This window comes from Geobacillus sp. G4, assembly GCF_040327975.1.
Classification (GTDB): domain Bacteria; phylum Bacillota; class Bacilli; order Bacillales; family Anoxybacillaceae; genus Geobacillus; species Geobacillus thermoleovorans.
Genome location: NZ_JBEPJY010000003.1, coordinates 110,170 through 224,187 on the forward strand (window position 1 = coordinate 110,170; position 114,018 = coordinate 224,187).

Genomic DNA, 114,018 nt, shown 5'->3' on the forward strand with positions numbered 1-114,018 from the left:
CGCTGGAAAAAGCGATGCGCACCGCGGTGGAGCGCCATCGGTTCCGCTTTCGCTCCAACCTCGCCCGGCTTGAGGCGCTCAGTCCGCTTCGCATCATGGAGCGCGGCTACAGCTTGGTGTACAATGAGCAGGGCGAGCTCGTGAAACGAACGAACCAGCTTCGAATCGGCGAGCATCTTTCCATTCAAGTTCAAGACGGACGAGTCGATTGTCAAGTGACGGGAGTGGAGGAAAAACACGTATGAGCGAAGAAAAAGAGATGACGTTTGAAGAAGCGATGAAAAAACTGGAGGAAATCGTCGAAAAGCTCGAGGAAGGGAACGTGCCGCTTGAGGAGGCGATCGCCTTTTTTCAAGAAGGCATGAAACTGTCCAAGCTTTGCCATGATAAATTGCAGCATGTGGAGAAACAGTTGGAGTACATGCTGCGTGAAGACGGCGAGCTTGTCCCTTTTTCGCCGGAGGAGGAGTGACGGGTGGCGCAGCTTTCGGTTGAACAGTTTCTCAACGAACAAAAACGGGCCGTCGAGGCGGCGCTTTCCTCCTATATGGCGCGGCTTCGTGGGCCGGAGACGCTGAAAAAGGCGATGGCCTACTCGCTTGAGGCCGGCGGCAAACGAATCCGCCCGCTTTTGTTGCTGGCGACCATCCAAGCGCTTGGCAAAGACCCGGCGATCGGTCTGCCAGTCGCTTGCGCCATTGAAATGATCCATACGTACTCGCTCATTCATGATGATTTGCCAAGCATGGACAACGATGATTTGCGGCGCGGCAAACCGACGAACCATAAAGTGTTCGGCGAGGCGATGGCCATTTTGGCCGGGGACGCCTTGCTTACGTATGCGTTTCAATTGATCGCCGAGGTTGATGACGACCGCGTTCCGCCTTCCGTCCGGCTGCAGCTCATCGAGCAGCTCGCGAAGGCGGCCGGCCCGGAAGGCATGGTCGCTGGACAGGCGGCTGATATGGAGGCGGAAGGAAAAACGCTGGCGCTTGCGGAACTGGAATACATCCACCGCCATAAGACGGGGAAAATGTTGCAATACAGCGTGCACGCCGGGGGGCTGCTTGGCGGCGCCGATGGTCGGCAGACGCGCGAACTCAACGAGTTCGCCGCACATTTAGGCCTCGCCTTTCAAATTCGCGACGATATTTTGGACATTGAAGGAATGGAAGAAAAAATCGGCAAGCGAGTCGGCAGCGACCGCGACAACAAGAAGGCGACATATCCGGCGCTTCTTTCGCTAGGCGGTGCCAAAGAGAAACTGGCGTTTCACATCGACGCCGCGAAGCGCCATTTGCAACAAGCCAAAATCGATGACGCGGTGCTGGCCTACATTTGCGAGCTTGTCGCGGTCCGCGACCACTGATGCGGGGCGGCGGCCTCTTGTTCCCGTTGTTCGCTTTCCTTCGGGGCGGAGGCGGCCTTGTTTTTTTGGTTGTTTTCCGCCGGGCGGCCGCCGCAAGTTCTATAGATACACCACAAAACGCGTCCTAGGTGGTGACGGGCTGCGTTGGCGGGAAAAGTCGATTTTTCGCGCCGGATCATGTATAATAATACTACCTGTACGAGGAGAAACGGCTCGGAGAACGACAGAATGAAAGCGAGTGATCTTTGTTGGACTTGACAAAAATTGACCATCCGCGCGTTGTCAAAAACATGTCCATTCCTGAGCTGAAACGGTTAAGCGCCGAGATTCGGCGGTTTTTAATTGAGAAGTTGTCGAAAACGGGCGGACATATCGGCCCAAACTTAGGGGTCGTCGAGCTGACGATCGCCCTCCACCGCGAATTCGACAGCCCAAAAGACAAGCTCATTTGGGATGTCGGACACCAGTCATACGTGCATAAAATTTTGACCGGACGCGCCGCCGCGTTTGACACGCTCCGCCAATACAAGGGGCTGTCCGGGTTCCCGAAACGGAGCGAAAGCGAGCATGACGTGTGGGAAACGGGCCATAGCTCGACGTCGCTGTCGGCGGCGATGGGAATGGCGATCGCCCGTGATTTGAAAGGGACGGATGAATACATCGTGCCGATCATCGGCGACGGGGCGCTCACCGGCGGCATGGCGCTTGAGGCGCTCAACCATATCGGGCATGAGAAAACGGATATGATTGTCATCTTAAACGACAATGAAATGTCGATCGCCCCGAACGTCGGCGCGTTGCACAACATCCTCGGTCGGTTGCGCACCGCCGGCAAATACCAGTGGGTGAAAGATGAACTGGAGCTGCTGCTCAAGCGCATCCCAGCGGTCGGCGGCAAGCTGGCGGCGACGGCCGAGCGGCTGAAAGACAGCTTGAAATATTTGCTTGTCTCCGGCGTGTTTTTCGAAGAGCTCGGGTTTACGTATTTAGGCCCGGTCGACGGCCACGATTTTGAGGATTTGTTTGAGAACTTGCGCTATGCGAAGAAGATGAAAGGTCCGGTGCTTGTGCATGTCATCACGAAGAAAGGGAAAGGATACAGTCCGGCGGAAAACGACAAAGTCGGCACATGGCACGGCACAGGGCCGTACAAAATCGAAACCGGCGCTTTTGTCAAAACGAAAGAGGCCGGTCCGTCATGGAGCGCGCTTGTCAGCGAAACCGTGCGCCGGCTCGCTCGCACCGACCCGCGCATCGTCGCGATTACGCCGGCGATGCCGGTCGGCTCGAAGCTGGAAGGGTTCGCAAGCGAGTTTCCAGATCGGATGTTTGATGTTGGCATCGCCGAGCAGCACGCGACAACGCTCGCGGCTGGATTGGCGACGCAAGGGATGAAACCGTTTTTGGCCATTTATTCGACATTTTTGCAGCGCGCCTATGACCAAGTCGTCCATGATGTATGCCGGCAAAACTTAAATGTCTTTTTCGCCATTGACCGTGCTGGGTTGGTCGGGGCGGACGGCGAAACGCACCAAGGGGTGTTTGACATCGCCTTTTTGCGCCATGTGCCGAATTTGGTGTTGATGATGCCAAAAGACGAAAACGAAGGACAGCACATGGTGTACACCGCCATCCGCTACGACGACGGGCCAATCGCCATGCGTTTCCCGCGCGGCAACGGGCTTGGCGTACCGCTTGATGAGGAGCTGAAAGAAATCCCAATCGGCACGTGGGAAGTGTTGCGCGACGGCTGCGATGCGGCGATTTTGACGTTTGGCACGACGATTTCGATGGCGCTTAAGGCGGCCGACGAGCTGGCGAAAGACGGCATATCGGTGAAAGTCGTCAACGCTCGCTTTTTGAAGCCGATGGACGTGGCGATGCTTCACGAACTGCTTGAGAGCCGCCTGCCGATCTTAACGGTCGAAGAGGCGGTGCTGCAAGGCGGCTTTGGCAGTGCTGTGTTGGAGTTTGCTCATGATCATGGTTATCACGGAGCGGTCATCGAACGGATGGGCATCCCGGACCGCTTTATCGAACATGGAAGCGTCAGCGAGCTGCTCAATGAAATCGGGCTGACGTCGACCCATATCATCGACCGCATCAAAACGATGGTGCCAAGAAAACAGAAAAGGGCTTGAGACATGAAAGGAAAAAAAGAACGGCTCGATGTGCTGCTTGTCGAACGAGGGCTGGCGGAAACGCGGGAAAAGGCGAAGCGAGCGATCATGGCCGGGCTTGTCTATTCAAACGACGTTCGACTCGATAAGCCCGGGGAAAAAGTGCCGGTTGACATTCCGCTTGAGGTGAAAGGCAACCCGCTTCCGTACGTCAGCCGCGGTGGGTTGAAACTGGAAAAAGCGTTGCGCGAGTTTCATATTCGCGTGGAAAATAAAATTGTTCTTGACATCGGCGCGTCGACCGGCGGTTTCACCGACTGCGCCTTGCAGCATGGGGCGAAGCTGACGTATGCCGTCGATGTCGGCTACAACCAGCTTGCCTGGAAGCTGCGTCAAGACGAGCGCGTCGTTGTAATGGAGCGGACGAACTTCCGCTACGTGACGCCGGATCAGTTTACGAAAGGGCTGCCGGAAGTAGCTGTCATCGATGTCTCGTTTATTTCGCTGCGGCTCATTTTGCCGGTCGTCAAGACGGTCATGGTGCCGGGCGGCGATGTGATTGCTCTCGTCAAGCCGCAGTTTGAAGCCGGCAAGGAAAAGGTCGGCAAAAAAGGGATCATCCGCGATCCGAACATTCACGAGGAAGTGCTCGAATCGATCATTCAATTCGCCTGCGCGGAAGGGTTCGATGTTCTTCATTTAACGTATTCACCGATTACCGGCGGCGACGGCAATATTGAATTTTTGCTTCATGCTGCCTATCCTGGAGGAAACCGGGAGGGAGAAAACCGACTGCCAGCATCCGTCGCCGACGTGGTGAGCGAGGCGCATGCCCGATTGCGGGCGGGGAGCGTGGAGCCAAGCGGCAAATAGCGTCGGCGGGACGGACAATCTGCTCTGCACTTTGAAAAGCGGGGAGGTGGCGCAATGTGAACAAAGGGCAAAGGCATATTAAAATTCGCGAAATCATTATGAACCATGACATTGAAACGCAAGACGAGCTTGTCGACCGGCTGAGAGAAGCTGGCTTTAACGTCACCCAGGCGACCGTCTCGCGCGACATTAAAGAAATGCAGCTCGTCAAAGTGCCGATGGCCAACGGCCGCTACAAGTACAGCCTTCCGTCCGACCAGCGCTTCAATCCGTTGCAAAAGCTGAAGCGGGCGCTTGTTGATGTGTTTGTGAAGCTTGACGGAACGGGCAACTTGCTTGTGTTGCGGACGCTGCCGGGCAACGCCCATGCCGTCGGCGTCTTGCTCGACAATTTGGATTGGAACGAAATCGTCGGTACGATTTGCGGCGACGATACGTGCCTGATCATCTGCCGTACTCCGAAAGATGCGGAAAAAGTGTCCGACCAGCTGTTGTCCATGCTCTAGGCGAGGACCGGCCCAGCTTCCGTTCCACGTTCAAGGACGGAACGACAGGGCGGTCCTCGTTTGCAAATCCGAACATACGTGCTATAATCAAAAGTGGAATTAATCGGACAGGCAAGGAGTGGTGAAATGCTCGCCGAGCTGTCGATTAAAAATTTCGCCATTATCGAGTCGCTCTCGTTGTCGTTTGACAAAGGGCTGACGGTGTTAACCGGCGAAACGGGAGCCGGCAAATCGATCATCATCGACGCGATTCATTTGTTGATCGGCGGACGCGGCTCCGCTGAATTTGTCCGCTTTGGAGCGGAAAAGGCGGAAATCGAAGGGCTGTTTTTGCTTGATGATGACCGCCATCCGTGCTGGCAAAAATGCGCAGACGTTGGCATCGACGCCAGCGACGGCATGATCGTGTTGCGCCGCGATATTTTCGCCAACGGCAAAAGCGTCTGCCGCATTAACGGCAAGCTCGTCACGACGGCGGTGCTGCGCGACATCGGGGCGACGCTTGTTGATATTCACGGCCAGCATGAACATCAAGAACTGATGGATCCGTCCCGCCATCTGCCGCTTTTAGACGAGTTCGGCGGCCTAGAGGCGGCAGAGGCGCTTGCTCGCTACCGCGCCGTCTACGAGCGGTATGAGGAGCTCGGAAACAAATTGAAAAAGCTGAGCGAAAATGAACAGCAAATGGCGCACCGGCTTGATTTGCTGACGTTTCAGCTGCGTGAAATCGAGCAGGCGGCGCTCGAGCCGGGCGAGGACGAGCGGCTGATGGAGGAAAAAGTTCGCATCGTCAATTTTCAAAAAATTTATACCGCGCTGCAGAAAAGCTATGAGGCCCTCTCCGGAGAGGGACGCGGGCTTGATTCCATCGGGGAGGCGATGCGCCATCTCGATGACGTCGCAGGCATGGATGCAGCGCTCAAAGATGCGCATGAAACGACGGCGAACTGCTACTATTTGCTCGAGGAAGTCATGTACAAGCTGCGCGATCAAATTGAGGAGATGGAATACGACCCAGAGCGGCTCGATGCCATTGAAAGCCGTCTCGCGGAAATCGGGCAGCTCAAACGAAAATACGGGGCGACGATCGCCGATATTTTGCACTATGCCGAGACGATCGCCGAGGAAATCGAGACAATCGAAAATCGCGAAACGCATGTGCATGAGCTTAAGCAGCAGCTCGCTCTGGTGACGGACGAGTTGCTCACGGAGGCGAAAAACGTCACCGCTGTTCGGCAAACATATGCCCGGCGCCTGATTGAGCGCATTCATCAAGAACTGAAAGACTTGTACATGGACAAAACGAAATTTGACATCGTATTTGCCAAGCGCGAAGGATCGCTTGACGCTCCCTTGGTCGACGGCGTGCCGGTTAGGTTCCAAGAAGATGGCATCGATGTCGTCGAGTTTTACATTTCGACGAACGTCGGCGAGCCGTTAAAACCGCTCGTCAAAGTCGCTTCCGGCGGCGAGCTGTCGCGCATTATGCTGGCGTTGAAAACGATTTTTTCCAAACATCAAGGAGTGACGTCGATTGTTTTTGATGAGGTCGACACCGGTGTCAGCGGACGCGTCGCCCAGGCAATGGCGGAAAAAATTTACCGCATCGCCAGCCAGTCGCAAGTGCTTTGCATTTCCCATCTGCCGCAAGTCGCTGCGATGGCGGACACGCACTTGTTGATCGCCAAAGAGACGGATGGGGAACGGACGAAAACAGTCGTGAGGAAGCTCAATGAGGAGGAGAAAGTGAAAGAAATCGGGCGGATGATTTCCGGCGTCGAGATGACGGAATTGACGAAACGGCATGCCAAAGAGCTGTTGGAACTGGCGGCGAAAATGAAACATTGATTCCTGTTTCCCCTGTTCGTCGAGGGGAGGCGCATCCCTCTCAAAGCGGGCCGATTCCGCCTGCCTGTTCTGCCTTGGCGCCCGCTTTCCTTAAGAGAACTACGGTGTTTCATAAAGATAAGCAAAAAGCCGCGCGGCTGTCCGGATGCAAGTCCATCCAATTCCGGGCAGCTTTTTTATCGACAGGGCGATTATATTTTCCCCGGTTCAGGCAAAATTAAAACTGTAACCGTTTTTGCATGGTGTAGGCGGGAGCGAGGAGAGTGGACGACATTGAATAAAGAAACGGCGCGAAAAATCGCAGGAGTGCTTCTCCTTGGTATATTGACGGCCATCGCCTTTTCCAAACCGATGAAGGAATATTGGCAAATTCCGAAGCAGCTTGTCCTGTTTGAAGGCGATGCGGTTGAATTTCCTGCCGCTTCCCTTCCCGTGCAAGCGGCCGTCAATGACCGAAACGCTCCCGAAACGCTCAATATTGAGCGAAAAAACGGTTCTCTGTCTGTAAAGGCGAAACGCCGCGGACATGAAACGATGATGTTGCAGGTTGCCGGAATGCCGATCAAGCAAGTGGATGTCAACGTGCTGCCGACGCTCAAAGTCATTCCCGGCGGACAATCGATCGGCGTCAAGCTCAATACCGTCGGCGTTCTTGTCGTCGGTTACCACCTTGTCGAAACCGAAAACGGGAAAAAATCGCCGGGAGAGGCAGCCGGCATTCAAGTCGGCGACATCATTATCGGCATTAACGGCCAAAAAATCGAAAACATGAGCGACCTTTCCCCTTTCATCGAGGAGGCCGGCAAAACGGGAAAACCGCTTCATCTAAAAATTCTGCGCGATCAGCACTCCATGACGGTGAAGCTCGTTCCGCTGAGAGACAAGCATGACGATGTGTACCGCATCGGCCTGTACATTCGCGATTCGGCCGCCGGCATCGGGACGATGACATTTTACGACCCCAAATCAAAAACATATGGCGCACTTGGCCATGTCATCTCTGACATGGATACGAAAAAGCCGATTGTCGTGCAAAACGGGCAAATTATGCGCTCGACCGTCACATCGATCGAAAAAGGGACGAGCGGCAATCCAGGTGAAAAATTAGCCCGCTTTTCCGACGGCGAAGAAGTGATCGGCACGATCACCACCAACAGCCCGTTTGGCATTTTCGGCAAGCTGATCAAACCACTGCCGAACGGTCCGTTCACAAAACCGATCCCGGTTGCCTTGGCGAACCAAGTGAAAGAAGGACCGGCAAAAATATTGACAGTGGTGGAAAACGACAAAGTCGAGCAGTTTGACGTGGAAATTGTCAGCACCATTCCGCAGAAATTTCCGGCGACCAAAGGCCTCGTGATTCGCGTCACGGACCCGCGCTTGTTAAAGAAAACAGGGGGCATCGTCCAAGGGATGAGCGGCAGTCCGATCATTCAGGATGGAAAACTTGTCGGCGCAGTGACGCACGTTTTCGTGAACGATCCGACATCCGGCTATGGCGTCCACATTGAGTGGATGCTGCAAGAGGCAGGCATCGATCTATACGGCAAACAAAAGAAAGCGAGCTGACAAAGTCGGCTCGCTTTTTCCCGGCAGCCAACATTCGATTCTTGCGTATATTTGGTGAAATGACGAGTGATGATTTGGTCACCATTCATCTCTTCCTGATCATCCCAAGGTCAATGTTTCGAAATGCTGTGAGCGGCTTGATTGATTCCGCCATATTGGTTAGGCTGCCACTAAAAATTTTTCAAAAAAGGCGGCAAAAATTTTGCCGGTTTGGCATAGATATTTGGTGAAACATCCATTAAAATGAAATGTGTAAAGATTTTTCGACAAACGCATCGCTGGTGAAAACGAATATTGTCTAATGAGCTTGTTTTTTGTTATAATTTTTATTTTTTGAAAAATAAAAGGATTTTTTGCCGCTGTTGTCGAATGTACGTTAATGGAATGTTACATAGCAAGAAAAAGTGGGGGAGGACGATCGTTTTGAGCATTAAGGTGTGCATTGCCGATGATAACCGCGAATTGGTGACATTGCTTGACGAATATATCTCGAGTCAGCCGGACATGGAAGTGATTGGCACGGCGTATAACGGCCAAGATTGCCTTCATATGCTCGAGGAAAAGCGGCCGGATATTTTGCTTCTGGACATCATTATGCCGCACTTGGATGGGTTGGCTGTGCTTGAGAAAGTCCGCGCAGGTTGTGAGCATCAGCCGAGCGTCATTATGCTGACGGCGTTCGGCCAGGAGGATGTCACGAAAAAGGCAGTGGAACTCGGCGCTTCCTACTTCATTTTAAAACCGTTCGACATGGAGAATTTGGTCCATCACATTCGGCAGATTCATGGCAAAACGGCGCCGATGGTCAGAAAAACCGGCTCTGCCTACCAGGCGCGCGACAACAAACCGAAAAATTTAGATGCGAGCATTACGAGCATCATCCATGAAATCGGCGTCCCGGCGCATATTAAAGGCTATCTGTACTTGCGCGAAGCGATCGCGATGGTGTACCACGACATCGAACTGCTCGGCTCCATCACGAAAGTGCTCTATCCGGACATCGCGAAAAAATACAACACGACGGCCAGCCGCGTCGAGCGCGCCATTCGCCATGCGATCGAAGTCGCTTGGAGCCGCGGCAACCTCGAATCGATTTCCTCGCTGTTCGGCTATACGGTGAGCGTCTCGAAGGCAAAGCCGACAAACTCGGAATTCATCGCCATGGTGGCCGATAAGCTCCGGCTTGAGCATAAAGCATCGTAACGGAAAACGAATGATAGCCAAAGCGGCAAGACGCTCCGCAATCGGGGGCGTCTTTTTTGCCGTTTGGCGGCTTGCTGGAACGAAAAAAGGGGGAACGTGGCTTGCGCCGGTGTGGTGCACAGAGGCGGCTTTACCGCCAAGGGCCAGACGGTTAAGATGGGTCGTTTTCTTTTTCTTTTTTCTCCAATTCCAGCAGCTTGTTCACCAAAATGTGCGGCGGCATATGCATGATCTGCTCGATCGGCACGCCGAGCGCTTTGGCCAGCTTTTGCGCTGTTTCCAGCGAAATTTTCAACGGCTGCATCATCTCCACCTCGTTTGTTCATAGTATTATTTTTAGTATAACGAACGACCGCCGGTTTCGGCCAGCTCGTTGGCTGAACGGCGAATAAATGCGAAAGGAAGAAGGCAGAATGACATTGATTTTTGCCCACCGCGGGGCGGCGGGGACGCACCCGGAAAATACGATGGCGGCGTTTATCGAGGCGGAAAAAGCGGGAGCGGACGGCATTGAATTGGATGTGCAGCTCACAAAAGACGGCGAAGTGGTCGTCATTCATGACGAAACGGTCGACCGGACGACGGACGGCAGCGGCTGGGTGAAAGACATCACGTACCGCGAACTGCGCCGATTGAACGCGGCGGCCATGTGGGACGGCAAACACGGCCATTGTCCGATTCCGCATCTTGAGGAAGTGCTTGCTTGGCTGTCATCAACACGGATGGCGGTCAACATCGAGCTGAAAAATAGCCTCATCGCCTACGAAACGCTTGAGCAAAAAACGATCTCCCTCGTGCGCCGCTATGGGCTTGAGAAGCGGACGATTTTGTCATCGTTCAATCATCATAGCATGCGCCTTTGCCGAAAGCTTGCACCGGAAATCGAAACGGCGCTCTTGTACATCGAGCCTCTCTATGACCCGTGGACGTATGTGCGGGCGATGAACGCCGACGGGGTGCATCCGCACTATCGGACGGTGACGGCGGAATTTGCCGCCGAAGCGCGGCGGCGCGGGGTGGCGGTCCGCCCGTTTACGGTAAATAAGCGAAATGTGATGAAAACGATGTTTGCTTATGGCGTTGACGCCGTCTTCACCGACTACCCGCGCCAAGCGAAGCAATGGAAAGAGAAAACGCCTTAACGAGAGACGTTAAGGCATTTTTTGTTTGCCTTGAAATGGATGTTTTCCCAGTGTAATAGGCATCAACGTTCCGGGTCAAGGCGTTTTTCGTTTTCGTTGAAAACGCGCCTGCACTTTGTTGCGTTTCCGGTCGCGGTGCAGCAAAAATCCCCCGATAAATGCCAGCCCAGCGGCAAACAGCGCGAGCCCGGCGAGAAATTGCAGCCATAAGGCAGAAAACAGCGGCCCGTTGATGCCAAACAACGCATCGCGCATCCATTTGATGCCAAGCGCCGCTCCAAGCCCGGGAATGACTAAAATCAACAGCGCAATCATTCGCCCCATCGCGATCGCGTTCCTTTCCGAAAAGAGTAGCCTTATCGACTATCATAGCGGTTATTGGGCGTTTGTCAAGGAAAGAGCAAATCAAGTATGATAAAAGTGTCTGCAAAAATTGGCATACTATAAAGTGTGGTGAATGGACATGAAAAAAGTGATGATCATTGGGGCTGACTCGCGCGGAATGTCGCTTTTGAAGCTGCTTCACGGGGCGTCGGGATTTGACGTTGTGGCGGTTGTTGACGTCGATGAACAAGCTCCGGGGGTGCAACTGGCGCAAAAATGGGGCATCGCTGCTGCGAGCGACTGGCGCCCGTGGATGGATAAGCCGCTTGATTTGATCATTGAAACGACGGGCAGGGCGGATGTCCTTGAGGAAATCCGTCGATTGGCGCCAGAGGGAGCCAATATTGTCCCAAGTGCAGTCGCGCAGATGATGGCCGAGCTCGTTGAAGAAAAAGAAGCGCTCATCGCCAAATTGAAAAGCGAAGCGGCTCGGCGCGCGCTCATCTTTCATTCGTCCCACGATGGCATGATTGTCGTTGATGAATATGCTTGCATTACCGATATAAATCAAAGCGCCGCGGAGTTGCTTGGAGTGGACAAAGACAAAGTGATCGGCGAGCATATTTTGACCGTTCTGCCGTCAAGCGGCCTGCCGCGCGTGCTCGAAACAAGGCAGACGGAGTTTCATCAAGAAGTGGAGCTGGCCAATGGAAAAAAATTGATCACTACCCGCATCCCGATCATCGATGACAATGGCAAATTGTTTGGGGCGCTTGCCGTGTTCAAAGACATCACCGAACTGGTTGCGTTGGCGGAAGAAATTACGGACTTAAAAGAAGTCCGCATGATGCTTGAAGCGATCATCCACTCGTCGGAAGAGGCGATTTCCGTCGTTGATGAAAACGGGAACGGCATTTTGATCAACCCGGCGTATACCCGGCTCACTGGCCTGACGGAGGAAGACGTGATCGGCAAGCCGGCGACGGCCGACATCGCTGAAGGGGAAAGCATGCATATGCAAGTATTGAAAACGCGCCGTCCGGTGCGCGGGGCGCGCATGAAAGTCGGTCCGAAAAACCGCGATGTCGTCGTCAATGTCGCGCCGATCATTGTGGATGGCGTATTGAAAGGGAGCGTCGGCGTCATTCATGACGTGTCCGAAATCCAGCGGCTGACGGCTGAGCTCAATCGGGCGCGGCAAATCATCCGCACGCTGGAGGCGAAATATTCGTTTGCGGATATCGTCGGCGAGTCGGAAGAGATGAAGGTTGCCATCGAGCAGGCGAAGCTGGCGGCGAAAACACCGGCGACGATTTTGTTGCGCGGGGAATCAGGGACGGGCAAGGAGCTGTTCGCCCACGCCATTCACAACGCGAGCGACCGGAAGTATAACAAGTTTATCCGCGTCAATTGCGCGGCCATTCCGGAAACATTATTAGAAAGCGAACTGTTTGGCTATGAGGAAGGGGCGTTTTCCGGCGCGCGGCGCGGAGGCAAGCGAGGGCTGTTTGAAGAAGCAAACAACGGAAGCATTTTCCTTGACGAAATCGGCGAACTGTCGGCCAGCACGCAGGCGAAGCTGCTCCGCGTCTTGCAGGAGCGGGAGATTGTCCGCGTCGGCGGGACGAAGCCGATTCCGATCAACGTCCGCGTCATCGCCGCGACGAACGTCAATCTCGAAAAAGCAATTGCAGAAGGCGCGTTTCGCGAAGACTTATATTATCGGCTCAACCGGATGCCGATTTACATCCCGCCGCTGCGCGCCCGCAAGGAAGACATTCCGTCGCTTTGCCGGCATTTGATCCAAAAACTGAACCAAGATTACGGGCGCAACGTCGAAGGCGTTACAGACGAAGCGATGGCGAAGCTGCTTGCTTATGATTGGCCGGGAAATGTCCGCGAGCTGGAAAACGTGCTCGGGCGGGCGATGATTTTCATGAAGTTTCACGAAGTGATGATCGATGCGACGCATTTGCCGCCGCTCGCTTCGCCTTCGTCAGTGCCGGCTCATCGAGTGGAAACGGAAGAGGAGATTCGGCCGCTTGAGGAAATGGTGAGCCGATACGAAGCGAGCTTGATTGAGCAGGCGCTTCGCCGCCATCGCGGCAATAAAACAGCGGCGGCCCGGGCGCTTGGCATTTCGGTGCGCAATTTATATTACAAGCTGGAGAAATACGGGCTTGACAAAAATATCATGCAATAATTTGCGCGGAGTGAAGAATATTGCACATATCTGTTTGCGAAGGTAGTGTGTTTTAAAGCGCTTTCAGTCATTTTTGGTTGGCACAGTTTTTGCATAAAAAGACTGTGCCGCACGATTTGCAGAAAAGGTTGGTGCAGATGATGAAGCTTGAATCGTTAGTGCAAGAAGCAAGACAATGCCAGGACCGGACGGTGGCCGTGGCGGCGGCGGAAGATGAAGAAGTGATTGAAGCGGTGGCGATGGCGCTCGAACACCGTCTCGGACGCTTTGTGCTTTATGGCGATCGGGAGCGGCTCGGACGGCTGTTGAAGGAAAAAGGATGCGCCCGCTTTTCCGACGTCGATGTCGTTCATGCGAATTCGATCGGGCAAGCCGCAGAGCTTGCCGTGCGCGCCGTCCATTTGAACGAGGCGGATGCGTTGATGAAAGGGCATGTGCCGACGGCAACGCTGCTGAAAGCGGTCTTGAACAAGGAGTATGGGCTGCGCGCTGGGAAGGTGTTGTCCCATGTCGCTGTTTTTGAAGTGCCGGAGTTCGACCGGCTTGTCATCGTCACCGATGCGGCGATGAACATCGCACCAGATTTGGAGCAAAAGGTGCAAATTGTCAACAACGCGGTCAGCGTAGCGCGCTCGATTGGCATTGAGCGCCCGAAAGTCGCGGCGTTGGCGGCGGTGGAGACGGTCAATCCGGCCATGCCGGCAACCGTCGATGCGGCCGCGCTCGCAATGATGCAAAAGCGGGGGCAAATCGAACATTGCCTCGTTGACGGACCGCTTGCGTTGGACAACGCGGTGTCGCTGGCGGCGGCGAAGCATAAGCGGATTGAAAGCGAAGTGGCTGGACAGGCTGATATTTTGCTTGTGCCGGACATTGAATCCGGCAACATGCTGTATAAGTCGCTCGTCTATTTTGCGAACGCACGCGTCGGCGCAGTCATCGCTGGGGCGAAGGCGCCGATCGTCTTGACGTCGCGCGCCGACTCGGCGGAAAGCAAACTGTATTCGTTGGCGCTTGCTATTTGTTCGGCGGCAAAATGAAAATCATGGAGGAGGCCATCGGTGATGGAACTGTTTAAATATATGGAAACGTATGATTATGAGCAAGTGTTGTTTTGCCAAGACAAAGAATCCGGATTGAAGGCGATCATTGTCATTCATGACACGACGCTCGGCCCGGCGTTAGGCGGCACGCGCATGTGGATGTACAATTCGGAAGAAGAGGCGCTTGAAGACGCCTTGCGCCTCGCCCGCGGCATGACGTACAAAAACGCGGCCGCCGGCCTCAATTTAGGCGGGGGCAAGACGGTCATCATCGGCGACCCGCGCAAAGATAAAAACGAGGCGATGTTCCGCGCGTTCGGCCGCTTCATCCAAGGGTTGAACGGCCGCTACATCACGGCCGAAGACGTCGGCACGACCGTTGCAGATATGGACATCATTTACCAAGAGACGGACTATGTCACCGGCATTTCGCCGGAATTCGGCTCGTCCGGCAACCCGTCGCCCGCCACGGCTTATGGTGTGTACCGCGGCATGAAGGCGGCAGCGAAAGAAGCGTTCGGCAGCGATTCGCTCGAAGGAAAAGTCATCGCTGTCCAAGGCGTCGGCAATGTCGCCTACCATTTATGCCGCCATTTGCATGAAGAAGGGGCGAAGCTCATCGTTACTGACATCAACAAAGAAGCGGTGGCGCGCGCGGTCGAGGAATTTGGCGCGAAAGCGGTCGACCCGAACGACATTTACGGCGTTGAGTGCGACATTTTCGCCCCGTGCGCGCTTGGGGGCATCATCAACGACCAAACGATTCCGCAGCTGAAAGCGAAAGTGATCGCCGGGTCGGCGAACAACCAGCTCAAAGAGCCGCGCCATGGCGATATGATCCATGAAATGGGCATCGTCTACGCGCCGGATTATGTGATCAACGCCGGCGGCGTCATCAATGTCGCCGACGAGCTGTACGGCTACAACCGCGAACGGGCGATGAAAAAAATCGAGCAAATTTACGACAACATTGAAAAAGTGTTCGCGATCGCCAAGCGCGACAACATTCCAACGTATGTGGCCGCCGACCGGATGGCCGAAGAACGGATTGAAACGATGCGCAAAGCGCGCAGCCAATTTTTGCAAAACGGCCATCATATTTTAAGCCGCCGCCGCGCTCGCTGAATGCGGGAAGGGGGCGGCCTTCCGCCCCGCCGGCGGATGACGGAGGGACGACAACGATGCAAGAGCAGAAGTTTCGCATTTTAACGATCAATCCAGGCTCGACTTCAACGAAAATCGGCGTCTTTGAAAACGAACGGCCATTGCTCGAAAAAACGATTCGCCATGAGGCGGATGTGCTTCGGCAATATAAAACGATCGCGGACCAGTATGAGTTCCGCAAGCAAACGATTTTGCAAGCACTGGATGAAGAAGGAATCAATTTATCGAAGTTGAGCGCCGTCTGCGGCCGCGGAGGGCTTCTCCGTCCGATCGAAGGCGGAACGTATCGCGTCAATGAGGCGATGCTTGAAGATTTGCGGCGCGGATATTCCGGCCAGCACGCGTCCAACCTCGGCGGCATTTTGGCGCATGAGATCGCCTCGGCCTTAAACATCCCGGCGTTTATCGTCGATCCGGTCGTCGTCGATGAGCTCGACCCGATCGCCCGGATCAGCGGCTTTCCACTGATCGAACGGCGCAGCATTTTCCACGCTTTAAACCAAAAAGCGGTCGCGCGCCGCGTCGCTAAGCAGCTTGGCAAGCGGTATGACGAATTGAACTTGATCGTCGCCCATATGGGCGGCGGCATCACGGTCGGCGCCCACAAGCAAGGAAGGGTCGTTGATGTCAACAACGGGCTTGACGGCGAAGGCCCGTTCAGCCCGGAGCGCGCCGGGACGGTGCCGGCGGGCGATTTGGTTGCTTTATGCTTCTCTGGTGAATATTACCGCGAAGAGATCATGAACATGCTCGTCGGCGGCGGCGGCCTTGTCGGGTATCTTGGCACGAACGATGCGGTGAAAGTCGAAAACATGATCGAAGACGGCGATGAAAAGGCCAAGCTCGTGTATGAGGCGATGGCGTACCAAGTGGCGAAAGAAATCGGTGCGGCAAGCGCCGTGCTGTCCGGCAAAGTCGACGCCATCATTTTGACCGGCGGGCTGGCGTACGGCAAATCATTTGTAGAACAGATCACCCGCCGCGTCCAATGGATCGCCGATGTCATCGTCCATCCGGGCGAAAACGAACTGCAGGCGCTCGCCGAAGGGGCGCTTCGTGTCCTGCGCGGTGAAGAAGAGGAAAAAATGTATCCAGGCAAGGCCGTTTCGCCGGTTCCAGCCCGGTGTTGATGCGGCAACGGACAGAAAGGGGAAGGGCAAGATGGCAAAAGAATATGATGTCGTCATTCTCGGCGGAGGTACGGGCGGCTATGTCGCCGCCATTCGCGCCTCGCAGCTTGGATTGAAAACAGCGGTCGTAGAAAAAGGGAAGCTCGGCGGCACGTGCCTGCACGCGGGCTGCATTCCGTCCAAAGCGCTGCTTCGCAGTGCGGAAGTGTACGCGCAAACGAAAAACGGCGAGGCGTTTGGGGTCATCGCCGACGGCGTGCGCCTCGATTTTGCCAAAGTGCAGGCGCGCAAAGCGGCGATTGTTGAGCAGCTCCACAAAGGCGTGCAGCATTTGATGAAAAAAGGGAAAATCGATGTGTACGCCGGCACCGGCCGCCTGCTCGGCCCGTCGATCTTTTCGCCGCTTGCGGGAACGGTGTCAGTCGAAATGAACGATGGCAGCGAAAATGAAATGCTCGTCCCGAAATTCGTCGTCATCGCTACCGGCTCGCGGCCGCGCACGCTGCCGGGGCTCGAGCCGGACGGCGAATTCGTCATGACGTCCGATGAGGCGCTGCAAATGGAGACGCTCCCGTCTTCCATCTTGATCGTCGGCGGCGGTGTGATCGGCATGGAATGGGCGTCCATGCTTAATGATTTCGGCGTTGACGTGACGGTGCTGGAATATGCCGATCGCATTTTGCCGACAGAAGATGAAGACGTGTCAAAAGAAATGGAAAAACTGCTCCGCCGCCGCGGTGTCAACATCGTCACGGGAGCGAAAGTGCTGCCGGAGACGCTCGAGAAAGGAAACGGCGTCACGATCCAAGCGGAGCATCAAGGCGAGCGGAAAACGTTTACGGCCGACAAGATGCTTGTTTCCGTCGGGCGGCAGGCGAACATTGAGGGGATCGGCTTGGAAAACACCGAGATTGTCGTGGAGAAGGGGTATATTCAAACGAACGAGTTCGGCCAAACGAAAGAATCGCACATTTACGCGATCGGCGATGTCATCGGCGGCCTGCAGCTTGCCCATGTCGCCGCGCATGAGGGAATTGTCGCCATTGAGCATTTAGCCGGGCACAACCCAGCGCCGATTGACTATACGATGGTGCCCCGCTGCATTTACACCCGTCCGGAAGCGGCGGCGGTCGGCTTAACCGAACAAGAGGCGAAAGCGAAAGGCTATGATGTCAAGGTCGGCAAATTTCCGTTTAAAGCCATTGGCAAGGCGCTTGTGTTCGGTGAGGCGGAAGGGTTTGTGAAACTCATCGCCGACCGGAACACGGACGATCTGCTTGGCGTCCATATGGTCGGGCCGCACGTGACCGATTTGATTTCCGAAGCCGGTCTCGCCCGCGTGCTTGATGCGGCTCCGTGGGAAGTGGCGCATGCGATCCATCCGCATCCGACGCTGTCAGAGGCCATGGCGGAAGCGGCGCTGGCGGTCGATGGCAAAGCTATTCATTTTTAACCGATTTCGCCGTATGCGCGCGGCGCGTGATCATTGGTTGACTATGTGAATCTAAGGGAGGTTGTTGCGATGGCGCAAAACCGTCATCAGGCGCTTGGATTAAGCGATGACACGGTGTTGGAAATGTATGAAACGATGCTCTTGGCCCGCAAGCTCGATGAACGGATGTGGCTGTTAAACCGCGCGGGGAAAATTCCGTTCGTCATCTCATGCCAAGGGCAGGAGGCGGCGCAAGTCGGCGCGGCATTCGCCCTCGACCGGACGAAAGACTATGTCTTGCCGTATTACCGCGATGTGGGCGTTGTCCTGACGTTTGGCATGACGCCGAGAGAATTGATGTTGGCGGCGTTTGCCAAGGCGGAAGACCCGAACTCCGGCGGCCGGCAAATGCCAGGGCATTTCGGGAAAAAGAAAAACCGGATCGTCACCGGTTCATCGCCCGTGACGACGCAAGTGCCGCATGCGGTTGGCTTTGCGCTGGCGGCGAAAATGGAAAAGAAAGATTTTGTCGCCTTCGTCACGTTCGGCGAAGGGTCGTCGAACCAAGGCGACTTCCATGAAGGGGCGAACTTCGCCGGCGTTCATAAACTCCCAGTCATCTTTATGTGCGAAAACAACAAGTACGCCATTTCCGTGCCCATTTCGAAACAACTCGCGTGCGAAAAGGTGTCCGACCGCGCCATCGGCTATGGCATGCCGGGCTATACGGTCGACGGCACCGATCCGCTTGAAGTGTACCGAGTCGTGAAAGAAGCGGCCGACCGCGCCCGCCGCGGCGAAGGGCCGACGCTCATCGAGGCCGTGACATACCGGCTGACGTCGCACTCGTCGGACGATGACCACCGCGTCTATCGGACGGAAGAAGAGCTCGCCGAAGCGCGCGCCAAAGACCCGATCGTGTCGTTTGCCAACTATTTGAAAGAAACCGGCGTTTTGACCGACCAGCTTGACGAGGACATTCAAGCGCGCGTCATGAAAGAAGTGAACGAAGCGACCGACTACGCGGAGAAGGCTCCGTACGCCGAGCCGGAGCATGCGCTTCGCTACGTGTATGCCGAGGAGTAAGGGGGAATCGACGATGCCTGTTATTTCCTATATTGATGCGGTTACGATGGCGATTCGTGAAGAGATGGAGCGCGACCCGCGCGTGTTTGTGTTAGGAGAAGACGTCGGCCGGAAAGGCGGAGTGTTCAAAGCGACGCAAGGATTGTACGAGCAGTTCGGCGAAGAGCGCGTCATCGACACGCCGCTTTCCGAGTCGGCGATCGTCGGCGTCGGCATCGGCGCGGCGATGTACGGCCTGCGCCCGATTGCCGAAATTCAGTTTGCCGATTTTATCATGCCGGCGGTCAACCAAATCATTTCTGAAGCGGCGCGCATCCGCTATCGCTCGAACAACGACTGGAACTGCCCGATCGTCATCCGCGCCCCATACGGCGGCGGCGTTCACGGCGCTTTGTACCATTCGCAGTCAGTCGAAGCGATTTTCGCCAACCAGCCTGGGTTAAAAATCGTCATGCCGTCGACGCCGTACGATGTGAAAGGGCTGCTGAAAGCGGCGATTCGCGACGAAGACCCGGTGCTCTTTTTCGAGCATAAACGCGCCTACCGCCTCATTAAAGGGGAAGTGCCGGAGGACGACTACGTGCTTCCGATCGGCAAGGCGGACGTCAAGCGTGAAGGCGATGACATCACGGTCATCACGTACGGGCTGTGCGTCCATTTTGCCTTGCAGGCGGCCGAGCGCGTCGCCCAAGACGGCATTTCTGTCCATCTGCTCGATTTGCGCACCGTCTATCCGCTCGACAAAGAAGCGATCATCGAGGCGGCGAGCAAAACAGGAAAAGTGCTGCTCATTACGGAAGACAATAAAGAAGGCAGCGTCATGAGCGAAGTCGCCGCCATTATCGCGGAGCATTGTTTGTTTGATCTCGACGCGCCGATTATGCGCCTCGCCGGCCCGGACGTTCCGGCCATGCCGTATGCGCCGACGATGGAAAAATTCTTTATGATCAATCCAGAAAAAGTCGAAAAAGCAATGCGCGAATTAGCGGCGTTTTAACAGATGAACAAAAGGCGTCTCCAGCTTGGAGGCGTCAGGAAAACATGGGATGTTCGGTTAGGGAATCATTCCATCCTAATGAAGGGATTCCCCACAAACGCCGGCCTCGAAGCCAACCCTAGACGGCGTGGGGACGTCACGGCAAAGATATTGCAACAGAGATAGGAGGGTATCGATGTGGCCATCGAACAATTGACGATGCCTCAGCTCGGGGAAAGCGTCACGGAAGGCACCATCAGCAAATGGCTCGTCTCCCCGGGCGACAAAGTGAACAAATACGACCCGGTCGCCGAAGTCATCACCGATAAAGTGAGCGCGGAAATCCCGTCGTCGTTTGCCGGCGTCATCCGCGAGCTGATCGCCAAAGAAGGAGAAACGCTCCCGGTCGGCGCGCCGATTTGCACGATCGAAGTCGAAGGCGCCGCCGCGGCGCCGGAAGCAAAGCCGACTGATGAAGCGCCAAAAGCAGAAGACAACAAGGAACAAGCTGCTCCGAAAAAGACAGGACGGGCAAACAACGGCCGCTATTCGCCGGCCGTGCTCCGCCTCGCCCAAGAACACGGCATTGACCTTGAACAAGTGAAAGGCACGGGTCTTGGCGGGCGGGTGACGCGCAAAGATTTGCTCAAGTTGATCGAGTCCGGGCAAATTCCGAAAGCAGGAGCGGCACCGGCGGCGGAACAAGCGGCGCCGAAAGCCGAACCGAAAACGGAACAACCGGCCCCGGCCGCCGCGCAAGTGGAACCAGCTGCTCCGGTCACGGCGCCGATCAAACCAGCGGCGCCAACGATCGAAGCGGGAGCGGGCGACATCGAAATTCCGGTCACCCCGGTGCGCAAAGCGATCGCGGCGAACATGCTCCGCAGCAAACACGAAGCGCCGCACGCCTGGACGATGGTCGAAGTCGACGTCACCGACCTTGTCGCCTACCGCGACGCCATCAAAGACGAGTTCAAGCGGCGTGAAGGCTTCAATTTGACGTATTTCGCCTTCTTCGTCAAGGCGGTCGCCCAAGCGCTGAAAGAATTCCCGCAGCTGAACTCTGTGTGGGCCGGCGATAAGATCATTCAGCGCAAGGACATCAACATATCCATCGCTGTCGCGACGGATGACGCCTTGTTCGTGCCCGTCATCAAGCACGCCGATGAAAAAACGATCAAAGGCATCGCCCGCGAAATCGCTGAACTGGCGGCAAAAACGCGCGCCGGCAAACTGCGCCCGGAAGACATGCAGGGCGGCACGTTCACCGTCAACAACACCGGCGCGTTCGGCTCGGTGCAGTCGATGGGCATTATCAACTACCCGCAAGCGGCCATTTTGCAAGTGGAAACGATCGTCAAACGTCCGGTCGTCAAAAACGGCATGATCGCCATCCGCGACATGGTCAACTTATGTTTGTCGCTCGACCACCGCGTCTTGGACGGCCTCATTTGCGGCCGCTTCCTCGCCCGCGTCAAAGCGATTTTGGAAAACATGAACAAAGACAACACGCCGATTTATTAACGATTCCCCCATCGCCATCGGTTGGCGGTGGGGGTTTTTGCGTGGCGCGATTTCAAACTTCTTTCACAAATGTGATGTATAATGAGGACAGAAACGAACGTGCGAAGGAGAAAAACGAGATGAAACGAGCGAGCGTATGGATGCTGTTGTGTTGCTTCTTTCTGCTAAGCGGCTGCGCCAATCCGTCGTTTCCCCCGGTGGCCGATTCGCTTTCTGTCGTCATCAGCCTCGATGTCAAAGCGGAAACGGTCACCTTTTTGAACGCGGAAAATGGCGGCAAGATCGCCCGTTGGAACATCAACGAACCGTTTCAAGGCGGGGCGTTGAGCTCGGACGGCCGGACGCTTCTTTTGTACGGGCGGGATCTTGACGGCGTCTATCGGTACGATCTCGCGACCGGGAAGCTGCTTGGCGAATGGAAAATAGGAAGCGGCATTGTGAGCGCTGCTCCATCTCCGGATGGCCGCACGTGGTTTTTTGGCGACAGCACCCATCACGCGGTGCGCGTTGTGAGCCGGGACGGGAAAGAGATCGCCCGCCTTTCGGTCGGACGCTCCCCGATGACGCTGCTTGTCAATCGCCAGGAAACGGAGCTGTATGCCATCGACTTTCAAGACGGCCGCGCCTTTGTCATTGATACGAGCCGCCTCCGTGTCATTCGCTCATTTTCTGTGCCGAAGATGGCGTTAGGCGGATTGATGCGCGAGCGGCAAGGGGAGCTGTGGGTCGGCGGACATGGAAGCGGAAACAAGGTGGAGAAGAATGTTCACGTCTATTCGCTTCAAGACGGCCGCTTGTTGCGGACGATTGCCGCCCCGGTCATGCCGGTTGATTTTGTCGAAACAGGCCGCGGCGTGTTTGTGCTAAGCCACGGTTCGAACACGATCTATCAGTTTTCAAAAGAAGGAAAACAGCTCGCTTCGGCGTCTGTCGGCGCCAATCCGTTTGCCATGGAAGCGGCAGGAAGCCGTTTGTATATTGCGAGTTATGACAGCGATGAAATCATCGTGGTCGATGAGGCGATGCTGCGTCCGCTCGCCCGTTGGAAGACGGGAGACGGCCCGCTGCAGCTATTCATTCGGGAGGGACGAACATGAGCGAACGAACCGTTTTAATCGTCGATGATGAAGAAGAAATGCGCCTGCTCGTTGGCATGTATTTGGAAAACGCCGGCTTTCGTTGCCTCGAAGCAGGGGACGGGGAAGAAGCGCTGGTGCTGCTTTCGCAACATCCGGTTGATGCCGTGCTGTTGGACGTCATGATGCCAAAACAGGACGGATTCGCCGTCTGCGCCCGCATCCGCGAGCAGTCGGACGTGCCGATTTTGTTTTTGACCGCGCTTGGCGAAGAATGGGATAAAGTGAAAGGATTGAAGCTTGGCGGCGACGATTACATCGTCAAACCGTTCAGCCCAGGAGAGCTCATCGCCCGCCTTGAGGCGGTGTTGCGCCGGGTGCAGCGCGTCCGCGAGCACGACGGACGGCTGCAATTTGGCGACCTTGCCATCGACGAAAAAGGACGAACCGTGACCGTTGGCGGCGAGGCGGTGAAGCTGACGTTGAAGGAGTTTGAGCTGCTGCTGTTTTTGGCAAAACACCGCGGCCAGGTGTTCAGTCGCGACGATTTGCTCGTCAAAGTGTGGGGATATGATTATACAGGAAACGCCCGCACGGTCGATACGCATGTGAAAACGCTGCGCATGAAGCTGAAAGACGCCGCCCGCCACATCCAAACCGTCTGGGGCATCGGCTACAAGCTTGAGGGATGAACATGAAACGGCTTCGGTTAGGACAAAAACTATGGCTGGCGATCGGCGCCGCGGTCGTGGCGACGCTGGCGTTTTCCTTTGGCCTTCTGAATTATTTTTACCGGACGGTGTACATGAAAGAAGTTGAGCGAACGTTGATCGCGGAAGGGACGAGCCTCGCCCGCGACTATCGCGGCGGGGCGGTGACGGAGGCATATCGCCGTCAAATCGAATGGTATGACGAAAAATCAACGGCCACGATCTTGTTGATCGACAACCCGCGCGAACTGAGCGCCTGCTTTCCGTTTCCGGTCCACTATGACGCGTTAGTCAGCGGCCGCGACCGGGAAACATTGTTAGCCGGGAAGCCTGTTGTCAAAACGGGATACGAAAAGCGGTTCGGACGCCGCGTGATGGCGGTCGTCGTTCCGCTTTTGGACGGCAAGCGGCTTGAAGGAGCGATTTACTTGTATTTGCCGTTAGCCGACGTTCAGGAAGCAACGAAGCGGGCGGCCGCCGCGTTTTGGCCGTTGGCCGCCATATTCGCCGCCGCGCTTTTGGTTGTCGGCCGACGGATGGTGCGGCAGATGACCGAGCCGCTCCAAGCGATGGAACAAGCGGCAGAACGCATGGCGGAAGGACGCTACGAAGCGGACATCCCCGTGCGGAGCGATGATGAAATCGGCCGCCTGGCGGAGGCGTTCAACCAAATGGCGGACGCCATTGCTAAAGAAGACGAGCGGAAACGCGAGTTCTTAGCGAACGTCTCGCATGAGCTGCGCACGCCGCTCAGCTATATGAAAGGATACAGCGAAGCACTCCTTGCTGGCCTCGCGAAAACGAAGGAAGAAGAAAAGGCGTACCTTCGCCTTATCCACCGCGAAACGGAGCGGATGGAGCGGCTGGTGCGCGATCTTCTTGACCTGGCGCGCCTTGAAGGGCAAAGCGTGCCGCTCGAGCGCGCGCCGGTGGCGTTTGCCCAAGTGATCGAAGATGTCATCGCCACGTACGAACCGATCGCCTCGCAAAAGCGGATCGAGTTGGCGTGCGAGTTGGACTATGACATCATCGTCAACGGCGACGCCGACCGGCTCGAACAAGTCGTGCGCAACTTGCTTGACAACGCCATCCGCTACACCCCGGAAGGCGGCGCGGTGACGGTGCGGCTTTCCCGCTTGTCGGAAGCGGAAGGCGAGCTTGTCATCCAAGACACGGGAAAAGGCATTCCGAAAGACCAGCTCCCGCTTCTCGGCCAGCGCTTTTTCCGCGTCGACCGCGCCCGCACCCGCAAAGAAGGCGGCACCGGCTTGGGGCTTGCCATCGTCAAACAAATCGTCTCTCTTCATGACGGCGCGATTTGGTTCGACAGCGACCTTGGACGCGGGATGACCGTATTCGTCCGCCTGCCGCTCGTTCGGGAAGAGGAATAAACATCGTTCAAGACACAGGAATGGATGATGTATAATCAATATAAAATTAGGAGGCAGGTGGAGGATATGGGTTCACCAGAAAAGGAACAGGCCCCTATGACCTACAAAGAGTATGCGACATGGCCGGAAGGAAAACGGTGCGAGGTCTTGGACGGGAACATCATTAGCGTGGCGCCGTCGCCGACACCGGAACATCAATCAGTTTCGCTCCAACTTTCCATTGAATTCGGGATGCATCTTCGTGGGAAGGATTGCCGCGTGTTGGCCGCCCCGATCGATGTGTATCTTTTCGAAGATCATCGAAAGGGATGGATGGATGAAAACGTCCGAAACTGGGTATGCCCCGATCTTGTCGTCATCTGCGACAAAAACAAAATTCAAAAAAACCGCATTGTCGGGGCTCCGGATTTGGTCGTCGAGATCTTGTCCCCCGCCACGGCCAAAATCGACCGGATGGACAAACGGATCGCGTACGAGCGGGCCGGGGTGAAGGAATATTGGATTGTTGACCCGGCGAATCAAGTGGTGGAAGTGTATTTGCGCGGAAAAACAGGAAGATTGGAACTTCATGGAGTGTACAACCGGGATGACGCCGTTTTGGTTCATGTATTGAAGGATTTCGTGATCGATTTGCGAAACATTTTCCAATGAATAAATGGCAGTTGAGATTTTCGCTAAGCGGTGATTTGGAGGGGGACGAGGGAGCATCGTCCAAGAGAGCATGCAACAACGCCCTCTTCCTTTCATGTTTTTTCAGGGCTTCTTGGAGGATTTGTGAATCGTTGAGATGGTGTTGTTTCGCCAAGTCATCGAGCCATTTCGGGATCGTTCATGTTTTTTTTTGACCGCTTTGTTTTCCATTTCATGGCGAAATGGTGGCATCAGCAAGTTGTTTGCCTTTTTGTTCATTGCCCAAACGCGGCCGATGTACTACAATAAACATAGAAACCGTTTTTTCCCACACGAAGCGTCATCAGCGCTTCGTTCTGAGCAGACGGGTTCGAGAGGGAAAGGTGCGGCTTGAAAAGAAAGCGGTTTCTTATGTCTGGAAGGCAAAGGGGGATCGGAATGAGCGATGTCGCAAAGATGAAGGAAGCGGCGTTTCCGGCTCCGACGGTGGAGGAGTGGGAGCGGGAAGCGGAAAAGTCGCTGAAAGGCAAGCCGCTCGAGCGGCTTGTATCGATGACGTACGAAAACATTGCGGTCAAACCGCTCTATACGCGCCGCGATGTGGAGGCGCTCGGCCCGCTTGAGCAGTACCCGGGCTTTGGCCGCTATGTGCGTGGGGCGCGGCCGGAAGGGTATCGGGGCGAGCCGTGGAAGGTGAGCCAGGAGATTTCGGCAGCGAGCCCGTCCGACTGGAACGAGGCAGTGAAGCACGACTTGGAGCGGGGGCAGACGGAAATCCATCTTGCCCTTGGCCGGCTGCCGTTTGCCGTCGAGTCGGTTGATGATGTGGCGGCGATGTTGGATGGCGTGCCGCTGGACCGCTATTCGCTCCGTGTGGACGCCGGGGCGCGGTCGCTTTCGTTTTTGGCGCTGTTGGCCGCTTATTTAGAGGAACGGGGCGTCCCGCTATCGAGCGTACGGGGCGCGATCGGCATGGATCCGCTCGGAGCGTGGGCGGAGCAGGGGACGCTCCCGTGTTCGCTTGAGCGGCTGTATGATGAAATGGCGGAAGCAACGAAGTGGGCGAAGGAACAGATGCCTGCCGTTCGCACGATTTTGGTGCGCGGCGAGCCGTACCATAACGGCGGGGCGAACGCCGTGCAGGAGCTCGCGTTTTCGTTGGCGGCAGCCGTCGAGTACATCCGCGCCGGGTTGGACCGGGGCTTGACGGTTGATGACATCGCGACAAGGATGCAAGTGTCGCTCGCCGTCGGAGCCGACTTTTTCATGGAAATCGCCAAGCTGCGGGCGGCGCGGCGGTTGTTTGCGCAAGTGATCGAAGCGTTTGGCGGCGGTGAATCAGCAAGGCGGATCGAGCTGCATGTGCGCACGTCGCCCTTTACGAAAACGGTGTACGACCCGTATGTGAACATGCTCCGAGCGGCGGCGGAAGCGTTTGCGGCCGTTGTCGGCGGCGCCGATGGCGTGCACGTGTCGCCGTTTGACGAGGCGCTCGGACTCGCTGATGAGTTTTCGCGGCGCATCGCCCGCAACACGCAGCTCATTTTGCTCGAAGAGGCGCATGTGGCGAACGTCATCGATCCGGCGGGCGGCTCGTATTATGTGGAAACGTTGACCGCCAAGCTCGCCGAAGAAGCGTGGAAGCTGTTCCAGCGTGTGGAGGAAAAAGACGGCATGGCGAAGGCGCTCGAAGACGGCTTCGTGCAGACGGAAGTGGAAGCGGTCGCCAAGCGGCGGCTGGATCGTGTCAAGACGCGGAAGGAAAAAATCGTTGGCACGAACGTGTACGCCAATTTGGAGGAAACGCCGGTCGAAAAACCGAAGCAAGACGCAGCGAACGTGGCGCCGCCGCTGGATGAAAAGCGGGTGGCCGATATTCGCGCCTCGCTCGCGGGCGGGAAGTGGATGGAAGCGGCGATTCGTGCGGCCCGCCGTCGAGCAACCGCTCGGGAGATCGCAGCGGCGTTGATCGATGGGAACGCGGCTGTTGCCATCACGCCGATTCGGGCATGGCGCTTGGCCGAGCCGTTTGAGCAGCTGCGGAAGGCAGCCGAGAAGCATGCCGAACGCACAGGAAGCAGGCTTTCCGTTCACTTGATCAATATCGGGCCGCTTGTCCGTCATCAAGCGCGCGCCGATTTCATCGCCGGGCTGTTTGCGGCCGGCGGGGTGGCGGCTGAGCGGAGCGATGGCTTTGCCTCGGTCGCGGAAGCGGTCGAATGGGTGCGGAACACGAACGGGACGCATTATATCGTGTGCGGCGCCGATGACGACTACCCGGCGTTCGTTCCGGCGTTGGCTGAGGCGTTCAAGCAAGCCAAGCCGAACGCGAAGCTGTATGTCGCCGGAAAGCCGCCGGAAGAGCTTGAGAGAACGTACGCGGACGCGGGCGTGGACGGATCGATTCATCTCGGTTCGAACGCGTACGATGTGATCGTGGCGTTTCTAACGGAAAGAGGGGTGGCGCTTGATGGCGAAGTACGTTGATTTTACCAACATGACGCTTTCCGCCGCAACGGCCGATGTGGATGAGAAACAGTGGAGAGACGCGGTGGAGCGGCGCGTGCAAGCGTCGATCGATGAGCTGTTGTTTCAGACGAACGAACACATTGCGGTGAAGCCGCTTTATACAAAGAATGACATCGATGGGCTCGATTTTCTTGATTATATGCCCGGCTTGCCGCCGTACTTGCGCGGGCCGTACCCGACGATGTACGTCGTGCGGCCGTGGACGATCCGCCAATACGCCGGCTTTTCGACCGCCGAGGAGAGCAACGCCTTTTACCGGCGCAACTTGGCGATGGGGCAAAAAGGGCTGTCGGTCGCTTTTGACTTGGCGACGCACCGCGGCTATGACTCCGACCATCCGCGCGTCGTCGGCGACGTCGGCAAAGCGGGGGTGGCCATCGACTCGGTGCTCGATATGAAAATTTTGTTTGACGGCATCCCGCTCGACCAAATGTCAGTGTCGATGACGATGAACGGGGCGGTGCTCCCGATTATGGCGTTTTACATCGTCACCGCCGAAGAGCAGGGAGTGACGCAAGACAAGCTGTCCGGCACGATCCAAAACGATATTTTGAAAGAATATATGGTGCGCAACACGTACATTTATCCACCGGAGATGTCGATGCGCATCATCGCCGACATTTTCGCCTATACGGCCAAATACATGCCAAAATTCAACAGCATCAGCATTTCCGGCTACCATATGCAAGAAGCCGGGGCGCCGGCCGATTTGGAGCTGGCGTACACGCTCGCTGACGGGCTTGAGTACGTGCGCACCGGCTTGAAAGCCGGCATTGACATCGACTCGTTCGCGCCGAGGCTGTCGTTTTTCTGGGCAATCGGCATGAACTACTTTATGGAAGTGGCGAAACTGCGGGCGGCGCGCCTCATGTGGGCGAAAATGATGAAAACGTTCAATCCGAAAAATCCAAAATCGCTCGCTCTAAGGACGCATTCGCAAACGTCGGGCTGGAGCTTGACCGAGCAAGATCCGTTCAACAACGTCGTGCGCACGCTCATCGAGGCGCACGCGGCGGCGATGGGGCATACGCAGTCGCTCCATACGAACGCCTTGGATGAAGCGATCGCCTTGCCGACCGACTTCTCGGCGCGCATCGCCCGCAATACGCAGCTGTACTTGCAGGAAGAAACGGGCATTTGTCGGACGATCGACCCGTGGGCCGGTTCGTATTACGTCGAGACGTTGACGAACGAGTTGATGAAGCGGGCGTGGGCGCATATCGAAGAAATCGAAAGCTTAGGCGGGATGGCGAAAGCCATTGAAACCGGCATCCCGAAAATGCGCATCGAAGAAGCGGCGGCCCGCCGCCAAGCGCGCATCGATTCAGGAGCGGAAACGATCATCGGCGTCAATAAATACCGCCCGGAAAAAGAAGAGCCGATCGACATTTTGGAAGTCGACAACACCGCCGTGCGCCAGCGGCAAATCGAGCGGCTGAACGAGCTAAAGGCGACGCGCGACAACGAGCAGGTCGAAGCGGCGCTTGACGCCATCACAAAAGCGGCGGAAACGGGCGAGGGGAATTTGCTCGAGCTTGCCGTCCAAGCGGCGCGCGTCCGGGCGACGCTCGGGGAAATTTCGTACGCGATCGAAAAAGTGGCGAGCCGCCATCGCGCCGCCATCCGCTCGATCAGCGGCGTTTACAGCTCGGAATACAAAAACGAAGCGCAGCTCGAGCGGGTGAAGCGACGGGTTGAGCAGTTCGCCGAACTCGAAGGACGCCGCCCGCGCATCTTGATCGCGAAAATGGGGCAGGACGGCCATGACCGCGGGGCGAAAGTCATCGCCACGGCGTTTGCTGATTTAGGGTTTGACGTCGACATCGGCCCGCTCTTCCAGACGCCGGAAGAAACGGCGCGCCAGGCGGTCGAAAACGATGTGCACGCCGTCGGCATCAGTTCGCTCGCCGGCGGGCATAAAACGCTTGTGCCGCAGCTCGTCGAGGAGCTTGAAAAACTTGGCCGCGATGATATTTTGGTCGTCGTCGGCGGCGTCATTCCGCCGCAAGACTACGCGTTTTTGTATGAGCACGGCGCCGCCGCCATTTTCGGACCGGGCACGGTCATTCCGGAAGCGGCGGAAAAAGTGTTGGATGAAATTTACGCCCGGCTTGGCTATGAGGAAGTGAACCAATGAACGGCGAAGAGAAACGGCGGGAACAGGCAAGCGGACAGAGCGCAGCTTCGGACGGACAGCCGCGGCGCCCGGAATGGGCGGACGGCAATGGTCTGTCGTCGTACGTGCAAGCCGAGCGCCCGCCGGCGCCGAAGCGGCTCGTGCGGCGAAAAGAACGATCGGTTAAAGAATACGTCCAAGGAGTGCTCGCCGGCGACCGCACCATTTTGGCGCAGGCGATTACGCTTGTCGAAAGCAATGCGGCCAGGCATATGGATCTCGCCCAGCAAGTGCTCAATGAACTGCTTCCGCACGTCGGCCGCTCGATTCGCATCGGCATCACCGGCGTGCCGGGGGCGGGAAAAAGCACGTTCATTGAAGCGTTTGGCACGTTTTTGTGCGAGCAGGGCCATCGCGTCGCCGTCTTGGCCGTCGACCCGACGAGTTCGTTGACCGGCGGCAGCATCCTCGGCGACAAAACGCGAATGGAGGCGCTCGCCCGCAATCCGCTTGCTTTCATCCGTCCGTCCCCATCGGGCGGGGCGCTTGGCGGCGTACACCGAAAAACGCGCGAGACGATGATGCTGTGCGAGGCGGCCGGCTATGACATCATCCTCGTCGAGACGGTCGGCGTCGGGCAAAGCGAGTTTGTCGTCCGAGGGATGGTTGACTTTTTCTTGTTGCTCGCCTTAACCGGCGCCGGCGACGAGCTGCAAGGCATGAAGCGCGGCATCATGGAGCTGGTGGACGCCATCGTCATCAACAAGGCGGACGGCGATAATAAAGAAAAAGCAAAAGCGGCGCAAAAAGAATACAACCAGTTTCTCCATTACCTCCGCCCGGCCACGCCCGGCTGGGAGACGAAAGCGTACACATGCTCGGCGCTTTTGGGAGAAGGGATCGCCGACATGTGGCGCGTCATTCAAACGTTTGTCAAGACGACAAAGCAATCCGGCGTCTTTTTCGACCGCCGCCGCCAGCAGCAAAAAGACTGGATGCACGCCATGATCAAAGAATATATCGAAACGCGCTTTTTTGCCGATCCGGTCGTGAAAGAAAAGCTCCCGATGCTCGAGAACAGCGTCATTTCCGGCGCCAAGCCGGTCACCGCCGCCGTCCGCGAGCTGATCGAGGCGTATGAACGGAAGCGAGGCGGTGAACTGTGATATGATAAAGGCAAATCGAAGGAGGTGTCACGATGTTCCAATTTCAATTTCCGCTCTATAACGACATCGTCGAACAAGCGCGGCGCGAAGCGGTCGAAGCCGGATTTGAAGAACTGCGCACGCCGGAAGACGTCGATGCGGCATTCCGCCGTCCGGGCACAACGCTTGTCCTCATCAACTCGGTGTGCGGCTGCGCCGGCGGCATCGCCCGTCCGGCAGCGGCCCACGCGGTTCATTACGACAAGCGCCCGGACCATTTGGTGACCGTCTTTGCCGGCCAAGACAAAGAAGCAACCGCCCGCGCGCGCGAATATTTTGTCGGCGAGCCGCCATCCTCGCCGTCGTTCGCCTTGTTAAAAGACGGGAAATTGTGCGCCATGCTGCACCGACACGACATCGAAGGGCACGAACCGGTCGCCGTCGTGCAAAAGCTGCAGGCGCTGTTCGATGAATATTGTGAGGAAGTGTGAAAGGAGAACCCGAAGTTCGAAAAGGGACTTCGGGTTTTTGCATGACCATTATTGTTTGTGATAATATAAAAAGAGATCAGAGACAGGCAAACAGCAGTGCATATGATCATCATTTTAGCAGGCTTCTCTTGCGATCAACTTTTTCTCTTGTTTCTATCAAAAACCAAAAACTAAAAAAAGGATCATCTTTTATGGAGTTATATGATGTTAGTCATTGGAAAAAAGATGAGGAGCGGCAAGCTTCTGGGACAAGAGAGAAGTTTTGGTTAATTAATCCAGATAATAAACGTCGGTATCTATTTAAAATTCCTAAGGAAAATACTGGGGAAGCGTGGGCAGAGGTTGTTGCATCAAAAATCGGCCAACATATAGGGTTAGATATGATGAAGGCCGATTTAGCTGTTTACGATGGAACAATAGGTATTTTATCTGAAAATTTCGTCTTATATAATGAGGAATTTTATGAAGGTGGCGATTTGTTCTTTACAATTGAAGAGAGTTTTGATCGCCGCAATTTAAAACATTATCATTTTCTGAATGTAATAAAAGTGTTGTCTGGATTTCATCTTGAAAAAGAATTTGTCCAAATCCCTGTATTTGACGCGCTAATCGCCAATCAAGATCGTCACTGTGATAACTGGGGGATTATTGTTCACCACACTAGCTGCAAGCTTGCACCTATATATGATAACGGGGCGTCGCTAGGATACCAATTGAAGGAAGAACGTATTCTAAAAATGTTTCAAGATCAGAGAATGTTCGAAGCTTTTACAAATCGGAGTTTTTCTTTAATCGGACTTCCTCATAAGAAGAAGCCTAAATATAAAGAATTACTAAGTTTCATTTATGAATTGTATCCAAAAGAAATGAAGAAGGAAATTGATCGTATCAGTCAAATAAATGAGCAACAAGTCACAACTGTTTTAGATGGTGTTTCAGAAAATGTCATGAGTAAAATTTACAAAGAATGGGTATTAAAATTATTACAGTATCGAAAAGAATGGCTCGTAAATTGGTATATGGAGGTGAAATAAGCGATGCGCCCTTTTGTGCTTTGGTTAATTTGGCAAAATGAATGTACTCGGCAGCGATATCATATTGGAAACTTATTACACGATGGGGATAAGTATGTATTTTATTATGAACGCAGCAGGAAGAGAAGAGGACTGTTCGAAGCACTAGAAAACGGTTATCAACCTCATTTGTCGTTTCCGGATATAGGAAAAAAATACGTTTCTAACAGATTGTTCGGGCCTTTTGAGCGGCGTTTGCCTGACCGGCGCCGTCCGGATTTTTTAGAAATTTTGCGGACATACGGCTTGCCGCGCGATTGTACAGATATGGATATGTTGCGAGCGACTGGTGGTAAACTTGCGACAGATTCTTATGAATTTGTAGCGCCAATTTATGTATGGGGAAATCATTTCGATTTTGATTTTTATGTCGCCGGTTGGAGGTATTATGAGGGAGATCAAGTGGTTCAACATCTTAAAGTGGGAGATGAGGTGCATTTTCGGTTAGAGCCGGAGAATAGGCAAGATTCTAAAGCAGTAGAAGTGTTAACAGATGAAGGGTGTAAGCTAGGGTATATTCCTGCTTTCTATAGCGAGTTTATGTTTAACCTTATTCAAAACAACGGGCGTTATATGGCGAGAATTGAATCAATTCATGTTGAGGCTTTTCCACAGCGGAAAGTAAATATAAGTGTCTACGGTGAGCTCCTTCCATCTTGCCAGACGCAAGATCTCGATATGCTACATGAAATATCGTTAGAAGTGATTTAGTCTGTTCACTGTTTTCTGAAGTAGGCATGTTTGATTTCAGATGAATGAATATGTCCACAAAATCGAAGCACTGCTCGAACACATCAAAAAAGAAGTGATCGATCGTGACCTATGGAATGAGCCCGGTCGTGTTTGAACGGCTGATGGCGTATTTCGCCGGCGAGGAGGAGATTCAAAAAGTCGTGTTGTTCGGCTCGCGGGCGCGCGGCATGGCCCGCTACAACTCCGACATTGACTTGTGCATTGACTACACCGGCAAACAAAAGTGGAAAATCAAAGAGGATATTGACGACATCGTCGACATTTACTCGTGTGACGTGCTTTTTTCGACGCGCTGAACGAAGCGATCAGGCGCGAAATCGAGCGCGATGGGAAAACGATTTATGAGAAATCTCCGTCGTGAGCCTAGGCGGCTTGCCTCGCATGAGCGGGCGGCCGTTTTTTTTTGTGTCCGGCGGCCTTAGGGCAAGCGCGCTGTCCGTTTTTCAGTTGCATCGAAAGCGCTGTTATCGGTACAATGGAACTCACATTTCGCACCCTCCCGACAAAAATCGGGAGGATTTTTTTTCGCCTTGCGTCGAATGAATCTTTGAAACACAAGGAAAGCGAAGGAGTTTTCACACCATGGGCATTCCAATCGATGCGGTCTATGACAGTTCCTATTTGAAATAATAATCGCTATCTTTGAGGACCTTGGCCTCCATCAATTGAGCGTCGTTTTGTTCAGGAATTCTCCGCTTTGTTCCACTAGGATGTTAGTGTTTGCATCAATCTATTCCTCTTCCGCAAACATTGAACACTTCTCCTCCCTACGGTATGGGAAAATCATTGTGTTTGTTTCCCCACCATGCTATGATCATTAGTAAAGAAACCAAGAAATTTGGTTATTTTTTTGGAAGGAGGGGAATAATATGGTACCATCAGATTCGATGACAAAGGAGAAGGTACCGATGGACAATATCCCTAACCGTAAGAAAAACCTTGTGAAACGAATTGCCGTATCGAGCAAAAAACAAATTACGATCCCAAAGGATTTTTATGAGCAATTAGGAATTGGAAACGAGGTGTTAATTGAGTTAGCGGATAATAAGTTAATTATTCATCCTATTCATGAGGATCATTTTGACTTTTCCGATCTGATTTTAAAAGACTTGATCGAAGAAGGATATACAGGCGAAGAACTATACAAAGAATTTGTATACCGTAAATCGCAAATTGCCCCTGCATTCAACGCGATGATTTCTGAGGAAAGACCGAAGGCAAAAACGTATACCGCGGATACGTTAGAGGAGTTATTCGGCGAAGATGATGAACAATAATCGGCTGCAATTGCTCCCAAAAGCAGAAAAAACCATCAAAAAGCTGACAAAGAAAGATCCGGTGCTGAAACAGCGTTTGAAAGAAGCCTTGCGGGAGATTCTTTCCCATCCAACGGAAGCAGGAGAAGCGAAAACAGGGGATTTGGCAGGGATTTACGGTTACGACATTTATCATCAAGGAGTCAATTACGAAATCGCTTATTTTATTGATCAGGATGAAAGCGGGAATATGGTGGTCGTTGTCTTGGCGGGAACCCGCGAAAATTTTTATGATGAGCTGAAGCGTTATATGAAAGCGAACAAAGCGAGACTTCCTAAACCATAGCTGTGATAGGTTAAGAAAAACAATGGCCATTTTACCTCTCTCTTCATGTCTTGTCTGCCGTTGTTGATACGATAAAAGGAGACGGCGCGATGAAAATCGGATATCGGACGTTAAAAACCGCGGTGGGGGCGGCGCTGGCGATTGCCATCGCTCAGCTGATCGGCCTGCATAATTTCGCTTCCGCTGGCATTATCGTCATTTTATGCGTCCAAGTGACGAAAAAGCGGTCGCTTGAGACCGCTCGGGCCCGTTTTGCGGCGTGCGTCGTTGCGGTCGGGTTTGCGGCGTTGTTTTTTACCGCCTTCGGCTATCATCCGTGGACGATCGGGCTGTTGCTTTTGTTGTTCATTCCTGTGACGGTTCGCTTGAAAATCAATGAAGGCATTGCGACAAGCTCGGTCATTATTTTGCATTTGTATGCGGCCAAGGACATCACGTGGGGATTGGTCGCCAATGAGATCTTGCTGGTAGCGGTTGGCATTGGGGTAGCGCTGCTGATGAACATGTACATGCCGAGCGCCGAGAAGGAGCTCAAAGAGTACCAGCGCATTGTCGAAGATTTGTTTCGCATTATTTTAAAAGAAATCGTCCGCTACTTGCGCACCAATGAACTCGATTGGGATGGCAAAGAGCTTCCGCTCGCCGCCGAGACGCTCGAAAAAGCGAAAAAACTCGCCATGCGTCACGCCGACAACCAATTATGGCGGAATGAGGATGAATATGTCCGCTACTTCCGCATGCGCGAGCGGCAGTTGGAAATCATTGAGCATATGCTTCCGCTTGTGACGTCGCTCGTCTACACGGTCGAGCAGCGGATGATGGTCGCCGATTTTATCGACGAATTAAGCGACGCCATTCATCCGGGAAATACGGCGGACCGCTTTTTGCGGCGCCTTGCCGAGATGCGCGAACAGTTTAAAGCGATGCCGCTGCCAAAGACGCGCGAGCAGTTTGAAGAGCGGGCGGCGTTGTTTCATTTAGTGCGCGAATTGGAGCGATATTTAATCATCAAAAGCGAATTCCATCCCGGAAACGAACGAAAACCGCAGCGGCTGAAGGCATGATGCAGGGCATATGTCCATCCGTTTTGGCGCACACTATAGCCAAACATTCAAGCAAAGGATGGACGGATATGCGGGTATGGTTGGCCATTTGTCTCGTGCTCACCGCCGTGTTGGGAGCGCCTTTCCCGACAGCGGCGGAGGCGAAGCCGCTTGTCATTGTGAACAAAGCGATCAATAAGCTCGCGCTCGTCCGCGACGGCCGCATCGAAGCCGTTTATCCGGTGGCGACCGGGGTCAATGCCGATTTGACGCCGGAGGGGATGTTTACGGTGACGGTGAAGGCGAAATACCCGTATTATCGGAAAAAGAACATCCCGGGCGGGGCGCCGAACAATCCGCTCGGCGCAAGGTGGATCGGCTTTAACGCGCGCGGGACGGACGGGCGCATCTACGGCATTCACGGCACGAACAACCCGGCGTCGATCGGCCGGTATGTGTCGCAAGGCTGCGTGCGCATGCACAACCGCGATGTCGAGCATTTGTATGAACGGGTGCCGATTGGCGCCCGTGTGCTCGTTCTCCGCAGCAACGAATCGTTTTACGCCATCGCCAAACGGCACGGCGCTGTCCGATGAAAAACGCAAGCTCCGTTTCGGAGCTTGCGTTTTTTTGGGCAGGTTTAAAACCACATGCTGATGCCGGCGAGGAGCGTCGTCAGCAGCATGCAAATAAGCATTACGTACACGATGAATTTTTGCGTTTTCCGCGACAACGGTCCGTCCTCCTTCCGTCCGCTGTTCTACGTTTATTGTAACGGCAAACCGCAGGGCGGACAAGGAAAAATGCCCGATGCCAAGCGAACCGATCCAAGGCTCGACCGTGGCGCGGACAAAGAAAAACAAAAAAGCAGGATTTTTTGTCGAAACGGCGAATGATAAAATGTTGGCCTCATCATTTTGCGGCAAAGGGGATGCAGACGATGGAAGTGAAAAAAGTCGACCATATCGGCATTGCCGTCCGCTCGATCGAGAAAGCGCTTCCGTTTTATACGGATGTGCTCGGCCTGCCGTTTCTTGGCATCGAGGAAGTCGAGTCGGAACAGGTGAAAGTGGCGTTTTTGCAGGCGGGAGAGGCGAAAATTGAACTTCTTGAGCCGCTGTCGCCAGAGAGCGCGGTGGCGACATTTATCGAGAAGCGCGGCGAAGGGATTCATCATGTGGCGCTTGGGGTGGAAGACATCACCGAGCGCATCCGCGAGCTGAAGGAGCACGGCATCCGCATGATTCAAGATGCGCCGAAACGCGGCGCCGGCGGAGCATGGGTCGCGTTCATGCACCCGAAATCGACCGGCGGCGTGTTGTATGAGCTTTGTGAACGGACGAAAACGGAGGGACACCAATGAGCGACATGTACGATAAAATCAATGAATTATATGACCGCCGACGTGAGATTGAACTGGGCGGCGGCGATGAGAAAATTGAACAGCAGCACGCGAAAGGGAAGCTGACGGCGCGCGAGCGGATTGATTTGCTGTTGGACGAAGGGACGTTTGTCGAGCTCAATCCGTTCATCGAGCACCGCTGCACCGATTTTGGCCTCGGGGAAAAGAAGGGGCCGGGTGACGGGGTGGTGACCGGCTACGGGAAGATCAACGGCCGCACCGTATTTGTGTTTTCGCAAGATTTCACCGTCTTCGGCGGGGCGCTTGGGGAAATGCATGCGAAAAAAATCACGAACATCATGGATTTGGCGGCGAAAACCGGGGCGCCGGTCATCGGTTTGAACGATTCGGGCGGCGCCCGCATTCAAGAAGGGGTCTTGTCGCTTGACGGGTACGGGCACATTTTTTACCGCAACGCCATTTATTCCGGCGTCATCCCCCAAATTTCCGTCATTATGGGGCCGTGCGCCGGCGGGGCCGTCTATTCGCCGGCCATCACCGATTTTGTGTTCATGGTCGAAAAAACGAGCCAAATGTTCATCACCGGTCCGAAAGTGATTGAAGCGGTGACCGGGGAGAAAATCAGCGCCGAAGATTTAGGCGGCGCCCGCGTGCACAACACGATCAGCGGCAACGCTCATTTTGCGGCGGCGAATGAAGAGGAGGCGCTCGCTGAAGTGCGGCGGCTCTTGGGCTATTTGCCGTCCAACAACAACGAAAAGCCGCCGTTTGGCCCGATTCCGGATGGGGACGACTACCGCCCCGATTTGGCCGATGTCGTGCCGATTGACGCCGTCCGCCCGTACGATGTGCGCCACGTCATCGCCCAAGTCGTCGATGACGGGTCGTTTTTTGAGGTGCAAAAAGATTTCGCGAAAAACATCGTGATCGGCTTTGCCCGCATTAAAGGCGAAGTGGTCGGGCTTGTGTGCAACCAGCCGAAGTTTATGGCCGGCGGGCTGGACATCGACTCGTCCGATAAGGCGGCGCGGTTTATCCGCTTTTGCGATTCGTTCAACATCCCGATCATTACGTTTGAGGACGTCACCGGCTTTTTCCCAGGCGTCAAGCAGGAGCACGGCGGCATCATCCGCCATGGGGCGAAAATTTTGTACGCTTACTCGGAAGCGACCGTGCCGAAAATCACCGTCATTTTGCGGAAAGCGTACGGCGGCGCCTATGTCGCCTTAAACAGCAAATCGATCGGCGCCGATGTCGTCTATGCGTGGCCGAACGCGGAAGTGGCGGTCATGGGGCCGCAAGGAGCGGCGAACATCATTTTCGCGGGCGAAATTGAAAAAAGTCCGAATCCGGAAGAAACACGGGCGCAAAAAATTGCCGAATACCGCGAGAAATTCGCCAATCCGTACGTCGCCGCGAAATACGGCATGATCGATGACGTCATTGACCCGCGCGACACGAGAATCAAGCTCATTCAGGCGCTCGAGATGCTGCGAAACAAGCACGAGGAGCGGCCGAAGAAAAAGCATGGCAATATTCCGCTGTAAAAACGGGGTCAAGGGGCCCCGTTTTGTTGCTTGGCCTCTATTTTCGCATACGGATTCGCGTCCATCAGGCTCATTCCGCTGCTATGTCTTCCCATTGCTTACGGATTTTTTCGTCTGTCGAACCCGGGAGCTCGCGCTGGCGCATTGCGAACGTGGCTGTCAGCGCTGTGCGTGCCGATCGTTCCGGCGTTCGGTTTGGCTCTTGGCGGAACATTTCGGTATACTTAAGGTGGAATACATAAGCAGGAGGAAGAAAGTTATGGTCAATGAACAACGTCTTGTCGACGAATTTTTGGAACTCGTGCAAATCGATTCAGAAACGAAGCATGAAGGAGAAATCGCCAACGTGCTCAAACAAAAGTTTGAAGCGCTCGGCCTTGAGGTGATCGAAGACGATGCCGCCGCGAAAACGGGACATGGGGCGGGCAACTTGATTTGCACGCTCGCGGCGACGAAAGACGGGGTGGATCCGATTTATTTCACATCGCATATGGATACGGTCGTGCCGGGCAAAGGCGTGAAGCCATCGATTCAAGACGGCTATGTCGTCACCGACGGGACGACGATTTTAGGCGCGGATGATAAAGCGGGCTTGGCGGCGATGTTGGAAGCGATTCGGGTGTTGAAAGAGCAAAACATCCCGCACGGCGTGATCCAGTTTATCATCACCGTCGGAGAAGAGTCGGGGCTTGTCGGGGCGAAGGCGCTCGATCCGTCGCTCATCCAAGCGAAATACGGCTATGCCTTGGACAGCGACGGCAAAGTCGGCAACATCGTCGTCGCCGCCCCGACGCAGGCGAAGCTGAAAGTGGTTGTGCATGGCAAAACCGCTCATGCCGGTGTGGCGCCTGAAAAAGGGGTGTCAGCCATTACGATTGCGGCGAAAGCGATCGCGAAAATGCCGCTCGGCCGCATCGACGAGGAAACAACGGCCAACATCGGCCGCTTTGAAGGCGGCACGCAAACGAACATCGTCTGCGACCGCGTCGATATTTTAGCGGAAGCCCGCTCGCTTGTCCCAGAAAAAATGGAAGCGCAAGTGGCGAAAATGAAAGAGGCGTTTGAAACGGTCGCCGTGGAAATGGGCGGCCGCGCCGATGTCGAAGTGGAAGTGATGTACCCTGGCTTTAAGTTCAGCGACGGCGACCATGTCGTGGAAATCGCCAAACGGGCGGCGGCGAAAATCGGCCGGCCGTGCAAGCTCGAGCGAAGCGGCGGCGGCAGCGATGCCAATATCATCGCCGGCTTCGGCATTCCGACGGTCAACCTCGCTGTCGGCTACGAAGAAATCCATACGACGAATGAGCGGATGCCGATTGAAGAGCTGGTGAAGCTGACAGAGATGGTTGTCGCCATTGTCGAGGAAGTCGCCAATGCCGAATGAGCATCCCGAGGCTGGATGCTCTTTTTTCTTGAACCTTTCGGTAAACATTCGGCCGGAATGAGCCGATAAAAAAAGCAGAGTGCGAATCACGAAAGAGGTGGCGGGGGAATGGACAAATACGTGGTGTTTCGCGTCGAGCGGGAACAGTACGCCGTCTCGATCGCGTATGTCGTCTCGATTGAGAAAATGACGGCGCCGACGGCCGTGCCGCATATGCCGGATTGTATGGCGGGCGTTGCGCGCATCCGCGGCGAGCTCGCGCCGGTGCTCGATATGCGAAAGCTTCTATATGGGAAAGCGATCGAGGAAACCGAGCAGACGCGTCTTGTCGTCGCCGCGGTCGACGGGTTGTCGGTGGCGTTTATCGTTGACGAAGCAAAGGAAATTGTCGATATTGAACCGGAAGCCATCAAACCGCTGCAGCTCGTATCCGCGGAGCGCACGCCGTATGTCGTCGGGATCGCGACGCTGCCGGAGCGGTTGCTCACGGTGCTGGATCCGCGCGTCTTGTTTGCCCATTTGGAAGAAGCGGACGCGATTCGCGAGCAAGTGGCCGCCGCCCAGGCCGCGGCCCAGGTCATCCAAGAGGAAGAGACGGTATAGGTGTTTGCCTATACCGTTTTTTCTTCCGCGCATATCCTAACCATGGAAATGAACTTCAACACATGAGAGGAGGCGCATTCCATGGTTCGACCGTTCGGTCCGTATATGGGCGGATTTTATCCGCCGTACGTTGGCGGCTACGGCTATCCTCCATACGGTTATCACCATCATCATTGGCATGGAGGGTATGACGGCTATCATCACTTCCCGTATGGCGTGCCTTATGGTCATTACCCGTTTGGACCATACGGCTTCCCGCATTATGGAGGCTACTAAGCATGAGGGGCGTTACGCCCCTTTTCGCATGGACAGGTCAAGCAAAGTCCGTCGTGCCGCCTCGTTCCTAAATCGGTTTAGAAAAACTTGCAGGCAAGCGCAAACGTATGGTATGTTGTTTGATGAACAAACCAAAACGGAAAGGGACGTTGGACAATGGCGAAACAGCAAATCGGCGTCATCGGACTGGCGGTCATGGGGAAAAACTTGGCGCTCAACATCGAAAGCAAAGGCTATTCGGTGGCGGTGTACAACCGTTCGCGCGAAAAAACGGACGAGTTTTTGCAAGAAGCGAAAGGAAAAAACATTGTCGGTACATACAGCATCGAAGAATTCGTCAACGCCTTGGAAAAACCGCGGAAAATTTTGCTGATGGTGAAAGCGGGCGCGCCGACGGACGCGACGATCGAACAGCTGAAGCCGCATTTGGAAAAAGGCGATATTGTAATTGACGGCGGCAATACGTATTTTAAAGATACGCAGCGCCGCAATAAAGAACTCGCTGAACTCGGCATTCACTTTATCGGCACAGGGGTCTCCGGCGGTGAGGAAGGGGCGCTGAAAGGCCCGTCGATCATGCCGGGTGGGCAAAAAGAAGCGCATGAGCTCGTGCGCCCGATTTTTGAAGCCATCGCTGCGAAAGTCGACGGCGAGCCGTGCACGACGTACATCGGTCCGGACGGCGCGGGGCATTATGTCAAAATGGTGCATAACGGCATCGAATACGGCGACATGCAGCTGATCGCTGAAGCGTACTTCTTGCTCAAACATGTGCTCGGCATGGATGCTGCAGAGCTGCACGAAGTGTTCGCCGACTGGAACAAAGGCGAGCTGAACAGCTACTTAATCGAGATCACGGCCGACATTTTCACGAAAATCGATGAAGAAACAGGCAAGCCGCTTGTCGACGTCATTTTGGACAAAGCCGGGCAAAAAGGGACGGGCAAATGGACGAGCCAAAACGCCCTCGATTTGGGCGTGCCGCTGCCGATCATCACGGAATCGGTGTTCGCCCGTTTCCTCTCGGCGATGAAAGACGAGCGCGTGAAAGCAAGCAAAGTGCTGGCAGGCCCAGCGGTGAAGCCGTTTGAAGGCGACCGCGCTCACTTCATCGAAGCGGTGCGCCGCGCGCTTTACATGAGCAAAATTTGCTCGTACGCCCAAGGATTTGCGCAAATGAAGGCGGCTTCTGAGGAATACAACTGGAACTTGCGCTACGGTGATATCGCCATGATCTTCCGCGGCGGCTGCATCATCCGCGCGCAATTTTTGCAAAAAATTAAAGAGGCGTACGACCGTGATCCAGCGCTTTCGAACTTGCTCTTGGATCCGTATTTCCAAGACATCGTCGAACGCTACCAAGACGCGCTCCGCGAAATCGTCGCCACCGCGGCGATGCGCGGCATTCCGGTGCCAGGATTCGCCAGCGCCCTCGCCTATTACGACAGCTACCGCACCGCGGTGCTCCCAGCCAACTTAATCCAAGCGCAGCGCGATTACTTCGGCGCCCACACGTACGAACGCGTCGACAAAGAAGGCATTTTCCATACGGAATGGTTGAAATAAGAAAAAAGCCCTTAGAGCCGAAGGCGGTTCTAAGGGTTTTTTGTGCTTGATGAAACGAAAGCTTCCCCAAGTGCGGCTTGCAAGCAGAAAACTCTTCCATCACACGGCCGAAATCGCGGATGCCGCAAACGTCGTACGACCATTGTTCCAAACGTGCTTTGATTTCTTGAAACAACGTCACATCATCTTCAATGAGCAAAATGTTCAACTTTGCCTCACCCCACTTGTTTCTATTGGGAGCTCCGTTTTCATTATATTTGTTTGACCGTTCGGGGGAAAGGAGGTTCAAAATGGAAAGCATGAAAATGTATTAGACAGCAAAGCGATGGCCGCTGTTCGTGATCGGCGGCAGTTGGTGTATGCGGCCGAACGGGGTGCGTATGGCAAAAAGAGCTTGAAGTGATGATCAACGGTGGGCTATCATGGATATTGAGGATGGATAAGGAATGGTCAAATGTCGGTGCTCGATTGTTTGAGCTATGCTATGCGCAAGGAATGTATAGGAATTAGCAATCATCGTTTGACGGGGGATTGGAATGGGAACAACATTTAGGAAAGGTTTTTTATTTTGTCTCTTCTTGTTTATCTGTCTTTTCCATGTTTTTCCTTCCGCTAAAGCGGAAGCGGCGGGACCGCGTACGCAACAGCTTCCTGGGCGCGTGCTCGATTGGGTCATGGATGATCAAAATGGGTATATTTATGCGCTCACGGAAAAGGGGATGTTATTATTTATTGAAGCGAGCACATTGTCGATCAAAAAGCAGGAACCCGTTTCTCTGCGGGCATATAGCGCTTTATGGCGGAAATATGCCCAGCGGTCGGTCACTCTTCTTTTGCGGGACGGGAAGCTGTATGTGCCGTCTGAAACATCGATAGACGTTTTTGACGTCAAAACGAAACGGCTGATTCAACGAGCCCCGTATAACGGATTGCCGTTTGGCCTATTAGGCAACAAAATCGTAACTTTCGGAAAGCAGTACGGGCGCGGGAAGACGACGTATGAGATGTACATGTGGGATTTGGCGGCGAAACGCCAAACAAGCCGGCTGATTGCTGATCCTAACTTTTTTTCTGTTTTTTCAGAGGAAAATACGTTGTTTTTCGATGAGAAGAGAGGTCTAGCCTTCATCGGCCGCAATGTTTCCATTCCTGATTTAGCGGTATTGCGCCTGTTCGATTTGAAGGTGGTGAAGCGAGTTTCGTATCAAGGGCCGAGAGGTAGCGCTCCCACCCATCCGCTCATCGTTGACGGAAGCGATGTGTTTTTTGCGGGAAGGCGCATTGATGCCGGAAATATCAACATGGTGCACGACTGTTATAACGGCCCCGTTTTAGATGTTCAAGGGGCCTATGTGGTGACAAATAAGGCGGTGTATGACCGTTACACCTCTGCTAAGATAAACGCGCTTCCATTCCCGACGAACTATGCGTTGATGGATGCAAAGTACAATTTGTATTTGATCAAAGAAGGGGAAAATCGAATTTATAAATATCCATTGCCGGCCGATGAGAGCTATTATGTTCGATCGTCCCATTATGCTTTCACCAATGTCCCCATTTCCCATTTGGCTTATGATTCGTCGACCGGATGGTTGTATGTGTTGTCCGCCGAAGACAGCAAACTGTTTGTCATTCGCGCCAGCGACATGAAAATGGTGAAAGAAATTCATCCCGGACCGCAGCCGACGGATGTAAAAATTGATGGCGGCAAGGTGTATGTTGCGCTATCGGGAGCGACGAAAATGGCGATTTACGACGCCAAAACAATGCAGTTTCTTGGAACGGTGCCGCTGATCGCTGCTCCGCGTTCATTGGCGATCGGGGACGGGAAAATTTTCTTCACGGACAATAGCCGCACGTTGACGGGATCGATTGCCGTTTATGATATGAAGACGAAAAAACAATGGCGAATCCCAAAGGTATTCATCAATCCGTTGATTGGGTATGACGAAAAACAAAATGTATTGTATGTCGGACAGGAAGGAACATCGGATCATGATCTGTATGCGGTGCGGCTTTCCGATTGGCATGTTTCGCAACTATTGTCCTTCCCTGGAGGGGATGATGCCTTTTTTATGAACGGCGGGGAGATTTTTTACGGAAAGGCGCGCATCAATCCAGCCCAGCCCGGCGCATTGGTGGCCGCTGAATTTCCGGAGCCGCTGCGGGCGGCGAGCCGTCAATATATCATCACCAGCCGTGCCATTTATAACCGGGCAACAGGAACGAAAATCGCCGATTTGTCATCTGAAGCGTTGCTCGCAACGGCTGGAGATGATGGAATGATCTTCACGTATCGAAAAGTGGCTACGAACCATTATTTGATTAAGCAAAAACTGTCTCAATAAAATTGCCATTGCTGGGAGCGTTGGTGCTTCTCCAAAGCGCATGAAACAGTTTTCACAACGTCTAGACGGGCTCGTACCTCCGCCCGTCTAGTTTTATCATCCTAAACCGAGAAGACCCCCCACTTCCACGCGTGAGCGTAAGTGGGGGATGAATCGTTTATTCGCCATCGATCTCCCTCTTGACAATTGTGCTCGTGTTGCGGGCATCGGCAGGTTGAGGTGAAATCGCTCGACATCCGTCAGTGGATGTGCCCAAACGGCGGAGCCGAACATGACCGGGACCATAACGCCGCCCGAACTATTTTGCAGGAAGGGCTTCGTTTGCTGTTTTGGTAAGACCACTAAACCGTGGGACGCACGGGGATGGCTTGGTTGACAAGCCTGCCTTAGGGCGGGTGTTCAAGAATCTCCCACCTCTAAGCGTGAGCGTAGGTGGGAGAGCGTTCAAAAAGAAGCAAATATGTCATAATGAGGATGATGCCCAAGGGTGAATTTTCCAAGGCGTTCAATCACTTAAACACGTCTGTTCACAGATAGGAGGGTCTTTCCATGTCACAACAGCGTAAATCGATCATCCCCGACGACTTTTTATGGGGCGGGGCGGTGACGTCGTTTCAGACGGAAGGGGCGTGGAACGAAGGCGGCAAAGGGCTGTCGATCGTTGATGCGCGCCCGATTCCAAAAGGGCATTCCGACTGGAAAGTGGCGGTCGATTTTTACCATCGCTACAAAGAAGACATCGCGTTGTTCAAGGAGCTCGGCTTTACCGCCTACCGGACGAGCATCGCTTGGACGCGCATTTTTCCGGACGGGGAAGGGGAGCCGAATGAGGCGGGGTTGGCGTTTTATGACGCTGTGTTTGATGAATTGAGGGCGAACGGCATCGAGCCGGTCATTACGCTGTACCATTTCGACTTGCCGCTGGCTTTGGCGAGAAAATACAACGGCTTCGCATCAAGGAAAGTCGTCGACTTGTTTGAGCGGTACGCGCGCACCGTATTTGCGCGTTACCGCGGGAAAGTGAACTATTGGCTGACGTTCAACGAACAAAATTTAGTGCTCGAACAACCGCATTTATGGGGGGCGATTGGGCCGGAAGACGAAGATCCGGAAGCGTTTGCCTACCGCGTCTGTCATAACGTGTTTATCGCCCACGCGAAAGCGGTGAAGGCGCTGCGCGAAATCGCTCCCGAGGCGAAGATCGGCGGGATGGTGACGTATTTGACGACGTATCCGGCGACATGCCGGCCGGAAGACGCTTTGGCGAACGTGCAGGCGAAAGAGCTATTCCTTGATTTCTTCTTTGATGTGTTCGCCCGCGGCGCCTATCCGCGTTATGTGACGAATCATCTGGAGAAAAAAGGAATCCTTTTGCCGTTGGAAGAAGGGGATGAACAGCTGCTCCGGGAGCAAACGGTCGACTTTTTGTCGTTCAGCTACTATCAAAGCCAAATCGTCCGTCACCAAGAACAGGATGAACGGATCGTCAAAGGGCTGGAACCGAATCCCTATTTGCCAAAGACGAAATGGGGCTGGGCGATCGATCCGATCGGGTTGCGGATTGCCTTAAAAGACGTGTACGCCCGCTATCAGATGCCGATTTTCATCACCGAAAACGGGATCGGATTGGAAGAGGAGCTGAATGAGAACGGCACGGTCGAAGATGATGAGCGGATCGACTATTTGCGCCGTCATATCGAACAAATGAAGATGGCGATGGAAGAAGGCGTCGAGGTGATCGGCTATTTGATGTGGGGGGCGACGGATCTGTTAAGTTCGCAAGGGGAGATGCGCAAGCGCTACGGCGTCATTTTCGTCAACCGTGACGATGAGAACTTGCGCGATTTGAAGCGCTATAAGAAAAAAAGCTTCTACTGGTTCCAACGCGTCATTCGCACGAACGGGGAAGAGCTGTAAACAGAGGCGAGGAAGCCCCCGCCATTTTACTAGTCTTTAGGGCGGCCATGGCGAATATTCAATTTGAAATGATCAAACAGCCGGTCCCATCAAGGGGCCGACTGTTTTTACGGCTCGCGGTCAAACAGCAAGACGCGCGCCGGGGCGGCGTCGGTGCCGACGAGTTTGAGCGGAGCGGCGACCATGAAATAGCGTCCTTCGGGGACGTCTTTCAGCCGCAGCCCTTCGATGATGATGACACCGGCCGAAAACAGCGTTTTATGAGTCGGGTGGCCTTCTTGCGCTCGCTCGATGCCAAGGGCGTCGATGCCAACGCCGCGGATTTGTTTGTCGGCCAAATAACGGGCCGCGTCTTCGGCGACGAAAATAAACTCGAAATGGAACGCGTCTTCGAATGAATTTTTCGTTTTGAACAACACAAAGTCGCCTTCTTGAATGTCAAGATGCGCGATGTCGTCTTTCGTGATCCGGTCGTTGACATGCGTCAAATCGAACAGCTTGCACGGGCCGACGAGGTCGTTCAATGGAATCGTTTCAAACGTCGCCCCGCCTTCGACCATATGGAGGGGCGCGTCAATGTGCGTGCCGGTGTGCACGTCCATGTCAATGCGCGATTCGGTCACATAACCGTTGGTGATCGTTGTGCGTTTCGGCTGTTTTTCTGGTTTGTTTTTATACACGGGCATGCCCTCGTAAATCGGGGCGGTGACGTCATACACCTTCATCGTTCATTCGCTCCTTTGCATGAGGGATAAAGGGGCAAGCGCCCCATGTTGGTTTGTCAAAGAGGACGCGATAGGCGCAACAGGCGGGTCATCGCGTCTTTACGAACGCGGATGCTCGATCGGCCACCAGTGGAAGCCGTCTTTTTTGAGCAGCTCGTCCGCGGCCGCCGGGCCCATGGAGCCAGCCGCGTAGTTCGGAAAGTCGGAAGCTTTTGTGTTCGCCCACACCTCAGAAATCGGGTCGACAAATTGCCATGACGCTGCTACCTCATCCCAATGGGTGAAGTTTGTCGCATCGCCGCGCATGCAGTCGTACAGCAGCTTTTCGTATGCTTCCGGCGTGTTGATCCCATCGATGCAGTTGTTGCAATAGTCGAGTTGAAATGGAGCTGTTATGGTCGTCGATTCCCCGGTTTTTTTGCCGTTTAAATGAAGGGTGATCCCTTCGTCCGGCTGGATGTGGATGACGAGCAAGTTCGGGGCGATCGTCTCATTCGTCCGGTAATACAAGTTCATCGGTACATCTTTAAATTGGACGACGATTTTCGTCGATTTTTCCGCCATCCGTTTGCCGGTGCGAATGTAAAACGGCACGCCAGCCCAACGGAAGTTGTCGATCAGGAGTTTTCCAGCGACGAACGTTTCCGTGTTCGAGTCCGGATCGACGTTCGGCTCCTCGCGATACGCCGGCACGTTTTTGCCGTGGATCACCCCGCGCCCGTATTGGCCGCGCACGAAATAGCGGTCGACTTCATCGTGCGCAATCGGGCGCAAGGCGCGCAACACTTTCACTTTTTCATGGCGGATGTCATCGGTCGTTAATTTGATCGGCGGTTCCATCGCCAACAGAGCGACCATTTGCAGCATATGGTTTTGCACCATGTCGCGCAACGCCCCGGAATGGTCGTAGTAGCGGCCGCGGTCTTCGACGCCGAGCGTTTCGCTCGATGTGATTTGAATGTTGGCGATGAACCGGTTGTTCCAAAGCGGCTCGAAAATGGCGTTTGAAAAGCGGATGACCTCGATGTTTTGCACCATTTCTTTGCCGAGGTAATGGTCGATCCGGTAGATTTCCCGCTCGGAAAAGACGCGGCGAATCTCGTCATTCAGCTTCTCGGCGCTCGCCAAGTCATGCCCGAACGGCTTTTCGATGACGAGCCGCTTAAAGCCGTGCGTTTCCGTCAATCCTTCCGACTGCAAGCGGGAAGTAACGGTGCCGAAAAATTCCGGCGCCATCGCCAAATAAAAGATGCGGTTGCCTTCGGTCTTGTATGTGCCGTCGAGCTGTTCGAGGAGCGACTTTAAGCGCTGGTACGACTCGGCTTCCGTCACGTCGAACGGATGGTAATAGAAATGGGAGGTGAATCGGCCGTCGGCGAGCTTTTGGTGAAACGCCGTTTCGACCGAGTCGCGCACATAGTTCCGGAACTCGTCGGCCGACAACGGGCGGCGCGCGACGCCGACGACAGCGAATTGCTCGTTCAAATGCCCTTTTTCATACAGGCGGTAAAGGGACGGAAACAGTTTCCGTTTCGCCAAATCTCCCGTCGCTCCGAAAATGACGATGATCGATTTCGGATTCATGTTGTCCACCGTATGTACCTCGCTTTAACCAAATTTGTCTCTTCAATGAAACCATTGTAGAGGTTTGCCGGTCGGAACGCAAACACTTTGTTGCTTTCCGGCGGGAAAGCGTTTATGTTCATGAAAGAGCCGGGCGCCAACCCGGCGTTTTTGAGCGCAAAAGAAAGTTGAAAAGCCGTTTTGACATTGGTACGCTAACAACAGGCAATGTTGAGCGAGAAAAAGGAGTGAAGCGCGTTGGAACTGTTGTTTTTAGGCACGGGTGCCGGCGTGCCGGCCAAAGAGCGCAACGTATCGTCCGTCGCCCTGCAGCTGCTTGGCGAACGCGGGGCGACATGGCTGTTTGACTGCGGCGAAGCGACGCAGCATCAAATTTTGCATACCGCCATTCGCCCGCGCCGCATCGAGCATATTTTTATTACGCACTTGCATGGCGACCATTTGTTCGGATTGCCTGGACTGCTAGGCAGCCGTTCGTTTCAAAGCGGCGAGACGCCGCTTGCGGTTTTCGGCCCAAAAGGCATTCGCTCGTTTGTCGAAACGGCCCTTGCCGTCAGCGGGACAAAGCTCCGGTATGAACTGAACATTGTGGAGATCGATGAGGGCGTCATTTTTGACGATGAACGGTTTTCCGTCATCGCCAAACGGCTCGATCACGGCATGCCGTCATACGGTTTCCGCGTCGTTGAAAAAGATTTGCCCGGCCCGCTCTTGGTCGAGCGATTGCAAGCACTCGGCGTCCGCCCCGGCCCGATTTATCAAGAAATTAAGCAAGGAAAAACGGTCGTGCTGGATGACGGCACGGTCATCGACGGGCGCGAATTTGTCGGGCCGCCGCAAAAGGGGAGAATCGTCGCCGTGTTGGGCGACACCCGTTTTTGCGAAGCGGCGATTGAACTCGCCCGCGATGCCGATGTCGTCGTCCACGAGGCGACGTTTGCCGCGGCGGAACAGCGGCTGGCCCATGACTATTTCCATTCCACGACCACAGACGCAGCCGAGGTGGCGAGGCGGGCCGGGGCGAAGCGGCTTATTTTGACCCATATCAGCTCTCGCTACCAAGGTGAGGCGGCGCTGCAGCTCGTCGCCGAGGCGCGCAGCGTGTTTCCGAACACCGAGCTCGCCGTTGATTTCGCCTCGTTTTCGATCCCGCGCGGTTAAAACCGCCAGCCGCGCTCATATTGGACGGGCGCCGAGATTTTTGCGCCCAGCTCTCTCGCCGCGGCGTATGGCCAATACGGGTTGCGCAGCAGCTCGCGCCCCAAAAAGACGAGATCGGCGCGGCCGTTTTGCAAAATTTCTTCCGCTTGCCAGCCGGACGTAATGAGGCCGACAGCGCCGGTCGGGATGTCTGCTTCACGGCGGATCAGTTCGGCAAATGGCACTTGGTAGCCGGGATAGACGTTCATGCGCGCCGGAACAATAGCGCCGGAGCTGACATCGACGAGGTCGACTCCTTGTTCTTTCATCCGCTTGGCGTATGGGACATAGTCTTTGGCCGTCAGCCCGTCCGGATGGTAGTCGGACGCCGAGATGCGGACAAAAAGCGGTCCGTCCCACACCTCGCGGACAGCGTCGATCACCTCGCCCAAGAAACGGTAACGGTTTTCCGGAGAGCCGCCGTACTCGTCTTGTCGCCGGTTGGAGAGCGGCGATAAAAATTCGTTAATGAGGTAGCCGTGGGCGGCATGGATTTCAATGACGTCAAAGCCGGCTTCCTTCGCGCGCCGTGCGCCGTTTTGGAACGCTTGCACCGTTTCTTCAATGTCGGCTTTCGTCATTTCTTTTGGCGTCGGCGACGAATCATCAAACGGGACGGCTGACGGAGCGATGATCTCTCCCGGCACTTGCGATTTTCTCCCCGCATGGGCAAGCTGGATGCCGATGGCCGCCCCATGCTCTTTCACAAGCCCAACGAGTTCGCGAAGCCCGGCGATATGGTCATCGCTCCAAATGCCTAAGTCGCGTTCAGAAATGCGACCTTGCGGCGTCACGCCGGTCGCTTCAACGATAATCAAGCCGACTTGGCCGACAGCGCGAGCCGGGTAGTGGATTTTATGCCACGTGCGTACGGCGCCGTCTTTCGTGTCGCACGAATACATGCACATCGGCGACATGACAATTCGGTTTTTCAGCGTCAGCCCGCGGATTGTATACGGCGAAAACAGCATCGTGTTCATGACAAGCAGCTCCTTTCTAGGCCAATGAATGGTTCATTACTGAATGATAGCACGCTGCTTATCAAAAACAAAATAAAACGGATTGTCGCCGTGTTCGGGCTAGGCGGGAAAAGGAGCGGCGCGCTCCGGAGGTCCGCTCTTTACGCTTCGGCGATGGCAGCGAGAAGAGCGCTGCCGAGCTCTTCGGAGCGGGCCGTCGCCCGGCGGATGCAGGCGATGACCGCTTCTTGGAACCGGTATTGCTCAAGCACGCCAATGCCGGCTTCGGTCGTGCCGCCTGGGCTCGTGACTTCACGGCGCAGGACGGATGGGTGCTTGTCGGACGCTTTTAGCATCTCGGCTGCGCCGATGATCGTTTGCAAAATGAGCCGTTTGGCGACATCTCGCTCAAGGCCGATGTCGGCCGCCGCTTTTTCCATCGCTTCGACCAAGTAATACACATACGCCGGACCGCTCCCGGACAGGCCGGTGACCGCATGCAAGTCCTTCTCCGGCACAACAGCGACGATGCCGACCGTTTCAAACAGCTGTTTGGCGACCTCAAGATGTTCTTTCGCGGCGAAGCGGCCGCCGGCGATCGCGGTCGCTGATAAGCCGACGGCGGCGGATGTGTTTGGCATGGCGCGCACGACAGGGATGTTGCGTCCGGCGAGCCGTTCGATCGTCTCGGTCGTGATGCCGGCGAGCAGTGAAAGAATGAGCTGATGGGCGCGGAGGGTCGGTGCGATGGCGTTCATCGCTTCGACGACGTCTTTCGGCTTCATCGCCAAAATGACGATATCCGCTTGTTTGACGGCTTCTTGCGCGCAACCCGCCGTGCAAACACCGTATTGGCGCGCCAGCTCCTCGAGCCGAGCGCGGTTTTGTCGGTTGGCGACGACAATGTGCGCCGGATGGCAAAACGCTTTCGTCATGCCGGCGATGAGCGCTTCCGCCATCGAGCCGGCGCCGATGAGCGCGATCGTTCGTTCGTTGTTCATCATTCCACTCCTCCTTGCCTTGGTGTATCCATTCAAAAGAAAAAGGTTTCCCGTCCTGCAAAAGGACGGAAAACCTTCGTTTCCGCGGTACCACCTTTTTTGGCCCGATTTGGCCCAAGCGCCAAACAGGCCCGACTCTGCCCCGATAACGCCGGGGAGGCGTTTAGGTTGGCCTAACAGCTCCTAGGGTAGGTTCAACCGCAAAGAGGGCCGCAAAGCCTTCCAGCCGCGGGCTTCGCTCTCTGGTGCCGTTTGCGGTTTACTGGCCCTGTTCATCGCCGGTTTGCCGTATCCGTGATGTTATTAGTCATTATGCCGCGGGACAGGCGCTGTTGTCAAGAGAGGAGAGCGAATTTTTTTGCAATTTCGTCGTGCGGAAGAAAAAGGCATGACAAATGGATGAAATCGGTGTAAACTGTAAAATAAAATATAATGAATAACTATTCATTTTGACTGATGAAACGGTTCGAACGGGATGGTTCATGAACTTGAGGAAAGAAGGGAACGCAATGAACGAGGAACGAGTGTATCGGATCACGGTGCCGACGCCGTTTCCGGTCGGCGATGTGCATATGTACGTGATCGCCGGCGATCGGTTGACGCTGGTCGATGCCGGAGTGAAAACAGAGGAAGCATGGCAGCTGTTTGTGAAGCAGCTTGGCGAGGTCGGTTATGCGCCAGAGGATATTGAACAAATCGTCATTACTCACCATCATCCGGATCATGTCGGCTTGCTTGATTATTTTCCGCATGCGCCGATCATCGGCCATCCGAAAGCGGATCCGTTTTTGCGCCGCGAACGTTCGTTTATGGAGCGGTACGTCCAATTTTTTCAGGAATTTTTTACGGAATGCGGCGTCGACCGCCGTTTGTTCAGTCAGCTGTCCAAAGAAGGCGGATCGCTTCGCTACGCAAGCCGGCGCGGGCTTGACATCATGGTGACGGAAGGGGACGCGGTGCCGGGGATGCCCGGGTGGCAGGTCATCGAAACGCCGGGGCATGCGCAAAGCCATATCGCCCTCTACCGCGAGGCGGACGGATTGCTGATCGGCGGCGATCATTTGCTTGTTCATATTTCCCCGAATCCAATGATGGAGCCGCCGGCGGAAGGGGAGACGGGACGGCCGAAACCGTTGTTGCAGTACAACGAGTCGCTGCAAAAAATGCTGCAATACGATATCGTTCGATCGCTAAACGGCCATGGCGACGATGCGACCGATATTCCGGCGCTCGTTCGCGAGCGGCTGGGTAAGCAACGCCAGCGCGCCGAGCGGGTGCTCGAAATGGTGAAAGAACGCCCGCATACGGTGTTTGACGTTTGTCAAAAGCTGTTCCCGACCGCTTACGAACGCCAGCTCATGCTGACGATGTCAGAGACGATCGGCCAGCTTGATTATCTCGAGGCGAACGGGTATGTGACGAAAAAGCAAGAAGCCGGCCGATACGTCTACGAAGCGGTGGGGGTGTCGGTGTGCGGCTGAAGGGGCGCCATGTCGTCATTACCGGAGCGTCGGGAGGAATTGGCGAGCAAATCGCCTATGAAGCGGCGCGCCAAGGGGCGGTGCCGGTGCTCTTGGCGCGCAGTGAAGAAAGGCTGAAAGAAGCGAGCGCGCGGATCGAAGCGCAAACCGGTATTCGCGCCCCGTATGCATCGCTTGATGTCAGCGACCGCGGCATGATCGAGGCGGTTGTTTCCCAGCTCATTGCGGATCTTGGCGCGATCGATGTGTTGGTCAACAACGCCGGGTTTGGCGTCTTTCGCTATGTCGAGGACATCGACTTGGATGAAATGGAGAGGATGTTTGCCGTCAACGTCTTCGGCCTCATCGCCTGTACGAAGGCGGTGTATTCGCATATGAAAGAGAGAGGAAGCGGTCATATTATCAACATTGCGTCGCAAGCCGGCAAAATCGCGACGCCGAAGTCGAGCGTCTATTCCGCGACGAAACACGCGGTCGTTGGCTTTACCGACAGCCTCCGCCTCGAGGCGGGGCGCTTTGGCATTTTTGTCACGGCCGTCAATCCGGGGCCGGTGGAGACGAACTTTTTTTCGGCCGCTGATGAATCGGGAGAGTATGTGCGCAATGTCTCGCGTTGGATGTTAAGGCCGGAGGCGGTGGCGAAGCGCGTTGTTGCCGCGATGATGACGCCAACGCGCGAAGTGAACATGCCGCGTTGGATGGATCTCGGCAGCCGGCTGTACCGGCTCGCTCCGGGTCTTGTGGAAAAGGTGGCAAAGCGGGCGTTTTTCCAAAAGTAAGCGAGGGTGTCCCAAATATAAGGGGCACCCTTTCTGATCATCGTCTAGACGCGCGAAACGCCTTTCCTCTTCTTGAAGAAAGATGGCCTTTGGGGCCAACCCCGTGTTCGTTTGACACGAGCCGGGTCAAGCGCTGGTGATGAACCGGTAGACGGCGTCATGGACAAGTTCATAGATGTCCGCGTTTGGCTGCCTCTCTTTGGCGGCGGCAATGCGGGTGCAAAGCTCGCGCCAGTCGTCTTCGCCAAGCGGCATCATGTCATCATCATAGCCATAATGCCGCAGGCAGTTGCGCACTTGTTTTTGCAGCCATCGTTCGTCCATCGGCTTCTCACCGCCTTATTGTTTATCCGTTTCCGGCAAAGGGGCGCGGACAACGGATTGGAAGCGGCCTTTGTGCGAACCGTCGCAAAACGGTTTGTTGTTCGACAGCCCGCAACGGCAGAGCGAAAACGTTTGTTTGGTCACAAACGGCTTTCCTTCTCCATCGAGCAGTTCAACATCGCCGGTGACGCGCAGCGAGCCGTTGTCGTTCACTTTGATTTGCACTTTTGCCATCGCTTTTTCCTCCTTGCTTTGTTTTGACAGTTTCTCATGTTGACAGGTAAAATAAATAAAGGAAATCAAAGGGAAAAGGAGCCAGCTATGAGTCTGTACATCACGTTTACGGATGCAGCCAAACGGGCGCTTGCCTCTATTGTAGCGGAATCCGGACGGCAGTTAAAGTTGATGTTTGACACTGACGGCTGCGGCTGTTTGGTCGACGGCGTGCCGGCGCTATGGCTTGTCGACAAAGCCGATGAAGATGATGTCGTCGTCGAGACGAATTTTGCGCCGGTGCTCGTGGAACGGTCGCGTCTCATCTTTTTTGATGAAACGATGACGATTGACGTCAAGCCGGGAACGACCGTTTTTCAGCTCAAAAGCCCAGGGCAAACGTTGAATGGTCATATGCCGTTTGTTGAGGTGAAATCTGGCCATGAACGGTAAGCTAGAGCAGCTCGCAAAGGCGGCGAAGCAAAAAACATGGGTGTCGTTCACCCATGAAAACGATCCGTACAGCTTGCTTCATTGGTCGGTCGCCGGCCCGTATCATGAGGCGAAAGACGTCTGGCTGCTGCAAAACGAAATGACGTTTGAAATGAAAGAGTTTCCGACGCTGGAGGAGGCGATCGCCTGGCTTGGCGAACATATGCCGCACATCACCGAGGTGTTGTAAAGGGGCCGCCCCTAAGCCATTTTCGGCCGGGGGCGCCCCTTTCCATAGTTAGAAGCCGCGTTTTGCGCCGAACGGCGCTTTCCAATGTTATTGCGGACTGTTTTGCCGCTTAGTCGGGTGGATTGCTTTTTCCAATTCTTCTTTTGCGATCACCGGCTTCACCGTATCGGCGGACGGTTTCCCTTTTTGGGCGCGGTTTTTCTCCATCCATACATCTCTCCTTTTTCTTATCGTTTAGTTGTATCGTTTGACAAACGAACGGTCGTTATGCAAAGGGGGCGGAAATCATGAAGAACCGGGTTGCGCGGAAAAAAGAACAAGAGACGCAGGCAGTGACGCTTGCCGACCGGCTCGGTGCCGAGACGGAAGCGAAACTGCTCGCGAAAAAGCGGGCGCTTGCCGAGGAAGAACAGCGGCGTCTAGCGGCGGAAGAGGCGCGGCGTCGCGAGGAAGAGCGCCGCCGTGAGGAACAGAAATCATTTGCCGAGCTGCTGGAAGAAAGTGAACTCGATTGGCGGAAGTTTAAATAGGGGGAACGTTCAGATGAAACAAAAAATGATGACAGCGGGTATGGCGTCCGCGTCTGTGTTCATGGTGGCTGCGGTCGTGATCTTGGCCGCCAACTTGCGCGCACCGCTCACAATGGTCGGGCCGCTTGTTCCTGAATTGCAGCGGGAGCTTGGCCTCTCCCACGCAGCCGCTGGGGCGTTGACGACGATTCCGCTTTTGGCGTTTGCCTTCTTGGCTCCTGTGGCGGCCGCGTTCGCCCGGCGGTTCGGAATAGAGCGGACGCTGTTCGGTTCGCTTGTTGTTTTGCTTGCCGGCGAACTCATTCGCCCGCTTTCGGGAGAGTTTTCCCTATTTCTCGGCACGGCGCTGATTGGAGCCGCCATCGCGGTCGACAACGTTCTCATGCCGGCGCTGATCAAAGACACGTTTTCTGAACGGGTCGGCTTGATGATGGGCGTTTATACCGTAACGATGAACATGAGCGCCGCCTTCGCTTCCGGGTTCGCCGTTCCGCTTACCGACGGGTGGGGGATCGGCTGGCAAGGGGCGTTTCGCTTTTGGGCGCTGGTTGCCGCGTTGTCGCTTGTCGTTTGGCTGCCGCAAGCTTGGCGCCAGAAGTCAAGCGGCGTCCCGGCGGGAAGCCGGCGCTCTTCGCTTTGGCGATCGGCGCTTGCCTGGCAAGTGACGCTGTTTATGGGGCTGCAATCCTTGTTCTTTTATTGCATCGTCACGTGGCTGCCGGAGCTTGGCCAAAGCAAGGGCTTGGCGGCCGATACAGCCGGATGGCTGCTCTTTTTCTTCCAGTTTGCCCAGTTGCCGATGATGTTCGTCTCTCCGATGCTCGCGGAGCGGATGGACAATCAAAAAGTGCTGATCGGCTCGGCGGTGTTGCTCATGGCTTTTGGAACGATCGCCTTTTTGGCTGGCCAAGGTTGGCTGCTTTGGGTTGGGGCGCTTTTCGCCGGCATCGGCGCCGGCATGGCGTTTTCGCTGGCGATGATGCTGTTTACTTTGCGCACGCGCCGTCCGCTGGAAGCCGCCCAGCTGTCGGCCATGGCCCAATCGGTCGGCTACTTGCTGGCTGCTGCCGGACCGCCTCTGTTTGGCGTATTGTACGATGCGGCCAGACGGTTTACCGCCCCGCTTGGCATGTTGTTGGCCGTCTGTGCGGCCATGATGGCGTTCGGCTTAGGGGCAGCGAGGAATCAGTATGTGGAAGAGGATTGATCGGTTTTTGTGAAGTGACCGGCCCATTTGGAAAAAAGAGCCCGTAACGGACATTGGCAGCCGTTGGGCTCTTTTGGTTTGTTTTTTCGTTTTGCCTCTTGTCAGCGCCATGGCCGCCGGCAAGTTCAGTGACACACATAGGCAGGGAATAGAGGCTGCGGCCTGCGGTTGTTGCTGGCCATAGGCGTCGGAATGAAGCACGATGGCGATTCCTGCGCTTATCGGTGCGCCTCATACACCGAGCGTTTTGTCGTTTGTTTCAGCCATTCGTATTCGTCGGCATCAAGCGGCGGGGCGGAAGCGGCGGCGATGTTTTCTTCAAGCTGCCGAAGCCGGCTTGCGCCCGGAATGACGGCAGCAACGACCGGGTCATACAGGCAAAATTGCAGCGCGGTCGCGGTCAATGAACGGCGCCCGGCCGTTTTTTCCTTCAGCTTCGGGATGAGCGTTTGCAGTTCTTTGTAGGAATAATCGAGGTAGCCGTGTTCTTTCACCGCGCTGCTCGCTTGTTCAAGCGGGCGGCTCGTGAGCAAGCCTCTAGCGACCGGACCGCGGGCGATCACGCTGATGTGATGTTCGCGAAGAAGCGGGAACCATTCTTCCGGCCGCCGGTCAAGCAAGCTGTATTGCATCATGACGCTGACGATGTTCGAGCGCTTCACATATTCGCGAATGACGTTTGGGCGGATCGAGGAGATGCCGTACCAACGGATGACGCCTTCTTGCTTCAGCTCTTCGAACGCTTCAATCGTCTCATCGATCGGGTCGTCGATCGTGCCGCCGTGGAGCTGGTATAAGTCAATGTAGTCCGTTTGCAGGCGGCGCAGGCTCTCTTTGACCGCTTGTTTGATATAGGCTTTTGACGGATCCCAGTCCCAGCCGCTTCCGTCTCGGCGCCAACGGTTGCCGACTTTTGTCGCGATGATGACTTGGTCGCGTTTTCCTTTCACCGCTTTGCCGACAAATTCCTCGTTTAAGCCGCGGTCGTATAAATCGGCTGTATCCAAGTAGTTGATGCCGCGCTCCAATGCTTCATGGATGAGATAGATGGCATGGTTTTCATCAGTGCCGAGCGACATGCAGCCGAGTCCAATTTCGCTGACGTATAAGTCTGATGTGCCGATGCGGCGTTTGTTCATCTTTTGCGCCCCCTTTCGCGATCGATGATGATATGTTCATTGTACAACGGAAGCGAAAAAATGGCCAAACATGTAGTACAATGGAAAAGAGTCCATCAATCGATAGGGGAGAAGAAGAATGGAGAAGTTGTATGAAAAAACCGTCCGCAAAGAGAAATTGTTCAGCGGCCGCATCATTGACTTGTATATCGAGGAAGTCGAGCTGCCAAATGGGAAAACGAGCCAGCGCGAGGTGATCAAACATCCGGGGGCGGTGGCGGTGCTGCCGCTGTTGCCGGACGGGAAAATCGTTCTTGTCCGCCAGTACCGAAAAGCGCTGGAGCGCGCATTAGTCGAGATTCCGGCGGGCAAGCTAGAACATGGGGAAGAGCCGCTCGCTTCCGCACACCGCGAGCTCGAAGAAGAAACCGGCTACCGCGCCCAATCGATGCGCCATCTCATTTCCTTTTATACATCCCCAGGGTTTGCCGATGAACTCATCCATTTGTATGTCGCCGAGGGGCTGGAAAAAGCGGAGGACGGCGCCGGTTTGGATGAAGATGAGTTTGTCGAGCTGTTGGAAGTTACATTGGAGGAGGCGCTTGAGATGCTTCAACAACGCGACATTTACGATGCGAAAACGGCATACGCCTTGCAATATTTGCAGCTGCGCCGCGCGCTAGGGGAGCAAAATGCCGAATAAAAAAAACGAGCGCGGCCTCGGCTGTTATTACGCTGATTTACATATTCACATCGGCCGCACCGCCTCGGGCCGCCCGGTGAAAATTACTGGGGCGCGGACGTTGACGCTTGAGAACATCTTGCATGAGGCGGCTGAGGTGAAAGGGATCGACCTCGTCGGCGTCATTGACAGCCATGTGCCCGAAGTGCTGGACGAGCTCGAGCGGGCAATGGAGAAGCACGGTTGGCGCGAACATGAGGGGGGCGGCGTCAGCGCCGGGAAAGTGACGCTTTTGTTAGGCAGTGAAATCGAAGTATATGACGACCATTGCCATGGACCGATCCACGTGCTCGTTTTTTTGCCGACTGTGCAGACGATGCGCACGTTTTCCGGCTGGCTTGGCAAACGGGTAAAGAACATGTCGCTCAGTTCACAGCGCATTTACGCCTCCGGCCGCGAGCTGCAAGCTGCCGCGAAAGAGCAGGGCGGCTGGTTCATTCCCGCGCACGCGTTCACCCCGTTTAAAAGCTTGTACGGAAAAGGGGTCAAGCACAGCCTGACAGAAGTGTTTGACCCGGATTGGATTGATGCCATTGAACTTGGGTTAAGCGCCGACACGGCGATGGCGGACCAGATCACCGAATTGCATCGCTACCCGTACTTGACGAATTCCGATGCCCATTCGCTGCGGAAAATCGCCCGCGAATATGAAGAAGTGCGGCTCGCCGCCCCGACGTTTGCTGAATTGGAAAAAGCGCTGCGCGGTGAAGACGGGCGCGCGATTGTCGCCAACTACGGTTTAAATCCCAAACTCGGAAAATATCACCAGACAGTGTGCGAGCGCTGCCTTGCGCCGGTTGCACCGGACGTCGACCGCTGTGCGGCATGCGGCCATCATCGCTTCGTGAAAGGCGTGTTTGACCGGCTTGCGGAGCTGAAAACGGCGGAACGCGGGCCGAAACGGCCGCCGTACATTTATCAAGTGCCGCTTGAATTCATCCCCGGCCTTGGTTCAAAAGCGTATGAAAAGCTGCTCGCCCGTTTTGGCACGGAAATGAGCGTTCTTCATGAGGCGGCGGAGGAAGAGATCGCGGAGACGGTGGGAGAAAAGTTGGCCCAACTGATCGTCCTTGCCCGCAGCGGTGCGCTCCATATCGAGGCCGGGGGCGGTGGGAGGTACGGGAAAGTGCGGGAGGGGTAACCACTCGGGCAGCGCTCCTGCCGTTCATCATCATGCCGTGCGTGCTGCTTGGCCCAGCCATGCGCCAATGGACCGAGGCGGCGTGCCGCCCGTGGAGTTGGTCACACGTCGGTGTTGAGCTGCTTTTTTATTACATCACCAGCCTTTTAGAAAAACAGTCATACCGAAAGCGGATGGACATACAATCTACTAAGAGACAAAGTAGGAGGACGAAGCACAATGAGAACCCATCCGCTGAAATCGGCTATCGCTGTTCATTGGCGTGAACATGCTTCGCTGTACGTGTTTGTCATCGTCCTGTTTCTCATGGGCGTCATTTTCGGCGCCATTGTCGTCAACAGCCTCGGTTTCAGTCAAAAGCAAGACTTGTACTATTACTTGACGCAATTTTTTGGACAAGTGTCAAAAGACAATATCGCAAGCGCCCATGATATGTTCCGGCAAAGCTATATGCACAACGTCAAATATACCGCGCTGATGTGGGTGCTTGGCATTTCTGTCATTGGCTTGCCGATCATTCTTGTTTTGCTGTTTTTCAAAGGCGTCGTTGTCGGCTTTACGGTTGGCTTTTTAGTCAACCAAATGGGTTGGCGCGGGTTTCTTTTGTCGTTTGTGTCCATCATGCCGCAAAATTTGGTGGCCATTCCACTCATGATCGTCATGGGCGTCATTTCGATTTCGTTTTCCTTGCACATGGTGCGCAACCAGTTTATGAAGCGGCCGCATGGATCGATGTTTCCGATGGTGATGCGCTACGCAGCGGCGATGGCGGCTGTCGCCCTTGGGCTGCTTCTTTCCTCAGCGGTCGAGGCATATCTTTCGCCGGCATTGATGAAACAGGCGGTTCAATGGACAATGAGTTTAATCATAATGAATATTATATAATAACCATTATCATTTCTTCATAATAGTGATTTTACTTTGATACTTCCCTCGTGCATTTGTTATAATGATGGGTGAATGGCGAGGGAGGAATGAAAAGATGGAAGATCGTGTGGAACGAATCAAGAAGCAGCTGCATTCGGCGGGTTACAAGTTAACGCCGCAGCGGGAAGCGACGGTAAGAGTCCTGCTTGAACATGAAGAAGACCATTTAAGCGCGGAAGACGTCTACCTCCTCGTGAAAGAAAAATCCCCAGAAATCGGGTTGGCGACCGTTTATCGGACGCTCGAGCTGTTAACCGAGCTGAAAATTGTCGATAAAATCAATTTCGGGGACGGGGTGTCGCGCTATGACCTCCGCAAGGAAGGAGCGGCCCATTTTCATCACCACCTCATCTGCTTAGAATGCGGGTCGGTGGCGGAAATTCAAGAAGATTTGCTTGAGGATGTCGAAGCGATTGTTGAGGAGAAGTGGAAATTTAAAATTAAAGACCATCGTTTGACGTTCCACGGCATTTGTCACCGTTGCCAGCAAAAGCATGAAGAAAAATAAAAACCTTTTCCAACGGGAAAGGTTTTTTGCGTATAAACAACGAAACAAATGGCATATCCTCATACTAGCAAGCTGACAAGCAGCTGATAGGGAGGATGCCATGAAAACCGTTTGGCAAATGGTGAAAGTGTTTCTTTTATTTACGGGATGCACCATTTTATTTTATTATAGTCTTGTATGGTTTAACCGCGAGTACGAGTATTACCACCGATACGATGAGCCGAAGGGATCGGCGGTCAAAGTATCGGCGGCGGAGAGTGCGCCGCCAAGTTGGCTCGACCGACTGTTATTTTTTTATCGCGATGGGGAGTAGAGAGCGTTGGAATACGAGTTGAAAGATTTTCTGCATTATTTGACGGTGGAGCGGAATTTGGCGCACAATACGATCGTTTCATATGAACGCGATTTGAAAAAATACGTCCGCTATTTGCGCCAAGTCGAGCAGCTTCAGGCGTGGGGCGAAGTGGAGCGCCTCCATATTCTCCATTTTTTAAAGTTTTTAAGCGAACAAGGGCAATCGGCGCGGACGATCGCCCGCCATTTGGCGTCGATCCGTTCGTTTCATCAGTTTTTGCTAAGGGAGAAAATCGCGGCGCAAGACCCGACCGTCCATATCGAAACGCCGCAGTTTGAACGGACGCTGCCGAAAGTGCTGTCGGTCGAGGAAGTCGAGGCGCTGCTTGCAGCGCCGCAAGTGAGCACACCGTTTGGGCTGCGCGACAAGGCGATGCTGGAGCTGTTGTATGCGACCGGCATGCGCGTCAGTGAGCTTGTGCAGCTCAACTTAAGCGACGTGCATTTGACGATGGGGTTTGTCCGCTGCTATGGAAAAGGGCGGAAAGAGCGGATCGTGCCGATCGGGCGCATGGCGATTGAAGCGCTTGCCCACTATTTGGAGCGAGGGCGCCCGCAGCTTGTCAATCCGCGACGACGGGCAACGGAGGCGCTGTTTTTGAACCATTATGGCCAGCGGTTGACACGGCAAGGGTTTTGGAAAATTTTAAAGCGGCTCGCGAAAGAAGCCGGCATCGAAAAAGAATTGACGCCGCATACGCTTCGGCATTCGTTTGCGACGCATCTGCTTGAGAACGGAGCCGATTTGCGCGCTGTGCAAGAGTTGCTTGGGCATGCCGACATTTCGACGACGCAAATGTATACGCATGTTACGAAAACGCGCCTAAAAGACGTGTACAAACAGTACCACCCGCGCGCCTAGCAGCTGCCGTATGCTAGGCGCTTGCCTGTCGTTTTAGTTGTCAGACTTCTGACCAATTGGCCATAGGCGTGTTTTCGCGAAAATACGGGAACGATAGAAAGAGACTCCATTTTTCATTGCAGGCAGGGGGAATGAATGTGAAAACGACATACCGGCGCGTTTTTTTGATTGTGATGGATTCAGTCGGCATCGGCGAGGCGCCGGATGCCGAGAAATACAACGACAAAGGAGCGGATACGCTCGGCCATATCGCTGAGTATCGCGGCGGCCTCTATATGCCGAACATGGCGAAGCTCGGCCTAAGCCATATTCGTGAGATCAAAGGGGTGCCGAAAGTCGAGCGACCGCTCGCGTACTATACAAAAATGAAGGAAGCATCGGCTGGAAAAGATACGATGACAGGCCATTGGGAGCTGATGGGCCTTCGCATCGACAAGCCGTTCCGCGTCTTTCCGAACGGGTTCCCAGATGAATTGATCGCTGAGCTCGAGCGGCGCACCGGCCGGAACGTGATCGGCAACAAACCGGCGAGCGGAACAGCGATCATCGAAGAGCTTGGCGAAGAGCATATGAAAACAGGGGCGATCATCGTCTATACATCAGCCGACTCCGTCTTGCAAATCGCCGCCCATGAACAAGTTGTGCCGCTTGATGAATTGTACCGCATTTGCGAAATCGCTCGTGAATTGACGCGCGACGAGCCGTATATGGTCGGGCGCGTCATTGCCCGACCGTTCATCGGCAAACCCGGCCATTTTGAGCGAACCGCCAACCGGCACGACTATGCGCTTAAGCCGTTTGGCAAAACGGTGATGAATGAATTGAAAGACGCCGGTTATGAAGTGATTGCCATCGGGAAGATCGCCGATATTTACGACAATGAAGGAGTTACCCAGTCGTTGCGAACGACATCCAATATGGACGGAATGGATAAGTTCGTCGACACGCTCGGCATGGACTTTACCGGGTTGAGTTTCGTCAATCTCGTCGATTTTGACGCTAAATACGGCCATCGCCGCGACCCAAAAGGTTACGGCGATGCGCTCGAAGAGTTTGACGCCCGGCTTGCCGATGTGTTGCCGCGCTTGACAGCGGACGACTTGCTTATCATCACCGCTGACCACGGCAACGACCCGATTCACCACGGAACTGACCATACGCGCGAATATGTGCCGCTTCTTGTGTACAGCCCGCGATTTCGCGGCGGCAAGCCGCTCCCAGTCCGCGAGACGTTTGCCGATGTCGGCGCAACGATTGCGGATAACTTCCAAGTCAACCGGCCGCCGTACGGAACAAGCTTTTTGGCTGATTTGGCCTAACTTCATAAAGAACGATGAGGGGGAAAAGAATGGATCGACAAGCGATTGAAAAAACCGCCGGTCATTTGCGCCCATTGATGCCAACTCCGCCTGAAATCGGTCTCATTCTCGGCTCGGGGCTCGGCGTGCTCGCTGATGAAATCGAAGAGGCGGTTCGCATTCCGTATGAAGATATTCCCGGATTTCCAGTGTCGACCGTTGAAGGACACGCTGGACGGCTCGTATATGGGCGGCTTGAGGGGGCGACCGTTGTCGCCATGCAAGGGCGGTTTCATTATTATGAAGGGTATTCGCTTCAGGAAGTGACGTTTCCCGTCCGGGTGATGAAGGCGCTTGGCGTCCGCGAATTGATCGTGACAAACGCTGCGGGCGGCATCAACGAACGGTTCCAGCCCGGCGATTTCATGATCATTTCCGACCATATCAACTTGCTGGGCACAAATCCGCTCATTGGTCCGAACGATCCGGAGCTTGGTCCGCGCTTTCCGGACATGACGGAAGCGTACAGCCGGCGGCTGCGCGAGCTCGCCAAGGAAACGGCGGCGAGACTTGGCGTTCGCGTGCATGAAGGAGTATATGTCGCCAATACGGGGCCGTCGTACGAAACGCCGGCGGAAATCCGCATGATTCGTACGCTCGGCGGCGATGCGGTCGGCATGTCGACCGTCCCGGAAGTGATCGTCGCCCGCCACGGCGGCATTGAGGTGCTCGGCATTTCGTGCATTTCGAATATGGCTGCAGGGATGTCGGATGCTCCGCTTCACCACGACGAAGTGGTTGAAACGGCCGAGCGGGTGAAGACGGACTTTTTGCGGTTTGTGAAAGCGATTGTCGCCGAAATGGCGAAATCAAAACGAAAAAGGTGATCGCGATGCGAATGGTCGATTTGATTGCGAAAAAGCGCGACGGAAAGGCGCTGACGAAGGAAGAAATTGAGTGGATCGTCCGAGGGTATACAAACGGGAACATTCCCGATTACCAAATGAGCGCGCTCGCGATGGCGATTTATTTCCGCGGCATGACCGAGGAAGAAACGGCCGCGCTGACGATGGCGATGGTGCACTCCGGCGAAATGCTCGATTTGTCGAGTATTCGCGGCGTGAAAGTCGATAAACATTCGACCGGCGGGGTCGGCGATACGACGACGCTCGTTTTAGGGCCGCTTGTCGCTTCTGTCGGCGTGCCGGTGGCGAAAATGTCTGGGCGCGGCCTCGGCCATACGGGCGGCACGATCGACAAACTCGAGTCCGTGCCCGGGTTTCATGTCGAGATCAGCAAAGACGAGTTCATTCGACTCGTGAATGAAAACCGAATCGCCATTATCGGCCAAACGGGCGATTTGACACCGGCTGACAAAAAGCTATATGCGCTTCGCGATGTGACGGCGACCGTCAACAGCATTCCGCTTATCGCCTCGTCGATCATGAGCAAAAAAATCGCCGCTGGGGCTGATGCCATCGTCTTGGATGTGAAAACGGGCGCCGGAGCGTTTATGAAGGAACTTGACGAGGCGCGCCGGCTCGCTCGAGCGATGGTCGACATTGGCAAGCGCGTCGGCCGCCGGACGATGGCGGTCATTTCTGACATGAGCCAGCCGCTCGGCTATGCCGTCGGCAACGCCTTGGAAGTGAAAGAGGCCATCGAAACGTTAAAAGGAGACGGGCCGCACGATTTAACCGAACTTTGTTTGACGCTCGGCAGCCATATGGTCTATTTGGCGGAGAAGGCGCCATCGCTTGATGAGGCGCGCCGTTTGCTTGAAGAGGCGATTCGCAGCGGGGCCGCCATCGCGGCGTTCAAAACGTTTTTGGCCGCTCAAGGTGGAGATGCATCGGTCGTTGACGATCTGGATAAATTGCCAAAGGCGGCCTATACGTCGACCGTCACGGCGGCTGCCGACGGCTATGTCGCCGAGATGGCCGCCGATGACATCGGCACGGCCGCCATGTGGCTCGGCGCCGGCCGGGCGAAAAAAGAAGACGTGATCGATTTGGCGGTCGGCATTGTGCTCCATAAAAAAATCGGCGATCGCGTGCAGAAAGGGGAAGCGCTCGCCACGATTCACAGCAACCGGCCAGATGTGCTTGACGTGAAAGAAAAGATCGAGGCGGCTGTTCGTCTGTCGCCGCAGCCGGTTGCTCGGCCGCCGCTCATTTATGAGACCATCGTATAGAGAGGGACGCTGGCGATCCGCAAGGAAAAAAGCGGTTGTTCAAGAAGACGCCTGAAACGCGTGTTTCGGGCGTTTTTTTGTTTTTTGGAAAATGAGCTGTTTTTTTGTATAAAAATATCTCGCCTGGAAAAAATGGCATGTATAAAGAATGGAGGTTTGGGAGATGAAAACGAAAGTCACTCGTCTTCTTTTATTGCCGTTTCTTCTTTTTCTTCCTCTTTCTGCCCATGCCGAGGCGAAAGAGATGAAGGAGGCGAAAGTGAAGCTGGCCGATGAGGCGAAATCAGCCATTTTGATTGAACGCGACACCGGCAAAGTATTGTATGAAAAAAATGCCCATGAACCATTGCCGCCGGCGAGCATGACGAAAATTATGACGATGCTGCTAGTCATGGAAGCCATCGATGAAGGAAAGCTGTCCTACGATGAAAAAGTGCGGGCGAGCGAATACGCCGCGTCAATGGGTGGATCGCAAATTTTCCTCGAGCCGGGCGAGGAAATGACCGTCGATGAGCTGCTGCGCGGCATTGCCATCGGTTCGGCCAACGACGCGTCGGTCGCTATGGCTGAGCAGATCGCCGGGTCGGAAGAAGCATTTGTTGAGATGATGAATGAAAAAGCGAAACAGCTCGGCTTAAAAAACACTCATTTCGCCAATGCGACCGGCCTGCCGGCGGAACATCACTACAGCAGCGCTTATGATATGGCCATGATGGCGCGCGAACTGTTGAAATATGAAGATATTACGAAATATACGAGCAAGTACGAAGACTATTTGCGCGAAAATACGGACAAAAAGTTTTGGCTCGTCAATACGAACCGGCTTGTCAAATTTTATCCGGGCGTTGACGGCCTGAAAACCGGATATACAGCCGAAGCGAAATATTGTTTGACCGCCACGGCGAAAAAGAACGGCATGCGCGTCATCGCTGTTGTGTTTGGAGCACCGACGCCGAAATCGCGCAATGCGCAAATTACGAAGATGCTCGATTACGCGTTTTCCCAATATCGAACTCACCCTGTGTACAAACGGAATGAAACAGTCGCCCGCGTCAACATAAGCAAAGGCAAACGGTCATCCGTCGAAGCGGTGACGTCGGAGCCGGTGTCGGTGCTGACGAAAAAAGGGCAGTCGGTCGAGCAGATCGAAAAAGTGATCAAAGTGAAAGACAATGTGAAAGCACCCGTTCGCAAAGGCGATGAGCTTGGCGTCCTCATTTTAAAACAGGATGGAAAAGAAATTTTGCACAGCCCGATCGTCGCCAAGCAAACGGTCGAAGAAGCGAGCTTTTGGGACTTGTTTAAGCGGGTGTTTGGCCGCTTCGTGCAAGCGGGATAATGTCAAGTTTTGCGGTCTTTTCGCTCTCTTTGGCGAACGACCACTAGTTTTGTCGGGCGGCAGGATTTCGGGCGGACAGCAGCGAAATGTCTCCATATCCTGAAATGGACAAGGGGGAACGCGCTGTGAGTCTCGCGATCGACTTGGAAGTGAAGCAAGACGTGCTCATCGTTCGCCTGTCTGGGGAGCTTGACCATCATACAGCCGAACAATTGCGTGAACAAGTGACGGATGTGCTCGAAAACCGAGCGGTCCGCCACATCGTGCTCAATTTAGGACAATTGACGTTCATGGACAGCTCTGGCCTCGGCGTCATTCTCGGACGCTATAAACAAATCAAAAACGTCGGCGGGCAGATGGTCGTATGCGCCGTATCGCCGGCCGTCAAACGGCTGTTTGACATGTCGGGTCTGTTTAAAATCATCCGCGTTGAGGCGGATGAGCAATTCGCCTTGCAAGCATTGGGGGTGGCGTAAATGCGCAACGAAATGCACCTCCAATTTTCTGCCCGCAGCGAAAATGAATCGTTCGCCCGTGTGACCGTGGCGGCGTTCGTCGCCCAGCTTGACCCGACGATGGACGAACTGACGGAAATTAAAACGGTTGTCTCTGAGGCGGTGACAAACGCGATCATTCACGGCTACAACAACGATCCGAACGGCATCGTCTCCATTTCCGTCATCATTGAAGACGGTGTCGTCCATTTGACGGTGAGAGACGAAGGAGTCGGCATTCCTGACATCGAAGAAGCGCGCCAGCCGTTGTTTACGACAAAGCCCGAGCTCGAGCGGTCAGGGATGGGCTTTACCATTATGGAAAACTTCATGGACGAAGTCATCGTCGAATCGGAAGTGAATAAAGGGACGACTGTGTATTTGAAAAAGCATATTGCGAAAAGCAAAGCGTTATGTAACTGAGGGAGACATGCCTATGGATGTCGATGTCAAGCAAGATCAGTCGCCAATCAAAGATCAGGAGATGAAAGAGCTGATCCGCCGCAGCCAAGAAGGCGATCAAGAAGCGCGTGATGAAATTATTGAAAAAAACATGCGCCTCGTCTGGTCGGTCGTTCAACGTTTTTTAAACCGCGGCTATGAAGCGGACGACTTGTTTCAAATCGGCTGCATCGGCTTGTTAAAGTCGGTCGACAAGTTTGACCTGTCGTATGACGTCAAGTTTTCGACGTACGCCGTGCCGATGATCATTGGGGAGATTCAGCGGTTTCTTCGCGACGACGGCACCGTCAAAGTGAGCCGTTCGCTGAAAGAGATGGGCAACAAAATCCGCAAGGCGAAAGATGAGCTGTCGAAAACGCGCGGGCGGGCGCCGACGGTTACGGAAATCGCCGACCATTTAGGCATTTCGCCAGAAGACGTCGTTCTGGCTCAAGAGGCGGTCCGCTCGCCGACATCGATTCACGAAACGGTGTACGAAAACGACGGCGATCCGATTACGTTGCTTGATCAAATTGCTGACGCCGACGAAGCGTCATGGTTTGACAAAATCGCCTTAAAAAAAGCGATCGAAGAACTCGACGAGCGTGAGAGGCTGATCGTCTATTTGCGCTATTACAAAGACCAAACCCAGTCCGAAGTGGCATCGAGGCTCGGCATCTCTCAAGTGCAAGTATCCCGGCTGGAAAAGAAAATATTGCAGCACATAAAGGACAAAATGGACGGATAGCCCATTTTGTCCGCACGGAGTGAGCAACAAAATGGACGGATAGTCCATTTTGTCCGCACGGAGTGAGCAACAAAATGGACGGATAGTCCATTTTGTCCGCACGGAGTGGGCAACAAAATGGACGGATAGTCCATTTTGTCCGCACAGGTGTGTTCAAAATGGACGGATGTCAATTCATCGGCGGTGAACCATGAATCGCATCCGTCTTTTGGTCTGTAAGCGCATCTTGGAACGCTTTTTCCATAGCAAGCAACAAAAGTCTAAAAAAGAATGGGCATTTTTTGCCCATTATTTTCTATTTTTATGAAATCGATGGTGAACGCCGACAGGCCGCATGATCGGTGTTTTTGCCAACCAAACTAAAGAAAAACAAAATGGGGACAAAGGTGTGAAGCAAATGGCCAACACCGTATTTATCAAGCCGCGCCATCGCGTGCAAGTCAAGCCGGGGGCGGTGGTGACGCTCGGGCAGGCGGCCCAAATCGCTGCGCCGGATGGCGGGCTCATTCGGCGGTTGAAGACGATTCCGCTCTATCGCATCCAGCCCAGCGATAAAAATATCGTCATCATCGATATGATGCAAATGATCCGGGCTGTGTTTGATGTGGATTCCTCGCTTGATGTGCAGATGATCGGCCCATCGCAGACGATCATTGAAGTCGTCTATGAAAAACGGAAGGTTTCGACCGCTTCCTTCGTTCTCGTTTGGCTTCTTTTGTTCGTCGGTTCGGCGATGGCGATCATGAACTTTCACGAGGACGTCAGCATGCAACGGGTGCATCGCCATCTGTACGAGATGGTGACCGGCCAGGCGGTCGATAAACCGCTGCTTTTGCAAATTCCATATTCGCTTGGGCTCGGCATCGGGATGATTTTATTTTTCAACCATTGGTTCCGCAAACGAATCAACGAGGAGCCCAGCCCTCTTGAAGTCGAAATGTTCAACTACCAGCAATCGATCGATCAGTACGTCATTTTGCATGAAAACAAAGAAAGCTTGAGGCCTCTTGACGACGCTTGAGATTTTGCTGGTAGTGTTCGTCGGCTTCGCCGGAGGGTTGGCGGTCGGAACCGGATTTGTCGCTTTTTTGGTCGTGCTTGGCGTCATCCCGCGCCTGACGCAGCTGACGAAAACGCCAAAACGCATTCACGCCTATGAATGGGGGGCTGTAGCCGGCGCCATCGTTGGCGGTTGGATGAGTTTGCGCCATTCGGTTTGGCATTTATCCAAATATTGGCTAGCGCCGATCGGATTGTTTCATGGTGTGTTTATCGGAATGCTCGCTGCCGCTTTAACAGAGGTGTTGAACGTTTGGCCGATTTTAGCGAAGCGGATCGGCGTCGATGATAAAATCGTCATTTTACTTATGGCCATCGCCTTTGGCAAAGTGGCCGGTTCGTTGTTTCATTGGCTTTATTTTGTCGATCACTTTCGCTGACAAAGGGGGAAGGAAACGTGGGATTAAAGTCCGATTATGTCCGCGAGGTGAAGGCGTTTCAGCCTTCTCCCCCATACGCTGCCAATGCGGTAAAAGCGTTTCTTGTCGGTGGGGCGTTTTGTGCGTTGGCGCAATGGCTTGCTGATTGGTATGGCGGCACGTTTGCCGCTTCGCCGGCTGAGGCCCATCTGTGGGCGTCTATGGTGATGGCCGGATTGGCGATTGTGCTGACGGCCGTCGGGAAATATGACGATTTCAGCCAATTTGCCGGTGCGGGGGCGACGATGCTCATTATGGGGCTGGCCAATGCGATCGCGAGCGCTGCCATCGAGCATCGAAGCGAAGGATGGACGGCCGGGGTGGCCGGGCAGATGTTCAAAGCTGGCGGGGCATCGGTCATTTATGGCTTGATTGCCGCCTATGTGCTTGGCCTTGTTTGGCCGTGGTGAAAAGAGGGATTGGCCATGAAGCGTGTCGGAAAGCAGACATGGGTGTTTGACGATGGTGTTTACATCCAAGCGGCCGCTGCCGCAGTCGGGCCGCTTGAAGCCGACGGGCCGCTCGGAAGTTATTTTGATGTTTGTCATCGCGACTTATATTGCGGCGAAGCGACGTGGGAGCTGGCCGAGCGGAGGCTGATGCGGGAGGCGGTGGACTGCTGCTTGCAAAAGGCGGGCGTCTCTGCCGAAGAAGTCGATCTATTTTTGGCCGGTGATTTGTTAAACCAAAATGCGACATCGAACTATGTCGCCCGCGAGCTGCCGATTCCGTTTTTATGCTTGTTCGGCGCCTGTTCGACCTCGATGCAAACGTTGGCGGCAGCCGCTGCGTTTGTCGCTGGTGGATTGGCTGATCGGGCGCTTGCGGCGACAAGCAGTCATAACGCGACGGCCGAACGGCAGTTTCGCTACCCGACTGAACTGGGGGTGCAAAAGCCGAAAACGGCGACGTTCACCGTCACGGGCGCCGGCGCCGCGCTCGTTGGCCGCGCGCCGGGACGTTGGCGCGTCCGGGCGGCGACGATCGGCAAAGTCGTTGACGCCGGGCTGAAAAACCCACTCGACATGGGGGCGGCGATGGCCCCGGCTGCGGCCGATACGATCGAGCAGCATTTCCGTGACTTAGGCGCCTCGCCGGGCGATTACGATTTGATCGTCACCGGCGACTTGTCGCGCGTCGGCAGCGTCATCGTCCGCGAGTTGCTTGCTGAATCAGGCTACGATGTGACCGACGTTTACAACGATTGCGGGCTGATGATTTACCGGCCAGATCAAAAGGTGTTCGCTGGCGGCAGCGGCTGCGCCTGCTCGGCGGTCGTCACGTACGGGTATTTGCTTCAAGAGCTCGCCCGCGGAACGTTTCGACGTCTGTTTGTCGTCGCTACTGGGGCGCTTTTAAGCCAAACGATGGTGCAGCAAAAACAGTCGATCCCAGCGATCGCTCACGGCGTCGTCATCGAAGCGGCTGGACAGGAGCCGGATTTGCCGCCGTAGGACGTCTTTTATTTGAGAACGATCAGGAGGGAATGTCATATGGAATACGTCCGTGCCTTTCTCGCCGGCGGGCTGCTGTGCGCCATCGTTCAGCTCATCATCGACCGCGGCAAATGGACGCCGGCTGGCATCGCCGGTTCGCTTGTCGTCCTTGGCGTACTCCTTGGCTTTGGCGGCGTCTATGATCCATTCGTCGCTTGGGCTGGCGCCGGGGCGACGATGCCGCTATGCGGATTTGGGTATTGGTTGGCCAAAGGGGCCATGGCAGAACCGCGGCCGGAGGGATTTGTCGAAACCGGAGCAGCGGTGTTCCGATTTGCCGGCGCCTTGTTCGCTTTTATCGTGGCTGGCTCTTTTGCCGCGGCGCTCACTTGCAAACCGAAAGGGTAGAGATGATGGAAAAACGACGAGTCATTTTAGTAACGGATGGGGACGAGTTCGCCTGCCGGGCGATTGAGCGGGTTGCCGCCGAGATCGGCGGCCGTTGCATTTCTCGCTCGCAAGGCAATCCGACGAAACTGAGCGGTGAACAGTTGGTCGAACTCATTTTGCAAACGCCGCACGATCCAGTGTTTGTCATGTTTGACGATTGCGGCGCCCTCGGGGAGGGGGCCGGAGAGCAGGCGCTTCGCTATGTGGCGACGCATGAGCAAATCCAAGTGCTCGGGGCGCTGGCGGTTGCCTCCAATACGCACCAGCATGAATGGACAAAAGTGCATGTGAGCATCGACCGTGACGGCGTGATGACCGAATATGGGGTCGATAAAGAAGGCGTCCGGGACCTCGAGATCGGGCGGATCAATGGCGATACCGTCTACTGCCTTGACCGGCTGAACATTCCGCTCATCGTCGGCATCGGCGACATCGGCAAAATGGGATATCGAGACCATGCGAAATACGGAGCGCCGATTACGCGCAAGGCGGTCGAGTTGATTCTCGAAAGGAGTGGTGGCCATGCCGGAAAAAGAAAAGAAACCGAAAGCGCCGATCGCGAAGCGGCTCGTTGACAACGCGAAGTTTTTGCAACAGCGGATCGGCGTCGGGACAAGCTTTGATTTAGGCGTGCGGAAAATCTATGTCCTAAACCGGGAAGTACATATTTACTACTGCAACGGTTTATGCGACACGCAATACATTATCGAATTGTTAAAACAAATTGTGCGCGTCAACGATGATGAACGCCAGGCGTCCCAAGCGTGGCAGATCATCGAAAATCGACTCGTTCATCAGCAAGTCAGTCCGGTGACGAGCCTCGACGAAGCGGTTGACAAGCTGCTGTCGGGCTTGATCATCGTCTTGATTGAAGGCGAATCGACCGGATTTGCTGTCGACGTCCGCAGCTATCCGGGTCGGCAGCCGCAAGAGCCGGATACGGAAAAAGTTGTGCGCGGCGCCCGCGACGGCTACGTCGAGAACATCATTGTCAACACGGCGCTCACCCGCCGCCGCATCCGCGACGAGCGGCTGCGCTTTGAAATTTTGCAAGTCGGCGAGCGGTCAAAAACGGACGTATGCATCGCCTATATTAAAGACGTCGCTGACCCGGGGCTTGTTGAACTCGTCAAGAAAGAGTTGCAGCAAATCAACGTCGATGGACTGACGATGGGCGACAAAACAGTCGAAGAGTTTTTAGTCAAGCAAGGATACAACCCGTACCCGCTCGTCCGTTATACCGAGAGGCCGGATGTAGCAGCGACGCACCTGCTTGAAGGGCACGTGCTCATTATGGTTGATACATCGCCAAGCGTCATCATCACGCCGACAACATTTTTCCACCACGTCCAGCATGCCGAGGAATACCGGCAGTCGCCAGGGGTCGGGACGTTTGTGCGCTGGGTGCGGTTTTTAGGCATTTTGACGTCGTTGTTTTTGCTGCCGCTGTGGGTGCTGTTCGTCCTTGAACCGTCGTTGCTGCCCGAATCGTGGGCGTTTATTGGGCCGAACAAACAAACGAACATCCCGATCATTGTGCAAATTTTGCTCGCTGATTTTGGGATTGAGTTTTTGCGGATGGCAGCCATTCATACCCCGACGCCGCTATCAACCGCGATGGGTTTGATTGCCGCCGTCTTGATCGGACAAATCGCCATCGATGTCGGGCTGTTTGTGCCTGAAGTGATCTTGTACATTTCGGTGGCGGCGATCGGTTCATTTGCGACGCCAAGCTATGAGTTGAGCGTGGCGAATAAGATTTCTCGATTGGCATTGGTCATTCTTGTCGCCTTGTTTAAAGTGCCCGGGCTCGTCATTGGCACGACCGTTTATTTGCTTTGGCTCGCCAGCATCCGCTCGCTTAATACGCCGTACTTATGGCCGTTCATCCCGTTCGATCCAGCGGCATTTATGCAAATTGTCGTCCGCCGTTCGGTTGCCGGAGCGAGAGTGCGCCCGAGCATCGTTCACCCGCAAGACCGGCAAAAACAGCCGTCATGACGCGAACGATCCATTTGGAAGCGGCCGTTTCCACCTATTGGCGGCCGCTTTTTTCGTTTTAGCGCTATTGCAACTTTTTTATAATTATGATAAGTTATATTTAATTGCTTGCACTGATGGTGCTTGCCTCAGTGCTTCGCACGTTTGCACGGACGGAATGGGCATGGCCCAGCGCGGGGTGTGCGGCCTTCCGTTTCAAGGCAGAGCCGATGGCGCTCTGCGGTTTTCCATTTTGTAAAGGCAGTTGCCGATTTTGCAAACTGTCTTTTTTGCTTTTGCCATGCGATTTCGATAGAGGAATGAGGGGTTTGCGATGTTTCTTCACGGGACAAGCCGCGTGAATGAACAAGGGCATTTGGAAATCGGCGGCGTCGATGTGGTCGAGTTGGCCAAAACGTATGGCACGCCGCTTTATATTTATGACGTTGCGTTGATCCGCGCTCGGGCGCGCGCGTTTAAAGAAGCGTTCCAGCGTCACGGCGTGCGGGCGCAAGTCGCGTATGCGAGCAAGGCGTTTTCCGCCGTCGCCATCGTGCAGCTGGCCGCTGAGGAGGGATTGTCGCTTGACGTCGTCTCAGGCGGTGAGCTGTATACGGCGCTTGCGGCCGGTTTTCCGCCTGAGCGCATCCATTTTCATGGCAACAACAAAAGCCGGGACGAATTGGCGATGGCGCTTGAACACGGCATCGGCTGCATCGTTGCCGACAACTTTTACGAACTCGAGCTGATCGAAGAGCTGGCGGCGTCATCCGGTCGGACGGTGCCGGTTTTGCTCCGCGTGACGCCGGGGGTCGAGGCGCATACGCACGATTACATTTTAACCGGGCAAGAAGATTCAAAGTTCGGCTTTGACTTAAACAACGGTCAGGCGGACGAGGCGTTTCGCCGTGTTATGGCATCGGCCGCGTTTCAGCTGCTCGGCGTTCATTGCCATATCGGCTCGCAAATTTTTGAAACAGCTGGGTTTGTGCTCGCGGCGCAAAAAGTGTTTGCCAAGCTGGCGGAGTGGAACAAGGAGCACGGATTTGTCCCAGCGGTTGTCAATCTTGGCGGCGGCTTTGGCATCCGCTATACGGAGGAAGACGACCCGATTCCGGTGACAGCGTACGTCGACTGCATCGTGGAAGAGGTGAAAAGGCAGGCCGAAGCTTGCCGCTTGCCGTTGCCGGAAATTTGGATCGAGCCGGGGCGGTCGCTCGTGGGTGATGCGGGAACGACGATTTATACGATCGGTTCGCGCAAAGAGGTGCCCAACGTCCGCACCTATATTGCCGTTGACGGCGGCATGAGCGACAACATCCGCCCGGCGCTTTACGGAGCGAAATACGAAGCCGCGCTCGCCAACCGGGTGTTCGGCGAGCCGACGGAAGTCGTATCGATCGCCGGGAAGTGTTGCGAGTCAGGCGACATGCTCATTTGGGATATCGCCCTGCCGGAAGCGAAGCCGGGCGATTATTTGGCCGTTTTTTGCACCGGCGCTTACGGCTATTCCATGGCGAACAATTACAACCGTCTGCCGCGCCCAGCCGTTGTGTTCGTTGAAAACGGCGACGCCCAGCTCGTTGTGAAACGGGAGACATATGAAGATTTGATCCAATATGATTTGCCTTTGAAAACGAAAGTGAAAAAGTGAAGGCCGCCGGTTGGAAAGAGAACGGCCTTCACAAAGAAAAGGCGCCCGCTGCTTTTTTTGGGCGCCTTCTTTCATTGTTGATTTGAGGAAAATGCTGATTTGATCGCGTTCCAAATTTCTTTGAAGATGTCGATAAGGTTTTGAATGAACGTTTTCCCTTCTTCTGACTGCAAAAACGCCGATAGCTGTTCTTTCGCCTTGCTCAGCTGATCGTTCACTTGATCCCAATTAATATGGGCGTTTTGCATTTTATGGAAAAGGGAAATCAGGTTGTTGATTTCATTCTCGCTCAGCGTAATGCCAAGGTCGTTGGCGATTTTTTCAATAAGGGCGCGCAAATCAGCGTCCGTCTGCGGTGGGTTGTTGGCGATTTCTTGTTTGATTTTCGCCAGCAGGGCGACCGCTTTGTCCGCGCCGATCGAATCGGCGAGCTTCGCCGTCTGCACCATTTCCTCGTTCGCCACTTTTTTGACATCATCAGGGATGGCTTGGTCCGAGGAAATTTCATACGCCTTCATCAGCCCCGTCAGCGCTGCGGTGCCGGAAACCGGAAACGGGGCGGTGATGTAAATATCGGCATCTTTCACCCCTGCGGTGATCAAGGCGTTTGTATACATCTCTTTCGTCACCCATGTGATGTTGTGCGTTTCGACATGAAGCCCCGAGCCGGGCTCTTTTATCGTGATCATCGACGACGAGATGGCGCGCGTGCCGATTTGCGCTTTCGGAATGAGTCCGTCCAAATATTTATGCTCCTCAACGTTTGAGACGGTGATCGTTTGCGCCCCGTCCGGCGCCTTCATTTCGTCGAGCACTTTTTGCTTTTGTTCATTCGTTAAGTTTTCCCCAAGCGTCACAATGACATCGCCCGGCGCGGCATCGGCCGCTGCGATGCCCGGAGATGCCAAGAGCACCGCCCAAAGCAGCGATGAAGCGATCGTTCGTTTCACATAGCTCGCCTCCTGTTTACGAAAATGCATTATCATTATACCGCACGCTCGCCTGCTTGGCTATCGGCAAAAAAGCGACGCGGTCAGGCGGCGTGCGAATTTGAAAAGACATTTTTTCTTTTGTTTCACTTGGCAATCATGGTATGATAAAAGCAGTTTCGATGTCGAAAAGGAGCTGGATGCTTGTGGCGAAAAAAGGATATATTCTAATGGAAAACGGCGGGAAAATCAAGTTTGAACTGTTCCCAAACGAGGCGCCGGTGACGGTGGCCAATTTTGAGAAGCTCGCAAACGAAGGCTTTTATAACGGGTTGACGTTCCACCGCGTCATCCCTGGATTTGTCAGCCAAGGAGGATGTCCACGCGGCAACGGAACGGGCGATGCCGGCTATACGATCCCGTGCGAGACGGACAACAATCCACACCGACATGTCACCGGCGCGATGTCCATGGCGCACCGCGGCCGCGACACCGGCAGCTGCCAGTTCTTTATCGTCCACGAGCCGCAGCCGCACTTGGATGGGGTGCACACCGTCTTTGGCCAAGTGACATCGGGCATGGACGTCGTGAGGACGATGAAAAACGGCGACGTGATGAAGGAAGTGAAAGTATTTGACGAACCGTAAACAGCGCATGAGCGAGGATGATCGGACTGTTCGAAACAACTGGCGCTTGTTTTTCTTTTTGCTTGCGGCCAGCCTGTTGTGGGGAGCGGCGTATTGGATTTGGGTTGCGGAATGATGATGCAGGGCGTTTCGTGTGGTATAATGAACATAACGATATAGTGATGCATCCTTCGGGGCAGGGTGAAATTCCCGACCGGCGGTGATGGGGCTTTCCGCCCCTCAGCCCGCGAGCCGAAAGGCAGGATCCGGTGCGATTCCGGAGCCGACAGTATAGTCTGGATGGGAGAAGGATGCCAATATGCGCACGGCTGTTTTCGGCCGGTTCAGACCCATGGGCAGCGTCTGTCGGCCGACTAGGCATGGTAGTATCTTTTGTTTCCGACCGGCCGGTATAGCCTGCTTAGCGAACGTGTGTTTGTTTGCGCATCATTGGTCATTCTCTCATCAATGAGCCCCCGGGGACATCCCGGGGGTTTCGTTTTTATTGAAGGAGGGAGTGCGGTGCATAACGATGAACATTATATGCGGCTCGCTCTCGATGTGGCCAAAGCTGGGGTCGGGCAAACGTCTCCCAATCCTGCAGTTGGCGCGGTCGTTGTCAACGGTGGGACGGTCGTTGGGCTTGGCGCCCATTTGAAAGCGGGTGAGCCGCACGCTGAAGTCTATGCGATCCGCATGGCTGGCGAGAAGGCGCGCGGTGCGACGGTGTACGTGACGCTTGAGCCGTGCAGCCATTATGGAAAAACGCCGCCATGTGCCGATTTGCTCATCCAGGCGGGCGTCCGTCGCGTCGTCGTTGCCACGACCGACCCGAATCCGCTTGTCGCGGGAAAAGGGATTGCCAAGCTGCGCCAAGCGGGCATTGACGTTGATGTTGGCGTATTAAAAGACGAAGCGGACGAATTAAATCGGATGTTTTTCCACTATATCGCCGCAAAAACGCCGTTTGTCACGTTGAAGTTCGCATGCAGCCTCGATGGCAAAATCGCGACGGCGACGGGGGAAAGCAAATGGATTACATCAAGCGCGGCGCGTGAGGATGTCCATCGCCTTCGTGCGCAGCATGACGCCATTTTGGTCGGCGTCAACACCGTTTTGACCGACAACCCGAAGCTTACCGTCCGCTTTGGGGAAAAGCGGAAAAACCCTCTGCGCATCATTTTAGATACAAAATTGCGTACACCGCTTGACGCCCATGTCGTCGCTGACAAGGAAGCAGAAACGTGGATCATCACCGGCGGCGTCAGTCGGGAACAAGCAGCGGCGTATGAGCGCCTTGGGGTGCGTGTATTTTCAATGCCGACGGCCCAGATCGATGTCCGCGATGTGCTCCGTCTGCTTGGGGAGCAGGGAGTCATGTCGCTGTTTGTCGAAGGCGGCTCGCGCGTTCATGACAGCTTCCTCCGCGCGGGAGCAGTCAATGAGGTCATCGCCTATATCGCTCCGAAGCTGATCGGCGGCCGCGGGGCGCCGACGCCGGTCGGCGGCCTTGGCTTCGCCCGGCTTGCTGAAGCGGTGGAGCTTGACATCCGCCGCATCGAGACGATCGGCCCGGACATCAAAATCGTCGCCGCGCCGAAACGGAAGGAGGAATCGTTGTGTTCACTGGCATTATTGAAGAGATCGGCACGATCGAACAAATGAAGCAAACCGGCGACGCCATCGTGATGACGATTGGCGCCAAGCGGGTGCTCGAAGATGTGCGGCTTGGCGACAGCATCGCCGTCAACGGCGTCTGCTTGACCGTCACATCGTTCACCGAACGGCAGTTTACGGTCGATGTCATGCCGGAGACGGTGAAAGCGACGGCGCTAAAGACATTAAAGCCGGGGGCGAAGGTGAATTTGGAGCGGGCAATGGCGGCTGGAGGACGGTTTGGCGGCCATTTCGTCACCGGGCATGTGGACGGCGTCGGGCGCATCATCCGGCAGTGGCCGAAAGCGAACGCCGTCTACTATGAAATCGAAGTGCCGGCCTCGCTGCGCGCCTATATGATTGAGAAAGGATCGGTCGCAGTCGATGGGACGAGCTTGACGATTTTCGGTCTGAGCGAGCGCACGTTCATCGTTTCACTCATTCCGCATACGCGTGAGGCGACGATTTTAGGCGAAAAGCGGCCGGGCGATCTCGTCAATATCGAGTGCGACATGATCGGCAAGTACGTCGCCGCTTTCCTCACCGCGAAAGCGACGCCGACCTCCAAATTGACGGTCGAATTTTTGGAGCAGCACGGCTATAAATAGTGGAAAAGGGGGCAAGCTTGATGTTTGACACGATTGAAGCAGCGCTTTCGGCGCTGAAAAACGGAGAAGTGATCATCGTTTGCGATGACGAAGACCGCGAAAATGAAGGCGATTTTGTCGTGCTGGCCGAAAAAGCTACTCCGGATGTCATTAACTTTATGATCACTCATGGCCGCGGGCTCGTTTGCGTGCCGATTACGGAGGAATTGGCGGAGCGGCTCGAGCTTGAGCCGATGGTCACTCATAACACGGACGCGCATGGCACAGCGTTTACGGTGAGTGTCGACTACAAAACGACAACGACGGGAATCAGCGCCTACGAGCGGGCGGCGACGATTCAGGCGCTGCTTGATCCGAATGTGAAAGCGAGCGATTTTAAACGTCCTGGCCACGTTTTTCCGTTGATTGCGAAAAAGGGAGGCGTCTTGCGGCGCGCCGGCCATACAGAAGCGGCGGTTGATTTGGCCCGTTTGTGCGGCGCGAAGCCGGCCGGCGTCATTTGCGAAATCATTAAAGAGGACGGGACGATGGCTCGCGTTCCTGATTTGCGGCAAATCGCCGACCAGTTCGGATTGAAAATGATCACGATCAAAGATTTGATCGCCTATCGGAGCCAGCGGGAAAAGCTCGTGAAACGGGAGGTGGACGTTTGGCTGCCGACCGAATTCGGCGAATTTCGCGCCATCGGCTACACAAACGTGCTCGACGGAAAAGAGCATGTGGCGCTTGTCAAAGGAGAGATCATCCCGGATGAGCCGATCTTGGTGCGCGTCCATTCCGAATGCTTAACTGGCGATGTGTTTGGCTCGTACCGGTGCGACTGCGGTCCGCAGCTGCATGCGGCGCTCAGGCAAATCGAGGCGGAAGGGCGCGGGGTGTTGCTTTACATGCGCCAAGAAGGGCGCGGCATCGGCCTTATGAACAAGTTGCGCGCTTACAAGCTGCAGGAGCAAGGTTATGACACCGTCGAGGCGAACGAAAAGCTCGGCTTCCCCGCCGATTTGCGCGATTATGGCATCGGGGCGCAAATTTTGAAAGATCTTGGCGTGACGAAAATGCGCCTGCTCACGAACAACCCGCGCAAAATCGCCGGCTTAAAAGGGCATGGACTCGAAGTCGTTGAACGGGTGCCCATTCAGATGCCAGCGAAAAAGGAAAATGAAAAATATTTGCGCACGAAACATGAAAAATTAGGACATATGCTTCATTTTTAATGATGGGAGGAGCAACGAACATGCGCATCATTGAAGGAAACTTAGTCGGCACCGGATTGAAAATCGGCATCGTCGTCTCTCGTTTTAACGAATTCATCACGGGCAAGCTTTTATCTGGGGCGATCGACGGCTTGACGCGCCATGGCGTGAGCGACAGCGACATCACTGTCGCCTGGGTGCCGGGTGCGTTTGAAATCCCGCTTGTGGCGAAAAAAATGGCGGAATCGAAGCAGTTTGACGCTGTCATTACGCTTGGCGCCGTCATCCGTGGGGCAACGAGCCATTTTGACTACGTCTGCAGCGAGGCGGCCAAAGGCGTCTCCCACGCGGCGCTTGCAAGCGGTGTTCCGGTCATTTTCGGCGTGTTGACGACGGACACCATTGAACAGGCGATCGAGCGGGCCGGCATGAAAGCGGGCAATAAAGGATGGGAAGCGGCGGTGTCGGCGATCGAAATGGCGAACGTCTTGCGGACGCTTGCGTAATTTGCGTAAAAAGGCATGAAATGGTTCACAATATCGGTGAGAATGTTTATAATACGTATAGAGAAAATGACAAAAACTTTTCCATTTCGGAAAAGCGTTTGTCGATAATGAGGGATTTTTATGTTAATCCGTTACCGAAAAAACTATGAGAAAATCGCCATGGGACTGTTGTCGTTTATGCCGACGGAAAAAGACCTGAAACGGCTGCAGCAGACGATGAAACAGTATGAAACAAACAACGATTGGCAGCTGTTTTTATGGAAAGAAGGGGATGACATCGTCGGCATTATCGGCGTCCTGTTGCGCGCTCCTGATGTTGTGGAAATCCAGCACATCAGCGTCAATCCGTCACACCGCCACCAAGGGATCGGAAAACAGATGGTCAAGGCATTGAAAGAGGTGTACCCGGGCTGCCGATTGTGCGCCAACGAGTGGACCGCCTCGTTTTTCGATAAATGCCATGCGTGCAACGAATAACGAAACTAGCGCGGCTCCGCGCTCAGGCGGGCGGCGGAGGGGGAGGGAAGCCAACTCCTTCCGCTTTGGCCCGTTTTTTTTGTTCGCGTGCGGCGACGACGTCCGAGCGGTCGCGGCGCCGGTGTTTATCCACAAGATCAAGGTTGGCTAGGTCGCTGGCTTGCCCCCAAACGAGCTGCCGGTGGGCGCAGGCGGCCTGGCATTGCTCATAAAGGGAACGGTCGCGAATCGGCAGTTCGACGCTTTCGTACGGTTCGCCGCGAGTGATCCGCCCAGCCGTCTCGTCGAGCAAGCGGGCGAGCGCCTCGTCATCGAGGCCGAGCCGCCGGATCATCTCTTGCGCTTCGTCAAGCAGCGCCCGCGCCCGTCGAATGAGGCGCAGCGCTCCCGAGACGTTGCCGCGCCGGTAATGGTAAAAAGCGACCGCCGTTTGAATGAGCACAAGCCAACCTTTGTTTCGACCGTCTTGTTTCCAATGTTCCTCCAAAATTTCGTGGCATTCAAAATAATCGCGGTCGCTATGGAAATGGACCAAATACTCGATATACGCTTTTGGATACATCGGCCATCGTTCCTTTCAAAAGTGGGCCGCGCCATGTGAAGGCGGACGGCTCTTCTTCGATTATACGACTTCGGCGGCCTGCGGCGCAAAAAAGAGACTGTTTTCCGTTCGCTTCGCCGCTTCGTTATGATACAATAAATGTACTGCAGCTGGAGACGAGCCTACCGGGCGGTGGTTCTGGAAAAAATGGTGGGATGGATGTGCAATTGCCGTACAACGTCAAAATCGAAGCGTTTGAAGGGCCGCTTGATCTGCTTTTGCATTTGATCAACCGCTATGAAATCGATATTTACGATATTCCGGTCGCGCAAATTACGGAGCAGTATATGGCGTACATTCACACCATGCAGGAGCTTGAGTTGGATATCGCCAGCGAATATTTAGTGATGGCGGCCACCTTGCTTGCGATCAAAAGCAAAATGCTGTTGCCGCCCTCCAATGAGGAAGCTGTCGACGGCGACATCGAGTGGGGCGATGACGGAGACCCGCGCGAGGAGCTGGCGCAGCGGCTGCTTGAATATAAAAAGTTTAAAGAGGCGGCGCGCGAACTGAAGCGGCGCGAAGAGGAGCGGGCGCTTTTGTTTACAAAGCCGCCGAGCGACTTAAGCGCATACGCGGATGAGAAAAAGGCGGCGCCGCTGGATGTGAACGTATACGATATGCTTGGCGCCTTGTCGAAGCTGTTGCGCCGAAAAAAACTGCAAAAACCGATGCGGGCGAAAATCTCCCGCCAAGATATTTCCGTCGAACAGCGCATGGCGGAAATTTTGCATGAACTAAAGCAGGCGAACGGGCGGAAAAACTTTTACGAGCTGTTTCCGTCCTACGATCGTTCGTATATCGTCGTGACGTTTTTGGCCATTTTAGAGTTGATGAAGCAAGATGAAATCATCGTTGAGCAAGAACGGAATTTCAGCGATTTGTTTCTGGCGGTGAAACCAGCCGGTTGAGGCGGTGCGGTTTGGCCGCGGCGGTTCGCTGCGGCGGGCCGCTTTTCTTTTGTTGTTTGCCCATGCCATGATAAGGCGGAGAGCTGACTCACATTGGGGTGAGAAGACTTGGGAAACGACGAAAACAGGAGGAAAGGAGGAGGGGCGCCAACGAGTTTGGCGTGGCAGAAGGGCGATGGAACAAAACGAAAGAGAAAAAAAGGGCGCCGGTGCGCCAAATTCGGCAAAGGCGATCGTGGAAGCGTTGTTGTTTGCTGCCGGCGATGAAGGGCTGTCACTTTCGCAAATCGCCGCTGTGTTGGAAGTCAGCGAGCTAGAGGCGAAAGCGGTGATCGAGGAGCTTCAACAAGACTGCCGACGGGAAGAGCGCGGCATCCAGCTTGTCGAACTTGGCGGCGTGTTTTTGTTGGCGACAAAAAAAGAACACGCCCCCTATTTAAAGAAGTTGGTCGAAGCGCCGGGAGCATCGCCGCTGTCGCAGGCGGCGCTTGAGACGCTCGCCATTATCGCATACCGCCAGCCGATTACGCGCGCGGAGATTGAGGAAATTCGCGGCGTAAAAAGCGACAAGCCATTGCAGACGCTGATGGCACGGGCGCTCATTAAAGAGGTTGGACGAGCCGAAGGAACCGGGCGGCCGATTTTGTACGGGACAACCCCGGAATTTCTCGATTATTTCGGGCTAAAAACGCTCGAGGAGCTGCCGCCGCTGCCGGAATGGGCGGACGATGGCGAATCCGAGCGGGAAGCGGATTTATTTTTCGAAAAATTAGCAGAAAATTTGAGCGATGGGCAGCCGGAATATGGTAAACTAAAGAAAAATGGCTGATCGGGAAGGAGAGCGCTCATGAACGTTTGCCGCCTGTACGGTGAAGAGCTGCAAAAGTCGCAATCGAACACGTTTGAAGACTATTTCAACCGCTCGGAAGTCACGTACCGCGACGGGGGCGAAGAGCGGACGCTGTCTGTGTTGTATTTGCGCCATTTTGAGGCGGCGCTGCTTGATTGGCTGCCGTATGAAAGCGATCCACTGTTTACGGCTAACGGGCGCGACATTCATTTGCGCGACATCATTGCTCTTGTCTGTTTATGGAAAAATCCGGCGTATCGGAAGCGAAAGCGCGTCTACATTCATGATGAAGAGGAATTGCGCCGTTATTTTGCTGAGGTAGACGCCAAAACGCTGCAGGCGCTTGTCAGCGAATGGGCGGAAACCGGCGAGTGCCGCTTGCCTGAACGGTCGGCGTAACGAGAAAATGCGGTTGGCGCCGCGTTTTCTGTGCGTCTGGACAAGGAAACCGTTTGGTGCAGCCGGCGGTTTGCCAAAGCAGCCTGCCTTTTTCAGAAAAAAGGGGGGGCTGACCCAAAACGCGAATATGTTTTGGGTCAGCCCGATTTTTTTGAGCGGTTTATCTATGGCTCATTTGCAGACCCGCTGCAGGGAAGCATCACCGCGATTCTGTTCTTCCTTGCTGTCTTTTCCTATGATGACTGCCCTCGCTCCTCTATGTATGAGCGGCCGGGAATTTGGGTGAATGCGGACAAGAACGATTTCCCCATGACAGCATACGATATGGCGAACAAAACAGGAGGAGGTTTTTACCAAATGGACGATCAGGTGTTGTTCGCCCAATATGCGGCTAGGGTGAACGAATGGGGAAATCAAGTCAAGGAGACGCTCGCTTTGCGTGGGGCAAGCACGGATGGCGCTTCGTCGCTGCTCGAGTTTATTGCCGAGCATGACGGCGAGTGGACGGAAGAGGCCGTCCGCGAGCTTCAGCGCCTTGCCGATGACGTGTATGTCGGTGCGCTTCGCCAGTATGTCATGGAAGCGGCTGCGTGGGGAAGACAAGTTGAACAGGCGCTGTCTGCACGCAGGATGGCTGAGGATGTTGGGCTTTCGTCTTTGTTGGCGTACATCGATGGACACGGCGATGAATGGACCGAAGAAGCGATTTACGAGCTCCAGCGTCTTGTCGATGACGTATACACTCGGGCCGTCCGCCTGGCTGATTCGTCAGCTGCCGATCGGGAAGAAGAGGCGACGCAAGAACAAGTCGAAGGGGAATCGGTGTCGCCTGAACTGGAGAGTGAAAACAAAGAGAACGAAGACGGATGGCTTGACACCAGCGGGACGGCAGAGCGGGTTGAGGACGCAAAAGAGCCGGCTTTTATGGCGGAGCTCTCCGACTCGCCGACTGATGCAGCTGACGGCGAGCCGGATCAAGTGGACAACGTGACCGATGGAAAGCGACGCTGGGTGGATGCGGACGACGGCGGTGAGCCGCGTCAACAAGTAGCGCCCGGCCGTCATGTCTTGCCGCCGCTGCCGTACCGTTATGATGCGCTTGAACCCCATATTTCCGAAGAAATTATGCGCCTTCACCATACGAAGCATCATCAAAGCTACGTCGATGGTCTGAACAAGGCGGAGCGCATGATGGCCGAAGCGCGCCGGACGAACAATTTTGAACTGCTGAAGCATTGGGAGCGGGAAGCGGCGTTCCACGGTTCGGGGCATTATTTGCATACCATTTTTTGGTATAATATGCACCCGGAAGGCGGCGGCGAACCGCGCGGAGAGCTGCGGGCGCAACTGGAACGCGATTTTGGCAGTTTTGCTGCGTTCCGGCGCCATTTTACCGAAGCGGCCAAAAGCGCCGAAGGGGTCGGCTGGGCGCTGCTCGTTTGGGCGCCGAGGGCGCATCGGCTCGAGATTTTGCAGGCGGAAAAACACCAGCTCATGGCGCAATGGGATGTGATCCCGCTTCTCGTGCTTGATGTGTGGGAGCATGCCTACTATTTGCAATACAAAAATGATCGGGCGGCGTACATCGAACATTGGTGGAACGTCGTCAACTGGCGCAACGTTGAAGAACGCTTTCATGAGGCGCAGAAGCTTCGTTGGCAGCCGTTTTAAACGGGCGGGGGGGAACCCCCTGCCCGTTTTTTTGGGAGAGCAGGCGCTGCGATCCATCAGGACACCTGTCCGCCGTTTCAAGGAGCGGCTTTCTCTTTGCAGGGAAAATGTCATCAACGCGCCCAGCGCAAGCGCCGGAGCGGATCGTTCAGGCTGTCTCCCCTTGCAACAGCATTTTTTCATCATATTTGTCCCATCGAGGCATACACTTGTACAAAACGCGGCTTTGGGGTTCAGCCTGTTTCCGCCGCGACGTTTCTTCGGCTGCGGCCCGTTCAGCCTAATCGGAAAGGAGGAACAGGCGATTCCTCCCCGCTCCTTAAAGGAGGGGGATCCTCGCCGATATGAGATGAATAAGCAGAAGCGGCTCATTGCGCTCATTCTTGCACTCGCTGCGGGGATTATGGCATTTGTTCCAGAGCGGATGCGCGCTATGGATGGGGTGAGCGCAAAAAGCGCGATTTTGATAGAGCAGCATTCCGGGCGGGTTTTGTTTGCCAAGGATGCCTATACAAAACGGCGCATCGCCAGCATTACGAAAATTATGACCGCCATTTTGGCGATTGAATCGGGGAAGATGGACGACACGGTGACGGTCAGCGCCCGCGCTGTCCGGACCGAAGGGTCGTCAATTTACTTGCGCCAAGGGGAGAAAATCAAACTGCGCGATTTGGTATATGGGCTGATGCTTCGTTCCGGCAACGACGCGGCGGTGGCCATCGCTGAACATGTCGGCGGCAGCGTCGAAGGATTTGTTTTTTTAATGAACCAAAAAGCGGCTGAAATCGGGATGCGTGATACCGAGTTTGCCAATCCGCACGGGTTGGATGACGCGGAAAACCACTACTCAACCGCGTACGATATGGCGCTGCTCATGCAATATGCGATGAAAAACAAAGAGTTTCGGCGCATCTCGGGGACGAAGGTGTACCGCGCCCCCGCTCCGCCCGGCGAAGACGGCGCGCGTGTGTGGCGAAATAAAAACAAGTTGTTGACAAGTCTTTACGAATATTGCACCGGCGGCAAAACCGGCTATACGAAACGGGCCCATCGCACGCTCGTGACGACGGCATCCAAAGGCGGCATCGATTTGATCGCCGTGACGTTGGATGCACCGGACGATTGGAATGACCATATCGCTATGTACGAATATGGATTTTCTCATTATCACATCGCCAAAGTGAGCAGCGAGCGGGTGGTCGACAAAATTTCTGATCCGTTTTACCGCGGGCGGCTGCAGGCGGTCCGCGATTTGCGATATCCGGTGACCGATAAAGAGGAGAGCGGGCTGCGGGTGAAAGTGTATTTGCTGAAGCCGCGCAAGGAATGGGAAAAATACCCAGAACGGGCGCCGACAGAGGTCGGAAAGGCGGTGCTTTATTTGCATCAAAAGGCGGTTGATTCGGTGCCGCTGCTGTATGAACCGGGAAAGGAAGGAAGCGGCCGAGGGTTTTTATGGCAAGTATTTCGCTTTTTAGGTGTGAGAAGCGATGGTTAACCTCATTTGGGTGATGATGGCGGTCATTGGCATCGTCTTTGCGGCGGCCAACGGCACGATGGACGAAGTGAACAAAGCGGTGTTTGAAAGCGCCAAAGAAGCGGTGACGATCAGCATCGGCATGGTCAGCATTTTAGTGTTTTGGCTCGGGCTGATGGCGATCGCTGAACGCGCCGGCTTGCTTGACAAAGCGGCGCGCCTGTTTATGCCGCTCGTACGCCGCTTGTTTCCAGAGGTGCCGCCCGGCCATCCTGCGCTCGGCTATATCGTCTCGAATATGGTCGCCAACATGTTCGGCCTTGGCAATGCGGCGACGCCGATGGGCATAAAGGCGATGGAGCAGCTAAAAAAGCTCAACGGCGGCCGCGACGAGGCTAGCCGGTCGATGGTGACGTTTTTGGCCATGAACACATCAGGCATTACGCTCATTCCGGCGACCGTCATCTCGATCCGCATGACGTACGGTTCAGCGGCGCCGAGCGAGATCATTGGGACGACGATCGTCGCTTCGACGATTTCGACGATTGGGGCGGTATTGATTGACCGGTACTATTATTGGAAACGGATGCGGAAAGGCAGGAAGCCATAATGGCCATCGTCCAACTTCTTTCTGTTTGGCTGATCCCTGCGCTCATTGCTTTTATTTTGCTTTACGGTACAGCAAAGAAAGTGCCGACGTACGAAGCGTTTGTGGAAGGCGGCAAGGAAGGGATCGAGATCGCGTTTTCGCTCATCCCGTATTTGGTCGGCATGTTGGTGTCGGTCGCCATTTTCCGAGCCTCAGGGGCGCTTGATGCCATGATGGAAGTGATCAAACCGCTGGCTGATGCCATTGGACTGCCGGCCGAAGTCGTTCCGCTTGCGGCTCTCCGCACGCTTTCCGGCACGGCGGCGCTCGGCATGACGACCGATTTGATCGCTACTTACGGCCCGGATTCGTTCATCGGGCGCCTTGCTTCTACGATCCAAGGCAGTACGGAGACGACGCTTTACGTGCTCACCGTCTATTTTGGCGCCGTCGGCGTCAAAAAAATGGGCGATGCGTTAAAAGTCGGCATTTTGGCCGACATTCTCAGCTTTATTGTTTCTGTTTTCATCGTTTTGTTTGTATTCGGGCGCTAGCGGCGCCTTTTTTCGTTCCCGCCGTCCGGCGGGTTTTTTGTTTGCAAAGGGGACGGGAAAGGTGAAAAATAAAAGTGCCGCACTTGTATCTGTTAGACGGAAAGGGTAAGATGATGAAAGAGGTGAGAGAGAATGGAACGGTTGCAAAAAGTGATCGCCCGCGCCGGCATCGCGTCAAGGCGCAAGGCGGAAGAACTCATTTTGCAAGGGCGGGTGAAAGTGAACGGCCGCGTCGTCAAGGAGCTTGGCGTCAAGGTCGGGCCGCGCGATGATGTCGAAGTCGACGGCATCCCGATCGAGCGCGAAGAGCCGGTGTATTATTTGCTGTACAAGCCGCGCGGGGTGATTTCCAGCGTCAAAGATGACAGAGGCCGCAAAGTGGTGACCGATTTTTTCAAAGATCTGGACAAACGCATTTATCCGATCGGGCGGCTTGACTACGATACGTCTGGACTGCTTTTGTTGACGAATGACGGCGACTTTGCCAACCTGCTTATGCACCCGCGGTATGAAATTGAAAAAGTGTACATTGCCAAAGTGAAAGGCATTCCAACGCACGAGCAGCTGAAACGGCTCGAACAAGGAGTGCAGTTGGAAGATGGCATGACGGCGCCAGCCAAAGTGAAGCTGCTCTCCGCCGACCGGAAGAAGGGGACAGCCATTGTGGAAATCCGTATCCACGAAGGACGAAACCGGCAAGTGCGCCGCATGTTTGAGGCGATCGGCTGCGAGGTGCTGAAGCTGAAGCGGGAGCGGTACGCGTTTCTCGATTTGAAAGGGCTGCGCCCCGGCGAATACCGCGAGCTGACGCCGCATGAGGTGAAGTTGCTGCGCGTCCTTGCCCAATCCGGGGGAAGAAAATGACGAAGATTGTCACATAACGTTCATATCCTTGCGCATAAACGAGCGAGGGACTTTGCTATAATGGAAAATGGGAGATTGTGAACCGCTTGCCTCCCCTCTACCGTTGGCTGTGGGGGAGGAGAAACGTAAAGGGGTTTGAACGATGAAAAAACAACAGCGCTTAGTGATGAGGACAGCGATTTTGCTCGTGTTGCTCGCGGCGATCGGCTATACGATTTACACGAATTTTTTCACGGAGAAAACGGCTGTCGCTGTTGGTTCGACGGCGCCTGATTTTGTGCTGACCGATTTGAAAGGGCATGAACATCGTCTTTCAGACTATCGCGGCAAAGGCGTTTTTTTGAACTTTTGGGGAACGTGGTGCAAGCCGTGCGAGCGGGAGATGCCGTATATGAACGAGCTGTACCCGATTTACAAAAAACAAGGGGTTGAAATTTTGGCTGTCAATGTCGGTGAACCGAAGTTGAGCGTTGAAAAGTTCGCGGAACGGTTCGGCCTGACATTTCCGATTGTGATCGACCGTCAAGATCAAGTATTGAACGCCTATAACGTCGGGCCGCTGCCGACAACGTTTTTGATTGACAAAAACGGCGAAGTAAAACAAATCATTACCGGAACGATGACGAAAGAAGACATCGAACGGCATCTAGAAAGCATCAAACCGTAAGGAGTTTTGCGCCATGGAACACGTCAAATGCGAATGCGGCCATGTCAATCCGCACGGCACGGCGTTTTGTGAGTCGTGCGGCAAGCCGCTTGCCGATTTGGGAGAAAAACTGATTTTGGACATGCGCTACGAAGGAAGCGCGCGCCGATCGCAAACGTACAAAAAAACGATGATCGACCAAATTTGGGCGTTTTTCTCGTCGGTCAAGGTCGGGGTGGCGCTCATCGTCATCACGCTCATCGCTTCGGCGATCGGCACGATTTTCCCTCAGCAAATGTATATTCCGCCGAACGTCGATCCGGCGGAGTATTATAAGCAGCAGTACGGCTGGGCAGGGAAGCTGTATTATGAGCTCGGCTTTAACAACTTGTACGGCTCATGGTGGTACATTTTGCTCATCGCCTTAATCGGCGTTTCGCTTGTCATTTGCAGCTTGGACCGGGTCGTTCCGCTTTACCGCGCCTTGAAGCGGCAAGGGGTGAAGCGCCATCCGCGCTTTTTAGAGCGGCAGCGGTTGTTTGGCGTCTCGCATGTGAGCGATCTCGACAAGACGATGGCTGTGTTGAAAGAACGGCTGGCTGCGCGGCGCTACCATGTCCGCGAGGAAGACGGGCATTTGCTCGCTGAAAAAGGGCGGTTTTCCCGCTGGGGGCCGTACGTCAATCATATCGGCCTCATCATTTTCTTGATCGGGGCGATGCTTCGTTCCGTTCCCGGCATGTACATCGATCGGGTGATGTGGATTCCGGAAGGGGAGACGAAAGAAATTCCTGGGACGAACGGCCGCTACTTTTTAAAGAGTGAAAAATTTATTTTTGAAACATATGAGAAAGGCAAAGACAACGAAGTGTTCAACGCTGCCATCGACCGCGTCGGCAACGGGATGATCGCCAAAAACTATCAAACAAACGTCGTGTTGTATAAGCGTGTCGGTCCTGTGATCCCCGGCGCCAAGCCGAAGCTTGAAAAAGTGAAGGAGTATCCGATTCGCGTCAACGAGCCGCTGGAGTTCGACCATTATGCGCTCTACCAAGTCGATTTCCGCTTGAATGAGCCGAAAGCGATGTCATTTCAGTTGGCGGACAAGCAGTCGGGGGAAACGTTCGGCACGGTGACGGTCGACTTGTATGATCCGAAAGAGTCGTACAATCTCGGACATGGGTATCGCGTTGAGCTATTAAGCTATTTTCCTGATTTTGAGTTTGATGAAGACGGCAATCCGTCAACGAAGTCGCGCGTGCCGAACAATCCGGCGTTCGTGTTCAAAATGTACGCGCCGGACCGTCCGAAAGGGGAAGTAAGCTTTGTCGCCATCCAGCAGACGATCGAACCGTTTGGCAACAACAAATACAAAATGGCGTTCGCGGGGCTTCAAACCCGCAATGTCTCCGGTTTGACCGTCCGCCGCGACTTTACGCTTTGGATTTTAGGGGTAGGCGGCGCGATTTTCATGATCGGGCTCATCCAAGGGATGTATTGGAACCACCGCCGCATTTGGGTGCAGCGGGTAAACGGTGAGCTATGGATTGCCGCGCACACGAATAAAAACTGGTTCGGCTTGAAAAACGAGCTGCGCCGTTTGCTTGACGGCACCGGCGTCATGATGCCGGCTGATCAGCTCGAAAACGACAAAAAAGCCGGACAAGGGGGACAAGTCCATGGACATGGTACAGCTTAGCAGCACGTTGCTATATATCGCGTTCGTTCTATATTTAATCGGCACGTTCTTTTTTGGCGGAGCCATTCGCGACAAGCGAAAAGAACGGCAAGAGAAGGATCGTTGGTCGCAGCTTGGCATCTCCGTGACGATCATCGGCTTTCTCGCCCAAGTCGGCTATTTTGTGACGCGCTGGATCGCCGCCGGGCACGCGCCCGTGAGCAACTTGTTCGAGTTTACGACCTTTTTCGGCATGATGCTGGTTGCTGCTTTCATTATTATTTATTTCATTTACCGGCTGAGTGTGCTCGGCTTGTTTGCGCTGCCGGTCGCGTTGCTTGTGATTGCTTACGCAAGCATGTTTCCGCGGGAAATTTCGCCGCTCATTCCCGCCTTGCAAAGCGATTGGCTGCACATCCATGTGACGACGGCGGCGGCTGGTGAAGCGATTTTGGCCATCAGCTTTGTCGCTGGGCTCATCTATTTGATTCGCGTCGTCGATCAATCGAAGCCGTCGAAACGGACGTTTTGGCTCGAAGTGGTCATGTTTTGCTTAATTACCACGCTCGGCTTTGTCATCGTTTCGACAGCGTTCGGTCTTTCTGGGTATGAAGCGAAGTTCACGTGGGTGGACAAAAACAAGCAGACGGTTGAGGTCATCTACGATATGCCGGCGCTCGTTGGGCCGCACAAAGGGGAGCTTATGAAAGAAAGCGCCGGCCGCATGGAGCCGCTTGTTGAGATGCCGGCGATCATCAATGCAAGAAAGCTCAATACGGTCATCTGGTCGCTCATAGCCGGAACGGCGCTGTACATCATGCTTCGGCTTCTCTTGCGCAAGCGCGTTGCCGCCGCGCTCAAGCCGCTCGTGAAGAACGTTAACTTGGATTTGACCGATGAGATCAGCTATCGGGCGGTGGCGATCGGCTTTCCGGTGTTTACGCTCGGGGCGCTCATTTTCGCGATGATTTGGGCGCAAATCGCCTGGACGCGTTTTTGGGGCTGGGACCCGAAAGAAGTATGGGCGCTTATCACTTGGCTGTTTTACGCTGCCTTTTTGCACCTTCGTTTGTCAAAAGGCTGGCATGGTGAAAAGTCGGCATGGCTCGCCGTCATCGGCTTTGCCATTATTATGTTTAACTTAGTGGCGGTCAACCTCGTCATTGCGGGATTGCACTCGTACGCCGGAACATAATGGAAAACAACCGGATGCTCTGTTGGCGAGCATCCGGTTTTTCGGTAAACTAGAAAATAGGGAGTGTTTCCATTGATGATGGGAGGGTGCAAAGCATTGGAAAAACAAGAAAAAACCGTCCGTATTTTAGTGGTTGACGATGAAGAGCGCATCCGGCGGCTCTTGAAAATGTATTTGGAGCGGGAAAACTATGTGATCGATGAGGCCGGTGACGGCAATGAAGCGTTGGAGAAGGCGTTGACGAATGATTATGATGTCATTTTGCTCGATCTGATGCTGCCGGGCAAAGATGGAATTGAGGTGTGCAAAGAAATCCGCGCGCAAAAAACGACGCCGATTATGATGTTGACGGCAAAAGGCGAAGAATCCAACCGCGTGCAAGGGTTTGAAGTCGGCACGGATGATTACATTGTCAAGCCGTTCAGTCCGCGCGAAGTCGTGCTGCGCGTAAAAGCGCTGTTGCGCCGCGCGGCGAACGCCGCCTACGCGCCGGTGGAGACGACGGCGAAAGACGTGCTTGTGTTTCCGCATTTGACGATTGACAACGATGCCCACCGGGTGACGGTCGACGGCAAGGAAGTCAGCTTAACGCCGAAAGAATATGAGCTGCTTCTCTTTCTGGCCCGCTCGCCCGACAAAGTGTTCGACCGCGAACAGCTGCTCAAAGAAGTATGGCATTACGAGTTTTTCGGCGACTTGCGCACGGTCGACACCCACATTAAACGGTTGCGCGAAAAGTTGAATAAAGCGTCGCCGCAGGCGGGAAAAATGATCGTCACCGTCTGGGGCGTCGGCTACAAGTTTGAGGCAGTGAGCGACTAATGTGGCTGTTTCGCAGCGTCGTCGGCAAGCTATGGTTTACGATTTTGTTGCTCGTTTCGTGCGTGCTGTTTATTTTAAGCATTTTGCTTATTAAATTTTTGGAAGATTATTATGTGCAGGAAGCGGAAAACGACTTGACCCGCCTGGCGACAAAAGTGGCCGAGGTGATGCACGATTACCGCGACGAGCAGCTTGCCCGCTCGATCGCTTGGACGCTTGTGGACAATCGAACGAAAGCCGTCATCGTCGCCGATGAGTCGCACTATTGGTATTCGCCTGGCGATGCTGGGTTGGACAATATGCCGCTGTCGTCGATTCGCCAAGATCGGGACTTGCGGCGTGTGCTGACAGATGGGAAAACGGTGAAAAAGCGTTTGTATATGCCGGAGCGGCATCCAAAAGAAAAGCTGCCCCGTGATATGATCATTGTCGGCGTGCCGATGTCGATGCCGGATGGCAGCCGAGGAGCTGTGTTTATCTATCAGTCGCTCGAGGCGATCGCCGACGCGACGGAGCGGACGAAAGAGTTAATTTTTCTCGCCGCGTTTATCGCCATTGTCATGACGACGTTTTTTGCCTTTTTCTTGTCGACGCGCATCACCGCTCCGCTCCGGAAAATGCGGCAAGCCGCGTTCGAAATGGCGCGGGGCCATTTCGATATGAAAGTGCCGATTTTAACGAACGATGAGATCGGTGGGCTGGCGATGGCGTTCAACCAAATGGGACGGCGTCTGCAGTTTAACATCAACGCCTTAAACCAGGAAAAAGAACAGCTCGCCAGCATTTTAAGCAGCATGGCCGATGGCGTCATTACGTTTAACCGCGACGGGGAAATTTTGATTACGAACCCGCCGGCTGAGCGGTTTTTGCAGGCGTGGTATTTTGAGCAAGGGAACGACGCGGAAGCGATGGCGCCGTTGCCGCCGCAAGTGAAAGAGCTGTTTGCCCGCGTCGTTCGCGAGGAGAAGGAGCAATCGACCGAAGTGACGCTGCAGGGGCGGACGTGGGTTATTTTAATGACGCCGCTGTACGGCAAAACGATGGTGCGCGGCGCGGTGGCTGTTTTGCGCGACATGACCGAAGAGCGGCGGCTTGACAAGCTGCGCAAAGACTTTATCGCCAACGTTTCGCACGAATTGCGCACGCCGATTGCCATGCTCCAAGGCTACAGCGAGGCGATCATCGACGATATCGCGGCGAGCGAAAAAGAGAAGAAAGAGATGGCGAAAGTCATTTATGACGAGTCGCTGCGCATGGGCCGCCTTGTTAACGATCTGCTTGACTTGGCGCGCATGGAAGCTGGCCATATCGAGCTAGAGTACGAACAAGTCAAGCTTGTTCCTTACATCGAGCGGGTGATCCGCAAGTTTTACGGGCTGGCGAAAGAAAAGCAGATTGAGCTGACAGCCGAGTTTCGCGATCGGGACATCGAAATCGCTCTCGATCCGGATCGGATCGAACAGGTGCTGACGAACTTAATTGACAACGCCATCCGCCATACGGAATCGGGCGGCACAGTTCGCCTCATCATCGAACCAAGCGGCGACGGCGTGACGATCCATGTCCAAGACTCTGGTTCCGGCATTCCCGAAGAGGATTTGCCGTTTGTGTTTGAACGGTTTTACAAAGCCGATAAAGCGCGCACGCGCGGCCGTTCCGGCACCGGGTTAGGCCTTGCCATCGCCAAAAACATCGTCGAAGCGCATAAAGGGCTCATTACCGTTCACAGCAAACTGAACGAAGGAACGACGTTTTCGTTTTATTTGCCGGCCCGCGGACCGAAAGGAGCGTAGCGCCGTTTGGAAGAGTGGGGAAGCCACGGCTTCCCTGCTTCTTTCATACTGAAGCGAGCTGGTTGACGGATTTGTTTTAGTGGTATAGACAACTAGAATATATAATGTTATAATGAGAGACAGAAAGTGGGGAATCGCGATGAAGCGGTGGATATTGAAAAATGCCGAGGTGTATGCAGAAACAGGAAACATTGAACAAGGGTATGTGCTGATCGAAGGGGAAAAAGTGGCCGCGATCGGGCCGATGTCGTCATGCCCAACTGATGCAGGGGCGGAAGTGATCGAGCTTTCCTCACGGTTTTTCATCGTGCCGGGATTCATCGACGTCCATATTCATGGGGCGGCTGGGGCGGATGTCATGGATGCGACCCCGGAGGCGCTTTACAAGATGGCCAACGCCTTGCCGGCGGAAGGGACGACGAGCTTTTTGGCGACGACGATGACAGCGCCAAGCGAACAAATCGAAGCCGCGCTTCGCAACGTCGCTCGCTATATGGCGGAGGCGAACAGGCCGGGAGCGGCCGAAGTGCTCGGTGTTCATCTGGAAGGACCGTTTTTGTCGCCGAAGCGCGCCGGAGCGCAGCACCCGCGCCATCTCGCCGATCCGGACATCTCACTGTTCCAGCACTGGCAAAAGGCGGCGGGCGGCCATATCCGCCTTGTCACGCTTGCCCCAGAGCGGAACGGGGGGCTGGAACTTGCCGCCTACTTGAAACAGACGGGTGTGATCGCTTCGATCGGCCATTCCGATGCCGTTTACGACGAAGTAAAAGCGGCGGTCCATGCAGGGGTGACGCATGCGACCCACCTGTTCAATGGGATGCGCGGCATCCATCACCGTGAACCGGGTGTCGCCGGTGCTGTGCTTATGTTTGAAGAAGTGATGTGCGAGCTGATCGCCGACGGGTTGCACGTTGCGCCGCCGATGGTCCGCTTCGCTTACCGGAATAAAGGAAGCGATGGGCTCATATTAATCACCGATGCCATGCGGGCGAAATGTCTAGGTGATGGGCGGTATGAACTTGGCGGCCAAGAGGTGACTGTTCGGGGCCAAGAGGCGCGGCTTGCTGACGGCACGCTGGCGGGAAGCGTGCTCAAGCTTGGCGAGGCCATCCGCCGTGTGCTCGATTATACTGGCTGCACGCTTGAAGAGGTGATCCGCATGGCGAGCTGGAATCCGGCGAAACAGCTTGGCTTGCTTGATCGGAAAGGCAGCTTGCGGCCCGGCAAAGACGCCGATGTCGTCGTTTTGAATGAACGATATGAAGTCATGATGACGTTTTGCCGCGGCGCCCTTGCCTATCGCAAGCCGGATGAAAGGAGTGGAGAGCGATGGCCATGAAGCTTTTGAAAGTTGCTGACTACGCAGAGATGAGCCGTCAGGCGGCGGACATCATCATCAAACAAGTCAAGGAAAAGCCGAACGCCGTTCTCGGCTTGGCGACCGGCTCGACCGTGCTCGGTGTGTACCGCGAATTGGCCGCCGATCATCGGCAGCATGGGACATCGTATCGGCTCGTGCGCACGGTCAATTTGGATGAATACGTAGGCCTTGGCCCGGATCATCCGAACAGCTATCGCTATTATATGAATCAGCATTTGTTTGCCCAATTGGACATCCCGCTTCATCAGACGCATGTGCCGGATGGCTTGGCCGCTGATCTTGACGAAGAATGCCGCCGTTACGAGCGGCTCATCGATGAATTGGGCGGCATCGATTTGCAGCTCTTGGGCATCGGCCGCAACGGCCATATCGGCTTTAACGAGCCAGGAACGCCGTTTTCGACAGCCACCCACGTCGTCGAGCTGACCGAGCTGACACGGGAAGCGAACGCCCGCTTTTTTCCATCGCTTGATGACGTGCCGCGCTATGCCATTACGATGGGAATTGCGACCATTTTGCGCAGCCGCCGCATCGTGCTGTTGGCGTCAGGGGAGGAAAAAGCGGACGCCATGGCCCGGCTTCTCGAAGGCGTTGTCACACCGGACTTGCCGGCTTCAGCGCTTCACCTTCATCCGGACGTGACGATCATCGCCGACTGCGAGGCGCTCTCGCTCATCCCAAAGGAAAAGCGGCGGGTGGATGCGCCGTGATCGATAAACAGTCGCCGATTCCGATTTACTATCAGCTCGAGCAATATATGAAAGAAAAGATCGAAAAAGGGGAGTGGCAGCCGGGCGAAATGATCCCGTCTGAGCGCGAGTTGGCGGAAATGTATGACATCAGCCGGATGACCGTTCGGCAGGCGGTCAACAATTTAGTGAACGATGGCTATCTCATCCGCCGGCGCGGGAAAGGAACATTTGTCGCCGCCCAAAAAATCGAGCAGCCGCTGAAAGGGCTGACGAGCTTTTCCGAAGATATGCGGGCGCGCGGCATGGAGCCCGGCACGATCGTCCTCAGCTTTGAGATGGTTCCAGCTTCCGAGAAACTCGCTGAAGGGCTTGGCGTCACGGAAGGCGATGACCTTTACGAAGTCCGCCGCCTTCGGTTGGCCGACGGCTTGCCGATGGCGTTGGAGACGCTGTACATTCCGGTCAATCTCGTCCCCGGACTGACGCGTGATGTTGTAAGCGGTTCCGTCTATGAATTTATCGAAAAAGAAAAAGGGATGATCATCGGCTCCGCTGTTCAAACATTGGAAGCATCTGTCGCCCGCAAGGTGGAGGCGGAGCATCTGAAGATGAAAGAAGGGGCTCCGGTGCTATTGCTTGAGCGCCGCACGCACCTTGTCGACGGTCGGCCGCTTGAAGTCGTCAAATCGGTGTACCGCGGCGACCGGTACAAATTTATGATTGAGATGAAAAGGGGAGGATCATGATGTTAGGCTTTTTACAGCGGCTTGGAAAAGCATTAATGCTGCCGATTGCCGTTTTGCCGGCGGCAGGATTGTTGCTTCGGCTCGGTCAGCCTGATTTATTGAATATTCCGTTTATCGCAGCCGCAGGCGATGCAGTGTTTTCCAATTTAGCGCTCATTTTCGCCATCGGCGTGGCCATCGGTTTTTCGAAAGACGGCAACGGCGCGGCGGCGCTTGCTGGGGCGATCGGCTACTTTGTCTTGACAAAAGGGGCCGCCGCGATTGATAAAGACATCAATATGTCCGTATTAGGCGGCATCATCTCCGGAGTGATCGCCGGGCTTTTATACAACCGTTACCATGATATCAAGTTGCCCGACTGGCTAGGCTTCTTCGGCGGACGGCGGTTTGTGCCGATCGTGACATCGCTTGTCATGCTCGTGCTTGCCTTGATTTTTGGCTATGTATGGCCGCCGATTCAAGATGGCATCAACGCGGTCGGCCATTGGATCGTTGGTGCCGGGGCGGTTGGCGTCGGCATTTTCGGGTTCCTCAACCGGTTGCTCATTCCAGTCGGATTGCACCATGTGTTAAACAGCTTCGTCTGGTTTGTGTTTGGCGAGTATAACGGAAAAACGGGCGATTTAAGCCGCTTTTTCGCCGGCGACCCGGATGCGGGCATTTTTATGGCCGGCTTCTTCCCGATCATGATGTTTGGCCTGCCCGCGGCAGCGCTGGCGATGATCGCGGCGGCGAAAAAAGAGCGTCGCAAAGCGGTCGCCGGCGCGCTCCTTGGCGTGGCGTTGACGTCGTTTTTAACCGGGATTACGGAGCCAATTGAGTTTCTATTCATGTTTTTATCGCCATTGCTCTACGTTGTCCATGCCGTGTTGACCGGCTTGTCGCTCGCAGTGGCGACAATGCTTGACATCCACCACGGGTTTACGTTCTCGGCCGGGGCGATTGACTTTTTCTTAAACTACGGCATTGCGAAAAAACCGTATTTGTTGATTGTTCAAGGTCTTGTATATGCTGTCGTCTATTTCGTCGTCTTCTATTTCCTCATTACGAAGCTCGATTTGAAAACGCCGGGGCGTGAAGATGAGGTAGAGGGAGAGTTTGCCGACAGCGGTGCGGCGCAGTTGGGCGTCAAATACGAGGACCTTGCTGCAAAATATATCGAGGCGTTAGGAGGAAAAGATAATCTCGCGCAAATTGACAATTGTGTCACACGCTTGCGCCTAAAAGTGAAAGACATGTCAAAAGTCAACGAAGCAGAATTGAAACGTTTGGGAGCGAAAGGCGTGCTTCGCCTCAACCAAACGGATTTGCAAGTGGTCGTTGGCACGGATGTCGAATTTCTGGCCAACGCTATGAGAAAATAAGGAACAACGAAGCCGTTCTTTTAAGGGACGCCAGAAAGGGGGAGCTCCGGTGAAGCGGCTGTTGGATTGCAACGCCTCCGATTTTCGTCGGATGACAGGAAAACAGTTAAAACAATCGATTCAAGCGTCAGAAGGCAGGGTGATCGTCGCGGAAGTCGTCGGGGAATTCGCGCCGCTGTATCCGGCGGTCACCAACGCTGAACTGGCCACGGCGTTTGGGGCGGATTTGCTGTTGTTGAATTGGTTCGATGTGTTCCGGCCGGTTGTGAACGGGTTGGACACGAACGAACCGAATCAAATGGTGGAAAGGTTAAAGCAGTTGACAGGGCGCCCGGTTGGCGTCAATTTGGAGCCGGTTGACCCAAATGCAAAACAGCTTGAGGAGCTTGCGACGCTGCCAAAAGGGAGAATGGCAACGGCCGAGTCGCTGCAACAAGCAAAACAGCTAGGATTTGATTTTGTTTGCCTAACCGGAAACCCGAAAACAGGCGTGACGAATGATGAGATTGTGAAAGCCATCGAAACGGCGCGGTCCATTTTAGGCGAGGATGCTCTCGTGATGGCTGGGAAAATGCACGCGGCAGGCGTTGCCGATGAAGCGGGAAGCGGGATCGTATCGGAAGAAGTGGTGGTGCGTTTCATTCACGCTGGTGCGGATGTCGTTTTGATGCCGGCTCCTGGAACGGTGCCGGGGGTGACATTAGACAAGACAGAGAAGCTTGTTCAGGTGGCGCATGAACATGGGGCGCTTGCGATGCTGACGATCGGCACAAGCCAAGAAGGAGCTGACGAGAGTACGATTCGTCAAATCGCGCTTGCAAGCAAAATGGCTGGGGCGGATCTACATCATATCGGCGACGCTGGCTATCATGGCATCGCTGTTCCAGAGAATATTATGGCGTATTCGATCGCCATTCGCGGCAGACGCCATACGTATATTCGCATGGCAAGATCGCCGTTGAGATAAAGTGGAATATGATCAGTCGGTCCCAAAAGCATTCGCTTTTGGGGCGTTTTTTTGCCGGGAGAGGATAGGATGGGAGCCAAGATGATGGAAAAATAAGTTTGCGGATGTGGGAAACATTTGCCTTGTACCGCCGCCTCTATTTATTTTGTGATCAAATGAAAGAACAAATTTGTGATAAAATGAAAAAACAAATGGGAAAGCATTGCGAGTGGCGGGGAGAATATGATGATTGCCGAGCCATTATTTCATCTCATTCTCATTTTCAGCGTATTGTTGCCGCTTGTATCGTTGACAGTGTTGGCGCTGTTGGGGGTAGCAGAAAAAGAAGTGGATTATTGGCAGTTGGAACATGCGCGCCTTCGATTGGAAAAAGAACTTCAAGAAAGCAAGTATATGCAGCTCCATCAACAAATCCGACCGCATTTCTTTTTCAATGCGTTGAACGCTTTCTTATCCTTGGCGCGCTTAGGAAAAAATGAAGAAATGATTCGGGGAATGGAGCATTTTGCGCTGTTTTTGCGTGATAGCTATGAGACGAAACAGCCGCTTATTCCGTTCAAACAAGAATGGGCGCATACAAGCAACTATCTAGCGGTGCAGCAACTTCGCTTCGGTTCACGGCTGTCGGTGTCGGTGCAAATGGATCCGGATGGAGAGCGTGCGCTCATTCCTTCTTATACGTTGCAAACGCTGGTGGAAAACGCATTCAAACATGGCCTTGAGAAAAAAGCGGGTGAAAAATGTTTGGCGATCGATTTTCGACGCCAAGGCAACTGGGTATATTTGCGCGTCTGCGATAATGGCAATGAAGGGAAGGAGTTATCCATCGCGAATGGAGGTGTCGGCTTGGATAATTTGCGCAAGCGGTTTGCTCTTTTGTTTGATTTGCCAACTCAGCTCGTGTTGCAAAAAGATGAGCGCGGGTGGACAGAGGCGCTTGTCGTTTGGCCGTATGTTCCAGGGGATGAGGGATAAACGATGAAGGTGTTGATTGTCGATGATGAATATTTAGAATTGGAACAACTCACGTATTTGGTGAAGCGGAAATATCCGCATTGGGAAGTATGGCCGGCGGAGGATGCCGCAGAGGCGAAACGGTTGGCCGCATCCCATCGCTTCCGGCTGGCGCTGATCGATATCCACCTTCCTGGACAGTCCGGGTTGGATTTGGCCTATGAGCTCAAACAAAAACAGCCCGATCTAGCCTTGATCATTATCACAGCCTACCAAGATTTTGCTTATGCCAAACGGGCGATTCAGCTTGAAGTGCTCGACTACTTGGTGAAGCCGCTCATCGAGAGCGAGTTTGATCAAGCGCTGTCGAAATTTGAACAAAAGCATCCGGAAGCGCTCGTCTCGTCCCCGCTCATCCGCGCGGCGCTCGAATATGTGCACTGTCATTATGCGCAAAAAATCAGCTTAACCGAGGTAGCCGCTGCCGTGCATGTACATCCAGCCTATTTGAGCAGGCTGTTTGTTGAGGAGATCGGCATCCATTTTAAGGATTACGTCAATCGATATCGGATTGAAAAGGCGAAAGAGCTGTTGACCAAAAAGCCGGATTGGTCCATGGCACGCATTGCTGAGGAGACAGGATTTTCTAGTCAACATCATTTCAGTCATTTGTTTCGAAAATATGTCGGCATCCCGCCTACGAAGTATAAGGAGACCAATGGATAATGGACTGGTATATGCTTTTATTCATGGCATGCGTACTGCTGCTTGCTGCTGTGCCGCATATTGGTCGCCGCAGTTTTATCGGAGCGGAGGCGCTTGGATTAAGCAAGGGGGTCAATGCTCTGTTACTGCGTTTTGCATCCGGGGAGCTGCTGTTGTTTGGATGCTATGCTTTTATTCATGGCGGAGTGGCGGCGGGGGTGGTGACGGCTATGGCGGTATGGGCCGCCGTTTTTGTGCTTTGGCGTTCAGCAGCGGCCGTGCGCTATCGTTCCCTAACAAAGGAAGGGGATCGCTGGCCGGACTGCTGTTTTACGGCGCGGGCTTTGTTTTTCTTTCGGTTTTTTGTTCGCCTTCTTTCGATCGGCCGGCTGCTTACCGTTGTCGTGTTATGTGCCTATTTGTTGCAGCAACTCTTTCGTTTTTCTCCGACTTTTTTATTCATTTGGTTCGTCTATGTGTACGTGTTTACCGTGCTCGCCGGTTGGTTGGGGATGCGGAAAATCGGAACGGTTCTGCTATACATTGTTTATATAGTGATGGGAATGGTTCCGTTTGCCTATTATCTAACGGGCGGTGTGGCGCGGCAATATGAGATGATTGTACGAACTGTCCCAGCTTCCCTCGATGTGAACATGGTTTCGTTGTTCGTGTTGTTTTGGGCTGTGCTGGCGGCGGCTGCCGGGCAATGGTTGGCCGACGAGTATGTATGGGATATTGCATCAATATTGAAAAAAGAACGCGTTGCGCTGACGTTTTCTATGGCCGCGTTTTGCCTTGCTCCGCTTCCGTTGGCCGTTGCAGCCTTATGCGTCCCGTATGCGGCGGCCGCTTCGACTGCCGCCATACTGAAACGGTGGCTGCTTCATTCTTCTGTCTTGATTGCTTGGCCGCTTACTATTGCCTTGCTGGCGGCGTTGTCACTCAGCTTATCCCTTTCCTTGCATTCCGTTGTGCAAATTTTTTGGCACAGGTGGAGCAGGCATCTCTCATGGACATATGTCATCTCTTTTTTGCTTGTACTAGCCCTCTTTTTTATTGCTCCTCTTCTTCCGATGCGGATGGTCATGTTTTCGACCGCCTTGCTTGCCTCCTCGTGTTTTGGGTTGGCTGCTTTACGGACAGGAGAGAAACCGATGGGGGTTATAGGCATGATCGGATGGGTATGTTTGTTTGCTATCGCCTGGCGATGGGGAATGCGCCATAATGTGCTGGAGGCCATAGCATGGAATGGGATTGGCGGTTTCTTGTTTACTCAGATTTATCGATTAATTCAAAAAATAAAGAAGTAACAAAAATGAATCAAAAAAATGCAAAACAGTTTGTTTGCTCCCTGTTATAATGAGACAAAAACGAAAGGGAGGAAAGCGGACATGTCATTTGTTCCATGCACAACGGCCATTTATTCATTTAGCAAAAACCACCAACCGGTTCGAACAGTCCAGTCAGGGGAAACGTTTGTCATCGAAACGTACGACTGTTTCCAAAATCAAATTACTTCAAGCGAAACGCCGTTTGACTCGATCGATTGGAATCATATCAATCCGGCGACCGGACCGATCTATATTGAAGGGGCGGAACCCGGTGACATTTTAGCGGTAAAAATTGAACAGATTCGCCTCAAAGGACAGGGGGTCATGGCTGTCGGCCCAGGGCTCGGGGTGCTTGGCGACCGGATTCCGCAGTTTGAGGCAAAAATGATTCCAGTAGAAGAAAACCGGGCCGTATTTGACGAGCATCTTTCTATTCCATTAAATCCAATGATTGGCGTCATCGGGGTAGCGCCGAGCGGTGAGGATGTGTCGTGCGGAACGCCCGGGCCGCATGGCGGCAATATGGATACAAAGCTCATTACAACAGGGGCAACCGTTTACTTCCCGGTTTTTGTCAAAGGGGCGTTGTTCGCATTAGGCGATTTGCATGCGGCGATGGGGGACGGCGAAATCGGCGTGTCTGGTATCGAAATTTCGGGGGAAGTGACGGTCACCGTCCGGGTGATGAAAGGATATTCGCTTAACCATCCACTGTTGCAAAACGATGATGGCATTGCGACGATCGTCTCGGCCAAAACGTTGGATGAGGCGGTCAAACAGTCGGTTGAGGAAATGGTTAATTTGCTGTTGCCGCACACTCCGTTGACGCTGAACCATTTGACGATGGTGCTTAGCGCTGCCGGTCAGACACAAATCAGCCAAGTCGTTGACCCGCTCGTCACGGCGCGTTTCTTTGTACCGCGATTTGTGCTTGAAGCGTATGGCATCCGCCTGTTTGAGGATTGAGGAGGGAACGGCGATGGCGCAACTTGAAACGAACACATCGGTCGAGTCGCTTGGTTATAAACAGGAATTAAAACGGTCGCTCACATTTGTTGATTTGTTGATTTACGGAATGGTGTTCATGGTGCCGATCGCTCCTTTCGGCATTTACGGGTATGTAGCGCAAGGGTCAAAAGGGATGGTCGCCTTAGCATACTTAATCGGAATGGTGGGGATGATTTTCACCGCCTTGAGCTACGCCAGAATGGCCGAGGCGTTTCCAATCGCTGGTTCCGTGTATTCCTACGCCCAGCGGGGAATGAATGAATATGTCGGTTTTATGGCAGGCTGGGTCATTTTGCTTGATTACATTTTCGTTCCGGCTCTTCTCTATTTGGTCAGCGCTGCTGCCTTAGCCGATATTGTGCCGCAAGTGCCGATTTCCGTGTGGCTCGTTCTGTTTATTGCCATGAATACGGTCATTAATATTCTCGGGATCGAGATGACGGCCAAAGCGAACAAAGTGATTGTTGTTTTAGAGCTCATCGTCCTTGCAGTGTTTGTGATCACAGGAATTATTGCGATTATAAAAGGTGTCAATGGAGCGCAGTTTACGTTCAAACCGCTGTACGATCCTAATCATTTCAGCGCGGAGACGGTGATGGGGGCGGTGTCGGTGGCCGTCTTGAGCTTCCTTGGTTTTGATGCGGTGTCGACGCTGGCTGAGGAAACAAGGGACGGGAAATCATCGATCGGCAAAGCGATCATTTTCGCTTTGCTCGTTGTCGGTGCGCTTTTCATCGTGCAAACATGGGTCGCCGCTCTCATTTGGCCTGATTATACGACGTTTAAAAACGCGGACGTGGCGTTTTATCAGATTGCGGAGCTGGCAGGCGGACCATGGCTGAAATGGACAACGATCGTCGCCACCGCGCTTTCGTGGGGGATCGCGAACGCGCTCGTCGCCCAAGCAGCCATCTCCCGCATTTTGTACAGCATGGGTCGCGACCGTAAACTGCCCAGTGTGCTGGCTAAAGTGCATCCGAAATTTCAAACGCCATACGTCAGCACATTGCTTGTCGCTGTGATTTCGCTCATTGTCACGACGGTGTTCGCCTCACAAATTGATAAACTCGCTTCGCTTGTCAACTTTGGCGCCCTGACGGCTTTCCTCTTTTTGCATGTGTCGGTGATGAACTATTTCTTGCGCAAACAAAAGAGTAACGATTATATTAATCATCTCTTGTTTCCGCTCATCGGTTTTGTTATCATCGGCTATGTATGGATGAATCTGGACCCGCTCAGCAAAAAGCTAGGATTGATTTGGATCGCGATTGGACTCGTTTATCTGGTCTTTTTGCGACTCACGAACAAAGACTCCCGTCTAAGCGGGGAACTGTAGTTGCTTGTAAGGCCTGACGCCGTCATAAAAGGCGTTGGGTCTTTCGTTTTTTGCCGACGATGAAACATTTTTTCGATCGCGACGTATTACGAATGAGAGTACGGCGCCTTGTTAAGGCAAAACACCGTTCATCCGCAATAGGCGGGCGCCGATAAAACATGGAAGGAGCCGGGGGAACATGAGCATGTTTGGAAAAGTCGCCGCCGATGTGCTTGGGCTAAGCGACATCGGCTCGGTTATTCAACCGAAAGACTATGACAAAGTAGATGCCGATGATTATGTGATGCACGAGGATGGAGAAAAAATCTATTTTCTTATCAAATCGAAATCGGATGAGTATTGCTTCACTAACCGCGCGCTCATTCATCTGGACGGCACGAGCGCTGCGAGCAAAAAACGGACGCTGCGCCGCTACGATTACTATAAGCATCCGATTTCCGACGTGTCGCTCGAAACAGCCGGGACGGTCGACTTGGACGCGGAAATCAAATTTAAAATCGGGTCGCACTGCTATTCGATTGATGTGCATAAAAAGCATATTGAGGAATTGAAAGATTTGTATAAATCGCTGCTGGCGATCGCGGAGATTTGCCATGAAAACGAAATGAAATTCCACTATGCTGAGCGGAGTTTGGAACTGGCGGTCAAGGTGTTTGCCAACATGCGCGGCGACGGCGTCAATGTGTCGGCGGATTTTCAGGCCGTGAATGAATACGCTTTTTGCTGGCTGACGGAAGCGAAAAAGAACTATACGGTGAAGGATTTCGGGTTTGTGTTTGACAAATATATTCAACAGTGACGAGATGAAGGTTGTATCGGGGAAAGACGCCGTGCCAGAGGTGGGGCGTCTTTCCTAATTTTTTTAGCGACATATGGAAAAGGAACGTTTCTCCGCAGCCGGAAGAAACTCAAAAGATGAGGTTTGTGGGAATCGATGAATAGGCAACATGGCGGCATTTGACATCGCGGAGCTCGATGCAACGGCGCATGCGGCGTTCCGTACAAAACACGGACACTGGAGCCGAGCTGCCTGACCGCAAAAGTGATCGATGACCGCCTGCCGCCAGCCCACTGTAAATTCACAGTTGTCAAATGCCAGGCCTTGCTTTAATATAAAAATGTCCATATCCGATAACTAAATCAACTCGCAGCAAGGCGCCGAAAAGGCTTAATAGGGAATCCGGTGGGAATCCGGAGCTGTCCCCGCAACTGTCAATGCGGACGAAATGAAATCGCCACTGTACGGACGGATGGCTTGCGCTGTTTTCCGTACGGGAAGGCTTCAGAGTAGGATGAAGCATGAGCCAGTAGACCTGCCTTGCTTGCCGCAGTTTCCGAATCTTCGGGGGGTGAGACGCGGAAACAGTCGCATAGGGCATTGTTGTGCCCATTGGCGGTCTGTTTCGCGCTCATTCCCAGATTTAGGCGGAATGGGCGTTTTTTATTGTACATACATCACTGAAGGGGGAATGACGGATGAAACGTTGGACATGGCCGGCGGTGGTGGCGGTGTTCTTCCTTCTGGCCGCCGTGCTGGTCGGCTGCAGCGGTGGAGCCAATAGCAACGCCCAGCCAGCGAAAAAAGAAGAACCGAAAACGGAACAAGCGGCGTTTCCGGTGACGGTGAAAGACGGGCTTGGCGAGGATGTCACGATCAAAGCGGAACCGAAAAAGATCGTCTCGCTCATCCCAAGCAATACGGAAATCGCCTATGCGTTGGGGTTGGGCGATAAGATCGTCGGCGTCAGCGATTTTGACAATTACCCGGAAGACGTCAAAACGAAAACGAAAATCGGCGGCATGGAATTCAACGTCGAGAAAATCATTTCGCTCAAACCGGATCTTGTCTTGGCCCACGCGTCAAGCGCCCATAACTCGCGCGATGGCCTCAAGCAATTGAAAGACGCCGGCATCACCGTGCTTGTCGTGAATGACGCGAAGTCGTTCGACGATGTGTATGCGTCCATCGAATTGATCGGCAAAGCGACCGGGGCGTCGGACAAAGCGAAGCAAGTGATTGATGAGATGAAAGAGAAGCTTGCGCAAATTCAAGAAAAAGCGAAACAAATCCCGGCGGACAAACAAGCGAACGTCTGGATTGAAGTGTCGCCGCCGCCGCAGCTGTATACGGCCGGCAAAGGGACGTTTATGGATGAGATGCTTCAAGTGATTTCAGCGAAAAACGTCGCCGGCAGCTTGGAAGGCTGGCCGATGGTGACGGAAGAAAAAGCAGTGGCCTATAAGCCGGATGTGATCATCACGACATACGGCGGAGCGAAGCAAGTGTTTGCGCGCGCTGCTTGGAAAGACGTGCCGGCGGTGAAAAACAAGCGGGTGTATGACGTCAACACCGACTTAGTAAGCCGCCCGGGTCCGCGCCTTGTCGAAGGGGTCGAGGAACTTGCCAAAGCCGTTTACCCGGATGTGTTCAAGTAAAACGTGGATGTATATATTGGCCGTCACGGCGGCCATGTTATCGTTGCTCGTAGGGATATCGACAGGATCGCTGTCGATTCCCTTTTCTTCTATTGTTCGCATTCTTGCGTCCGAATGGTTTGGTATGCCGCTTCCGTCTGACATTCCGGCCGATTGGGTGCCGATCGTGATGGCGATCCGCTTGCCGCGCGTCGTGCTCGCTTTTTTGGTCGGGGCGTCATTGGCGCTGGCTGGCGCGGCGTTCCAAGGGTTGCTGAAAAATGCGCTCGCCGATCCGTATACGCTCGGCGTCTCGTCCGGCGCCTCGGTCGGGGCGGTGCTCGTCATCTTTCTCGGCTGGCAATGGCCGCTCTTTGGCACGTTCACGCTGCCGATCGTGAGCATTTTATGCGGCATGGCGACGCTTGTCGCCGTTTTGGCGTTCACTCGCGCGGTTGAGCCGCAGCTGTCGGTTGAGACGATCATTTTAGCCGGCATTATCTTCGGCGCGTTTTTCAGCGCCTTCATTTCACTGATGATCGCTTTGACCGGGGAAGAATTGCGGCAAATCATCTCATGGCTGATGGGAAGCGTCGCGATGCGCGGCTGGAAATACAGCGGGCTTTTGTTGCCGTTTTTTCTCATCGGCGCGGCGGTGCTTCTCGCCAACGGCCGCGAGTTGAACGCGTTTGCTTTTGGCGAGGCGGCGGCGCTTCATGTCGGCGTTGATGTTACGCGCCGAAAAGTCATCATTTTGACGGCGGCGGCGCTGCTCACCGGCGCGGCGGTGTCGGTGTCCGGGACGATCGGTTTTGTTGGGCTCGTTGTTCCGCATATGGTTCGGCTTGTGTGCGGGCCAAACTATCGGGTGCTGCTGCCGCTGTCTCTCTTGTATGGCGGTGCGTTTCTTGTGCTTGCCGATGTGGCGGCGCGGACGATCATTGAACCGCGCGAACTGCCGATCGGCGTCATCACCGCGCTGATCGGCGCCCCGCTATTTGCCGTCTTGTTTTTCCGAAAAATGAAGCGAAAGATGGGATGATGATGCTTGAGGTGCGGGCCGTATCGCATCGGTATGGACCAAAGCAAGTGCTTGATCGTGTGACGTTTTCCGTGGAAAAAGGGGAGCTGTTTGGCATCGTCGGGCCGAACGGCAGCGGAAAAACGACGCTGCTGAAACTCATTTGCAAAGAGCTTCCGCTTGCCAGCGGTGAGATCAAGATTCATGGCCAGCCGCTTTTGGCGCTGTCTGCGAAGCAATGGGCGCGGTTTGCCGCTGTCCTGCCGCAGACGGCGGAGGCGGCGCCCGGCTATACGGTGAGAGAAACGGTGGCGCTCGGCCGTTACGCTCATCAGCGCGGCTTGTTTCCGACGTGGACGAAAGAGGATGAAGCCGCGGTTCAAGAAGCGCTTCGTGCGGTCGGCTTGGCTGACAAAATCGATGAGCCGCTTGAGCGGCTAAGCGGCGGCGAGCGGCAGCGCGCCTATTTGGCGCGGGCGCTTGCCCAAAAGCCGCAGCTGCTCTTGCTGGATGAGCCGACGAACCATATGGATGTGAGCGGCCAAGTCCGGCTTTTGGACCGGCTCGCGGAAGCTGCCCGCTCCCGCGATTTGACGGTCGTCGCCGTCTTTCACGATATGAACGTCGCTAGCTTATATTGCGACCGGGTGCTTGTGTTAAAAGAAGGAAAAACAGCGGCGCTTGGAACGCCGACAGATGTGATGACGCCGGCGCTGCTTGAGGAAGTGTTTGCCGCGCCGATTGTGCGTCTGGCTCATCCGGCGGCGGCAAAGCCGATGTTTTCGTTTGTGCCGAAAGGGAAACAAGAAGAATCGTCGGCCGGCGGGCTGCGTTTGTCCTTTCTTGATGACGCCGCTGTTCTGGCCTCCTGCCAGCCGCTTCGCGTCCTGTCCTCGGCATTGATCGGCGCTGGGTTTCAATGGGCGACCCATTTTGTCAACCGCCAAGTCGGGTTGGATTACGATTGCGGCGATGCGGAAGGAGACATGCGCCGCTATTTGGAGCAGCACGGGTTTTCGCCGGAACGAACGATCGGCATGATGACGGCGGTTGACGTCCATGATGCCGTTTGGCTTCAGAAAGAAGGGGAAGCGTTTTCGGTTGCAATCATGACGACCGCTGGCGTCGGCAATGCGGTTGATGCCGCTCGGGCGTGGCAGCATAAGCCGCTTGCGGCAAGGCCGGGAACGATCAATATGGTGATTGTCATTGACGGAGTGCTGACGGAAGCGGCGTTTGTCCAGGCGATGATGACAGCGACGGAAGCGAAGGTAAAAGCGCTCGCCGACTGTTCGGTTTGCGACCTGGAAACAGGGACGCTTGCCACCGGCACGTCGACCGATTCGCTCGCCGTGGCGGCGACGCAAACCGGGCGGACGTTTGCCTATGCCGGAACGGCGACGGAACTCGGGCGCGCGATCGGTCGGCTCGTGTATGAAGCGACGATCGAGGCGCTTGACCGCTACAAGCGGCGGAGGGGGCGGCGATGACGCATTTGCTGGCAATGACGTTGGCTTTGCTGTTGGATGCGCTGCTTGGCGACCCGCGCTGGCTGCCGCACCCTGTGCGCGGGATGGGAACGCTGATTGCGTGGCTTGACCGCCGCTGGAATCAAGGAACAAAGCGGCGGGCGAAAGGGGCGGCGGCCGTGGCGGTCGTGTTGGCCGCTGTTTACGGGGTATCGGCGTTGGTCGTTTATGTGGGCTACGCGCTGTCCGTATACGTGGGGGTGGCGATCGAGGCGGCGCTCATTTTCACCACCATTGTGACCAAAAGCCTCGCTGAAGCGGCTGAGGATGTGCGCCGGCCGCTTGAAGCGGGCGATCTTCCCGAGGCGCGGCGGGCGCTGTCGATGATCGTTGGCCGCGACACCGAGCGGCTCGATGAGGCCGGCATCACCCGCGCCTGCGTCGAAACGGTGGCGGAAAATACGAGCGACGGCATCACGGCTCCGCTCTTTTACGCGGCCTTGGGCGGCGCGCCGCTTGCCATGCTGTACCGGGCAGTGAACACGTGCGATTCGATGCTCGGCTATAAAAATGAAACGTATCGCGAATTTGGCTGGGCGGCCGCCCGGCTGGACGATGCGCTCAACTACATTCCGGCGCGGCTGACGGCGCTCGTGATGGTGTTGGTTTGCGGCGGCCGCCGCCTTCGTTTGGCGCTGTCGATCTTGTTTCGCGATGCCCGCCGCCACCCAAGCCCGAACAGCGGCTGGCTCGAGGCGGCGATGGCTGGATTGCTTGGGGTGCAGCTGGGCGGGACGAATACATATGGCGGCGTCGTCTCTGAGCGGCCGACACTCGGCGATCCCGATGTTCCGCTGCGCTCGGTTCATATTCGCCAGGCGGTCGGCATCATGATCAGAACGGTGCTCGCCTTTACGTTATTGCTGCTATGGATCGGGGGGATGATCGTTGCGTTGGCCGGCGCATGGGGCGAATCCGCTCGCGTTGTATGAGCAATGCGGATTGGCCCCTCCAGACGAATACATTGATTTCAGCGTCAATACGAACCCATATCGCCTGCCGCCGTCGGCTTGGCCGAACGGCGAGGAATGGATTCGCTGGGCCGGTGAGTATCCGGATTCGGAAGCGAAGGCGCTCAGGGAGCTCGTTGCCAAGCAGGAGCAGATTCGACCCGGACAAGTGCTGGTGACGAACGGGGCAGCGGAGGCGATTTATTTGTTGGCCGCGCTGCTTGCCGGCCGGCGCGTCGGCATCTTGGAGCCGACGTTTTCCGAGTATCGGCGCGCCTGCCTTGCTTACGGATGCGAAGTCAAGTCTTTGCTGGCAGAGGAAAGCCGCGGTTTTTCGTACGACATTGACCAAGCGGCGGCATGGGCGGCGGAATGCGACGCGGTTTTTTTCTGTCATCCGAACAATCCGACCGGAACCGTGATGCCGGAGCGTGATCTCCGCTCGCTCGTCGCTGCAGCGGACCAAGCGGGGACGTATATCGTGGTGGATGAGGCGTTCTATCCGTTTTGGCGCGGCGGATTTACAGCCATGCGTTGGCTGGATCGCTATCCGCGCCTCATTGTGCTTCGATCGTTGACGAAAATTCATCATCTGGCCGGCGTGCGCCTTGGTTATGTCGCTGCCGACGAGGCGGTGATCGCTTCGC

117 protein-coding genes, 3 pseudogenes and 2 riboswitches (2 of these 122 cut by a window edge) are annotated in these 114,018 nt (G+C 54.6%); of the genes and pseudogenes, 106 read left to right on the plus strand and 14 right to left on the minus strand.

Features of this window, described 5'->3' with window-relative positions; genetic code table 11:
- The 9 genes from xseA to spo0A form a co-directional block, all read left to right on the plus strand.
- On the plus strand, positions 1-245 hold the end of the coding sequence (gene xseA / locus ABS784_RS04760; RefSeq protein ID WP_011231877.1) for an exodeoxyribonuclease VII large subunit. It extends 1,102 nt beyond the left edge of the window; 245 of the gene's 1,347 nt are visible here — the last part of the coding sequence; its start codon lies off the left edge, out of view; its stop codon occupies positions 243-245.
- Positions 242-472, plus strand: coding sequence for an exodeoxyribonuclease VII small subunit (locus tag ABS784_RS04765; RefSeq protein WP_012820585.1), 231 nt, complete (start codon positions 242-244; stop codon positions 470-472). Before xseA ends, ABS784_RS04765 begins: the two co-directional genes overlap by 4 nt.
- Positions 473-475: 3 nt before the next feature.
- Positions 476-1,369 (plus strand): polyprenyl synthetase family protein, encoded by an 894-nt coding sequence (locus tag ABS784_RS04770; RefSeq protein WP_021322371.1) that lies wholly within the window; start codon positions 476-478, stop codon positions 1,367-1,369.
- A 248-nt stretch (positions 1,370-1,617) separates the two neighbouring features.
- Positions 1,618-3,510 (plus strand): 1-deoxy-D-xylulose-5-phosphate synthase, encoded by a 1,893-nt coding sequence (dxs, locus tag ABS784_RS04775; protein ID WP_014196321.1) that lies wholly within the window; start codon positions 1,618-1,620, stop codon positions 3,508-3,510.
- A 3-nt stretch (positions 3,511-3,513) separates the two neighbouring features.
- Positions 3,514-4,362 carry a TlyA family RNA methyltransferase gene (locus ABS784_RS04780; protein ID WP_011231873.1) on the plus strand — a complete coding sequence of 283 codons (849 nt, stop codon included), beginning with the start codon at positions 3,514-3,516 and terminating at the stop codon, positions 4,360-4,362.
- 56 nt (positions 4,363-4,418) lie between these two features.
- On the plus strand, positions 4,419-4,868 hold the full coding sequence (ahrC, locus tag ABS784_RS04785) for a transcriptional regulator AhrC/ArgR (protein ID WP_011231872.1): 450 nt from the start codon (positions 4,419-4,421) through the stop codon (positions 4,866-4,868).
- Positions 4,869-4,994: 126 nt separating this feature from the next.
- Positions 4,995-6,716 carry a DNA repair protein RecN gene (gene recN / locus ABS784_RS04790; RefSeq protein ID WP_011231871.1) on the plus strand — a complete coding sequence of 574 codons (1,722 nt, stop codon included), beginning with the start codon at positions 4,995-4,997 and terminating at the stop codon, positions 6,714-6,716.
- 273 nt (positions 6,717-6,989) lie between these two features.
- Positions 6,990-8,285, plus strand: coding sequence for a SpoIVB peptidase (gene spoIVB / locus ABS784_RS04795; protein ID WP_011231870.1), 1,296 nt, complete (start codon positions 6,990-6,992; stop codon positions 8,283-8,285).
- 384 nt (positions 8,286-8,669) lie between these two features.
- Positions 8,670-9,488 (plus strand): sporulation transcription factor Spo0A, encoded by an 819-nt coding sequence (spo0A, locus tag ABS784_RS04800; protein WP_025038882.1) that lies wholly within the window; start codon positions 8,670-8,672, stop codon positions 9,486-9,488.
- A 151-nt stretch (positions 9,489-9,639) separates the two neighbouring features.
- Here the strand turns inward: spo0A and ABS784_RS04805 are convergent, their stop codons facing one another.
- Positions 9,640-9,792, minus strand: a complete 153-nt coding sequence (locus ABS784_RS04805; RefSeq protein WP_011231868.1) for a YycC family protein — start codon at positions 9,790-9,792, stop codon at positions 9,640-9,642.
- Between the two features lie 109 nt (positions 9,793-9,901).
- Between ABS784_RS04805 and ABS784_RS04810 the strand changes: the two genes are divergently transcribed.
- The gene (locus ABS784_RS04810; RefSeq protein ID WP_352511633.1) at positions 9,902-10,630 is read left to right on the plus strand and encodes a glycerophosphodiester phosphodiesterase; all 729 of its coding nucleotides are present in this window, start codon (positions 9,902-9,904) and stop codon (positions 10,628-10,630) included.
- A 75-nt stretch (positions 10,631-10,705) separates the two neighbouring features.
- Here the strand turns inward: ABS784_RS04810 and ABS784_RS04815 are convergent, their stop codons facing one another.
- The gene (locus tag ABS784_RS04815; RefSeq protein WP_352511635.1) at positions 10,706-10,954 is read right to left on the minus strand and encodes a DUF2627 domain-containing protein; all 249 of its coding nucleotides are present in this window, start codon (positions 10,952-10,954) and stop codon (positions 10,706-10,708) included.
- Positions 10,955-11,093: 139 nt separating this feature from the next.
- Here ABS784_RS04815 and ABS784_RS04820 point away from each other — a divergent pair, with 139 nt between their 5' ends.
- From ABS784_RS04820 to ABS784_RS04875, 12 genes are all read left to right on the plus strand, one after another.
- Positions 11,094-13,157, plus strand: a complete 2,064-nt coding sequence (locus ABS784_RS04820) for a sigma 54-interacting transcriptional regulator (protein ID WP_352511637.1) — start codon at positions 11,094-11,096, stop codon at positions 13,155-13,157.
- Between the two features lie 137 nt (positions 13,158-13,294).
- Positions 13,295-14,197 carry a phosphate butyryltransferase gene (gene yqiS, locus ABS784_RS04825; protein WP_352511639.1) on the plus strand — a complete coding sequence of 301 codons (903 nt, stop codon included), beginning with the start codon at positions 13,295-13,297 and terminating at the stop codon, positions 14,195-14,197.
- Positions 14,198-14,221: 24 nt separating this feature from the next.
- On the plus strand, positions 14,222-15,325 hold the full coding sequence (locus tag ABS784_RS04830) for a leucine dehydrogenase (protein WP_066231986.1): 1,104 nt from the start codon (positions 14,222-14,224) through the stop codon (positions 15,323-15,325).
- Between the two features lie 56 nt (positions 15,326-15,381).
- Positions 15,382-16,494, plus strand: a complete 1,113-nt coding sequence (gene buk, locus ABS784_RS04835; RefSeq protein WP_352511641.1) for a butyrate kinase — start codon at positions 15,382-15,384, stop codon at positions 16,492-16,494.
- Between the two features lie 31 nt (positions 16,495-16,525).
- On the plus strand, positions 16,526-17,947 hold the full coding sequence (gene lpdA / locus ABS784_RS04840) for a dihydrolipoyl dehydrogenase (protein ID WP_352511643.1): 1,422 nt from the start codon (positions 16,526-16,528) through the stop codon (positions 17,945-17,947).
- Between the two features lie 69 nt (positions 17,948-18,016).
- Complete coding sequence (locus tag ABS784_RS04845; RefSeq protein WP_011231860.1) at positions 18,017-19,012, plus strand: thiamine pyrophosphate-dependent dehydrogenase E1 component subunit alpha; 996 nt, start codon at positions 18,017-18,019, stop codon at positions 19,010-19,012.
- Positions 19,013-19,025: 13 nt separating this feature from the next.
- A complete protein-coding gene (locus ABS784_RS04850; RefSeq protein WP_011231859.1) occupies positions 19,026-20,009 on the plus strand; it encodes an alpha-ketoacid dehydrogenase subunit beta in 984 nt (327 codons plus the stop codon).
- A 177-nt stretch (positions 20,010-20,186) separates the two neighbouring features.
- Complete coding sequence (locus ABS784_RS04855; protein WP_352511646.1) at positions 20,187-21,512, plus strand: dihydrolipoamide acetyltransferase family protein; 1,326 nt, start codon at positions 20,187-20,189, stop codon at positions 21,510-21,512.
- Positions 21,513-21,631: 119 nt separating this feature from the next.
- Positions 21,632-22,609 carry a YncE family protein gene (locus ABS784_RS04860; protein ID WP_011231857.1) on the plus strand — a complete coding sequence of 326 codons (978 nt, stop codon included), beginning with the start codon at positions 21,632-21,634 and terminating at the stop codon, positions 22,607-22,609.
- Positions 22,606-23,280, plus strand: a complete 675-nt coding sequence (locus tag ABS784_RS04865) for a response regulator transcription factor (protein ID WP_352511648.1) — start codon at positions 22,606-22,608, stop codon at positions 23,278-23,280. Before ABS784_RS04860 ends, ABS784_RS04865 begins: the two co-directional genes overlap by 4 nt.
- A gap of 2 nt (positions 23,281-23,282) precedes the next feature.
- Positions 23,283-24,689: a sensor histidine kinase gene (locus tag ABS784_RS04870; RefSeq protein ID WP_011231855.1), complete on the plus strand. Its 1,407-nt coding sequence runs from the start codon at positions 23,283-23,285 to the stop codon at positions 24,687-24,689.
- 66 nt (positions 24,690-24,755) lie between these two features.
- Positions 24,756-25,340 carry a Uma2 family endonuclease gene (locus tag ABS784_RS04875; RefSeq protein ID WP_033845388.1) on the plus strand — a complete coding sequence of 195 codons (585 nt, stop codon included), beginning with the start codon at positions 24,756-24,758 and terminating at the stop codon, positions 25,338-25,340.
- 94 nt (positions 25,341-25,434) lie between these two features.
- On the opposite strand, the pseudogene ABS784_RS04880 reads toward ABS784_RS04875, so the two are convergent.
- A pseudogene (locus ABS784_RS04880) lies at positions 25,435-25,571 on the minus strand (type II toxin-antitoxin system HicB family antitoxin); the annotation flags it as partial.
- A gap of 186 nt (positions 25,572-25,757) precedes the next feature.
- Here ABS784_RS04880 and ABS784_RS04885 point away from each other — a divergent pair.
- From ABS784_RS04885 to ABS784_RS04935, 11 genes and pseudogenes are all read left to right on the plus strand, one after another.
- The gene (locus ABS784_RS04885; protein ID WP_352511651.1) at positions 25,758-27,806 is read left to right on the plus strand and encodes a methylmalonyl-CoA mutase family protein; all 2,049 of its coding nucleotides are present in this window, start codon (positions 25,758-25,760) and stop codon (positions 27,804-27,806) included.
- Positions 27,790-29,985: a methylmalonyl-CoA mutase gene (scpA, locus tag ABS784_RS04890; RefSeq protein WP_307894874.1), complete on the plus strand. Its 2,196-nt coding sequence runs from the start codon at positions 27,790-27,792 to the stop codon at positions 29,983-29,985. Before ABS784_RS04885 ends, scpA begins: the two co-directional genes overlap by 17 nt.
- A complete protein-coding gene (meaB, locus tag ABS784_RS04895; RefSeq protein ID WP_352511653.1) occupies positions 29,982-31,130 on the plus strand; it encodes a methylmalonyl Co-A mutase-associated GTPase MeaB in 1,149 nt (382 codons plus the stop codon). Before scpA ends, meaB begins: the two co-directional genes overlap by 4 nt.
- A 32-nt stretch (positions 31,131-31,162) precedes the next feature.
- Positions 31,163-31,600, plus strand: a complete 438-nt coding sequence (locus tag ABS784_RS04900; RefSeq protein ID WP_011231850.1) for a BrxA/BrxB family bacilliredoxin — start codon at positions 31,163-31,165, stop codon at positions 31,598-31,600.
- A complete protein-coding gene (locus tag ABS784_RS04905) occupies positions 31,597-32,634 on the plus strand; it encodes a HipA domain-containing protein (protein WP_020278559.1) in 1,038 nt (345 codons plus the stop codon). The genes ABS784_RS04900 and ABS784_RS04905 overlap by 4 nt, the downstream gene beginning before the upstream one ends.
- Before the next feature lie 3 nt (positions 32,635-32,637).
- Positions 32,638-33,384 carry an HIRAN domain-containing protein gene (locus ABS784_RS04910; protein WP_023633508.1) on the plus strand — a complete coding sequence of 249 codons (747 nt, stop codon included), beginning with the start codon at positions 32,638-32,640 and terminating at the stop codon, positions 33,382-33,384.
- A gap of 116 nt (positions 33,385-33,500) precedes the next feature.
- Positions 33,501-33,787, plus strand: a pseudogene (locus tag ABS784_RS04915) (nucleotidyltransferase domain-containing protein).
- A gap of 508 nt (positions 33,788-34,295) precedes the next feature.
- The gene (locus ABS784_RS04920; protein ID WP_015375348.1) at positions 34,296-34,703 is read left to right on the plus strand and encodes an AbrB/MazE/SpoVT family DNA-binding domain-containing protein; all 408 of its coding nucleotides are present in this window, start codon (positions 34,296-34,298) and stop codon (positions 34,701-34,703) included.
- Positions 34,690-35,028: a type II toxin-antitoxin system RelE/ParE family toxin gene (locus ABS784_RS04925; RefSeq protein ID WP_015375347.1), complete on the plus strand. Its 339-nt coding sequence runs from the start codon at positions 34,690-34,692 to the stop codon at positions 35,026-35,028. Before ABS784_RS04920 ends, ABS784_RS04925 begins: the two co-directional genes overlap by 14 nt.
- 89 nt (positions 35,029-35,117) lie before the next feature.
- Positions 35,118-36,092: an aromatic acid exporter family protein gene (locus ABS784_RS04930; protein WP_352511657.1), complete on the plus strand. Its 975-nt coding sequence runs from the start codon at positions 35,118-35,120 to the stop codon at positions 36,090-36,092.
- Positions 36,093-36,160: 68 nt separating this feature from the next.
- Entirely contained in the window at positions 36,161-36,667 is a 507-nt protein-coding gene (locus ABS784_RS04935) for a L,D-transpeptidase (protein WP_352511659.1), read from the plus strand.
- Positions 36,668-36,711: 44 nt separating this feature from the next.
- Here the strand turns inward: ABS784_RS04935 and prli42 are convergent, their stop codons facing one another.
- On the minus strand, positions 36,712-36,804 hold the full coding sequence (gene prli42 / locus ABS784_RS04940) for a stressosome-associated protein Prli42 (RefSeq protein ID WP_020755294.1): 93 nt from the start codon (positions 36,802-36,804) through the stop codon (positions 36,712-36,714).
- 207 nt (positions 36,805-37,011) lie between these two features.
- Here prli42 and mce point away from each other — a divergent pair, with 207 nt between their 5' ends.
- From mce to gndA, 6 genes are all read left to right on the plus strand, one after another.
- On the plus strand, positions 37,012-37,434 hold the full coding sequence (gene mce / locus ABS784_RS04945) for a methylmalonyl-CoA epimerase (protein ID WP_033005773.1): 423 nt from the start codon (positions 37,012-37,014) through the stop codon (positions 37,432-37,434).
- Positions 37,431-38,981: an acyl-CoA carboxylase subunit beta gene (locus tag ABS784_RS04950; RefSeq protein WP_352511662.1), complete on the plus strand. Its 1,551-nt coding sequence runs from the start codon at positions 37,431-37,433 to the stop codon at positions 38,979-38,981. The genes mce and ABS784_RS04950 overlap by 4 nt, the downstream gene beginning before the upstream one ends.
- Positions 38,982-39,240: 259 nt before the next feature.
- The gene (locus ABS784_RS04955) at positions 39,241-40,365 is read left to right on the plus strand and encodes a tripeptidase T (RefSeq protein ID WP_352511664.1); all 1,125 of its coding nucleotides are present in this window, start codon (positions 39,241-39,243) and stop codon (positions 40,363-40,365) included.
- Positions 40,366-40,473: 108 nt separating this feature from the next.
- Positions 40,474-40,968: a chemotaxis protein CheW gene (locus ABS784_RS04960; protein WP_011231828.1), complete on the plus strand. Its 495-nt coding sequence runs from the start codon at positions 40,474-40,476 to the stop codon at positions 40,966-40,968.
- Positions 40,969-41,049: 81 nt separating this feature from the next.
- Positions 41,050-41,244, plus strand: a complete 195-nt coding sequence (locus ABS784_RS04965; RefSeq protein WP_033009034.1) for a hypothetical protein — start codon at positions 41,050-41,052, stop codon at positions 41,242-41,244.
- A gap of 156 nt (positions 41,245-41,400) precedes the next feature.
- On the plus strand, positions 41,401-42,810 hold the full coding sequence (gndA, locus tag ABS784_RS04970; RefSeq protein WP_033009036.1) for an NADP-dependent phosphogluconate dehydrogenase: 1,410 nt from the start codon (positions 41,401-41,403) through the stop codon (positions 42,808-42,810).
- Between the two features lie 67 nt (positions 42,811-42,877).
- Here the strand turns inward: gndA and ABS784_RS04975 are convergent.
- Positions 42,878-43,111 (minus strand): annotated as a pseudogene (locus tag ABS784_RS04975) (response regulator); the annotation flags it as partial.
- A 418-nt stretch (positions 43,112-43,529) separates the two neighbouring features.
- Between ABS784_RS04975 and ABS784_RS04980 the strand changes: the two are divergent.
- The 3 genes from ABS784_RS04980 to ABS784_RS04990 all read left to right on the plus strand — a co-directional run bounded on the left by ABS784_RS04980 (position 43,530) and on the right by ABS784_RS04990 (position 47,075).
- Complete coding sequence (locus ABS784_RS04980) at positions 43,530-45,158, plus strand: YncE family protein (RefSeq protein WP_223812584.1); 1,629 nt, start codon at positions 43,530-43,532, stop codon at positions 45,156-45,158.
- 186 nt (positions 45,159-45,344) lie between these two features.
- Positions 45,345-45,494, plus strand: coding sequence for a zinc ribbon domain-containing protein (locus tag ABS784_RS04985; RefSeq protein ID WP_075261432.1), 150 nt, complete (start codon positions 45,345-45,347; stop codon positions 45,492-45,494).
- A gap of 213 nt (positions 45,495-45,707) precedes the next feature.
- Positions 45,708-47,075: a glycoside hydrolase family 1 protein gene (locus tag ABS784_RS04990; RefSeq protein WP_352511667.1), complete on the plus strand. Its 1,368-nt coding sequence runs from the start codon at positions 45,708-45,710 to the stop codon at positions 47,073-47,075.
- Positions 47,076-47,182: 107 nt separating this feature from the next.
- Here the strand turns inward: ABS784_RS04990 and ABS784_RS04995 are convergent, their stop codons facing one another.
- Entirely contained in the window at positions 47,183-47,800 is a 618-nt protein-coding gene (locus ABS784_RS04995) for a cyclase family protein (RefSeq protein ID WP_011231817.1), read from the minus strand.
- Positions 47,801-47,899: 99 nt separating this feature from the next.
- Positions 47,900-49,393, minus strand: coding sequence for a glucose-6-phosphate dehydrogenase (gene zwf / locus ABS784_RS05000; RefSeq protein ID WP_011231816.1), 1,494 nt, complete (start codon positions 49,391-49,393; stop codon positions 47,900-47,902).
- Between the two features lie 228 nt (positions 49,394-49,621).
- Here zwf and rnz point away from each other — a divergent pair, with 228 nt between their 5' ends.
- Complete coding sequence (gene rnz / locus ABS784_RS05005; protein WP_352511670.1) at positions 49,622-50,545, plus strand: ribonuclease Z; 924 nt, start codon at positions 49,622-49,624, stop codon at positions 50,543-50,545.
- On the opposite strand, the gene namA is transcribed toward rnz, so the two are convergent.
- Together namA and proI are read right to left on the minus strand one after the other, a co-directional pair.
- Positions 50,542-51,564 carry an NADPH dehydrogenase NamA gene (gene namA / locus ABS784_RS05010; protein ID WP_011231814.1) on the minus strand — a complete coding sequence of 341 codons (1,023 nt, stop codon included), beginning with the start codon at positions 51,562-51,564 and terminating at the stop codon, positions 50,542-50,544. The genes rnz and namA overlap by 4 nt on opposite strands.
- Before the next feature lie 140 nt (positions 51,565-51,704).
- The gene (gene proI / locus ABS784_RS05015; RefSeq protein WP_013144820.1) at positions 51,705-52,544 is read right to left on the minus strand and encodes a pyrroline-5-carboxylate reductase ProI; all 840 of its coding nucleotides are present in this window, start codon (positions 52,542-52,544) and stop codon (positions 51,705-51,707) included.
- Positions 52,545-53,053: 509 nt separating this feature from the next.
- Between proI and ABS784_RS05020 the strand changes: the two genes are divergently transcribed.
- Positions 53,054-54,025, plus strand: a complete 972-nt coding sequence (locus ABS784_RS05020) for an MBL fold metallo-hydrolase (protein WP_011231812.1) — start codon at positions 53,054-53,056, stop codon at positions 54,023-54,025.
- Positions 54,016-54,804, plus strand: coding sequence for an SDR family NAD(P)-dependent oxidoreductase (locus tag ABS784_RS05025; RefSeq protein WP_020278263.1), 789 nt, complete (start codon positions 54,016-54,018; stop codon positions 54,802-54,804). Before ABS784_RS05020 ends, ABS784_RS05025 begins: the two co-directional genes overlap by 10 nt.
- Positions 54,805-54,930: 126 nt before the next feature.
- On the opposite strand, the gene ABS784_RS05030 is transcribed toward ABS784_RS05025, so the two are convergent.
- Positions 54,931-55,128 carry a YqzH family protein gene (locus ABS784_RS05030; RefSeq protein ID WP_011231810.1) on the minus strand — a complete coding sequence of 66 codons (198 nt, stop codon included), beginning with the start codon at positions 55,126-55,128 and terminating at the stop codon, positions 54,931-54,933.
- Positions 55,129-55,143: 15 nt separating this feature from the next.
- Complete coding sequence (locus tag ABS784_RS05035; RefSeq protein ID WP_011231809.1) at positions 55,144-55,362, minus strand: CDGSH iron-sulfur domain-containing protein; 219 nt, start codon at positions 55,360-55,362, stop codon at positions 55,144-55,146.
- Positions 55,363-55,449: 87 nt separating this feature from the next.
- Here ABS784_RS05035 and ABS784_RS05040 point away from each other — a divergent pair, with 87 nt between their 5' ends.
- The 4 genes from ABS784_RS05040 to ABS784_RS05055 all read left to right on the plus strand — a co-directional run bounded on the left by ABS784_RS05040 (position 55,450) and on the right by ABS784_RS05055 (position 57,760).
- On the plus strand, positions 55,450-55,794 hold the full coding sequence (locus ABS784_RS05040) for an iron-sulfur cluster biosynthesis family protein (protein WP_011231808.1): 345 nt from the start codon (positions 55,450-55,452) through the stop codon (positions 55,792-55,794).
- Positions 55,784-56,023, plus strand: a complete 240-nt coding sequence (locus ABS784_RS05045) for a YqkC family protein (protein WP_011231807.1) — start codon at positions 55,784-55,786, stop codon at positions 56,021-56,023. Before ABS784_RS05040 ends, ABS784_RS05045 begins: the two co-directional genes overlap by 11 nt.
- A gap of 287 nt (positions 56,024-56,310) precedes the next feature.
- Positions 56,311-56,553 carry a YqkE family protein gene (locus ABS784_RS05050; RefSeq protein ID WP_011231805.1) on the plus strand — a complete coding sequence of 81 codons (243 nt, stop codon included), beginning with the start codon at positions 56,311-56,313 and terminating at the stop codon, positions 56,551-56,553.
- 13 nt (positions 56,554-56,566) lie between these two features.
- Complete coding sequence (locus ABS784_RS05055) at positions 56,567-57,760, plus strand: CynX/NimT family MFS transporter (protein ID WP_352511675.1); 1,194 nt, start codon at positions 56,567-56,569, stop codon at positions 57,758-57,760.
- Between the two features lie 218 nt (positions 57,761-57,978).
- Here the strand turns inward: ABS784_RS05055 and ABS784_RS05060 are convergent, their stop codons facing one another.
- The gene (locus tag ABS784_RS05060) at positions 57,979-58,899 is read right to left on the minus strand and encodes an aldo/keto reductase (protein ID WP_011231803.1); all 921 of its coding nucleotides are present in this window, start codon (positions 58,897-58,899) and stop codon (positions 57,979-57,981) included.
- Positions 58,900-59,017: 118 nt separating this feature from the next.
- Between ABS784_RS05060 and ABS784_RS05065 the strand changes: the two genes are divergently transcribed.
- The 21 genes from ABS784_RS05065 (at position 59,018) to lysA (ending at position 76,924) form a co-directional block, all read left to right on the plus strand.
- Positions 59,018-59,581, plus strand: coding sequence for an NUDIX domain-containing protein (locus ABS784_RS05065; RefSeq protein ID WP_014196269.1), 564 nt, complete (start codon positions 59,018-59,020; stop codon positions 59,579-59,581).
- A complete protein-coding gene (locus ABS784_RS05070; protein WP_352511678.1) occupies positions 59,571-60,761 on the plus strand; it encodes an endonuclease Q family protein in 1,191 nt (396 codons plus the stop codon). The genes ABS784_RS05065 and ABS784_RS05070 overlap by 11 nt, the downstream gene beginning before the upstream one ends.
- A gap of 219 nt (positions 60,762-60,980) precedes the next feature.
- On the plus strand, positions 60,981-61,646 hold the full coding sequence (spoIIM, locus tag ABS784_RS05075; RefSeq protein WP_013144830.1) for a stage II sporulation protein M: 666 nt from the start codon (positions 60,981-60,983) through the stop codon (positions 61,644-61,646).
- A 97-nt stretch (positions 61,647-61,743) separates the two neighbouring features.
- A complete protein-coding gene (gene fur / locus ABS784_RS05080; protein WP_011231799.1) occupies positions 61,744-62,196 on the plus strand; it encodes a ferric iron uptake transcriptional regulator in 453 nt (150 codons plus the stop codon).
- Between the two features lie 100 nt (positions 62,197-62,296).
- Entirely contained in the window at positions 62,297-62,509 is a 213-nt protein-coding gene (locus ABS784_RS05085; RefSeq protein ID WP_011231798.1) for a YqzK family protein, read from the plus strand.
- Between the two features lie 6 nt (positions 62,510-62,515).
- A complete protein-coding gene (xerD, locus tag ABS784_RS05090) occupies positions 62,516-63,412 on the plus strand; it encodes a site-specific tyrosine recombinase XerD (protein ID WP_011231797.1) in 897 nt (298 codons plus the stop codon).
- A gap of 131 nt (positions 63,413-63,543) precedes the next feature.
- Positions 63,544-64,731, plus strand: a complete 1,188-nt coding sequence (gene deoB, locus ABS784_RS05095; RefSeq protein WP_352511681.1) for a phosphopentomutase — start codon at positions 63,544-63,546, stop codon at positions 64,729-64,731.
- Positions 64,732-64,760: 29 nt separating this feature from the next.
- Complete coding sequence (locus tag ABS784_RS05100) at positions 64,761-65,597, plus strand: purine-nucleoside phosphorylase (RefSeq protein WP_011231795.1); 837 nt, start codon at positions 64,761-64,763, stop codon at positions 65,595-65,597.
- A gap of 5 nt (positions 65,598-65,602) precedes the next feature.
- Positions 65,603-66,904 carry a pyrimidine-nucleoside phosphorylase gene (locus ABS784_RS05105; RefSeq protein WP_307894860.1) on the plus strand — a complete coding sequence of 434 codons (1,302 nt, stop codon included), beginning with the start codon at positions 65,603-65,605 and terminating at the stop codon, positions 66,902-66,904.
- A gap of 163 nt (positions 66,905-67,067) precedes the next feature.
- Positions 67,068-68,243: a D-alanyl-D-alanine carboxypeptidase family protein gene (locus tag ABS784_RS05110; RefSeq protein WP_011231793.1), complete on the plus strand. Its 1,176-nt coding sequence runs from the start codon at positions 67,068-67,070 to the stop codon at positions 68,241-68,243.
- 125 nt (positions 68,244-68,368) lie between these two features.
- The gene (gene spoIIAA, locus ABS784_RS05115) at positions 68,369-68,719 is read left to right on the plus strand and encodes an anti-sigma F factor antagonist (RefSeq protein ID WP_014196264.1); all 351 of its coding nucleotides are present in this window, start codon (positions 68,369-68,371) and stop codon (positions 68,717-68,719) included.
- Positions 68,720-69,160 carry an anti-sigma F factor gene (gene spoIIAB, locus ABS784_RS05120; protein ID WP_011231791.1) on the plus strand — a complete coding sequence of 147 codons (441 nt, stop codon included), beginning with the start codon at positions 68,720-68,722 and terminating at the stop codon, positions 69,158-69,160.
- 13 nt (positions 69,161-69,173) lie between these two features.
- Positions 69,174-69,926: an RNA polymerase sporulation sigma factor SigF gene (gene sigF / locus ABS784_RS05125; protein WP_011231790.1), complete on the plus strand. Its 753-nt coding sequence runs from the start codon at positions 69,174-69,176 to the stop codon at positions 69,924-69,926.
- Positions 69,927-70,323: 397 nt separating this feature from the next.
- On the plus strand, positions 70,324-70,947 hold the full coding sequence (locus ABS784_RS05130) for a stage V sporulation protein AA (RefSeq protein WP_011231789.1): 624 nt from the start codon (positions 70,324-70,326) through the stop codon (positions 70,945-70,947).
- Positions 70,934-71,365, plus strand: a complete 432-nt coding sequence (locus ABS784_RS05135; RefSeq protein WP_011231788.1) for a stage V sporulation protein AB — start codon at positions 70,934-70,936, stop codon at positions 71,363-71,365. Before ABS784_RS05130 ends, ABS784_RS05135 begins: the two co-directional genes overlap by 14 nt.
- Positions 71,366-71,382: 17 nt before the next feature.
- On the plus strand, positions 71,383-71,814 hold the full coding sequence (locus ABS784_RS05140; RefSeq protein ID WP_352511686.1) for a SpoVA/SpoVAEb family sporulation membrane protein: 432 nt from the start codon (positions 71,383-71,385) through the stop codon (positions 71,812-71,814).
- Between the two features lie 15 nt (positions 71,815-71,829).
- A complete protein-coding gene (gene spoVAD / locus ABS784_RS05145) occupies positions 71,830-72,858 on the plus strand; it encodes a stage V sporulation protein AD (RefSeq protein WP_352511688.1) in 1,029 nt (342 codons plus the stop codon).
- A 39-nt stretch (positions 72,859-72,897) separates the two neighbouring features.
- Complete coding sequence (locus tag ABS784_RS05150; protein WP_352511690.1) at positions 72,898-73,248, plus strand: SpoVA/SpoVAEb family sporulation membrane protein; 351 nt, start codon at positions 72,898-72,900, stop codon at positions 73,246-73,248.
- A 5-nt stretch (positions 73,249-73,253) separates the two neighbouring features.
- Positions 73,254-73,865 (plus strand): stage V sporulation protein SpoVABEA, encoded by a 612-nt coding sequence (gene spoVAEA, locus ABS784_RS05155; RefSeq protein WP_020278271.1) that lies wholly within the window; start codon positions 73,254-73,256, stop codon positions 73,863-73,865.
- Positions 73,813-75,291 (plus strand): spore germination protein, encoded by a 1,479-nt coding sequence (locus ABS784_RS05160; protein WP_011231783.1) that lies wholly within the window; start codon positions 73,813-73,815, stop codon positions 75,289-75,291. Before spoVAEA ends, ABS784_RS05160 begins: the two co-directional genes overlap by 53 nt.
- A 313-nt stretch (positions 75,292-75,604) precedes the next feature.
- On the plus strand, positions 75,605-76,924 hold the full coding sequence (gene lysA / locus ABS784_RS05165) for a diaminopimelate decarboxylase (protein ID WP_014196257.1): 1,320 nt from the start codon (positions 75,605-75,607) through the stop codon (positions 76,922-76,924).
- Positions 76,925-76,995: 71 nt separating this feature from the next.
- On the opposite strand, the gene ABS784_RS05170 is transcribed toward lysA, so the two are convergent.
- A complete protein-coding gene (locus ABS784_RS05170; RefSeq protein WP_011231781.1) occupies positions 76,996-77,874 on the minus strand; it encodes a DUF1002 domain-containing protein in 879 nt (292 codons plus the stop codon).
- Between the two features lie 185 nt (positions 77,875-78,059).
- Here ABS784_RS05170 and ABS784_RS05175 point away from each other — a divergent pair, with 185 nt between their 5' ends.
- The 7 genes from ABS784_RS05175 (at position 78,060) to ABS784_RS05205 (ending at position 82,919) form a co-directional block, all read left to right on the plus strand.
- On the plus strand, positions 78,060-78,500 hold the full coding sequence (locus ABS784_RS05175) for a peptidylprolyl isomerase (RefSeq protein ID WP_031206211.1): 441 nt from the start codon (positions 78,060-78,062) through the stop codon (positions 78,498-78,500).
- Complete coding sequence (locus ABS784_RS05180) at positions 78,487-78,615, plus strand: hypothetical protein (protein WP_014196248.1); 129 nt, start codon at positions 78,487-78,489, stop codon at positions 78,613-78,615. The genes ABS784_RS05175 and ABS784_RS05180 overlap by 14 nt, the downstream gene beginning before the upstream one ends.
- 47 nt (positions 78,616-78,662) lie before the next feature.
- Positions 78,663-78,795, plus strand: a riboswitch (FMN riboswitch).
- A gap of 206 nt (positions 78,796-79,001) precedes the next feature.
- Positions 79,002-80,144 carry a bifunctional diaminohydroxyphosphoribosylaminopyrimidine deaminase/5-amino-6-(5-phosphoribosylamino)uracil reductase RibD gene (gene ribD / locus ABS784_RS05185; protein ID WP_013144840.1) on the plus strand — a complete coding sequence of 381 codons (1,143 nt, stop codon included), beginning with the start codon at positions 79,002-79,004 and terminating at the stop codon, positions 80,142-80,144.
- Positions 80,099-80,743: a riboflavin synthase gene (gene ribE / locus ABS784_RS05190; protein WP_011231778.1), complete on the plus strand. Its 645-nt coding sequence runs from the start codon at positions 80,099-80,101 to the stop codon at positions 80,741-80,743. Before ribD ends, ribE begins: the two co-directional genes overlap by 46 nt.
- A 20-nt stretch (positions 80,744-80,763) precedes the next feature.
- Positions 80,764-81,957, plus strand: coding sequence for a bifunctional 3,4-dihydroxy-2-butanone-4-phosphate synthase/GTP cyclohydrolase II (locus ABS784_RS05195; protein WP_014196246.1), 1,194 nt, complete (start codon positions 80,764-80,766; stop codon positions 81,955-81,957).
- Positions 81,958-81,977: 20 nt separating this feature from the next.
- On the plus strand, positions 81,978-82,442 hold the full coding sequence (gene ribH / locus ABS784_RS05200) for a 6,7-dimethyl-8-ribityllumazine synthase (protein WP_352511695.1): 465 nt from the start codon (positions 81,978-81,980) through the stop codon (positions 82,440-82,442).
- A 120-nt stretch (positions 82,443-82,562) separates the two neighbouring features.
- Positions 82,563-82,919, plus strand: coding sequence for a GNAT family N-acetyltransferase (locus ABS784_RS05205; protein WP_011231775.1), 357 nt, complete (start codon positions 82,563-82,565; stop codon positions 82,917-82,919).
- 22 nt (positions 82,920-82,941) lie between these two features.
- On the opposite strand, the gene ABS784_RS05210 is transcribed toward ABS784_RS05205, so the two are convergent.
- Positions 82,942-83,481: a DUF309 domain-containing protein gene (locus ABS784_RS05210; protein ID WP_011231774.1), complete on the minus strand. Its 540-nt coding sequence runs from the start codon at positions 83,479-83,481 to the stop codon at positions 82,942-82,944.
- A gap of 194 nt (positions 83,482-83,675) precedes the next feature.
- On the opposite strand from ABS784_RS05210, the gene ABS784_RS05215 reads away from it, so the two are divergent.
- The 29 genes from ABS784_RS05215 to cobD all read left to right on the plus strand — a co-directional run.
- A complete protein-coding gene (locus tag ABS784_RS05215; RefSeq protein ID WP_047752861.1) occupies positions 83,676-84,431 on the plus strand; it encodes a segregation/condensation protein A in 756 nt (251 codons plus the stop codon).
- A 175-nt stretch (positions 84,432-84,606) separates the two neighbouring features.
- On the plus strand, positions 84,607-85,260 hold the full coding sequence (gene scpB / locus ABS784_RS05220) for an SMC-Scp complex subunit ScpB (protein ID WP_011231772.1): 654 nt from the start codon (positions 84,607-84,609) through the stop codon (positions 85,258-85,260).
- 18 nt (positions 85,261-85,278) lie between these two features.
- On the plus strand, positions 85,279-85,680 hold the full coding sequence (locus tag ABS784_RS05225) for a hypothetical protein (protein ID WP_011231771.1): 402 nt from the start codon (positions 85,279-85,281) through the stop codon (positions 85,678-85,680).
- A gap of 357 nt (positions 85,681-86,037) precedes the next feature.
- Positions 86,038-87,351: a superoxide dismutase gene (locus tag ABS784_RS05230; RefSeq protein ID WP_352511699.1), complete on the plus strand. Its 1,314-nt coding sequence runs from the start codon at positions 86,038-86,040 to the stop codon at positions 87,349-87,351.
- A 349-nt stretch (positions 87,352-87,700) separates the two neighbouring features.
- Positions 87,701-88,849 carry a D-alanyl-D-alanine carboxypeptidase family protein gene (locus tag ABS784_RS05235; protein WP_014196241.1) on the plus strand — a complete coding sequence of 383 codons (1,149 nt, stop codon included), beginning with the start codon at positions 87,701-87,703 and terminating at the stop codon, positions 88,847-88,849.
- Positions 88,842-89,438, plus strand: coding sequence for a nucleoside recognition domain-containing protein (locus ABS784_RS05240; RefSeq protein ID WP_011231767.1), 597 nt, complete (start codon positions 88,842-88,844; stop codon positions 89,436-89,438). The genes ABS784_RS05235 and ABS784_RS05240 overlap by 8 nt, the downstream gene beginning before the upstream one ends.
- Positions 89,438-89,971 (plus strand): spore maturation protein, encoded by a 534-nt coding sequence (locus ABS784_RS05245; RefSeq protein WP_011231766.1) that lies wholly within the window; start codon positions 89,438-89,440, stop codon positions 89,969-89,971. The genes ABS784_RS05240 and ABS784_RS05245 overlap by 1 nt, the downstream gene beginning before the upstream one ends.
- Positions 89,972-90,103: 132 nt before the next feature.
- Complete coding sequence (locus tag ABS784_RS05250; RefSeq protein ID WP_011231765.1) at positions 90,104-90,835, plus strand: pseudouridine synthase; 732 nt, start codon at positions 90,104-90,106, stop codon at positions 90,833-90,835.
- Between the two features lie 142 nt (positions 90,836-90,977).
- Positions 90,978-91,502 carry a thiol-disulfide oxidoreductase ResA gene (resA, locus tag ABS784_RS05255; protein WP_011231764.1) on the plus strand — a complete coding sequence of 175 codons (525 nt, stop codon included), beginning with the start codon at positions 90,978-90,980 and terminating at the stop codon, positions 91,500-91,502.
- A 13-nt stretch (positions 91,503-91,515) separates the two neighbouring features.
- Positions 91,516-93,180 (plus strand): cytochrome c biogenesis ResB family protein, encoded by a 1,665-nt coding sequence (locus ABS784_RS05260; protein WP_014196240.1) that lies wholly within the window; start codon positions 91,516-91,518, stop codon positions 93,178-93,180.
- On the plus strand, positions 93,167-94,354 hold the full coding sequence (gene ccsB / locus ABS784_RS05265; protein WP_011231762.1) for a c-type cytochrome biogenesis protein CcsB: 1,188 nt from the start codon (positions 93,167-93,169) through the stop codon (positions 94,352-94,354). Before ABS784_RS05260 ends, ccsB begins: the two co-directional genes overlap by 14 nt.
- A 78-nt stretch (positions 94,355-94,432) precedes the next feature.
- On the plus strand, positions 94,433-95,176 hold the full coding sequence (locus ABS784_RS05270) for a response regulator transcription factor (RefSeq protein WP_464314378.1): 744 nt from the start codon (positions 94,433-94,435) through the stop codon (positions 95,174-95,176).
- Entirely contained in the window at positions 95,176-96,969 is a 1,794-nt protein-coding gene (locus ABS784_RS05275) for an ATP-binding protein (protein ID WP_014196238.1), read from the plus strand. Before ABS784_RS05270 ends, ABS784_RS05275 begins: the two co-directional genes overlap by 1 nt.
- Before the next feature lie 139 nt (positions 96,970-97,108).
- Positions 97,109-98,311, plus strand: coding sequence for an N-acetylglucosamine-6-phosphate deacetylase (nagA, locus tag ABS784_RS05280; protein ID WP_023633871.1), 1,203 nt, complete (start codon positions 97,109-97,111; stop codon positions 98,309-98,311).
- Positions 98,302-99,063, plus strand: coding sequence for a glucosamine-6-phosphate deaminase (gene nagB, locus ABS784_RS05285; RefSeq protein WP_119877952.1), 762 nt, complete (start codon positions 98,302-98,304; stop codon positions 99,061-99,063). Before nagA ends, nagB begins: the two co-directional genes overlap by 10 nt.
- Complete coding sequence (locus ABS784_RS05290; protein WP_011231757.1) at positions 99,060-99,791, plus strand: GntR family transcriptional regulator; 732 nt, start codon at positions 99,060-99,062, stop codon at positions 99,789-99,791. Before nagB ends, ABS784_RS05290 begins: the two co-directional genes overlap by 4 nt.
- The gene (gene nagE, locus ABS784_RS05295; protein WP_021322078.1) at positions 99,791-101,155 is read left to right on the plus strand and encodes an N-acetylglucosamine-specific PTS transporter subunit IIBC; all 1,365 of its coding nucleotides are present in this window, start codon (positions 99,791-99,793) and stop codon (positions 101,153-101,155) included. The genes ABS784_RS05290 and nagE overlap by 1 nt, the downstream gene beginning before the upstream one ends.
- Positions 101,156-101,204: 49 nt before the next feature.
- Positions 101,205-102,122, plus strand: coding sequence for a DUF7916 family protein (locus ABS784_RS05300; protein ID WP_014196233.1), 918 nt, complete (start codon positions 101,205-101,207; stop codon positions 102,120-102,122).
- 225 nt (positions 102,123-102,347) lie between these two features.
- A complete protein-coding gene (locus tag ABS784_RS05305; RefSeq protein ID WP_012820711.1) occupies positions 102,348-103,097 on the plus strand; it encodes a sensor histidine kinase in 750 nt (249 codons plus the stop codon).
- Positions 103,098-103,100: 3 nt separating this feature from the next.
- Positions 103,101-103,802, plus strand: coding sequence for a response regulator transcription factor (locus ABS784_RS05310; protein ID WP_011231754.1), 702 nt, complete (start codon positions 103,101-103,103; stop codon positions 103,800-103,802).
- A complete protein-coding gene (locus ABS784_RS05315; RefSeq protein WP_011231753.1) occupies positions 103,802-105,091 on the plus strand; it encodes a hypothetical protein in 1,290 nt (429 codons plus the stop codon). The genes ABS784_RS05310 and ABS784_RS05315 overlap by 1 nt, the downstream gene beginning before the upstream one ends.
- 81 nt (positions 105,092-105,172) lie before the next feature.
- Positions 105,173-106,078 (plus strand): acetamidase/formamidase family protein, encoded by a 906-nt coding sequence (locus ABS784_RS05320; protein WP_011231752.1) that lies wholly within the window; start codon positions 105,173-105,175, stop codon positions 106,076-106,078.
- Positions 106,079-106,091: 13 nt separating this feature from the next.
- Complete coding sequence (locus tag ABS784_RS05325; RefSeq protein WP_011231751.1) at positions 106,092-107,456, plus strand: APC family permease; 1,365 nt, start codon at positions 106,092-106,094, stop codon at positions 107,454-107,456.
- A 184-nt stretch (positions 107,457-107,640) separates the two neighbouring features.
- Complete coding sequence (locus ABS784_RS05330; protein WP_020278285.1) at positions 107,641-108,255, plus strand: PH domain-containing protein; 615 nt, start codon at positions 107,641-107,643, stop codon at positions 108,253-108,255.
- A gap of 337 nt (positions 108,256-108,592) precedes the next feature.
- A riboswitch (cobalamin riboswitch) is annotated at positions 108,593-108,791 on the plus strand.
- Positions 108,792-108,932: 141 nt separating this feature from the next.
- Positions 108,933-109,892 (plus strand): ABC transporter substrate-binding protein, encoded by a 960-nt coding sequence (locus tag ABS784_RS05335; protein WP_011231749.1) that lies wholly within the window; start codon positions 108,933-108,935, stop codon positions 109,890-109,892.
- Positions 109,858-110,913: a FecCD family ABC transporter permease gene (locus ABS784_RS05340; RefSeq protein WP_011231748.1), complete on the plus strand. Its 1,056-nt coding sequence runs from the start codon at positions 109,858-109,860 to the stop codon at positions 110,911-110,913. The genes ABS784_RS05335 and ABS784_RS05340 overlap by 35 nt, the downstream gene beginning before the upstream one ends.
- Positions 110,910-112,382, plus strand: coding sequence for an adenosylcobinamide amidohydrolase (locus ABS784_RS05345; RefSeq protein ID WP_011231747.1), 1,473 nt, complete (start codon positions 110,910-110,912; stop codon positions 112,380-112,382). Before ABS784_RS05340 ends, ABS784_RS05345 begins: the two co-directional genes overlap by 4 nt.
- Complete coding sequence (gene cbiB / locus ABS784_RS05350) at positions 112,379-113,353, plus strand: adenosylcobinamide-phosphate synthase CbiB (RefSeq protein ID WP_352511707.1); 975 nt, start codon at positions 112,379-112,381, stop codon at positions 113,351-113,353. The genes ABS784_RS05345 and cbiB overlap by 4 nt, the downstream gene beginning before the upstream one ends.
- Positions 113,310-114,018: the 5' portion of a threonine-phosphate decarboxylase CobD gene (gene cobD / locus ABS784_RS05355; RefSeq protein ID WP_011231745.1), read on the plus strand. 362 nt of this gene lie beyond the right edge of the window; only the first 709 of its 1,071 coding nucleotides appear in the window; the start codon lies at positions 113,310-113,312; its stop codon lies off the right edge, out of view. Before cbiB ends, cobD begins: the two co-directional genes overlap by 44 nt.

Coding starts and splice junctions, on each gene's coding strand:
- ABS784_RS04965 (WP_033009034.1), top strand. CDS start 41,050: ATGGTTCGACCGTTCGGTCCGTATATGGGCGGATTTTATCCGCCGTAC.
- ABS784_RS05160 (WP_011231783.1), top strand. CDS start 73,813: ATGCCGGAAAAAGAAAAGAAACCGAAAGCGCCGATCGCGAAGCGGCTC.
- ABS784_RS05345 (WP_011231747.1), top strand. CDS start 110,910: ATGATGATGCTTGAGGTGCGGGCCGTATCGCATCGGTATGGACCAAAG.
- spo0A (WP_025038882.1), top strand. CDS start 8,670: ATGTTACATAGCAAGAAAAAGTGGGGGAGGACGATCGTTTTGAGCATT.
- ABS784_RS04875 (WP_033845388.1), top strand. CDS start 24,756: ATGGGTTCACCAGAAAAGGAACAGGCCCCTATGACCTACAAAGAGTAT.
- ccsB (WP_011231762.1), top strand. CDS start 93,167: ATGGTACAGCTTAGCAGCACGTTGCTATATATCGCGTTCGTTCTATAT.
- spoIIM (WP_013144830.1), top strand. CDS start 60,981: ATGAGAACCCATCCGCTGAAATCGGCTATCGCTGTTCATTGGCGTGAA.
- gndA (WP_033009036.1), top strand. CDS start 41,401: ATGGCGAAACAGCAAATCGGCGTCATCGGACTGGCGGTCATGGGGAAA.
- ABS784_RS05130 (WP_011231789.1), top strand. CDS start 70,324: ATGGCCAACACCGTATTTATCAAGCCGCGCCATCGCGTGCAAGTCAAG.
- ABS784_RS05335 (WP_011231749.1), top strand. CDS start 108,933: ATGAAACGTTGGACATGGCCGGCGGTGGTGGCGGTGTTCTTCCTTCTG.
- ABS784_RS05275 (WP_014196238.1), top strand. CDS start 95,176: ATGTGGCTGTTTCGCAGCGTCGTCGGCAAGCTATGGTTTACGATTTTG.
- lysA (WP_014196257.1), top strand. CDS start 75,605: ATGTTTCTTCACGGGACAAGCCGCGTGAATGAACAAGGGCATTTGGAA.
- ABS784_RS05050 (WP_011231805.1), top strand. CDS start 56,311: ATGAAGAACCGGGTTGCGCGGAAAAAAGAACAAGAGACGCAGGCAGTG.
- ABS784_RS05325 (WP_011231751.1), top strand. CDS start 106,092: ATGGCGCAACTTGAAACGAACACATCGGTCGAGTCGCTTGGTTATAAA.
- ABS784_RS05215 (WP_047752861.1), top strand. CDS start 83,676: ATGGATGTGCAATTGCCGTACAACGTCAAAATCGAAGCGTTTGAAGGG.
- ABS784_RS05040 (WP_011231808.1), top strand. CDS start 55,450: ATGAGTCTGTACATCACGTTTACGGATGCAGCCAAACGGGCGCTTGCC.
- ABS784_RS04920 (WP_015375348.1), top strand. CDS start 34,296: ATGGTACCATCAGATTCGATGACAAAGGAGAAGGTACCGATGGACAAT.
- ABS784_RS04830 (WP_066231986.1), top strand. CDS start 14,222: ATGGAACTGTTTAAATATATGGAAACGTATGATTATGAGCAAGTGTTG.
- ABS784_RS05235 (WP_014196241.1), top strand. CDS start 87,701: ATGAATAAGCAGAAGCGGCTCATTGCGCTCATTCTTGCACTCGCTGCG.
- ABS784_RS04980 (WP_223812584.1), top strand. CDS start 43,530: ATGTTATTATTTATTGAAGCGAGCACATTGTCGATCAAAAAGCAGGAA.
- spoVAD (WP_352511688.1), top strand. CDS start 71,830: ATGAAGCGTGTCGGAAAGCAGACATGGGTGTTTGACGATGGTGTTTAC.
- mce (WP_033005773.1), top strand. CDS start 37,012: ATGGAAGTGAAAAAAGTCGACCATATCGGCATTGCCGTCCGCTCGATC.
- ABS784_RS05315 (WP_011231753.1), top strand. CDS start 103,802: ATGGACTGGTATATGCTTTTATTCATGGCATGCGTACTGCTGCTTGCT.
- ABS784_RS04910 (WP_023633508.1), top strand. CDS start 32,638: ATGCGCCCTTTTGTGCTTTGGTTAATTTGGCAAAATGAATGTACTCGG.
- ABS784_RS05250 (WP_011231765.1), top strand. CDS start 90,104: ATGGAACGGTTGCAAAAAGTGATCGCCCGCGCCGGCATCGCGTCAAGG.
- nagB (WP_119877952.1), top strand. CDS start 98,302: ATGGCCATGAAGCTTTTGAAAGTTGCTGACTACGCAGAGATGAGCCGT.
- ABS784_RS05230 (WP_352511699.1), top strand. CDS start 86,038: ATGGACGATCAGGTGTTGTTCGCCCAATATGCGGCTAGGGTGAACGAA.
- ABS784_RS05310 (WP_011231754.1), top strand. CDS start 103,101: ATGAAGGTGTTGATTGTCGATGATGAATATTTAGAATTGGAACAACTC.
- ABS784_RS05150 (WP_352511690.1), top strand. CDS start 72,898: ATGGAATACGTCCGTGCCTTTCTCGCCGGCGGGCTGCTGTGCGCCATC.
- recN (WP_011231871.1), top strand. CDS start 4,995: ATGCTCGCCGAGCTGTCGATTAAAAATTTCGCCATTATCGAGTCGCTC.
- ABS784_RS05110 (WP_011231793.1), top strand. CDS start 67,068: ATGAAAACGAAAGTCACTCGTCTTCTTTTATTGCCGTTTCTTCTTTTT.
- spoVAEA (WP_020278271.1), top strand. CDS start 73,254: ATGGAAAAACGACGAGTCATTTTAGTAACGGATGGGGACGAGTTCGCC.
- ABS784_RS05060 (WP_011231803.1), bottom strand. CDS start 58,899: ATGAACAAACGCCGCATCGGCACATCAGACTTATACGTCAGCGAAATT.
- meaB (WP_352511653.1), top strand. CDS start 29,982: ATGAACGGCGAAGAGAAACGGCGGGAACAGGCAAGCGGACAGAGCGCA.
- cbiB (WP_352511707.1), top strand. CDS start 112,379: ATGACGCATTTGCTGGCAATGACGTTGGCTTTGCTGTTGGATGCGCTG.
- ABS784_RS04955 (WP_352511664.1), top strand. CDS start 39,241: ATGGTCAATGAACAACGTCTTGTCGACGAATTTTTGGAACTCGTGCAA.
- ABS784_RS04815 (WP_352511635.1), bottom strand. CDS start 10,954: ATGGGGCGAATGATTGCGCTGTTGATTTTAGTCATTCCCGGGCTTGGA.
- buk (WP_352511641.1), top strand. CDS start 15,382: ATGCAAGAGCAGAAGTTTCGCATTTTAACGATCAATCCAGGCTCGACT.
- ABS784_RS05240 (WP_011231767.1), top strand. CDS start 88,842: ATGGTTAACCTCATTTGGGTGATGATGGCGGTCATTGGCATCGTCTTT.
- ABS784_RS04845 (WP_011231860.1), top strand. CDS start 18,017: ATGGCGCAAAACCGTCATCAGGCGCTTGGATTAAGCGATGACACGGTG.
- fur (WP_011231799.1), top strand. CDS start 61,744: ATGGAAGATCGTGTGGAACGAATCAAGAAGCAGCTGCATTCGGCGGGT.
- nagA (WP_023633871.1), top strand. CDS start 97,109: ATGAAGCGGTGGATATTGAAAAATGCCGAGGTGTATGCAGAAACAGGA.
- ABS784_RS04820 (WP_352511637.1), top strand. CDS start 11,094: ATGAAAAAAGTGATGATCATTGGGGCTGACTCGCGCGGAATGTCGCTT.
- ABS784_RS04995 (WP_011231817.1), bottom strand. CDS start 47,800: ATGAAGGTGTATGACGTCACCGCCCCGATTTACGAGGGCATGCCCGTG.
- namA (WP_011231814.1), bottom strand. CDS start 51,564: ATGAACACGATGCTGTTTTCGCCGTATACAATCCGCGGGCTGACGCTG.
- sigF (WP_011231790.1), top strand. CDS start 69,174: ATGGATGTCGATGTCAAGCAAGATCAGTCGCCAATCAAAGATCAGGAG.
- ABS784_RS05055 (WP_352511675.1), top strand. CDS start 56,567: ATGAAACAAAAAATGATGACAGCGGGTATGGCGTCCGCGTCTGTGTTC.
- ABS784_RS05045 (WP_011231807.1), top strand. CDS start 55,784: ATGAACGGTAAGCTAGAGCAGCTCGCAAAGGCGGCGAAGCAAAAAACA.
- ribH (WP_352511695.1), top strand. CDS start 81,978: ATGCGCATCATTGAAGGAAACTTAGTCGGCACCGGATTGAAAATCGGC.
- ABS784_RS05260 (WP_014196240.1), top strand. CDS start 91,516: ATGGAACACGTCAAATGCGAATGCGGCCATGTCAATCCGCACGGCACG.
- ABS784_RS04850 (WP_011231859.1), top strand. CDS start 19,026: ATGCCTGTTATTTCCTATATTGATGCGGTTACGATGGCGATTCGTGAA.
- ABS784_RS04810 (WP_352511633.1), top strand. CDS start 9,902: ATGACATTGATTTTTGCCCACCGCGGGGCGGCGGGGACGCACCCGGAA.
- ABS784_RS04950 (WP_352511662.1), top strand. CDS start 37,431: ATGAGCGACATGTACGATAAAATCAATGAATTATATGACCGCCGACGT.
- nagE (WP_021322078.1), top strand. CDS start 99,791: ATGTTAGGCTTTTTACAGCGGCTTGGAAAAGCATTAATGCTGCCGATT.
- ABS784_RS05320 (WP_011231752.1), top strand. CDS start 105,173: ATGTCATTTGTTCCATGCACAACGGCCATTTATTCATTTAGCAAAAAC.
- ABS784_RS05065 (WP_014196269.1), top strand. CDS start 59,018: ATGGAGAAGTTGTATGAAAAAACCGTCCGCAAAGAGAAATTGTTCAGC.
- scpA (WP_307894874.1), top strand. CDS start 27,790: ATGGCGAAGTACGTTGATTTTACCAACATGACGCTTTCCGCCGCAACG.
- ABS784_RS05210 (WP_011231774.1), bottom strand. CDS start 83,481: ATGTATCCAAAAGCGTATATCGAGTATTTGGTCCATTTCCATAGCGAC.
- ABS784_RS05085 (WP_011231798.1), top strand. CDS start 62,297: ATGAAAACCGTTTGGCAAATGGTGAAAGTGTTTCTTTTATTTACGGGA.
- ABS784_RS05270 (WP_464314378.1), top strand. CDS start 94,433: ATGGGAGGGTGCAAAGCATTGGAAAAACAAGAAAAAACCGTCCGTATT.
- ABS784_RS04885 (WP_352511651.1), top strand. CDS start 25,758: ATGAGCGATGTCGCAAAGATGAAGGAAGCGGCGTTTCCGGCTCCGACG.
- ABS784_RS05205 (WP_011231775.1), top strand. CDS start 82,563: ATGTTAATCCGTTACCGAAAAAACTATGAGAAAATCGCCATGGGACTG.
- yqiS (WP_352511639.1), top strand. CDS start 13,295: ATGATGAAGCTTGAATCGTTAGTGCAAGAAGCAAGACAATGCCAGGAC.
- ABS784_RS04930 (WP_352511657.1), top strand. CDS start 35,118: ATGAAAATCGGATATCGGACGTTAAAAACCGCGGTGGGGGCGGCGCTG.
- ABS784_RS05195 (WP_014196246.1), top strand. CDS start 80,764: ATGTTTGACACGATTGAAGCAGCGCTTTCGGCGCTGAAAAACGGAGAA.
- ABS784_RS05030 (WP_011231810.1), bottom strand. CDS start 55,128: ATGGACGAACGATGGCTGCAAAAACAAGTGCGCAACTGCCTGCGGCAT.
- spoIIAB (WP_011231791.1), top strand. CDS start 68,720: ATGCGCAACGAAATGCACCTCCAATTTTCTGCCCGCAGCGAAAATGAA.
- ABS784_RS04900 (WP_011231850.1), top strand. CDS start 31,163: ATGTTCCAATTTCAATTTCCGCTCTATAACGACATCGTCGAACAAGCG.
- ABS784_RS04780 (WP_011231873.1), top strand. CDS start 3,514: ATGAAAGGAAAAAAAGAACGGCTCGATGTGCTGCTTGTCGAACGAGGG.
- proI (WP_013144820.1), bottom strand. CDS start 52,544: ATGAACAACGAACGAACGATCGCGCTCATCGGCGCCGGCTCGATGGCG.
- ABS784_RS04865 (WP_352511648.1), top strand. CDS start 22,606: ATGAGCGAACGAACCGTTTTAATCGTCGATGATGAAGAAGAAATGCGC.
- ABS784_RS05330 (WP_020278285.1), top strand. CDS start 107,641: ATGTTTGGAAAAGTCGCCGCCGATGTGCTTGGGCTAAGCGACATCGGC.
- ABS784_RS04925 (WP_015375347.1), top strand. CDS start 34,690: ATGATGAACAATAATCGGCTGCAATTGCTCCCAAAAGCAGAAAAAACC.
- ABS784_RS04765 (WP_012820585.1), top strand. CDS start 242: ATGAGCGAAGAAAAAGAGATGACGTTTGAAGAAGCGATGAAAAAACTG.
- ABS784_RS05070 (WP_352511678.1), top strand. CDS start 59,571: ATGCCGAATAAAAAAAACGAGCGCGGCCTCGGCTGTTATTACGCTGAT.
- ABS784_RS05245 (WP_011231766.1), top strand. CDS start 89,438: ATGGCCATCGTCCAACTTCTTTCTGTTTGGCTGATCCCTGCGCTCATT.
- ABS784_RS04805 (WP_011231868.1), bottom strand. CDS start 9,792: ATGCAGCCGTTGAAAATTTCGCTGGAAACAGCGCAAAAGCTGGCCAAA.
- ABS784_RS04935 (WP_352511659.1), top strand. CDS start 36,161: ATGCGGGTATGGTTGGCCATTTGTCTCGTGCTCACCGCCGTGTTGGGA.
- ABS784_RS04960 (WP_011231828.1), top strand. CDS start 40,474: ATGGACAAATACGTGGTGTTTCGCGTCGAGCGGGAACAGTACGCCGTC.
- ABS784_RS05020 (WP_011231812.1), top strand. CDS start 53,054: ATGAACGAGGAACGAGTGTATCGGATCACGGTGCCGACGCCGTTTCCG.
- ABS784_RS05225 (WP_011231771.1), top strand. CDS start 85,279: ATGAACGTTTGCCGCCTGTACGGTGAAGAGCTGCAAAAGTCGCAATCG.
- ABS784_RS05105 (WP_307894860.1), top strand. CDS start 65,603: ATGCGAATGGTCGATTTGATTGCGAAAAAGCGCGACGGAAAGGCGCTG.
- deoB (WP_352511681.1), top strand. CDS start 63,544: ATGAATGTGAAAACGACATACCGGCGCGTTTTTTTGATTGTGATGGAT.
- ABS784_RS04990 (WP_352511667.1), top strand. CDS start 45,708: ATGTCACAACAGCGTAAATCGATCATCCCCGACGACTTTTTATGGGGC.
- ABS784_RS05100 (WP_011231795.1), top strand. CDS start 64,761: ATGGATCGACAAGCGATTGAAAAAACCGCCGGTCATTTGCGCCCATTG.
- ABS784_RS04870 (WP_011231855.1), top strand. CDS start 23,283: ATGAAACGGCTTCGGTTAGGACAAAAACTATGGCTGGCGATCGGCGCC.
- ABS784_RS05035 (WP_011231809.1), bottom strand. CDS start 55,362: ATGGCAAAAGTGCAAATCAAAGTGAACGACAACGGCTCGCTGCGCGTC.
- ABS784_RS05305 (WP_012820711.1), top strand. CDS start 102,348: ATGATTGCCGAGCCATTATTTCATCTCATTCTCATTTTCAGCGTATTG.
- resA (WP_011231764.1), top strand. CDS start 90,978: ATGAAAAAACAACAGCGCTTAGTGATGAGGACAGCGATTTTGCTCGTG.
- scpB (WP_011231772.1), top strand. CDS start 84,607: ATGGAACAAAACGAAAGAGAAAAAAAGGGCGCCGGTGCGCCAAATTCG.
- ABS784_RS04860 (WP_011231857.1), top strand. CDS start 21,632: ATGAAACGAGCGAGCGTATGGATGCTGTTGTGTTGCTTCTTTCTGCTA.
- lpdA (WP_352511643.1), top strand. CDS start 16,526: ATGGCAAAAGAATATGATGTCGTCATTCTCGGCGGAGGTACGGGCGGC.